This is a genomic window from Streptomyces sirii, from assembly GCF_045690365.1.
GTDB lineage: Bacteria > Actinomycetota > Actinomycetes > Streptomycetales > Streptomycetaceae > Streptomyces > Streptomyces sirii.
In genome coordinates this window covers 5637762-5749392 of record NZ_CP147982.1, presented here as the reverse complement: position 1 = coordinate 5749392, position 111631 = coordinate 5637762, and the positions used below count along the sequence as shown (strand labels likewise).

111 protein-coding genes and 1 riboswitch (2 of these 112 only partly in view) are annotated in these 111631 nt (G+C 71.7%); of the genes, 46 read left to right on the top strand and 65 right to left on the bottom strand.

The genetic code is table 11. The features are described 5' to 3' along the window. Positions 1-302: the end of a helix-turn-helix domain-containing protein gene (locus WAB15_RS26010; RefSeq protein ID WP_407287731.1), read on the top strand. Its footprint begins 583 nt before the window's first position; only the last 302 of its 885 coding nucleotides appear in the window; its start codon lies off the left edge, out of view; it ends in the stop codon at positions 300-302. A gap of 1 nt (position 303) precedes the next feature. After that, positions 304-891, top strand: a complete 588-nt coding sequence (locus WAB15_RS26005; protein ID WP_407287730.1) for a Uma2 family endonuclease — start codon at positions 304-306, stop codon at positions 889-891. Positions 892-1018: 127 nt separating this feature from the next. On the opposite strand, the gene WAB15_RS26000 is transcribed toward WAB15_RS26005, so the two are convergent. From WAB15_RS26000 to WAB15_RS25990, 3 genes are all read right to left on the bottom strand, one after another. After that, positions 1019-1693, bottom strand: a complete 675-nt coding sequence (locus WAB15_RS26000) for a nucleotidyl transferase AbiEii/AbiGii toxin family protein (RefSeq protein WP_399148354.1) — start codon at positions 1691-1693, stop codon at positions 1019-1021. Continuing rightward, the gene (locus WAB15_RS25995; RefSeq protein ID WP_399148353.1) at positions 1690-2055 is read right to left on the bottom strand and encodes a hypothetical protein; all 366 of its coding nucleotides are present in this window, start codon (positions 2053-2055) and stop codon (positions 1690-1692) included. Before WAB15_RS25995 ends, WAB15_RS26000 begins: the two co-directional genes overlap by 4 nt. 228 nt (positions 2056-2283) lie before the next feature. Further along, positions 2284-2919 carry a PH domain-containing protein gene (locus WAB15_RS25990; protein WP_407287729.1) on the bottom strand — a complete coding sequence of 212 codons (636 nt, stop codon included), beginning with the start codon at positions 2917-2919 and terminating at the stop codon, positions 2284-2286. 129 nt (positions 2920-3048) lie between these two features. On the opposite strand from WAB15_RS25990, the gene deoC reads away from it, so the two are divergent. The 6 genes from deoC to WAB15_RS25960 all read left to right on the top strand — a co-directional run bounded on the left by deoC (position 3049) and on the right by WAB15_RS25960 (position 8682). Beyond that, positions 3049-4053, top strand: a complete 1005-nt coding sequence (deoC, locus tag WAB15_RS25985) for a deoxyribose-phosphate aldolase (protein WP_407289299.1) — start codon at positions 3049-3051, stop codon at positions 4051-4053. A 4-nt stretch (positions 4054-4057) separates the two neighbouring features. Then, the gene (locus WAB15_RS25980; protein WP_407287728.1) at positions 4058-5503 is read left to right on the top strand and encodes an aldehyde dehydrogenase family protein; all 1446 of its coding nucleotides are present in this window, start codon (positions 4058-4060) and stop codon (positions 5501-5503) included. Further along, positions 5496-6383, top strand: coding sequence for an aldehyde dehydrogenase family protein (locus WAB15_RS25975; protein ID WP_407287727.1), 888 nt, complete (start codon positions 5496-5498; stop codon positions 6381-6383). The genes WAB15_RS25980 and WAB15_RS25975 overlap by 8 nt, the downstream gene beginning before the upstream one ends. A gap of 160 nt (positions 6384-6543) precedes the next feature. Continuing rightward, positions 6544-6876 (top strand): hypothetical protein, encoded by a 333-nt coding sequence (locus WAB15_RS25970; protein ID WP_393489568.1) that lies wholly within the window; start codon positions 6544-6546, stop codon positions 6874-6876. After that, positions 6873-8003, top strand: coding sequence for a WXG100 family type VII secretion target (locus WAB15_RS25965; RefSeq protein WP_399148349.1), 1131 nt, complete (start codon positions 6873-6875; stop codon positions 8001-8003). The genes WAB15_RS25970 and WAB15_RS25965 overlap by 4 nt, the downstream gene beginning before the upstream one ends. 13 nt (positions 8004-8016) lie before the next feature. Then, a complete protein-coding gene (locus WAB15_RS25960) occupies positions 8017-8682 on the top strand; it encodes a hypothetical protein (RefSeq protein WP_399148348.1) in 666 nt (221 codons plus the stop codon). A gap of 46 nt (positions 8683-8728) precedes the next feature. On the opposite strand, the gene WAB15_RS25955 is transcribed toward WAB15_RS25960, so the two are convergent. After that, a complete protein-coding gene (locus tag WAB15_RS25955) occupies positions 8729-9169 on the bottom strand; it encodes a hypothetical protein (protein ID WP_407287726.1) in 441 nt (146 codons plus the stop codon). A 150-nt stretch (positions 9170-9319) separates the two neighbouring features. On the opposite strand from WAB15_RS25955, the gene WAB15_RS25950 reads away from it, so the two are divergent. Then, positions 9320-10012 carry a uridine kinase gene (locus tag WAB15_RS25950; protein WP_399148346.1) on the top strand — a complete coding sequence of 231 codons (693 nt, stop codon included), beginning with the start codon at positions 9320-9322 and terminating at the stop codon, positions 10010-10012. 213 nt (positions 10013-10225) lie between these two features. On the opposite strand, the gene WAB15_RS25945 is transcribed toward WAB15_RS25950, so the two are convergent. Next, positions 10226-11014, bottom strand: a complete 789-nt coding sequence (locus WAB15_RS25945; protein WP_399148368.1) for a SigE family RNA polymerase sigma factor — start codon at positions 11012-11014, stop codon at positions 10226-10228. Between the two features lie 289 nt (positions 11015-11303). Between WAB15_RS25945 and afsQ1 the strand changes: the two genes are divergently transcribed. From afsQ1 to WAB15_RS25920, 5 genes are all read left to right on the top strand, one after another. Next, positions 11304-11981: a two-component system response regulator AfsQ1 gene (gene afsQ1, locus WAB15_RS25940; RefSeq protein ID WP_026169550.1), complete on the top strand. Its 678-nt coding sequence runs from the start codon at positions 11304-11306 to the stop codon at positions 11979-11981. Then, on the top strand, positions 11978-13711 hold the full coding sequence (locus WAB15_RS25935) for an ATP-binding protein (RefSeq protein WP_407287725.1): 1734 nt from the start codon (positions 11978-11980) through the stop codon (positions 13709-13711). Before afsQ1 ends, WAB15_RS25935 begins: the two co-directional genes overlap by 4 nt. Then, positions 13708-14331, top strand: a complete 624-nt coding sequence (locus tag WAB15_RS25930; protein WP_407287724.1) for a hypothetical protein — start codon at positions 13708-13710, stop codon at positions 14329-14331. The genes WAB15_RS25935 and WAB15_RS25930 overlap by 4 nt, the downstream gene beginning before the upstream one ends. Before the next feature lie 98 nt (positions 14332-14429). Further along, positions 14430-14984 carry a VanZ family protein gene (locus WAB15_RS25925; RefSeq protein ID WP_407287723.1) on the top strand — a complete coding sequence of 185 codons (555 nt, stop codon included), beginning with the start codon at positions 14430-14432 and terminating at the stop codon, positions 14982-14984. A gap of 46 nt (positions 14985-15030) precedes the next feature. Continuing rightward, positions 15031-15249, top strand: coding sequence for a PspC domain-containing protein (locus WAB15_RS25920; protein ID WP_399148343.1), 219 nt, complete (start codon positions 15031-15033; stop codon positions 15247-15249). Positions 15250-15362: 113 nt separating this feature from the next. Here the strand turns inward: WAB15_RS25920 and WAB15_RS25915 are convergent, their stop codons facing one another. Both WAB15_RS25915 and WAB15_RS25910 read right to left on the bottom strand, forming a co-directional pair. Next, a complete protein-coding gene (locus WAB15_RS25915) occupies positions 15363-15626 on the bottom strand; it encodes a hypothetical protein (RefSeq protein ID WP_399148342.1) in 264 nt (87 codons plus the stop codon). Positions 15627-15770: 144 nt separating this feature from the next. Beyond that, the gene (locus WAB15_RS25910; RefSeq protein WP_407287722.1) at positions 15771-16931 is read right to left on the bottom strand and encodes an adenosine deaminase; all 1161 of its coding nucleotides are present in this window, start codon (positions 16929-16931) and stop codon (positions 15771-15773) included. 103 nt (positions 16932-17034) lie between these two features. On the opposite strand from WAB15_RS25910, the gene WAB15_RS25905 reads away from it, so the two are divergent. Beyond that, the gene (locus WAB15_RS25905) at positions 17035-17802 is read left to right on the top strand and encodes an alpha/beta hydrolase (RefSeq protein WP_399148340.1); all 768 of its coding nucleotides are present in this window, start codon (positions 17035-17037) and stop codon (positions 17800-17802) included. Positions 17803-18034: 232 nt separating this feature from the next. Here the strand turns inward: WAB15_RS25905 and WAB15_RS25900 are convergent, their stop codons facing one another. Then, positions 18035-19075 carry a LysR substrate-binding domain-containing protein gene (locus WAB15_RS25900; RefSeq protein ID WP_407287721.1) on the bottom strand — a complete coding sequence of 347 codons (1041 nt, stop codon included), beginning with the start codon at positions 19073-19075 and terminating at the stop codon, positions 18035-18037. A gap of 62 nt (positions 19076-19137) precedes the next feature. Between WAB15_RS25900 and WAB15_RS25895 the strand changes: the two genes are divergently transcribed. Then, positions 19138-20457: an MFS transporter gene (locus WAB15_RS25895; RefSeq protein WP_399148338.1), complete on the top strand. Its 1320-nt coding sequence runs from the start codon at positions 19138-19140 to the stop codon at positions 20455-20457. Positions 20458-20614: 157 nt separating this feature from the next. Here the strand turns inward: WAB15_RS25895 and WAB15_RS25890 are convergent, their stop codons facing one another. The 11 genes from WAB15_RS25890 to WAB15_RS25840 form a co-directional block, all read right to left on the bottom strand. Then, entirely contained in the window at positions 20615-21892 is a 1278-nt protein-coding gene (locus WAB15_RS25890) for a thymidine phosphorylase (RefSeq protein ID WP_399148337.1), read from the bottom strand. 90 nt (positions 21893-21982) lie between these two features. Further along, on the bottom strand, positions 21983-22378 hold the full coding sequence (locus WAB15_RS25885; RefSeq protein ID WP_399148336.1) for a cytidine deaminase: 396 nt from the start codon (positions 22376-22378) through the stop codon (positions 21983-21985). After that, positions 22375-23664 carry an ABC transporter permease gene (locus WAB15_RS25880; protein ID WP_399148335.1) on the bottom strand — a complete coding sequence of 430 codons (1290 nt, stop codon included), beginning with the start codon at positions 23662-23664 and terminating at the stop codon, positions 22375-22377. The genes WAB15_RS25885 and WAB15_RS25880 overlap by 4 nt, the downstream gene beginning before the upstream one ends. A gap of 73 nt (positions 23665-23737) precedes the next feature. After that, positions 23738-24844, bottom strand: coding sequence for an ABC transporter permease (locus WAB15_RS25875; protein ID WP_399148334.1), 1107 nt, complete (start codon positions 24842-24844; stop codon positions 23738-23740). Beyond that, positions 24841-26469, bottom strand: coding sequence for an ABC transporter ATP-binding protein (locus WAB15_RS25870; protein WP_407289298.1), 1629 nt, complete (start codon positions 26467-26469; stop codon positions 24841-24843). Before WAB15_RS25870 ends, WAB15_RS25875 begins: the two co-directional genes overlap by 4 nt. Positions 26470-26651: 182 nt before the next feature. Beyond that, entirely contained in the window at positions 26652-27686 is a 1035-nt protein-coding gene (locus WAB15_RS25865) for a BMP family protein (RefSeq protein ID WP_399148333.1), read from the bottom strand. Positions 27687-27876: 190 nt separating this feature from the next. Then, entirely contained in the window at positions 27877-29109 is a 1233-nt protein-coding gene (locus tag WAB15_RS25860) for an amidohydrolase (RefSeq protein ID WP_407289297.1), read from the bottom strand. Positions 29110-29259: 150 nt separating this feature from the next. Continuing rightward, positions 29260-30522: a hypothetical protein gene (locus tag WAB15_RS25855; protein WP_407287720.1), complete on the bottom strand. Its 1263-nt coding sequence runs from the start codon at positions 30520-30522 to the stop codon at positions 29260-29262. Between the two features lie 27 nt (positions 30523-30549). After that, positions 30550-31482 carry an N-acetylneuraminate synthase family protein gene (locus tag WAB15_RS25850; RefSeq protein WP_399148331.1) on the bottom strand — a complete coding sequence of 311 codons (933 nt, stop codon included), beginning with the start codon at positions 31480-31482 and terminating at the stop codon, positions 30550-30552. 123 nt (positions 31483-31605) lie between these two features. Next, a complete protein-coding gene (locus WAB15_RS25845; protein WP_399148330.1) occupies positions 31606-32811 on the bottom strand; it encodes a cytidylyltransferase domain-containing protein in 1206 nt (401 codons plus the stop codon). Positions 32812-32873: 62 nt separating this feature from the next. Beyond that, positions 32874-34247 carry a DUF6716 putative glycosyltransferase gene (locus WAB15_RS25840; RefSeq protein ID WP_407287719.1) on the bottom strand — a complete coding sequence of 458 codons (1374 nt, stop codon included), beginning with the start codon at positions 34245-34247 and terminating at the stop codon, positions 32874-32876. A gap of 187 nt (positions 34248-34434) precedes the next feature. On the opposite strand from WAB15_RS25840, the gene WAB15_RS25835 reads away from it, so the two are divergent. From WAB15_RS25835 to WAB15_RS25825, 3 genes are read left to right on the top strand one after another with little or no spacing between them, the layout of a single operon-like run. Then, positions 34435-35412 (top strand): glycosyltransferase family 2 protein, encoded by a 978-nt coding sequence (locus WAB15_RS25835; RefSeq protein WP_399148328.1) that lies wholly within the window; start codon positions 34435-34437, stop codon positions 35410-35412. Then, positions 35412-36773 (top strand): alpha-2,8-polysialyltransferase family protein, encoded by a 1362-nt coding sequence (locus WAB15_RS25830; protein WP_407287718.1) that lies wholly within the window; start codon positions 35412-35414, stop codon positions 36771-36773. The genes WAB15_RS25835 and WAB15_RS25830 overlap by 1 nt, the downstream gene beginning before the upstream one ends. Next, a complete protein-coding gene (locus WAB15_RS25825; protein WP_407287717.1) occupies positions 36770-37921 on the top strand; it encodes an acyltransferase family protein in 1152 nt (383 codons plus the stop codon). The genes WAB15_RS25830 and WAB15_RS25825 overlap by 4 nt, the downstream gene beginning before the upstream one ends. A 21-nt stretch (positions 37922-37942) precedes the next feature. Here WAB15_RS25825 and WAB15_RS25820 read toward each other — a convergent pair whose 3' ends face one another. Beyond that, complete coding sequence (locus WAB15_RS25820) at positions 37943-38626, bottom strand: TetR/AcrR family transcriptional regulator C-terminal domain-containing protein (protein ID WP_407287716.1); 684 nt, start codon at positions 38624-38626, stop codon at positions 37943-37945. Between the two features lie 38 nt (positions 38627-38664). On the opposite strand from WAB15_RS25820, the gene WAB15_RS25815 reads away from it, so the two are divergent. Continuing rightward, on the top strand, positions 38665-40215 hold the full coding sequence (locus WAB15_RS25815) for an FAD-dependent monooxygenase (RefSeq protein WP_407287715.1): 1551 nt from the start codon (positions 38665-38667) through the stop codon (positions 40213-40215). Between the two features lie 121 nt (positions 40216-40336). Here WAB15_RS25815 and WAB15_RS25810 read toward each other — a convergent pair whose 3' ends face one another. After that, positions 40337-41755 (bottom strand): gluconate:H+ symporter, encoded by a 1419-nt coding sequence (locus tag WAB15_RS25810; protein ID WP_407287714.1) that lies wholly within the window; start codon positions 41753-41755, stop codon positions 40337-40339. 64 nt (positions 41756-41819) lie between these two features. Beyond that, positions 41820-42350, bottom strand: a complete 531-nt coding sequence (locus tag WAB15_RS25805) for a gluconokinase (protein WP_399148322.1) — start codon at positions 42348-42350, stop codon at positions 41820-41822. Positions 42351-42481: 131 nt separating this feature from the next. Between WAB15_RS25805 and WAB15_RS25800 the strand changes: the two genes are divergently transcribed. Then, on the top strand, positions 42482-43183 hold the full coding sequence (locus WAB15_RS25800; RefSeq protein WP_407287713.1) for a FadR/GntR family transcriptional regulator: 702 nt from the start codon (positions 42482-42484) through the stop codon (positions 43181-43183). Positions 43184-43655: 472 nt separating this feature from the next. Here the strand turns inward: WAB15_RS25800 and WAB15_RS25795 are convergent, their stop codons facing one another. Beyond that, on the bottom strand, positions 43656-43868 hold the full coding sequence (locus WAB15_RS25795; RefSeq protein WP_384425488.1) for a hypothetical protein: 213 nt from the start codon (positions 43866-43868) through the stop codon (positions 43656-43658). Positions 43869-43945: 77 nt separating this feature from the next. Further along, positions 43946-45544 (bottom strand): methylmalonyl-CoA mutase, encoded by a 1599-nt coding sequence (locus tag WAB15_RS25790; RefSeq protein ID WP_407287712.1) that lies wholly within the window; start codon positions 45542-45544, stop codon positions 43946-43948. 188 nt (positions 45545-45732) lie between these two features. On the opposite strand from WAB15_RS25790, the gene WAB15_RS25785 reads away from it, so the two are divergent. After that, entirely contained in the window at positions 45733-46542 is an 810-nt protein-coding gene (locus WAB15_RS25785; RefSeq protein ID WP_407287711.1) for a peptidoglycan-binding protein, read from the top strand. A 209-nt stretch (positions 46543-46751) separates the two neighbouring features. On the opposite strand, the gene WAB15_RS25780 is transcribed toward WAB15_RS25785, so the two are convergent. The 3 genes from WAB15_RS25780 to WAB15_RS25770 all read right to left on the bottom strand — a co-directional run bounded on the left by WAB15_RS25780 (position 46752) and on the right by WAB15_RS25770 (position 50948). Next, a complete protein-coding gene (locus WAB15_RS25780) occupies positions 46752-47774 on the bottom strand; it encodes a hypothetical protein (protein WP_407287710.1) in 1023 nt (340 codons plus the stop codon). Then, positions 47774-48550: an RNA polymerase sigma factor gene (locus WAB15_RS25775; protein ID WP_407289296.1), complete on the bottom strand. Its 777-nt coding sequence runs from the start codon at positions 48548-48550 to the stop codon at positions 47774-47776. The genes WAB15_RS25780 and WAB15_RS25775 overlap by 1 nt, the downstream gene beginning before the upstream one ends. 751 nt (positions 48551-49301) lie before the next feature. After that, the gene (locus tag WAB15_RS25770) at positions 49302-50948 is read right to left on the bottom strand and encodes a beta-N-acetylhexosaminidase (RefSeq protein WP_407287709.1); all 1647 of its coding nucleotides are present in this window, start codon (positions 50946-50948) and stop codon (positions 49302-49304) included. A 199-nt stretch (positions 50949-51147) separates the two neighbouring features. Between WAB15_RS25770 and WAB15_RS25765 the strand changes: the two genes are divergently transcribed. From WAB15_RS25765 to WAB15_RS25745, 5 genes are all read left to right on the top strand, one after another. Continuing rightward, positions 51148-51867 carry a 2-oxo-4-hydroxy-4-carboxy-5-ureidoimidazoline decarboxylase gene (locus tag WAB15_RS25765; RefSeq protein WP_407287708.1) on the top strand — a complete coding sequence of 240 codons (720 nt, stop codon included), beginning with the start codon at positions 51148-51150 and terminating at the stop codon, positions 51865-51867. A 266-nt stretch (positions 51868-52133) separates the two neighbouring features. Continuing rightward, positions 52134-52514, top strand: a complete 381-nt coding sequence (gene sdhC / locus WAB15_RS25760; RefSeq protein WP_129250783.1) for a succinate dehydrogenase, cytochrome b556 subunit — start codon at positions 52134-52136, stop codon at positions 52512-52514. A gap of 6 nt (positions 52515-52520) precedes the next feature. Next, entirely contained in the window at positions 52521-53018 is a 498-nt protein-coding gene (locus WAB15_RS25755) for a succinate dehydrogenase hydrophobic membrane anchor subunit (protein WP_407287707.1), read from the top strand. 20 nt (positions 53019-53038) lie between these two features. Next, positions 53039-54793: a succinate dehydrogenase flavoprotein subunit gene (gene sdhA, locus WAB15_RS25750; protein ID WP_399148314.1), complete on the top strand. Its 1755-nt coding sequence runs from the start codon at positions 53039-53041 to the stop codon at positions 54791-54793. Then, the gene (locus WAB15_RS25745; RefSeq protein WP_399148313.1) at positions 54793-55566 is read left to right on the top strand and encodes a succinate dehydrogenase iron-sulfur subunit; all 774 of its coding nucleotides are present in this window, start codon (positions 54793-54795) and stop codon (positions 55564-55566) included. The genes sdhA and WAB15_RS25745 overlap by 1 nt, the downstream gene beginning before the upstream one ends. Here WAB15_RS25745 and WAB15_RS25740 read toward each other — a convergent pair. From WAB15_RS25740 to WAB15_RS25715, 6 genes are all read right to left on the bottom strand, one after another. Beyond that, entirely contained in the window at positions 55550-56371 is an 822-nt protein-coding gene (locus WAB15_RS25740) for a DUF5937 family protein (RefSeq protein WP_407287706.1), read from the bottom strand. The genes WAB15_RS25745 and WAB15_RS25740 overlap by 17 nt on opposite strands. 122 nt (positions 56372-56493) lie before the next feature. After that, positions 56494-56997, bottom strand: coding sequence for an FBP domain-containing protein (locus WAB15_RS25735; RefSeq protein WP_399148311.1), 504 nt, complete (start codon positions 56995-56997; stop codon positions 56494-56496). 91 nt (positions 56998-57088) lie between these two features. Beyond that, positions 57089-58285, bottom strand: a complete 1197-nt coding sequence (locus tag WAB15_RS25730) for a S8 family serine peptidase (RefSeq protein ID WP_407287705.1) — start codon at positions 58283-58285, stop codon at positions 57089-57091. A gap of 113 nt (positions 58286-58398) precedes the next feature. After that, complete coding sequence (locus tag WAB15_RS25725) at positions 58399-59820, bottom strand: hypothetical protein (protein ID WP_407287704.1); 1422 nt, start codon at positions 59818-59820, stop codon at positions 58399-58401. 55 nt (positions 59821-59875) lie between these two features. Further along, complete coding sequence (locus WAB15_RS25720; protein ID WP_399148308.1) at positions 59876-60187, bottom strand: hypothetical protein; 312 nt, start codon at positions 60185-60187, stop codon at positions 59876-59878. A 215-nt stretch (positions 60188-60402) separates the two neighbouring features. Then, complete coding sequence (locus tag WAB15_RS25715; protein WP_407287703.1) at positions 60403-61707, bottom strand: metallophosphoesterase; 1305 nt, start codon at positions 61705-61707, stop codon at positions 60403-60405. 203 nt (positions 61708-61910) lie between these two features. Between WAB15_RS25715 and WAB15_RS25710 the strand changes: the two genes are divergently transcribed. The 3 genes from WAB15_RS25710 (at position 61911) to WAB15_RS25700 (ending at position 64791) form a co-directional block, all read left to right on the top strand. Then, positions 61911-62426 carry a Pycsar system effector family protein gene (locus WAB15_RS25710; RefSeq protein WP_407287702.1) on the top strand — a complete coding sequence of 172 codons (516 nt, stop codon included), beginning with the start codon at positions 61911-61913 and terminating at the stop codon, positions 62424-62426. A gap of 81 nt (positions 62427-62507) precedes the next feature. Then, entirely contained in the window at positions 62508-62768 is a 261-nt protein-coding gene (locus WAB15_RS25705; protein ID WP_399148306.1) for an SCO4848 family membrane protein, read from the top strand. Between the two features lie 571 nt (positions 62769-63339). Next, entirely contained in the window at positions 63340-64791 is a 1452-nt protein-coding gene (locus tag WAB15_RS25700; protein ID WP_407287701.1) for a D-alanyl-D-alanine carboxypeptidase family protein, read from the top strand. 34 nt (positions 64792-64825) lie between these two features. On the opposite strand, the gene WAB15_RS25695 is transcribed toward WAB15_RS25700, so the two are convergent. The 4 genes from WAB15_RS25695 to glyA form a co-directional block, all read right to left on the bottom strand. After that, entirely contained in the window at positions 64826-65785 is a 960-nt protein-coding gene (locus tag WAB15_RS25695) for a YihY/virulence factor BrkB family protein (RefSeq protein ID WP_407287700.1), read from the bottom strand. A 60-nt stretch (positions 65786-65845) separates the two neighbouring features. Next, entirely contained in the window at positions 65846-66430 is a 585-nt protein-coding gene (locus WAB15_RS25690) for a 2'-5' RNA ligase family protein (protein ID WP_399148303.1), read from the bottom strand. 184 nt (positions 66431-66614) lie between these two features. Next, a complete protein-coding gene (trpS, locus tag WAB15_RS25685; protein WP_399148302.1) occupies positions 66615-67628 on the bottom strand; it encodes a tryptophan--tRNA ligase in 1014 nt (337 codons plus the stop codon). Positions 67629-67737: 109 nt separating this feature from the next. Further along, positions 67738-69012 carry a serine hydroxymethyltransferase gene (glyA, locus tag WAB15_RS25680; RefSeq protein ID WP_407287699.1) on the bottom strand — a complete coding sequence of 425 codons (1275 nt, stop codon included), beginning with the start codon at positions 69010-69012 and terminating at the stop codon, positions 67738-67740. A gap of 39 nt (positions 69013-69051) precedes the next feature. Next, a riboswitch (ZMP/ZTP riboswitch) is annotated at positions 69052-69142 on the bottom strand. A gap of 133 nt (positions 69143-69275) precedes the next feature. On the opposite strand from glyA, the gene rocD reads away from it, so the two are divergent. Continuing rightward, positions 69276-70514 (top strand): ornithine--oxo-acid transaminase, encoded by a 1239-nt coding sequence (gene rocD, locus WAB15_RS25675; RefSeq protein WP_407289295.1) that lies wholly within the window; start codon positions 69276-69278, stop codon positions 70512-70514. Between the two features lie 143 nt (positions 70515-70657). On the opposite strand, the gene WAB15_RS25670 is transcribed toward rocD, so the two are convergent. After that, positions 70658-71848, bottom strand: a complete 1191-nt coding sequence (locus WAB15_RS25670; RefSeq protein WP_399148300.1) for a glutathionylspermidine synthase family protein — start codon at positions 71846-71848, stop codon at positions 70658-70660. 14 nt (positions 71849-71862) lie between these two features. Beyond that, positions 71863-72273 (bottom strand): hypothetical protein, encoded by a 411-nt coding sequence (locus WAB15_RS25665; protein WP_399148299.1) that lies wholly within the window; start codon positions 72271-72273, stop codon positions 71863-71865. A 324-nt stretch (positions 72274-72597) separates the two neighbouring features. Between WAB15_RS25665 and WAB15_RS25660 the strand changes: the two genes are divergently transcribed. Continuing rightward, positions 72598-73137, top strand: coding sequence for a GNAT family N-acetyltransferase (locus WAB15_RS25660; RefSeq protein ID WP_407287698.1), 540 nt, complete (start codon positions 72598-72600; stop codon positions 73135-73137). Positions 73138-73295: 158 nt separating this feature from the next. After that, positions 73296-73832 carry a DUF4232 domain-containing protein gene (locus WAB15_RS25655; RefSeq protein ID WP_407287697.1) on the top strand — a complete coding sequence of 179 codons (537 nt, stop codon included), beginning with the start codon at positions 73296-73298 and terminating at the stop codon, positions 73830-73832. A 117-nt stretch (positions 73833-73949) separates the two neighbouring features. Here the strand turns inward: WAB15_RS25655 and WAB15_RS25650 are convergent, their stop codons facing one another. Further along, positions 73950-74321: a MerR family transcriptional regulator gene (locus tag WAB15_RS25650; RefSeq protein WP_407287696.1), complete on the bottom strand. Its 372-nt coding sequence runs from the start codon at positions 74319-74321 to the stop codon at positions 73950-73952. Between the two features lie 51 nt (positions 74322-74372). Between WAB15_RS25650 and WAB15_RS25645 the strand changes: the two genes are divergently transcribed. Further along, the gene (locus WAB15_RS25645; protein ID WP_407287695.1) at positions 74373-75257 is read left to right on the top strand and encodes an NAD(P)H-binding protein; all 885 of its coding nucleotides are present in this window, start codon (positions 74373-74375) and stop codon (positions 75255-75257) included. 37 nt (positions 75258-75294) lie between these two features. On the opposite strand, the gene WAB15_RS25640 is transcribed toward WAB15_RS25645, so the two are convergent. Continuing rightward, a complete protein-coding gene (locus WAB15_RS25640; protein ID WP_407287694.1) occupies positions 75295-76713 on the bottom strand; it encodes a PLP-dependent aminotransferase family protein in 1419 nt (472 codons plus the stop codon). 47 nt (positions 76714-76760) lie between these two features. On the opposite strand from WAB15_RS25640, the gene WAB15_RS25635 reads away from it, so the two are divergent. Continuing rightward, on the top strand, positions 76761-77273 hold the full coding sequence (locus WAB15_RS25635; protein WP_399148293.1) for a carboxymuconolactone decarboxylase family protein: 513 nt from the start codon (positions 76761-76763) through the stop codon (positions 77271-77273). Next, positions 77270-78028, top strand: coding sequence for an isocitrate lyase/phosphoenolpyruvate mutase family protein (locus WAB15_RS25630; protein ID WP_407287693.1), 759 nt, complete (start codon positions 77270-77272; stop codon positions 78026-78028). The genes WAB15_RS25635 and WAB15_RS25630 overlap by 4 nt, the downstream gene beginning before the upstream one ends. 97 nt (positions 78029-78125) lie before the next feature. Here the strand turns inward: WAB15_RS25630 and WAB15_RS25625 are convergent, their stop codons facing one another. Beyond that, entirely contained in the window at positions 78126-78632 is a 507-nt protein-coding gene (locus tag WAB15_RS25625) for a carboxymuconolactone decarboxylase family protein (RefSeq protein ID WP_407287692.1), read from the bottom strand. 47 nt (positions 78633-78679) lie between these two features. Here WAB15_RS25625 and WAB15_RS25620 point away from each other — a divergent pair, with 47 nt between their 5' ends. Continuing rightward, on the top strand, positions 78680-80143 hold the full coding sequence (locus WAB15_RS25620) for a PLP-dependent aminotransferase family protein (protein ID WP_407287691.1): 1464 nt from the start codon (positions 78680-78682) through the stop codon (positions 80141-80143). Here the strand turns inward: WAB15_RS25620 and WAB15_RS25615 are convergent. From WAB15_RS25615 to WAB15_RS25585, 7 genes are all read right to left on the bottom strand, one after another. Further along, positions 80118-81287 (bottom strand): trypsin-like serine peptidase, encoded by a 1170-nt coding sequence (locus WAB15_RS25615; protein WP_399148289.1) that lies wholly within the window; start codon positions 81285-81287, stop codon positions 80118-80120. The genes WAB15_RS25620 and WAB15_RS25615 overlap by 26 nt on opposite strands. A 191-nt stretch (positions 81288-81478) precedes the next feature. Continuing rightward, entirely contained in the window at positions 81479-82471 is a 993-nt protein-coding gene (locus tag WAB15_RS25610) for an ABC transporter substrate-binding protein (protein ID WP_407287690.1), read from the bottom strand. A 2-nt stretch (positions 82472-82473) separates the two neighbouring features. Next, positions 82474-84474, bottom strand: coding sequence for an ABC transporter permease (locus WAB15_RS25605; RefSeq protein WP_407287689.1), 2001 nt, complete (start codon positions 84472-84474; stop codon positions 82474-82476). Then, the gene (locus WAB15_RS25600; RefSeq protein WP_393497257.1) at positions 84471-84641 is read right to left on the bottom strand and encodes a hypothetical protein; all 171 of its coding nucleotides are present in this window, start codon (positions 84639-84641) and stop codon (positions 84471-84473) included. The genes WAB15_RS25605 and WAB15_RS25600 overlap by 4 nt, the downstream gene beginning before the upstream one ends. Further along, positions 84641-85762 (bottom strand): glycine betaine/L-proline ABC transporter ATP-binding protein, encoded by a 1122-nt coding sequence (locus WAB15_RS25595; protein WP_407287688.1) that lies wholly within the window; start codon positions 85760-85762, stop codon positions 84641-84643. The genes WAB15_RS25600 and WAB15_RS25595 overlap by 1 nt, the downstream gene beginning before the upstream one ends. Beyond that, a complete protein-coding gene (locus tag WAB15_RS25590; RefSeq protein WP_399148285.1) occupies positions 85762-87303 on the bottom strand; it encodes a GMC family oxidoreductase in 1542 nt (513 codons plus the stop codon). The genes WAB15_RS25595 and WAB15_RS25590 overlap by 1 nt, the downstream gene beginning before the upstream one ends. Positions 87304-87363: 60 nt before the next feature. After that, the gene (locus tag WAB15_RS25585; protein ID WP_399148284.1) at positions 87364-88872 is read right to left on the bottom strand and encodes an aldehyde dehydrogenase family protein; all 1509 of its coding nucleotides are present in this window, start codon (positions 88870-88872) and stop codon (positions 87364-87366) included. Positions 88873-89108: 236 nt separating this feature from the next. Here WAB15_RS25585 and WAB15_RS25580 point away from each other — a divergent pair, with 236 nt between their 5' ends. From WAB15_RS25580 to WAB15_RS25570, 3 genes are all read left to right on the top strand, one after another. Beyond that, positions 89109-89918, top strand: coding sequence for a hypothetical protein (locus WAB15_RS25580; RefSeq protein ID WP_407287687.1), 810 nt, complete (start codon positions 89109-89111; stop codon positions 89916-89918). Positions 89919-90020: 102 nt separating this feature from the next. Further along, positions 90021-90632 (top strand): Uma2 family endonuclease, encoded by a 612-nt coding sequence (locus WAB15_RS25575; RefSeq protein WP_407287686.1) that lies wholly within the window; start codon positions 90021-90023, stop codon positions 90630-90632. Positions 90633-90844: 212 nt separating this feature from the next. After that, positions 90845-91588 carry a DUF4232 domain-containing protein gene (locus WAB15_RS25570; protein WP_407287685.1) on the top strand — a complete coding sequence of 248 codons (744 nt, stop codon included), beginning with the start codon at positions 90845-90847 and terminating at the stop codon, positions 91586-91588. Positions 91589-91720: 132 nt separating this feature from the next. On the opposite strand, the gene WAB15_RS25565 is transcribed toward WAB15_RS25570, so the two are convergent. Together WAB15_RS25565 and WAB15_RS25560 are read right to left on the bottom strand one after the other, a co-directional pair. Further along, positions 91721-92992, bottom strand: a complete 1272-nt coding sequence (locus WAB15_RS25565) for an MFS transporter (protein ID WP_399148362.1) — start codon at positions 92990-92992, stop codon at positions 91721-91723. A 69-nt stretch (positions 92993-93061) separates the two neighbouring features. Continuing rightward, entirely contained in the window at positions 93062-93634 is a 573-nt protein-coding gene (locus tag WAB15_RS25560; RefSeq protein WP_407287684.1) for a carboxymuconolactone decarboxylase family protein, read from the bottom strand. Between the two features lie 90 nt (positions 93635-93724). Here WAB15_RS25560 and WAB15_RS25555 point away from each other — a divergent pair, with 90 nt between their 5' ends. Continuing rightward, on the top strand, positions 93725-93934 hold the full coding sequence (locus WAB15_RS25555; protein WP_399148279.1) for a DUF5988 family protein: 210 nt from the start codon (positions 93725-93727) through the stop codon (positions 93932-93934). Positions 93935-93971: 37 nt separating this feature from the next. On the opposite strand, the gene WAB15_RS25550 is transcribed toward WAB15_RS25555, so the two are convergent. The 5 genes from WAB15_RS25550 to WAB15_RS25530 all read right to left on the bottom strand — a co-directional run bounded on the left by WAB15_RS25550 (position 93972) and on the right by WAB15_RS25530 (position 98377). Beyond that, positions 93972-94991, bottom strand: coding sequence for a hypothetical protein (locus WAB15_RS25550; protein WP_407287683.1), 1020 nt, complete (start codon positions 94989-94991; stop codon positions 93972-93974). 2 nt (positions 94992-94993) lie between these two features. Further along, on the bottom strand, positions 94994-95368 hold the full coding sequence (locus WAB15_RS25545) for a hypothetical protein (protein ID WP_399148277.1): 375 nt from the start codon (positions 95366-95368) through the stop codon (positions 94994-94996). Beyond that, positions 95355-97226, bottom strand: coding sequence for a hypothetical protein (locus WAB15_RS25540; protein ID WP_407287682.1), 1872 nt, complete (start codon positions 97224-97226; stop codon positions 95355-95357). Before WAB15_RS25540 ends, WAB15_RS25545 begins: the two co-directional genes overlap by 14 nt. Before the next feature lie 151 nt (positions 97227-97377). Further along, a complete protein-coding gene (locus tag WAB15_RS25535) occupies positions 97378-97515 on the bottom strand; it encodes a DUF397 domain-containing protein (protein ID WP_407289294.1) in 138 nt (45 codons plus the stop codon). Beyond that, positions 97463-98377: a DUF5753 domain-containing protein gene (locus tag WAB15_RS25530; RefSeq protein WP_407287681.1), complete on the bottom strand. Its 915-nt coding sequence runs from the start codon at positions 98375-98377 to the stop codon at positions 97463-97465. Before WAB15_RS25530 ends, WAB15_RS25535 begins: the two co-directional genes overlap by 53 nt. A 555-nt stretch (positions 98378-98932) precedes the next feature. On the opposite strand from WAB15_RS25530, the gene WAB15_RS25525 reads away from it, so the two are divergent. Beyond that, a complete protein-coding gene (locus WAB15_RS25525; protein ID WP_407287680.1) occupies positions 98933-99088 on the top strand; it encodes a hypothetical protein in 156 nt (51 codons plus the stop codon). Between the two features lie 154 nt (positions 99089-99242). On the opposite strand, the gene WAB15_RS25520 is transcribed toward WAB15_RS25525, so the two are convergent. From WAB15_RS25520 to WAB15_RS25505, 4 genes are all read right to left on the bottom strand, one after another. Continuing rightward, positions 99243-100232, bottom strand: coding sequence for a malate dehydrogenase (locus WAB15_RS25520; protein WP_407287679.1), 990 nt, complete (start codon positions 100230-100232; stop codon positions 99243-99245). A 468-nt stretch (positions 100233-100700) separates the two neighbouring features. Then, positions 100701-101792 carry a helix-turn-helix domain-containing protein gene (locus WAB15_RS25515; protein ID WP_407287678.1) on the bottom strand — a complete coding sequence of 364 codons (1092 nt, stop codon included), beginning with the start codon at positions 101790-101792 and terminating at the stop codon, positions 100701-100703. Between the two features lie 277 nt (positions 101793-102069). Further along, positions 102070-102936: a DUF2690 domain-containing protein gene (locus WAB15_RS25510; protein ID WP_407287677.1), complete on the bottom strand. Its 867-nt coding sequence runs from the start codon at positions 102934-102936 to the stop codon at positions 102070-102072. Further along, positions 102933-103724 (bottom strand): helix-turn-helix domain-containing protein, encoded by a 792-nt coding sequence (locus WAB15_RS25505; protein WP_407287676.1) that lies wholly within the window; start codon positions 103722-103724, stop codon positions 102933-102935. Before WAB15_RS25505 ends, WAB15_RS25510 begins: the two co-directional genes overlap by 4 nt. 321 nt (positions 103725-104045) lie before the next feature. On the opposite strand from WAB15_RS25505, the gene WAB15_RS25500 reads away from it, so the two are divergent. After that, positions 104046-104453 carry a peptidase inhibitor family I36 protein gene (locus tag WAB15_RS25500; RefSeq protein ID WP_407287675.1) on the top strand — a complete coding sequence of 136 codons (408 nt, stop codon included), beginning with the start codon at positions 104046-104048 and terminating at the stop codon, positions 104451-104453. A gap of 114 nt (positions 104454-104567) precedes the next feature. Here the strand turns inward: WAB15_RS25500 and WAB15_RS25495 are convergent, their stop codons facing one another. After that, entirely contained in the window at positions 104568-104996 is a 429-nt protein-coding gene (locus WAB15_RS25495) for a DUF3017 domain-containing protein (RefSeq protein WP_407287674.1), read from the bottom strand. A gap of 85 nt (positions 104997-105081) precedes the next feature. Next, entirely contained in the window at positions 105082-105936 is an 855-nt protein-coding gene (locus tag WAB15_RS25490; protein ID WP_399148267.1) for a bifunctional methylenetetrahydrofolate dehydrogenase/methenyltetrahydrofolate cyclohydrolase, read from the bottom strand. A 241-nt stretch (positions 105937-106177) separates the two neighbouring features. On the opposite strand from WAB15_RS25490, the gene WAB15_RS25485 reads away from it, so the two are divergent. Together WAB15_RS25485 and WAB15_RS25480 are read left to right on the top strand one after the other, a co-directional pair. After that, entirely contained in the window at positions 106178-106912 is a 735-nt protein-coding gene (locus WAB15_RS25485; RefSeq protein ID WP_407287673.1) for an RDD family protein, read from the top strand. Positions 106913-107022: 110 nt separating this feature from the next. Continuing rightward, positions 107023-107604: a hypothetical protein gene (locus tag WAB15_RS25480; protein ID WP_407287672.1), complete on the top strand. Its 582-nt coding sequence runs from the start codon at positions 107023-107025 to the stop codon at positions 107602-107604. A gap of 81 nt (positions 107605-107685) precedes the next feature. Here WAB15_RS25480 and purH read toward each other — a convergent pair whose 3' ends face one another. Both purH and purN read right to left on the bottom strand, forming a co-directional pair. Then, entirely contained in the window at positions 107686-109251 is a 1566-nt protein-coding gene (purH, locus tag WAB15_RS25475; RefSeq protein ID WP_407287671.1) for a bifunctional phosphoribosylaminoimidazolecarboxamide formyltransferase/IMP cyclohydrolase, read from the bottom strand. Beyond that, a complete protein-coding gene (gene purN, locus WAB15_RS25470) occupies positions 109248-109943 on the bottom strand; it encodes a phosphoribosylglycinamide formyltransferase (protein WP_407287670.1) in 696 nt (231 codons plus the stop codon). Before purN ends, purH begins: the two co-directional genes overlap by 4 nt. Before the next feature lie 259 nt (positions 109944-110202). On the opposite strand from purN, the gene WAB15_RS25465 reads away from it, so the two are divergent. After that, positions 110203-111084: a hypothetical protein gene (locus tag WAB15_RS25465; protein ID WP_407287669.1), complete on the top strand. Its 882-nt coding sequence runs from the start codon at positions 110203-110205 to the stop codon at positions 111082-111084. Between the two features lie 43 nt (positions 111085-111127). Here the strand turns inward: WAB15_RS25465 and WAB15_RS25460 are convergent, their stop codons facing one another. Beyond that, positions 111128-111631, bottom strand: the 3' end of a protein-coding gene (locus WAB15_RS25460) for a DUF6350 family protein (RefSeq protein WP_407287668.1). 1506 nt of this gene lie beyond the right edge of the window; 504 of the gene's 2010 nt are visible here — the last part of the coding sequence; its start codon lies off the right edge, out of view; it ends in the stop codon at positions 111128-111130.

Sequence of the window (111631 nt, the reverse complement as noted above, 5' to 3'; positions counted from 1 at the left end):
TGCTGCTCGCCGAACGGGACGTACGCCATCTGGCCCCGGCCGCAGCGGCCTGGCTGGAGCGCGGCGCCGCCCCCGATGCCGTACGACGCACCCTGACCGCACGCCTCCCCGACGACCTGAAGCACCCGGCCGGCCTGCTCGCACACCGCCTCACCGCACTGCTGCCGCCGCCCCTGCCCACAACGCCGGTCGCGGCACGGCCCGACCCGCTCCAGACCTGCGAGGGCTGCGACCGCGCCTTCCGCGCAACCGAGCCCGGCCGCTGCCGCGACTGCCGGTCCGACCAGAGAGACGCCGCCTAGCATGACCATCCCCCCGGACGATGCCCGGCGAGGCACCCGCCTGTACCAGGCGATGAAGGAATTCGTTGAGTCGACCGACGGCACCCTTCCGGGCAAATTCGAGATCACGAAGGAAGGGATCGTCCTCGACATGGTGTCGCCCGTCGGGCCGCACGCACTCACCACGCTGCACCTCCGGAAACGCCTGGAAAAGGTCATGCCGGAAGAACTCGTGGCCCACGCAGGGCAACCCGATGTCGAAAACGAACCTGAGGGCATCATGCGTCGCCCCGACGTGATGGTGATCGCCTGGGCGGACATGGAGCGCCAGGGCTCGTTCGACCCTCACACCCTCATCGCCGCCGTCGAAATCGTCTCCCGCTCCAACCCCGACAACGATTGGGTGAGCAAGTTGCGCGACTACGCGGTGCTGGGCATCCCTACCTATGCGATCTTCGATCCGCGCGAGGGGAAGGGAGCCGTCCTGTCCGACATCCACTCCACCCCCGATGGCCCCCGTTACGCCACGCGCAAGGACTTCCTCTACGGCGAGGACGTCACCATCGGCGAATGGACGATCTCAACCGAGGGTCTGCCCCGCTACAAGTAGGCCCCACACCCCTCAGAGCGCGATCATCACCGCAAGCCCGACAGCCCCCACCACGCACGGCGCGATGACCACATACGCCCACCGCACCGCTGGCTCCCCCTGAGCGCTCTCCCGCCCCGCAACGCGGTCAGTCCTCGTACGCCTCTGTTTCCTCTTCCTCCACCAGCCGCTCGTCAAGGTCGCTCGCCCATCGCTGGGCCCAGATTCGCAGGGCGGTGGTGGCCTCCTGAGTGAGGCCATATGCAGCGAATTCCTCATCGTCGTACCACTCGGCGCCGGCCAGACGGTCGCGTAGGTCGTCGAGGCGGAAAGTGTCACGTCCGTGGCGTTGGCCGAGCCGTTCGAGTTCCGGACGGGTGCGGTGTTCGGCTGCGGCATGGACGTCGATGAGGTCGCGGACCGCGCCTCGATCGGCCAGGGCGCGGACCTTGGTGCCGATGACATCGTCCAGTGACAGGACTGGGCCGTACTCGGTATCGCGCGGCGGCGACCAGAGGTTTTCCTTGAGGATGTCCACCTCGCATGCCGCGCCGTCGGTGTCGGTGGCCACGAGACGGGCAGAGAGCGGGTCGGTGCTGATCACCGTGACGTGCCAGCCTCGCTCGGACAGGCCCTCCTGGAGGGTGCGGGCGATATCGGCCATGGGGGCGGGGTTTTCGGTGGCGACGTCGAGGTCTTGGCTGAGGCGGTCGACCAGTCCATGGGCCTGGACGGCGTAGCCGCCGGTGATGACCAGGGGGTAGGGGCTGCCGAGGGCGAGGACATCGGCCAGGAGCCGGCGGTGGAGTGCGCTGAGGTTCACGCGGCCGCAGACGTCCCACCGGCGAGGGCAGGGAAGGCGGCTTCCCACACTTCGCGGATCTGCCGACTGACCAGCGTGCGCAGCACAGGCCACTGCGAGACGAGCAGGCCCTCGTCGAGGAGGGCGGTCAGGTCGTCGTGCTGTCCCTCAGCCAGGACGGTGCGGTAGTAGCTCATGCGCTGGCGTGGCTGGTCGAGGTTGTAGGTGCGCAGGCCGGACCATGCGACGTGCAGAGGCAGCTCGATGCGGCCGTGAGTGGGGCCGCTGAGGTCGTTGAGGGAGGTCGGCAGGCGGTCGGCGTAACGCTGGCGCAGCACGTCGGCGGTGGATGGTGCGGCGGCGGGTGAGGACTGCGAGGCCATGGAGCGATTATCTCCCGCCGAGTGCCTGACGGGTACCGCCGGATCCAGCTGGCGAAGGGGTCGTTCACGACATGAGGGCACCGGTGGGTCCGCATGAGCTGACCTTGACCCAGGTCAGCCGACGCCCTAAGAGGATCATGCCGGGAAGGCTTGTGGCCCACACCGGGACACCCGATGCGGAAAACCAGCCCGAGGGCCCGGCTGGTCGTCGTGTTCGCCCAGAGACCCTCAGAGCGCGATCATCACCGCAAGCCCAATAACCCCCACCACGCACGGCACGAGAACCTCATACGCCCACCGCACCACCGGCTCCCCCTCAGCGCCCTTACGCCCCGCCGCCCGCTCCTTCAGCTCGCGCAGCTCGTCCAGCGACTGATCGGCCATCGCGCGCGGCACCGGGCCGCCGGCGTCGGCGTTCGGCCCGAACCGGGGTCCGGCCGCGCCCGCGCCGCGCATGGCCTGCCGGTTGGCCTTCTTGCGCTGGCGCAGCGAGACCGGGATGGCCCACAGCTGGTACTTGCCGCCGCCCGTGGTGGCGACTTCGGTGGAGAAGGACGCCCGCAGCCCCTCCACGGCGCCCCAGGGGAGCGTGATCGTGCGGAACGGATTGCGCACCAGCAGCCGGTCCTCGCCCGCGCGCACCAGCGGCCGCAGGGTGTATGCGGCCACCAGCGGCACGCCGAGGAGCAGCGCGAACAGCGCCGTCAGCCGGGTGTGGGCATCGCCCCGCAGCAGCGCGTCGCCGCCGAGCCACAGCCCGAGCAGCAGGAGCAGCACACCACCGACGAGGGCCGCCGGCGAGCGGTAGGTGCGCTCGGCGTACTGCTGCTGCGGCGGCGGGGTGGCGCGTTCCGGGCTCGTCATGCCGCCGATTCTGCCCGACCGTCCGGATGCCGGACATTGCGTTACGGCATCATTCGGGCGTGGGGCGGGATTCGACTCCCCAGGGGGATGACATTGCGCTACGCGCGTAGATATGCTCCCCTCGTGACCATGCCCATCACTGTTCCCGCATACGGCAAGGAAGCCGCGGGGCGTCTGGCGTCAATGGCGGACGTGACCGCCGACGACGGTGCGCTGCGCCGCTTCCTCCACGGCCTCCCCGGCGTCGACGCGGTCGGCCTCGAGGCCCGCGCCGCCACCCTCGGCACCCGCTCGATCAAGACGACGGCGAAGGCGTACGCCATCGACCTCGCCATCTCGATGATCGACCTGACGACCCTCGAAGGCGCGGACACCCCGGGCAAGGTCCGGGCGCTGTGCGCCAAGGGCGTCCACCCCGACCCCACCGACCGCACCGCCCCCAAGGTCGCGGCGATCTGCGTCTACCCCGACATGGTCGCGACGGCCAAGGAGGCGCTGCTCGCCGGCGGCGCTCCCGACATCCACGTCGCGTCCGTGGCCACGGCCTTCCCGGCCGGCCGCGCCGCGCTGCCGGTCAAGCTCGCCGACACCCGTGACGCGGTCGCGGCCGGCGCCGACGAGATCGACATGGTGATCGACCGGGGCGCCTTCCTCGCCGGCCGCTACATGGCGGTCTTCGAGGAGATCAAGGCCGTCAAGGTGGCGTGCGCCCGTCCCGACGGCAGCGCCGCCCACCTCAAGGTCATCTTCGAGACCGGCGAGCTCCAGACGTACGACAGCGTCCGCCGGGTCTCCTGGCTGGCGATGCTGGCCGGCGCCGACTTCATCAAGACCTCCACCGGCAAGGTCGCGGTGAACGCCACCCTGCCGGTCACGCTGCTGATGCTGGAGGCGGTGCGCGACTTCCACGCCGCCACCGGCGTCCAGGTCGGGGTGAAGCCGGCCGGCGGCATCCGTACGACCAAGGACGCGGTCAAGTACCTGGTGACGGTCAACGAGACGCTCGGCGAGCCCTGGCTGACCGCCGACTGGTTCCGCTTCGGCGCCTCCAGCCTCCTGAACGACCTGCTGATGCAGCGCCAGAAGCTCAGCACCGGCCGCTACTCCGGCCCCGACTACGTCACGGTGGACTGAACCCATGGCCAACACCACCCATCTCTTCGAGTACGCACCGGCGCCCGAGTCGCGCGCGGTCGTCGACATCGCGCCGTCCTACGGCCTGTTCATCGACGGCGAGTTCACCGAGGCCGCCGACGGCAAGGTCTTCAAGACCGTCTCGCCGTCCACCGAGGAGGTCCTCTCCGAGGTCGCCCGGGCCGGCGCCGAGGACGTGGACCGGGCCGTGCAGGCCGCCCGCAAGGCGTTCGAGAAGTGGTCGGCGCTGCCCGGCGCCGAGCGCGGCAAGTACCTCTTCCGCATCGCCCGGATCATCCAGGAGCGCTCCCGCGAGCTGGCCGTCCTGGAGACCCTGGACAACGGCAAGCCGATCAAGGAGACCCGCGACGCGGACCTCCCCCTGGTCGCCGCGCACTTCTTCTACTACGCGGGCTGGGCCGACAAGCTCGGCCACGCGGGCTTCGGCCCCGACCCGCGCCCCCTCGGTGTCGCGGGCCAGGTCATCCCGTGGAACTTCCCGCTGCTGATGCTGGCCTGGAAGATCGCCCCGGCGCTCGCCACCGGCAACACGGTCGTGCTGAAGCCCGCCGAGACCACCCCGCTCTCCGCGCTGTTCTTCGCCGACATCTGCCGCCAGGCGGGCCTGCCCAAGGGCGTCGTCAACATCCTTCCCGGTTACGGGGACACCGGCGCCGCCCTCGTCGCCCACCCGGACGTCAACAAGGTCGCCTTCACCGGCTCCACGGCCGTCGGCAAGGAGATCGCCCGCACGGTCGCCGGCACGGACAAGAAGCTCACCCTGGAGCTGGGCGGCAAGGGCGCCAACATCGTCTTCGACGACGCGCCCATCGACCAGGCCGTCGAGGGCATCGTCACGGGCATCTTCTTCAACCAGGGCCAGGTCTGCTGCGCGGGCTCCCGGCTGCTGGTCCAGGAGTCGATCCAGGACGAGCTGCTGGACGGCCTCAAGCGCCGGCTGGCCACCCTGCGCCTGGGCGACCCGCTCGACAAGAACACCGACATCGGCGCCATCAACTCCGCCGAGCAGCTGGCCCGGATCACCGCGCTCGCCGAGACCGGCGAGGCCGAGGGCGCCGAGCGCTGGTCCCCCGACTGCGAACTGCCCACCTCCGGCTACTGGTTCGCCCCGACGCTCTTCACGAACGTCACCCAGGCGCACACCATCGCCCGCGACGAGATCTTCGGCCCGGTGCTGTCGGTGCTGTCCTTCCGCACGCCCGACGAGGCCGTCGCCAAGGCCAACAACACCCAGTACGGCCTCTCCGCCGGCATCTGGACCGAGAAGGGCTCCCGCATCCTCGCCGTCGCGAGCAAGCTGCGCGCGGGCGTCATCTGGTCCAACACGTTCAACAAGTTCGACCCGACCTCGCCGTTCGGCGGCTACAAGGAGTCGGGCTCCGGCCGCGAGGGCGGCCGCCACGGCCTGGAGGCGTACCTCGATGTCTGAGAAGTCCGAGAAGACGGCCGAGCAGCGGCGACTGGGCGTCCTGAAGACCTACAAGCTGTACGTGGGCGGGAAGTTCCCGCGTTCCGAGAGCGGCCGGGTGTACGAAGTGCAGGACGGTAAGGGCAACTGGCTGGCCAACGCCCCTCTCTCCTCCCGCAAGGACGCCCGTGACGCGGTCGTGGCCGCGCGCAAGGCGTTCGGCGGCTGGTCCGGCGCGACCGCGTACAACCGCGGCCAGGTCCTCTACCGCGTCGCGGAGATGCTGGAGGGCCGCAGGGACCAGTTCGTACGGGAGGTGGCGGACGCGGAGGGCCTCTCCAAGTCCAAGGCCGCGGCCCAGGTCGACGCGGCGATCGACCGCTGGGTCTGGTACGCGGGCTGGACCGACAAGATCGCCCAGGTCGTGGGCGGGGCGAACCCGGTCGCGGGCCCGTTCTTCAACCTCTCCACCCCCGAGCCGACCGGTGTGGTGGCCGTCCTGGCCCCCCAGGAGTCCTCCCTCCTCGGCCTGGTCTCGGTGATCGCCCCGGTCGTCGCGACCGGGAACACCGCCGTGGTCGTCGCCTCCGAGAAGGCCCCGCTCCCCGCGCTGTCGCTGGGCGAGGTCCTGGCCACCTCGGACGTACCGGGCGGCGTGGTCAACGTGCTGTCCGGCAAGACCGCCGAGATCGCGGCCCCGCTCGCCGCGCACCAGGACGTCAACGCCCTCGACCTGACGGGCGCGGACGCCGACCTGGCCCGCGACCTGGAGGTCGCGGCGGCCGACAACCTCAAGCGCGTACTTCGTCCACAGCCTGTGGACTTCACCGCCGACCCGGGCACCTCCCGCCTGACCGCCTTCCTGGAGACGAAGACGGTCTGGCATCCGATGGGCGTCTAGCACCGGGACACACAAAGCGGCGCCGGACCGGCGCCGGAGCGGCGCCGGCGGACCGGCGATGCGGGGCCTCACCTCTTGCGGGGTGGGGCCCCGCACCGCTGTCCGCGTCGTCCTTAGGATTGATCTTGACCGCACCAGGACAACACATCGGGGGAGAGCCGTGCCGGAGCAGTTCACAGCTGCACAGGAAGCACTGCACAAGTTCGCCAAGAGTTCGGACCAGCGCGCCGAGAGGCTGCGGGCGATCCGCAGCAGGCTCGCCGGCCACGACCTCGACAGGGAGGCCTTCGGCAAGCTCCCGGAGTCCGGCGAGCTGTACACGGCCTACGACGAGCAGAGCGAGCACGTACTGGAGACGCTCGAAGCCGCGGCGACGCTCCAGGAGAAGATCAGCGAGGGCGTGACCGAGACGGCGCGCGCCTACCAGGCCGACGAGGACGCGACGGTCGCCTCGATGCACCAGGTCCAGGGCGGTCCGGGGAGCATGCGATGAGCGGGGTCGCCACGGGCGCACTGGGCGCCTACAACAAGGTCAACGACTGGATGAGCGGCTTCGACTCCGCCGTCGACGCCATCATGCGTCCGCTCGTGGAACCGCTGGCCGAGCACCTGGAGTCGGTCACCGGCGACGACGAGGGCATCCAGGAAGCCGCCAAGTTGTGGCGCGACCAGGCCGCGGAGCTGCGCGAACTGATCGCCGATCAGCGGCGCGACCGCGCCGACCTCGCACACGAGTGGACCGGCGCGGCCGCCGAGGCGTTCCAGAGCCACCTCGCCGAGCTGGAAACCGCCCTGGAGGCGGAAGCCGAGGACATGGACGCCGTCGCCGACGTCCTGGAACAGGCCGGCGCACAGGCCAAGATGGCCGAGCAGGTCGTCGAGACGCTCATCCGCGAGCTGATCGAATGGGCCATCATCGAGCTGGCCGTGGCCCTGGCCACCTCGATCGTCACGGCCGGTGTCTCCGCCGCGGCCGCCGCCGCGGCCGCCGCGGCCGAGGCCGGCTTCGTGTCGGCCCGGATCGCCCGGGTCCTGGCCGAACTGGCAAAGGAGCTCAAGGCCTTCGTCAACATCATCAAGCTGCTGAAAAAAGCGAAGAAGATGTCGAAGGTCAAGAAGCTCAAGCCCTGGACCTGGAAGCACCTCAAGGACCCGGTCGAGGCCGAGAAGTTCGCCAAGGCGCTCGCCGCCAAGCGCGCCCTGAAGGCCATCAAGGTGCCGATGAAGGGAGCCGTCGAACTCGGCATGGGCGGCCTGGGCTTCTCCGGCGACCCGACCCAGGCGGTGTCGCCCATCCTCCAGCACGAGGCCGAGAGACTCGACGACGCGCTGAGCGGAGACGACTCCAAGCCCGGTGGCGGAACCTCCCGCCCGGCTCCCGGCAGCCACCCGCTGCCGCCGGCATCGGACTTCGCCCCGCAGCCGCCCCGGCCGTCGCCGCTGCCCACCGCGCCGACCACCCCCGTGGCCCAGGACCCGGTGACGCCGCACCCCACCCAGCCGGTCGCCCAGGACCCACTGAACCGCTACCGGGACCCCTCGATCGCGCCGGACCCACGATCGGCCCCGCGCCCGGCCGCCGCACAGCGGCCCCGCGATCCCGACAACCCCTTCGGCTGAGAGGATCGACCGCATGCCCAGGCCCGATCACGAGACCCCCTGCCGGCAGTTCCTCCAGCCCGGCGAGGTGCTGCTGCAGGCCGCCCAGTACGAGGCGTATCCGGCGCTTCCCCTCGTCCCCGCCCATCTGCGCGTACCGCGCAAGCAGTCGCAGCTGGAGAAGCGGGTCCGGGGTGTGTTCAGCAGCGCCGTGGAGAAGGCGTCGCGGCCGCTGGGAACGGTGGCGCGCAGCCGGCTGGCGAACAACCCGGTGACGCGCGTCGCCGGAAACATCGCGGAGGGCATCAACGAGGCCCAGGAGAGCATCGAGGACGCGCTGGACGACGCCGCGGAGTACGCGATGTACGGCAAGCCCATGGAGGGCGGCTGGACGAGCATGGCCGGGCGCTTCCTCGTCCAGCTCACCAACGCCGGCGGCGAGCCCCGCCACCAGGCGGTCACCGACCGCCGGCTGATCGTCGTCACCGACCACGCCACCGGCTGGCGGGAGCGGGCGCCGGAGCTTCAGGTCGCGGTGGAGGTGCCGCGCACGGACATCGCGCAGCTGCGGCCCAAGCCGCGCACGACGTTCCCGCGGGGCCGCTTCGACCTGGTCTTCACCGACGGCTCGTGGATCGCGCTCAGCTGCTCCTTCCAGCGGGACATGGAGACGCTGGTAGGGGCCTTCTACGGGCGCTGAGCGCGGCCTTGGCCGGGTGCCGTCGAGCGCACCCGGCCAAGAGGGCTCAGCCCGGCAGCACCCGCGTCGCCCGGCCCACCACCGGCAGGTCCCTGAGCGCGCCGCCGTTGGACAGGGTGCCGGTCACCTGCTTGGTGCTCATCGGCTTGAAGTCGGCGACCTGGGTGGCGACGCCGTTGTCGAGCGGGTCGACGGAGGTGTTCGCCATCGGGTTCAGCTTGAGGTCCTTGACCGGGCCGAGGCCGCCGCCCGTGGACTTGAGCGTCGCGCCGGTCAGCGCCGTGGTCATGGCGCCGGTGTCGGTGTTGCTCGACGGCACGAACGACGGGGTGGACGAGGGGACGAACGAGGGCGTGAACGACGGGGCCGCGCTCGCCGTCGCCGCACCGCCCGCGGCGATCGCGGCGCCGGCCGCGGAGACCACCAGGCCGACGCGCAGCAACGTGCGCGGGGCACGGCCGGGCTTGGGACGTACCGGGAAGAGCATGTTGTGCCACCTGCCTATGGATCGAAAGGCTGCACGAGCATGTGCGCTCGGTAACCAACTCGATTCGCAGCGTAGTTGAGGCCCGGGTTCCCGATCCACCTCGCGCGCCAGGGGTAGCCCACACAGCGCAATACGCGACAATGGCTACCCGTGAGCTCCCACTCTCCCGCCCGGCCGCCCTCCCTCAAGCCCTCGACCCCGCTTGAGCCGTCAGGCACCCCCGGCGCCCCCGCCCGCGTCGTCCTGCTGACCGGCCCCTCCGGCTCCGGCAAGACGTCCCTGGCCGCACGCAGCGGCCTGCCCGTCCTCAACCTCGACGACTTCTACAAGGAGGCGACGGACCCGACGCTGCCCCAACTCCCCGACGGCGGCGGCGCCGACTGGGACTCACCGCTCTCCTGGGACGCCGACACCGCCGTCGCGGCCATCGCCGCGCTGTGCCGCACGGGACGCTGCGACGTTCCCGTGTACGACATCTCCGCCAGCGCCCGGGTCGGCACGGCCCGGCTCGACCTCGACGGCGCCGGACTGTTCATCGCCGAGGGCGTCTTCGCCGCCGACGTCATCGCGGCCTGCCGCGCGGCGGGCCTGCTGGCCGACGCCCTGTGCCTGCGCGGCCGCCCGGCCACCACCTTCCGCCGCCGGCTGGTCCGCGATCTGCGCGAGGGCCGCAAGTCCGCCCCGTACCTGGTGCGCCGCGGCCTGCGCCTGATGCGCGGCGAACGCTCCATCGTCGCCCGCCAGACGGCCCTGGGCGCCCACCCCTGCGCCAAGCCGGAGGCCCTGGACCGCATATGGGCGGCCGGCGCGGTGGACCCGGCGGCCGCGGCCGTGGGCTCCTGACCCGGCGGCCGGGCACCCGTACGGCAGTCGCGGAACACGCGGAAGCGGGCTCGGGCAGACCCCCCGGCCGCCCGAACCCGCTTCCTTCCCCCGTGCTCCCCCGTATCCCCCGATACGCCCGGCCCTTGCGGATCGCTCCGCCGGAGCCGGTTCCCCCGTATCCCCTTTTTCCCCTCGGGCGTTTCCCGTTCCCCCTCGGGCTCCCCCGGTCCTTCAGGCCACCAGCTCGCCGAAGGACTCCTCCTCGTCACGGCCGAAGCTGAGGACCTCGTCCTCGCGCAACCGGCGCAGGGCGCGCCAGATGCTCGACTTCACCGTGCCGACACTGATGTTCAGAATGTCCGCGATCTCCGGGTCCGTACGGCCCTCGTAGTACCGCAGCACCAGCATGGTGCGCTGCGTCTCGGGCAGCCGCGCCAGCGCCTGCCACAGCACCGCACGCAGCTCGGTGCCGCGCATCGCGTCCACGTCGCCCGCCGTCTCCGGCAGCTCCTCGGTCGGGTACTCGTTGAGCTTGCGGCGGCGCCAGGCGCTGATGTGCAGATTCGTCATCGTGCGCCGCAGATAGCCGCCGAGCGCCGCCTTGTCGCTGATCCGGTCCCAGGCCCGGAACGTCGAGAACAGCGCGCTCTGCAGCAGGTCCTCGGCCTCGTAGCGGTCGCCGGTCAGGTGGTAGGCGGTGGCGTACAGGGAGGCGCGGCGCTCCTGGACGTAGGCGGTGAAGGCCGCTTCGGCCTCGGCCGCCTCCGACGCGGAACGCCGTTCCCCCGTGGCCTCCCCGTACTCCGCTCCCCCGTGGGCCGCGTCTCCCCCGTGGCCCGTGTTTCCCCCGTCGACGGCCACCTTCGTGGCGTCGATGGCCACCATGAAAGGCAGCCGCTGACGCCCGGTGCCGCGAGCGCACCCCCGCCCGCTCACGACACCGGACTTCTCCGTGGTCCGTACGACGTCGTGAAGGCGCGTGATAACTGCGCTGGAAGTCGTGCCGTGCAGTGTGTTCATCTCGCGCCCCCCGTCGTAGAGCCAGCTCACTCGGTGTCTCCCCGGGTGTTGATCTCTCCCGGTGCCCAAAAGACTGCCAACCCAGTTTCATCGCGTTGTCCGCCGACTGTCACAGACCTGTCACAGGGCCTGGCGGCCCGCATACGGGCGCCCCCACTCCACCTCAACCCCCACGGCTCCGCCCCGGCCCACCACGACGCACCCGCGGCTGCCACGACGCACCCGAGACGGCACGACGCACCCGCCGGCAGGTCGATGTCCAGGCGTCCCATGGGACAGAATGGCTGCCGTGCCCTTCCTGTTGCTGATCGAGGACGACGACGCCATCCGCACGGCCCTCGAACTCTCACTGTCCCGCCAGGGTCACCGCGTGGTGACCGCGGCGACGGGCGAGGACGGCCTGAAGCTGCTGCGCGAGCAGCGCCCGGACCTGATCGTGCTGGATGTGATGCTGCCGGGCATCGACGGCTTCGAGGTGTGCCGGCGGATCAGGCGTACGGACCAGCTGCCCATCATCCTGCTCACCGCGCGCAACGACGACATCGACGTCGTGGTGGGACTGGAGTCCGGCGCCGACGACTACGTCGTCAAACCGGTCCAGGGACGGGTGCTGGACGCCCGCATCCGGGCCGTGCTGCGCCGCGGCGAGCGCGAGTCCAGCGACTCGGCGACGTTCGGCTCGCTGGTCATCGACCGGTCGGCGATGACCGTCACGAAGAACGGCGAGGACCTGCAACTGACCCCGACCGAGCTGCGGTTGCTGCTGGAGCTGAGCCGCCGGCCCGGCCAGGCGCTGTCCCGCCAGCAGCTGCTGCGGCTGGTGTGGGAGCACGACTACCTAGGCGACTCGCGCCTGGTGGACGCCTGTGTGCAGCGGCTGCGCGCCAAGGTGGAGGACGTACCGTCCTCGCCGACGCTGATCCGCACCGTCCGCGGCGTCGGCTACCGACTGGACTCCCCGCAGTGACGGAACGTTCCCACAGCGGCGGGACGGCACACGAGAGCACGGACGGCGCGGCCCCGTCCGGACGGCGGGTGCCGCGGCTGCTCGGCCGGGCGTCGGGACTGCTGCGCTGGACGAGCCTGCGGCTGCGGCTGGTCGTGGTCTTCGGGCTGGTGGCGCTGACCGCCGCGGTCTCCGCGTCCGGCATCGCGTACTGGCTCAACCGCAACACCGTCTTGGACCGCACCCAGAACGCCGTCCTCAAGGACTTCCGCAAGTCGCTGGAGGACAGCACGCGGTCGCTGCCGCTGCGCCCCCGGTGCACCGAACTCCAGGACGCGGCACGCCAGATAGCCGGCGGGCCGCAGAACTACGCGGTGCTGCTGATCGGCGTGGACCGCGAGGGCAAGGACTGCGCGGCGACCACGGACAAGGACCTGCTGACCCTGCGCGGCGTGCCCGACGCGCTGCGCGGCGCGGTCGACGAAGTGCGCCCGGTCGACGAGTCCAACCCCTCCGCACACCATCTGTACTGGCAGCGCAAGCAGATCGGGGACACCCCCTACCTCGTCGCCGGCGCCAAGGTGATCGGCGGCGGACCGACCGGCTACATGATGAAGTCGCTGGCCGCCGAGCGGCAGGACCTCAACTCGCTGGCCTGGTCGCTCGGCATCGCCACCGCGCTGGCGCTGGTCGGCTCCGCGCTGCTGGCCCAGGCCGCCGCGACGACCGTGCTGCGGCCCGTACAGCGGCTGGGACACGCGGCGCGGCAGCTGGGCGAGGGGCGGCTGGAGACCCGGCTGCGGGTGACCGGCACGGACGAACTCGCCGATCTGTCGCGTACGTTCAACCGCACGGCGGAGCGGTTGCAGCAGCGGGTCGAGGAGCTGAGCGCCCGCGAGGCGGCCTCCCGCCGCTTCGTCGCCGACATGTCGCACGAACTCCGCACGCCCCTGACGGCGATCACCGCGGTCTCCGAGGTGCTGGAGGAGGAGGCCGACTCCCTCGACCCGATGATCGCGCCCGCCGTCCAGCTGGTGGTCAGCGAGACCCGCCGGCTCAACGACCTGGTGGAGAACCTGATGGAGGTCACCCGCTTCGACGCGGGGACGGCCCGGCTGGTGCTCGACGACGTCGACGTCGCCGACCAGGTCACCGCCTGCATCGACGCGCGGGCCTGGCTGGACGCGGTGGACCTGGACGCGGACCGCGGCATCGTGGCCCGGCTGGACCCGCGGCGCCTCGACGTCATCCTGGCGAACCTGATCGGCAACGCCCTCAAGCACGGCGGGTCGCCGGTGCGGGTGTCGGTCCACACGGAGCACGGGGACGACGTCGGGCAGCGCCCGCGGGACGCGGCCGGCGAGGAGGAGGGCGGCGCGTCCGTCGCCGGCGCGGCGGAGGCGCCGGAGAGCGCCGCCGACGGGCCCGCCGAGCAGGCCGAGGACACCGGCCGGCCCGGCAGCGGCGAGCTGGTGATCCGCGTACGCGACCACGGGCCCGGCATCCCCGAAGAGGTCCTCCCGCACGTCTTCGACCGCTTCTACAAGGCGAGCGCGTCCCGCCCGCGCTCCGAGGGCAGCGGTCTGGGCCTGTCGATCGCGCTGGAGAACGCGCACATCCACGGAGGTGAGATCACCGCGGCCAACCTCCCCGAAGGCGGCGCGGTCTTCACCCTGCGGCTGCCGATGGACGCCTCCCGACTGGCCGACGGCGACGACGCGGCCACCCGGGGCACGGAGGACGAGCGATGACACCGACCGGACAGAGATGGCGGCGCGCCGCCGGTGCGGCGGCGCTCGCGCTGGCCGCCGCGGGCTGCGGGATCCGGGGCACGTCCGTGCCCGTCGACGCGGGCGGCGCGCCCTCACGGGTGAGCTGCAAGGCGCCGGGCGAAGCGTCGCCGGGCACGACCGACGGCGCGCACAGCGCCGTCTATCTGGTGTGCGGCTCGGCGCTGGTGCAGGTCGAGCGGACGGCGCCGCCGGCCAAGGACACGACGGCCGCCGATCCGCGGCTGCGGGCCGCCCGTACGCTCCTGGTCGAGCTGCAGCGCACGCCGTCGGCGGACGAGGAGACGGCCGGGTTCAGCAGCGCGCTGCCCCAAGGGCTGAAGGTCGACGGGCCGCGCCGGGGCGACCCGTCGGAGGCGCTGCGACTGAGCATCCGGCCCGACGACCTGCCGTCCTTCGCGCTGGCGCAGCTGGTGTGCACCTACGGCGCGAGCCCGCCGCTGGGGCGTACGCACGCGGCCGTACTGGGCGGACCGGGCGACGACACGGCACACCGCTACGACTGCTCCGCCGATGTGCTGGCCCACCCGGACATAGCGGAACACGCCGGGTGGGGGGACCCGCTGTCGCAGCAGGACTGAGGGAACCGGGCGGCGGGGAGCCGGCCGCGACGGGCACGCGGCCAAGACGGGTGCAATGGGGCGGAACCGCGGCCGCCACTACCGGCGTCCTGGCCTTTGTGCAGCGTCATGGCCCCGGCACCACCGCCGCCCCCCGTATGCGCGTCACCGGACTTCTCCTCCTCGTGGCGCATCTGCTGACCGTCGGCTGGCTCACGCTGCGTCCTCGTTCGGTGCCATGGGTGCCCGCCGCGAACCTCCAGCCGCTGGCGACGATCAGGGCCGAGCTGGCACACGGCGTGACGTGGGAGGCCGTCGGGCACCTGGGCGGCCCGGTGCTGCTGCTGGCGCCGCTGGGGGTGCTGCTCCCGCTCTCGGCCGGGCGGCTGAACGTCTCGCCGCTGGTGTCGCTGACCCGCACCGTCTTCGCCGGCGCGATGATCGCGCTGGCCATCGAGCTGCTGCAGTCAGGGGTACCCGGACGGGTCCCCGACGTCGACGCGGTGCTGTTGAACACCGTCGGAGTGGCACTGGTGCACCTGCTGGTCGTCCCTGGGGCCCGGTCCCGGCTCCGCCGCCGGTACGAGGAACCCGGGGGTGCGACCCCGAGGATCCCCAGGGTCGGACTGGCTCCGAAGGCTGACGCGCTGTCGGGCAGCCGGACCTACCTTTGAGACATCGGGGCAAACGCCCCACGAAGTCGAAAAGGAGTCGTCCCTCATGGCCGCGCAACTGGTCCGCCCGAGCAACAACCGAATGATCGCCGGAGTGTGCGCGGGCCTGGCCCGTCGCTTCGGTACGACCCCGACGACGATGCGCGTGATCTTCCTGGTGTCGTGCCTGCTGCCCGGCCCGCAGTTCCTGGTCTACCTAGCGCTGTGGATACTCCTGCCCTCGGAGGAGAAGGCCGCCGGCGCCGCGGGTGCCGCCGGCTGGTGACCCGCCGCGGCGGCACCCGGCCCGGACATGACGGCGCCCCGGCCGTATCTGCGAGGCATACGGCCGGGGCACGGCACGTCACGCGTCCCTGGAGGACGGAGCGGGGAGCGGGATCAGCTGCCCAGGGCCTTGGAGACGGCGCTCGTCGGCAGGCCGCCCAGCAGGTTGCCCTGGGAGTTCAGCGGCGTCTTGACGTTGCCGACCGGCGTCTTGGTGCCCTTGAGGACCTTGCTGGTGTCCTTCACCGGCAGGTTCTTGAGCACGCCCTTGGCGTCCGGGGCGCTCACCTGCGCGGCGCTGGCGGCGCCCGCCGCGGTGACGGCGATGGCGGCGCCCAGAGCGGCGGCACCGAGAGTCTTGATGGTTCCCTGCTTCATCGAATTACGTCCTCAATTGATGGGAGCTTGACCGGCAAATCAACCTAGTGAGGCGGCAACCGGCGCCGCAAACAGCCACGAGGAAAGAAAAAACGGCCGGTGGACATGCCACCGGCCGTTACGCTATAGGCTCGCGTTACCCCGTTACTCGGAGTCAGAACCGCTGCTCGCGGGCAGGGTTGTGGACGCCGGGCGGAAGAGCCATTCGGCCCGCAGTTCCGCGTAACCGGGCTTGATGACGTCGTTGATCATGGCGAGACGTTCGTCGAAAGGAATGAACGCTGATTTCATCGCATTGACAGTAAACCACTGCATGTCGTCGAGCGTGTATCGGAATGTCTTGACCAGGTGCTCGAATTCCCGCGACATGTTCGTGCCGCTCATCAGCCGGTTGTCGGTGTTGACCGTGAGCCGGAACTGCAGACGGCGCAGCAGGCCGATGGGGTGCTCCGCGTAGGAGGGGGCCGCGCCGGTCTGGAGGTTGGAGGTGGGGCACATCTCCAGCGGGATGCGCTTGTCCCGCACGTACGAGGCGAGCCGGCCGAGCTTGACCGCGCCGTCGTCGGCGACCTCGATGTCGTCGATGATCCGGACGCCGTGGCCGAGGCGGTCGGCGCCGCACCACTGCAGCGCCTGCCAGATCGACGGCAGGCCGAAGGCCTCACCGGCGTGGATGGTGAAGTGGTTGTTCTCGCGCTTGAGGTACTCGAACGCGTCGAGGTGGCGGGTGGGAGGGTAGCCGGCCTCGGCGCCCGCGATGTCGAAGCCGAAGACGCCGCTGTCGCGGTAGCGGTTGGCGAGTTCGGCGATCTCCAGGGCGCGGGCGGCGTGCCGCATGGCGGTCAGCAGGGCGCCGACGCGGATGCGGTGGCCGTTCTCACGGGCCCGCCGCTCGCCCTCGCGGAAGCCCTCGTTGACCGCCTCGACGACCTCTTCGAGGCTCAGCCCCTGCTCCAGGTGCTGCTCGGGTGCGTACCGGATCTCGGCGTAGACCACGCCGTCGGCGGCCAGGTCCTCGGCGCACTCGGCGGCCACCCGGGCCAGCGCGTCGCGGGTCTGCATGACGGCGCAGGTGTGCGCGAAGGTCTCCAGGTAGCGCTCCAGCGAACCGGAGTCGGCCGCCTCGCGGAACCAGATCCCGAGCTTCTCCGGATCGGTCTCGGGCAGCCCTTCGTAGCCGTTCGCACGGGCCAGCTCGACGACCGTCGCGGGGCGTAGGCCGCCGTCGAGGTGGTCGTGGAGCAGCACCTTGGGGGCGCGGCGGATCTGTTCGGGGGTCGGCAGGGTGGTGGTCTCGCTCGTCATTTCGGCACTCTAGCCCCTACGCGCGTAGATATCACCGAACGATACGTAACAGTGACCCGTACACAGGGTGGCGCCCACCCCTCCTTCTGCCATCGTTCTCGTCATGGCTCAGCAAGCACTGCCGACGCGCGAGGCCCGGCTGGGAAAACCGCTGGGAGCGGGCGCAACCGCGAAGGCGGTGAGCGGGGTCGCCCTCTTACTGCCCGGGGGCGGACCGACCGGAGTGCGCCGCCCGTCACCGGTATCCACACTCGCCCTACGCCCACTCGCGGCTCGACTGGCGAAGGCGGGCCGGACCGAGGGCCTGACCACCCACGTCGTGCACTACCGCTACCGCGGCTGGAACGGCACCGAGGCCCACCCCGCATGCGATGCCACCTGGGCCCTGGACGAGGTAGTGCGCCGCTACGGCGACGTCCCCGTCTGCCTCGTCGGCACGGGCATGGGCGCCCGCGCCGCCCTGCACGCCGCGGGACACCCCGCCGTCAACTCCGTACTGGGGATCGCCCCTTGGCTGCCCGACCCCCTCCGGCACAACGGTCAGCCCGATCCGGTGAAGCAGCTCATCGGCCGTCAGGTCCTCCTCGTCCACGGCACCAACGACGAGCGCCACGACCCCGACCTGTCCTACCGCTACGCCGAGCGCGCCAAGAAGGTCAATCGCGACACCTGCCGCTTCGAGGTCCACTCCGACGGCCACTCACTGCACCAGCACCGGGCCGAAGTCCACGCGCTGGCCGCCGACTTCCTGCTCGGCTCGCTCTTCACCCGCGACTACGCCCGCCCGGTCATGGACGCCCTGGCCGCACCCCCTCCCCTGGGCCTGCGGATGCCCCTCGCCTCGGGCTTCGGGGCGTCGCTGAGGCATTGAGGCTGAGGCATTGAGGGGGGGTGACCTACCGAGGGGTTGACTCTTGGCCTCCCGTCGCCTCCCTATATTCCGGCAACGATTACGGAGAGTTATTAGTTCCGACGCTTTGTGACTCTCGGTGGCATCTCTACCCCGTGCCTTCGTGCGCGGCGCGTAGTCCTCGCCCTTGCCTCTGTGTGTACGTACCCGTCCTTGCCTCTTCTGTGTATACGTACCCGTCCTGCTTCTCGGGTCAGCGAGGGAGGAGCTTTCCCCGGCGGCTGAGGAGGAATTTTTTGAATTCGGCCACGGGTGGGGTGTCGGGGTGGCCGTCGAGCCAGGCCACGCCGATCTCGCGGACCGCGCGGGGGGCCGTCACGGTGAGTTCGGCGACGCCGGGGCGGGGGACGGCGGGGGGTGGGAGGAGGGCTACGCCCAGGCCGGCCGCCACCAGGCCGCGTAGGGTCTCGGCCTCCTCGCCCTCGAAGGCGATGCGGGGGGTGAAGCCCGCCTCGGTGCATAGCGCGTCGGTGATGCGGCGGAGTCCGTAGCCCGGTTCGAGGGTGACGAACAGTTCGCCGGCGGCCTCCGCGAGCCGGACGCGCTTGCGCGTGGCCAGCGGGTGGTCGTCCGGTACGACCAGGCGCAGCTTCTGCTCGTCGAGGCGGCGGGCGACCAGGTCCGGGTAGTCCGGGACCGGGGAGGTCAGGCACAGGTCGAGGTCGCCGGCGCGCAGCCGCTCGATCATCGCCTCGCCGTAGTTCTGGACGAGTTGGAAGCGCACCCGCGGGTGGTCGGCGCGGAAGCTGCGGATCAGGCCGGGGACGGTCTCCGGACCGAGGGTGTGCAGGAAGCCGAAGGCGACCTTGCCGGCCGCGGGGTCGACGTCGGCGCGTACGGACTCCGTCGCGCGCTCCAGGTCCATCAACGCCCGCTCGGTGGAGGCGAGGAAGGCCCGGCCGGCGGGGGTGAGGGAGAGGGTGCGGCCGTGCCGGGCGAAGAGGGCGACGCCGAGGTCGTCCTCCAGGCGGACGATGGCGCGGCTGAGCGTCGGCTGGGGCATGCCGAGTTCCTGTGCGGCGCGAGTGACGTGCTCGTGCCGGGCGACGGCGGTGAACTGAGCGAGCCGCGGGGCGAGGAGCGTCGCCCACGAGTCGCCGCCCAGTTCGGCGGCCTCCCCCGCGGCCTCTCCCGCCTCCGCACCGGCGTCCGCGCCGGGGCGCTTGGCTCCCAGCACTTCTTTTCTGTTGCGACCTTGCAACAGCGACCCCTGCGACCTGCGCTCATGCATCACAGAATCGATTATGCAGTTTCCATGCATTGGACGCATGAACCGGCCGGGCATACCTTCGAAGCATGCCTCCCGCTGATACCGGGGCGTCCGTCACCGACCGTGCGGCCGCCTCTCCCCAGTCGTCCACTGACTCCTCTTCTTCCGCCGCCGCGTCCGACCCCGAGTCGGGCAAGTTGCGGCCGGGCGGCCCCGGCTACCGCCGGATGAGCTTCGCCCTCTTCGCCGCCGGAGTGGCCACCTTCGCCCTCCTGTACTCCACGCAGGCGCTGCTGCCCGCGATCTCCAGCGACCTCGGGGTGAGCCCGGACCAGGCGAGCTGGACGGTGTCCGCGGCCACCTTCGGTCTGGCGCTCGGGGTGATCCCGCTCAGCGCCGTCTCCGAGCGGTTCGGGCGGCGCGCGCTGATGACCGTGTCCCTTTCGGTGGCGACGCTGATCGCGCTGCTGGTGCCGTTCGCGCCGTCGATCGGCGTGCTCATCGCGCTGCGCGCCGTCCAGGGTGTCGCGCTGGCCGGGCTGCCGGCCTCGGCGATGGCGTTCCTGGCGGAGGAGGTACGCGCCAGGGCTCTGGTGGGGGCCATCGGTCTGTTCGTGGCGGGCAACAGCATCGGCGGGATGTCCGGCCGGATCGTGACCGGCTGGGTCGCCCAGGCCTGGGGCTGGCGGGCCGCGCTCGGCGCGGTGGGTGTGATGGCGGTGCTGTGCGCGGTGGCGTTCCGGCTGCTGGTGCCCAGGGCCCGGCACTTCACGTCCCGTTCGGTGGGCCCGCGGGCGCTGGCCCGTACGCTGGGCGGCCACCTCTCCGATCCGCTGCTGCGCCGGCTCTACGGCATCGGCGCGTTGTTCATGACGGTCTTCGGCGCGGTGTACACGGTCATCGGCTACCGCCTGGTGTCCGAGCCGTTCAACCTCCCGCAGGGCATCGTCGGTTCGATCTTCGTGGTGTATCTGGTCGGTACGGTCTCCTCGGCCGCGGCCGGACAGCTGGTCGCCCGGGTGGGTCGGCGCGGTGCGCTCTACCTGGCGGTCGGCACCACGTCGACGGGTCTGCTGCTGACGCTGGCCGACTCGGTGGCCGCGGTGCTGGCGGGCCTGGTCCTGATCACCGCCGGTTTCTTCGCGGGCCACGCGGTGGCCTCGTCCTCGGTGAGCCGTACCGCCAAGACGGCCCGCGCCCAGGCGTCGGCGCTCTACCAGTGCGCGTACTACGTCGGCAGCAGCCTGGGCGGCGCGCTCGGTGCCGTGGCCTTCCACGCGGTCGGCTGGGAGGGCACCGTCGTCCTGGGGCTGGCCGCGATGCTGGGCGCCGCCTCGATCACGCTGTACGCCACGCGCAAGGCGGTCGTCGAGCGCCGGCTGCTCCACCTGGAGAAGGCCGCGTAGCGACCGCCGCACGAGCCGGAGGGCCCGCCCCGTCACCTGTCCTGGTGGGGCGGGCCCTTCGTATGTCCGGTGGGGCGGATTCCGGAAACTGGCCGGAATGCGCCGGTGCCCACCGCCCCGTGTCAACGGGTGGTGGGCACCGGGGAGTCGAGGGCGGTCAGCCGATGCGCTCCAGGACCACCGGGCCCGCCGTGAAGGCGGTGTCGGCCGGGGCGACGACGGTGCCGCCGGTGAGGGCGTCGAGGGCGTACGGGATCTTCTCGGGGGTGTCGGTGTGCAGGGTCAGCAGGGGCTGGCCGGCGGTGACGCGGTCGCCGGGCCGGGCGTGCAGTTCGATGCCGGCGCCGGCCTGCACCGGGTCCTCCTTGCGGGCGCGGCCGGCGCCCAGGCGCCAGGCGGCGAGGCCGACCGCGTAGGCGTCGAGGGCGGTGAGGGTGCCGGTGGCGGTGGCGGTGACGGTGTGCTGTTCGCGGGCCACGGGGAGGGGGGCGTCGGGGTCGCCGCCCTGGGCGGCGATCATGCGGCGCCAGTGGTCCATGGCGGAGCCGTCGGCCAGCGCCCTGGCCGGGTCGGCGTCCTGGAGGCCGGCGGCGTCGAGCATCTCGCGGGCGAGCGCGAGGGTCAGTTCGACGACGTCCTCGGGGCCGCCGCCGGCCAGCACCTCGACGGATTCACGGACTTCGAGGGCGTTGCCGACGGTGCGGCCCAGCGGCGTGGCCATGTCGGTGAGCAGCGCGACCGTCCGTACACCGTGGTCGGTGCCCAGCTCGACCATGGTGGCGGCGAGTTCGCGGGCGTCGTCGAGGTTCTTCATGAAGGCGCCGGAGCCGACCTTGACGTCCAGGACCAGGGAGCCGGTGCCCTCGGCGATCTTCTTGGACATGATGGAGGAGGCGATGAGGGGGATGGACTCGACGGTGCCGGTGACGTCGCGGAGCGCGTAGAGCTTCTTGTCGGCGGGGGCGAGGCCGTCGCCGGCGGCGCAGATGACCGAGCCGGCCTCGCGGAGGATGTCGAGCATCTCGTCGTTGCTCAGCTGGGCGCGCCAGCCGGGGATGGACTCCAGCTTGTCGAGGGTGCCGCCGGTGTGGCCGAGGCCGCGGCCGGAGAGCTGGGGCACGGCGGCGCCGCAGGCGGCGACGAGCGGGGCGAGCGGGAGGGTGATCTTGTCGCCGACGCCGCCGGTGGAGTGCTTGTCGGCGGTGGGACGGGGCAGGCCGGAGAAGTCCATGCGCTCGCCGGAGGCGATCATGGCGGCGGTCCAGCGGGCGATCTCCTTGCGGTTCATGCCGTTGAGGAAGATGGCCATCGCCAGGGACGACATCTGTTCATGGGCGACCTCGCCGCGGGTGTAGGCGTCGATGACCCAGTCGATCTGGTCGGGGGTCAGCTCGCCGTGGTCGCGCTTGGTGCGGATGACGGAGATGGCGTCCATGGACGGTTCCTTTCGAACGGGTAGGTCCGTTCTACACGCATAGAAACAGGGGTGGCCAGAGGCGGGCGCGGGGATCGGACCCCGCGCTCGTCATCCGACGAGGTGCCCCGGCCCGAAGGCGTCCGGCAGCAGCTCCGACAGCGGGCGGATGCCGGCGAGGGTGTCCACCAGCAGTTCCGGGCCGCCGTGTTCGTACAGCAGCTGGCGGCAGCGGCCGCACGGCACGAGCGGTTCGCCGGCGCCGTCGACGCAGGTGAAGGCCGTGAGCCGGCCGCCGCCGCCGGCGAACAGGGCGGAGATCAGGCCGCATTCGGCGCACAGGCCCAGGCCGTAGGAGGCGTTCTCGACGTTGCAGCCGGTGACGGTGCGGCCGTCGTCGACGAGGGCGGCCGCGCCGACGGGATAGCCGGAGTACGGGGCGTAGGCCCGGGACATCGCGTCCCGGGCCTGCGCGCGCAGTGACTCCCAGTCGGGAGCTTGGTTCACTTGCCCTGGCCTCTTCGGTAGATCTTGCCGATCGCCTTCGGTGGCCGCAGCCGCTGTGCGGCCAGCGAGAGCACCAGCAGCGTAGCGATGTACGGGGCGACACCGACGATCTCCAGCGGGACCGTGTCGGTGGTGGCGTACCACAGGGCGAGCAGCGCGGCCGCGGCCAGGCTGAGCACGGCCTGGGTGCGCTGTCCGCCGCGCAGCTTCCACAGCGCCAGGCCGACCAGCAGCACGGCGAGCAGGAGCAGCAGGGCGTGGACGGTGGGGCCGCCGCCGCGCAGCTGGAGCGCGTCCATGAAGCCGAACAGGCCGGCGCCCATGGCGACGCCGCCCGGCCGCCAGTTGCCGAAGATCATGGTGGCGAGGCCGATGTAGCCGCGGCCGCCGGTCTGGCCGTCCTGGTAGATGTGGACGTAGATCGCCAGGAACGCGCCGCCGAGGCCGGCCAGTGCGCCGGAGACGAGCACCGCCGCGTACTTGTAGCGGTAGACGTTGACGCCCAGCGACTCGGCCGCGATCGGGCCCTCGCCGCAGGAACGCAGCCGCAGGCCGAAGGCGGAGCGCCACAGGACGTAGAAGGTGAGCACGAACAGGACGGCGGTCACCACGGTCAGCCAGGAGACGTTGGTGACCAGGGAGCCGGCGATGCCGGCGGTGTCGGAGACCAGGAACCAGTGGTGCTGCTCGATGGAGTGCAGCCAGTCGGACAGGCCGGGGACGGTGAACGTCGGCATGTCGGGCATCGGCGGCGACTGCTTGTCGTTGCCGCCGGCCGCGGCGGCCGCGCTGCCGTCCGCGCCGAACCACAGCTTGGCCAGGAACTGGGTCAGGCCGAGCGCCATGATGTTGATGGCGACGCCGGAGATGATGTGGTCGACGCCGAAGGTGACGGTGGCGACGGCGTGCAGCAGTCCGCCGAGCGCACCGCCGACGACACCGGCCAGCGCCGCGGCCCAGGGGCCGTGCTGCCAGCCGACCGCGCCCGCGGAGAAGGCGCCGAGCATCATCATGCCTTCGAGGCCGATGTTGATGACGCCGGAGCGCTCGGCCCACAGGCCGCCGAGGCCGGCCAGGCCGATCGGCACGGCGGCGTTGAGCGCGGCGATGTACTGGCCGGACTCGGTCAGGTTGTTGGCGCCGGTGACGATCCGCAGCAGGGACAGCAGGATCAGGCTGCCCGAGATGATCAGCAGGACCTTGGGGTAGCTGAGCCTGGCCCGGGCGGTCTTGGGCTTGTGGTGGTGGGGGCTCTGGTCGACCGGAGCCGTGAGGTTCGTGCTCATGCCGAGACCTCGCTTCGCTCGGCCTCGCATTCGCGAGGCGCGCACCTCCCGCTGATTCGCTCACTCCGTTCACTCATGAGGCCACCTCCGCCTTCTCGGTCTTGCGGGCCTGGGCGGCGAGCTCCTCGCCGACCTGCCGCTGCTGGAGTCTGAGGCCGTAGCGGCGCACGAGTTCGTAGGCGATGACGACGCAGAGCACGATGACGCCCTGCATCACGCCGACGATCTCCTGCTCGTAGTCCTCGAATTCGAGCTGGGTGCCGGTGCGTTCGAGGAAGCCCCACAGCAGTGCGCCGGCGGCCATCCCGATCGGGTGGTTGCGTCCCAGCAGCGCGATGGCGATGCCGGTGAAGCCGATGCCGATGGGGAAGTCGGTGCCGTAGTTGTACGAGACGCCGAGCAGCGTCGGCATGCCGATCAGGCCGGCCGCGGCGCCGGACAGCAGCATGGAGGTGACGATCATCCGCTTGACGTTGACGCCACCGGCCTCGGCCGCGGACTCCGACTGGCCGACGGTGCGCAGGTCGAAGCCGAAGCGGGTGCGGCCCAGCACGAACCAGTAGGCGAAGCCGACGACGACGGCGACGACGAGGAAGCCGTCGAGCGGGGCCGGCGTGGTGGGGATGGTGAAGAAGTGGCTGGAGGCCGGGAGGTTCGGCGTGTGGAAGAGGTTGCCGTCCTTGACGGCGAGCCGGCCGTCCTGGAGGAAGTAGCCGATGACGGCGGCCGCGATGGCGTTCAGCATGATCGTGGTGATCACCTCGCTGACGCCGCGGGTGGTCTTCAGCAGGCCCGCGATACCGGCCCAGAGCGAGCCGACCACCATCGCGACGATGATGATCAGCGGGATCTGCAGGAAGCCGGGGAGGGTCAGCGCGCCGCCGACCACCGCGGCGAAGAACGCCGCGATGCGGTACTGGCCGTCGACTCCGATGTTGAACAGGTTCATCCGGAAGCCGATGGCGACGGCCAGCGCGGACAGGTAGTACGGGACCGCCTTGTTGATGATCCAGACCTGGCTGTCGCTCTTGGAGCCGAAGTCGGCCATCACCGTGTAGGCGTGGATCGGGTCCTTGCCGGTGGCCAGGATGATCACCGAGGTGATGGCCAGCGCCGCGACGATCGCCAGGACGGGCGCGGCGATGCCCAGGATCAGCTTGTTCTTGTCGAGCTTCTTCACTCGGACTCTCCCTCCTGGGACGAGCGCGGCTCCGAGTCTGCGGTGGTGTCGCTGTCGGAATGGGTCAGATGGCCGCTGGCGGCGCCGGTCATGGCCGAGCCCAGCTCCTCCGGGGTGATGGTGGCGGGGTCGGCGTCCGCGACGAGCCGGCCGCGGTACATCACCCGCAGGCAGTCGGACAGGCCGATCAGCTCGTCCAGGTCGGCCGAGATCAGCAGTACGGCGAGGCCTTCGCGGCGGGCGGTGCGGATCTGGTCCCAGATCTGCGCCTGGGCGCCGACGTCCACGCCCCGGGTGGGGTGCGCGGCGATCAGCAGCTTGGGGTGGTGGCTCATCTCGCGGCCGAAGATCAGCTTCTGCTGGTTGCCGCCGGAGAGCGAGGCCGCGGTGACCTCGATGCCGGGGGTGCGGACGTCGTACTCGGCGACGATCCGCTCGGTGTCGGCGCGGGCGGCCTTGAGGTCCAGCAGCAGGCCCCTGGCGTTGGGCTTCTCGGTGACATGGCCCAGGATGCGGTTCTCCCACAGGGGGGCCTCCAGCAGCAGGCCGTGCCGGTGGCGGTCCTCGGGGATGTAGCCGATGCCGTCCTCGCGCCGGGTGCGGGTGGGCAGATGGCTGATGTCGATGCCGTCCAGCGTGATGGTGCCGCTGTCGGGGTCGCGCATGCCCATGATGGCCTCGACCAGTTCGGCCTGGCCGTTGCCCTCCACGCCCGCGATGCCCAGGACTTCGCCCTTGCGGATGGTCAGCGACACATCGCTCAGGACGGTGCGCTCGACACCCTCCGCGTCGGCGGTGGCCAGCTTCAGCCCCTCGACCCTGAGCATCTCCACGTCCGTGACGGTGGACTCGCGGGTCTGCGGCGAGGGCAGTTCGCTGCCGACCATCAGCTCGGCGAGCTGCTTGGGCGTGGTCTCGCCGGGGACGACGGAGGCGACGGTGGTGCCGCGCCGGATGACGGTGATGTCGTCGGCGACCGAGAGCACCTCGCCCAGCTTGTGGGAGATGAAGATGACGGTCAGGCCCTCGGCCTTGAGCTCGCGCAGGTTGTCGAAGAGCGCGTCGACCTCCTGCGGGACCAGCACGGCGGTCGGCTCGTCGAGGATCAGGGTGCGGGCGCCGCGGTAGAGGACCTTGAGGATCTCCACGCGCTGGCGGTCGGCGACGCCGAGGTCCTCGACGAGGACGTCGGGGCGGACGCCGAGGCCGTAGCGGTCGGAGATCTTGAGGATCTCGGTGCGGGCCTTGCCGCCGATGCCGTGCAGCTTCTCGCCGCCGAGAACGACGTTCTCCAGGACGGTGAGGTTGTCGGCGAGCATGAAGTGCTGGTGCACCATGCCGATGCCGCGGGCGATGGCGTCGGCCGGGCTGTGGAAGCTGACCTGTTCGCCGTCGATGCCGACGGTGCCCTCGTCCGGCTTCTGCATGCCGTAGAGGATCTTCATCAGCGTGGACTTGCCCGCGCCGTTCTCGCCGACCAGCGCGTGCACGGTGCCGCGGTGGATGGTGATGTCGATGTCGTGGTTGGCGACGACACCCGGGAACCGCTTGGTGATCCCGCGGAGTTCCACCGCCGGTGCCGTGGCGGGGGCGCTGTCTGCCTGGGGACTGCTGGACGCTTTGATGGCGCACTCTCCTCGGGAGCAGGGAGTGGTAAGGAAGAGCGGGGGAGGTGACGATATCGCGCCAACTCAACGCTACGCGCGTAGCATTGGCGCCGGAACATCGCCTTGCTGCCGGGTCGGTCCGGCGAACGGGTCGGGCGCGGCGGCGTACCGGCCGCCGCGCCCGACCCGCGGCAGAGCTACTACTTGGCCGGGGTGTCGCTGACCTTGACCTCGCCCGACGCGATCTTCTTCTTCGCCGCGTCGATCTTGGCCTGGATGTCGTCGATGAAGCCGCCCGAGGTGGACAGCCGCACGCCGTCGTCCTTCAGCGTGTACGCCTTGTTGCCGGTCAGCGGCTTCTTGTCGTGCACGCTCTTGACCAGGTCGTACACCGCCACGTCGACGTTCTTCATCACCGACGTGAGGATCGAGTTCTTGTACTTGGCCAGGCCCGGCTGGAGGTACTGGTCGGAGTCGACGCCGATCGCCCAGGCGCCCTTCTTGCCGGCGACCGTCTCGATCGAGCCGTTGCCGGACTGGCCGGCCGCGGTGTAGATCACGTCGATGCCGCCGTCGAGCATGCCCTTGGCCTTGCCCTTCGCGGCGGCCGGGTCGTTGAAGCCCTTGTCGTCGTTGGCGTAGAGGTACTCGGAGGTGACCTTCGCCTTGGGGTCGGTGTCCTTGACGCCCTGCTCGAAGCCGGCCTGGAACTTCTGGATCAGCGCGTTGTTCACACCGCCGATGAAGCCGACCTTGTGGGTCTTGCTCTTCAGCGCGGCGGCGACGCCGGCGAGGTAGGAGGCCTCGTTCTCGGCGAAGACCATGCCGTAGACGTTCTTGGCCTGGGAGGGGGAGTCGACGACGCCGAAGGTGGTCTTCGGGAACTGCTTGGCGACCTTGTTGACGGACTTGCCGTAGTTGAAGCCGACGCCGATGACCGGGTTGAAGCCCGCCTCGGCCAGCGAGGACAGCCGCTGCTCGCGGTCCGCCTCGGTCTCGCCGTTCTTGGCGGTCATCATCTTGGACTTCACGCCGAGGTCCTTCTCGGCCTTGTCCACGCCACGAGCCGCCGCCTCGTTGAAGGAGTGGTCGTCCCGGCCGCCGACGTCGAAGGCGAGCCCGACGCCCTTGTCCTTGCCACCGGACTCGGTGGAGGACTCGCCGCAGGCGGTCAGTGAAACGGAGAGGGCCGCGGTGGCGATGCCCGCGGCAACGATCTTGGATACCCGGTGCACGAGGGGCCCCTTCGACTCGTAGCGCCTCCATTGGCGCTGATTCCGCGGAATCGTAACGCGCGTAGATGCCAGGTAAAGGGCAGGTTGAAAGCCGTTATCGATTCGAGGCGTACGGCGCCCGGACGATCACCACGGCCGCCGTCGAGGCGATCGACGGCGGCCGGAAATGTTCGATTCTGTCGGATCTGCCTCAACCGTGGGACAGCAGCGCGGCGGCCGTGAAGAGCTCCACACCGACCCGGATCGCCCGCTCGTCGACGTCGAAGTCGCCGCGGTGGAGATCGTGGCGGCTCAGCTCGCCGGGCGGCCGGACCCCGAGGCGGGCCATGGCTCCGGGGACGTGTTCGAGGTACCAGGAGAAGTCCTCGCCGCCCAGGGACTGCTCGGTGTCCTCCACGCTGTGGATGCCGCGCCGGGCGGCCATGGCGTCCATCAGCAGCTGGGCACTGTCCGCCTCGTTGACCACCGGCGGCACCCCGCGGACGTAGTTGATCTGCGACTTCGCGCCGTACAGGGCGGCGACCTCGTCGATCGCCGCGTGCACCATGTCCGGCGCCTGGCGCCAGGCGTCGAGGTCGAGGCACCGGACCGTGCCGGACAGCTCGGCGCGCTGCGGGATCACATTGCAGGCGTGCCCGGACGCCAGCCGGCCCCAGGTGACGGCGAGGCCGGCGCGGGCGTCGACCCGGCGGGCGATCAGCGCGGGGACGTCGAGGGCGACCCGGGCGGCGGCGGTGACCATGTCGGTGGTCAGATGCGGGCGGGCGGTGTGCCCGCCGGGGCCGTCCAGGACGACCTCCAGCCGGTCGCAGGCCGAGGTGATCGGTCCGGTGCGCAGCCCGATCCGGCCGGCGTCGACGCGCGGGTCGCAGTGCACCGCGAGGATCCGGCCGACGCCCTCCAGCACGTCGGACTCGATCGCGTCGGCGGCACCGCCGGGCAGCACCTCCTCCGCGGGCTGGAAGAGCAGCCGCACCGGGCGGGGCAGCGCGCCGACGCGGGCCAGTTCGGCCAGGACCAGGCCGGCGCCGAGGACGACGGTGGTGTGGACGTCGTGGCCGCAGGCGTGGGCGCGGCCGGGGACCGTGGAGGCGTACTCGACGGTCTTGGTGTCCGGGATGGGCAGGGCGTCGATGTCCGCGCGCAGGGCGAGCAGCGGGACGTCGGCGGCGGTGTCCGTACCGATGTCGCACACCAGGCCCGTGCCGGTGGCCAGGACGCGGGGGTGCAGCCCGGCCCGCTCCAGGCGCTCCTTGATCGCCGCGGTGGTCCGGAACTCCTGGTTGCCGAGCTCGGGGTGCCGGTGCAAGTCGCGGCGGAAGGCGGTGAGTTCGGCGCCCAGTGCGTCCGGTAGGGCGCCGGGGAGCGAGGCCCCTCCGGCGGTGTCGGCGGGGGCGTCGGCGTCGTCGGTATCGCGGGACATCAGTTGGTTCACCTGTTGAAGGTTACGGGGCCCAATGGGGCAACTGTCCCTCGATCAACAAAAGTTCAGCCCCTTAGGGGAAGAAAATCTAGCCCGCTCGGCGCATGGACGGTTTATGGGAAGGGTATGAAGTACGGCTTCGCGCAGCGGCTATCCGGCGGCCATCCGCTGGGTGAACGGCAGTCGTTGCACGTCACGGGCGGTTCCGGTGACCCCGTCGAGGAACCCCTGTGCGCGCGGTGAAGCGTTGGCCGTAAGCCACTGCGGATCGATGTCGCAGACCGCGACCTTGACCTGTGTACCCACCAGTGCCAGTGGCAGGGTGTGCACGACGGTGGAGGGGAAGCTGACGATCAGGCGCCCGATGGGCCCGCGCCGGGCGATCAGTTCGAGCGGCAGATCGGGCCGTACGACCTCCAGGCCGGTCTCCCCCGCCAGCCGGCGCAGCTTCTCGGTGCTCTCGCGGCGGTGCGCGAAGTAGCGGGTGGCGCCGTGCCTGCGGGCCAGTGCGCCGACCGCCTCCAGATAGCGGTCGGCGTCGACGACGCCGGTCTCCACCAGTGAGGTGCCGACGATGTCGGCGGCGCCCATGACCCGGGGCGGGCCGAAGCGCGCCCGGGTCCAGGCGAACTCGTTGGTGGTGACGTCCACGCCCGGCGGGACCTCGACCGGCATCGAGCTGAACAGCCCGACGGTGCGCCGGCCGCCCCGCGGTGCCGGGGTGAGCCGGCGGCGGGCGGTGGCCGAGAACGGCGCGAAGACCAGGTCCCGCGGGCCGCGGCCGCTGCCGTGCCGGTGCCAGCGCACCAGCCGCTCACCGCGGGCGAGTTGGGAGATGAACTCCATGGTGGCGGTGCCGTCGTCGACCACCACCAGGTCGCGTGCCTTGGTGAGGGTGAGCAGCAGCTGCACGTAGCGGGAGAACGGGTCGCCGATGACGACCCGGTGGGCGCGGCGCAGCAGCGGGGTGAGCCCGCCGATGGTGCGCATCGGGGCGGTCGGGCCGCCGCGGGCCTCCTCCCAGCGCACCGTGTGGCCTTCGTCGCGGGCGAGTTCGGCCATTCTGCGCAGCTGGCCGCGGGTCATCGGGTCGTGCGGGGAGAGCACGACGACGGTGAGCGCCGGCGGTGCGGTGGCGTGGCCGTCGGCGGCGGGGCCGCCGGGGCCGTCCTCCGCCGTCGCCGCATGCGCCCATTCCAGGACGTTCAGCAGCTGCACCGGACTCTCGACGAAGGCGAGGGTGGCGGAGTCCGGGGCGGCCGCGCGCCGCCCGTCACCCGAGGGTGCGGTGCGGTGGCGCTGCCGCGGCACCCCCAGGAGACGACGGGCGGGAGAACCCGTCGTCTCCTGGGGCGGGATCCCGGCGCCGGGTGTGGCGGCCGCGGCGCGGGTCCCTTCAGGTGAGCTCACCATGGCTCCCGTGTTGTGGCTCGTGGGCCGTCAGACCGCCGCCGGCTCGGCGCCGGCGGTCTCCGCCTCGGCGACCACGCCGGCGACCCGGCGCAGCTTCTTCATCGGGCCGAGCTCGCTCTCGTAGACCTTCTTCACGCCGTCGCCGAGGGACTCCTCGATGGTGCGGATGTCGCGGACCAGGCGGGACAGGCCGCCGGGCTCGACGGAGGCGGCCTGGTCGGAGCCCCACATGGCGCGGTCGAGGGTGATGTGGCGCTCGATGAAGGTGGCGCCGAGGGCGACCGCGGCGAGGGTGGTCTGCAGGCCGGTCTCGTGGCCGCTGTAGCCGATCGGGACGTTGGGGTACTCCTCCTGCAGGGTGTTGATCATGCGCAGGTTGAGCTCCTCGGCCTTGGCCGGGTAGGTGCTGGTGGCGTGGCAGAGCAGGATGTTGTCGCTGCCCAGGACCTCGACGGCGTGCCGGATCTGCTTCGGGGTGGACATGCCGGTCGACAGGATGACGGTGCGGCCGGTGGCGCGCATGGCGCGCAGCAGCTCGTCGTCGGTGAGCGAGGCGGAGGCGACCTTGTAGCAGGGCACGTCGAACTTCTCCAGGAAGGCGACGGACTCCACGTCCCAGGGGGAGGCGAACCAGGCGATGCCGCGCTTCTTGCAGTAGTCGTCGATGGCGCGGTAGCCGTCCTCGTCGAACTCCACGCGGTGGCGGTAGTCGATGTAGGTCATCCGGCCCCAGGGGGTGTCGCGCTCGATGTCCCACTGGTCGCGCGGGGTGCAGATCTCCGGGGTCCGCTTCTGGAACTTCACCGCGTCGCAGCCGGCGTCGGCGGCGGCGTCGATCAGGGCGAAGGCGTTCTCCAGGTCACCGTTGTGGTTGATGCCGATCTCGCCGGTGACGTAGACAGGGCGGCCGGGGCCGGCCTCGCGGTCGCCGAGCGTACGGAGGCGGGAGTTGCTGCTCATGGGGAGATTCCTTCGTGTGGATATGGGGGTGTGCGGGGTGGGGGCTTGAGGGGGTTACAGGGAGGGTCGGGTGGGAGCTGGAGCGAGGGTCGGGTGGGAGCTAGAGCGACGGGCGGGTGGGAGTCACAGCGAGGGGCCCAGCAGCCAGGCGGCGATCTCGCGGATCGCGCCGCTGCCGCCGGGCGTCGCGGTGACCGCGCGGGCCGCGCCGCGCACCACGTCGTGCGCCCCGGCGACGGCCACCGGCCAGCCGACGAGGTCGAAGCACGGCAGGTCGTTGACGTCGTTGCCGACGTAGAGCACGCGCTCGGGCTCGATGCCCGCTTCCTCGCACCACTGCTTGAGGGCGAGGTCCTTGCGGTCGATGCCGTGCAGGACGGGCACCTTCAGCTTGCGGGCCCGTGCGGCGACGACCGGGTTGGTCTCCGTGGACAGGATCAGCAGCTTCAGCTCCGCCTTGCGCAGGGCGGCGATGCCGAGGCCGTCGCCGCGGTGCACCGCGACGATCTCCCGTCCGTCGGCGTCGATCAGCACCCGGTCGTCGGTCTGGGTGCCGTCGAAGTCCAGTACCACCGCGTCGATGTCGTCACGGGTGGGCAGGGCTCCGGGCCGGGGGGCGTCCAGCAGCGGCGCGAGGGCGCGGGCGCGGGCGAGATCGTGCGGATCGTCGATCTCCAGCACCCGGGCGGGGTCGGTGCGGACGAGTTCGGTGCGGCCGAAGAAGCGGTGGCCGCTGGTGCGGAAGCCGGCCGCGTCCATGGCGTAGGCGGCGCCGGTCTCCAGCAGGTCCTGGGGGCGGTCCTGGCGGCGGGGCCGGAAGGACTTGTCGTGGTTGACGCCGTGGCCGCCGTCGGTGGCGGGGGCGGTGCCGGCGTCGGCCGGCTCGGCGTCGCGCCAGACGAAGCCGTGGAAGGGGGCGACGGTCAGCGCGCTGTCGGCGCCGCCCTCGACGACCGCGGCGGCGACCCCGTCGATGTCCTCGCGGACGATGAACGGGCTGGTGCACTGGACCAGCAGGACCGCGTCGACGGTGGTGCCCTGCTCGGCCTCGTAGGCGTCCATGGCGTGCAGCACCGCGGCCTCGCTGGTGGCGGTGTCGCCGGCGATGTCGCCGGGGCGCCGTACGACGACCGCTCCGGCGCCGCGGGCGGCGGCGGCGATCCCGGCGTCGTCGGTGGAGACGACCACGTCGGTCACCAGGCGGGCGGCGCGGCATTCGCGGACCGCGCGGGCGACCAGGGGCACCCCGCCGACGGCGGCGAGGTTCTTGGCGGGCACGCCCTTGGATCCGCCGCGGGCGGGGATGACGGCCACGACAGTGGGTGGCATTGCGGGCTCCTTGGGAGGGCGGGGGCCTGGGGAGGTCACAGGGGAGGTCGCACCGGGGTCGGTCACAGCTGCCCCCAGCGGCGGATGGCGGGCGCGACGCGCTGGACGCCGTGGCGGTAGGCGCCGCGGGCGGCCTCGCGCACGGTCTCGCGGGCGACCCGGCGCAGTCCGCCGGTCTCCTCGGGGGCGTCGGCGTAGCCGGGGAGCGGCTCGCCCTGCGGGTCCAGGCCGTGCCGGGCGAGGATGCCGGGGAGGTAGCCGGGCGCGGTGCGGGGGGTGTAGTACGGGGCGATCGCCGGCAGGTGCTCGGCCTCGCGCAGCTCGGTGACCCGGGCGCGGGCGGCGTCGAAGGCCTTCTCGTACCCACCTCCCCCAGCCTTAAGGGCCGGGGGGACCCCCATGGAGGCGACGCCCGCCCGGGCCAGCCACTCCCGGTCGGGCTCCGGCCGGTGTCCGGCGTCCAGCTCGTCCCAGGAGGCCAGGCAGCCGGAGCCGAGGAAGTGGTGGTTGCCGAGGGATTCGCGGATGCCGAGGTCGGTCAGGACGGCGGTGGGGATGCCGCGGTGCAGCGACTCCAGTGCGGCGGTCGAGCTGACCGTGACCATCAGGTCGGTGCGGTCCAGGACCTCACCCATGTTGCCGTACACCAGGCGGCAGTTGGCGGGCAGCGGTCCGGGGGACTTGGCGGCGAGCTTCTGGTAGGGCAGTTCCTCGATGTGCGTGGTGTGCTCGCCCGGCTTGCTGCGGAGCTTGATCAGCACCTCGCGGTCGGGGTGCTTGCGGGCGTGCTCAACGGCCCTGCGCAGCAGGTACGTTCGGTCCGCGCGGCTCTCCGGGACGGAGGGCTGGGCGGCGAACACCACGGTGTAGGGGTCGCCCTCGCCGGTGTAGCGGTCGCCGCCGAGGAAGGGCAGGGCGCATTCGACGACGCTGCCGTCGTCGGCGCCGACGCCGCGGTAGACCTCGCGGAAACGGTCCGCGTCGTGGCGGGAGTTGGCGAGTACGACGTCCGCGCCGTGCCGCAGCAGCAGTCCGTCGGCGAGCTTTTCGTAGACCACGCCGACATAGCCGGTGACGACGACGGGTCGGCGGGCGCCCGCGGCGGCTGCCGCTGATGTCTGCGGGTCCCAGGCGCGGGCCAGGCCGTGCAGCATCGCCTGCACCGCGCCGCCCACACAGGCCAGCACGACGACGTCGTACCGCGTACGGTCGACGGACCGCACGAAGTCGACTCCCCTGATTTCGCGCAGCGAGTCCGCACGGGCGCCGACCTCGTCGAGCTGGCGGACCGTGGGCGTGGCGCGGCCGCGGAGCAGGTACCCGTCGAGTCGGATGTCCGATTGGATCCGGTACGCTGTCAAAGCGCCCCATTTCCATCGGGTATCCGAGTCGGCGAGCACGGCGACTCGCGGCGAAGAAGTGGTACGTGATGGCACGTCGAAGACGCTAGGAAGGCATTCCGTTTGGCGGGCCAACTGGGCCGCAACAAAGGGTTAACAGCGGGTCGACGAATGGCGAACCGGCCCGATAACCGGCCTGGTTAACCATCCCGCCATTCTTCGTTCACCTGGGTGCCCGCACCGCGTAAAGACGAATGCCGACTCCGCACCTAACGTCACCCGGGTGGTTAAGCTCTCCGTCATCGTGCCGTTTTACAACGTGCAGACATACGCGCCCGACACCCTGAAAAGCCTGGCGGCGAACGCCCGCGAGGACTTTGAATTCCTGCTCGTCGACGACTGCTCGCGCGACGAGACCCCGCAGATCCTCGCGCGCGCCGAGCGCGAGCTGCCGGGCGCCAGAGTGCTGCGGCACGAGCAGAACGGCGGTCTGGCCACCGCCCGCAACACCGGCCTGGACGCGGCCCGCGGCGAGTATCTGACGTTCCTGGACGGCGACGACTGGCTCGCCCCCGGCTACTTCGCCGAACTCCTGTCCTCTATAGAGGAGTTGGGGTGCGACTTCGTGCGCACCGACCATGTCCAGTGCACCGCGCGGGCCCGCACCGTGCACCGCGTACCGCACGGCCGGCGCGGTGTGGTGCTCAACCCGCGCGACATCATCCTGCCCGCCGACCGCTCCACCTCCGTCGACTACGCCTACGCCTGGGCCGGGATGTACCACCGCCGGCTGCTGGACGACGGTGTGCTGCACTTCCGCGACGGGCTGCGCACCGCGGAGGACCGCCCGTGGATCTGGCGGCTGCACCGCGAGGCGAAGTCCATGGCGGTGGTCGGGCTGCTCGGTGTTTTCTACCGGCGCGGTGTGGCGTCCTCGCTGACGCAGATCGGCGATGTGCGCCAATTGGACTTCATCCGCGCGTTCGACCAGGTGATCGAGGAAACCGCGCAAGATCGCGATGCGGATGTGCTGCTGCCCAAGGCGGTGCGCACGTATTGCGCGATCATTTCCCACCACCTCGGTTCGATCGAACGATTCGAACCGCAGGTCGCCCGTAAATTGCGCTCGATGAGCGCCGCGGCCATGAAACGCATGCCGCAGGACGTACTGAAGGAAGCCCTGGATTCGATGGATGTGCAGCGCGCGTCCCGGCTGCGGCGGCTGCGCCGCCGCCCTGTCCCGGCGGAGGTCGCCGCCTGATGCCCACCCGACCGCGTACCCAGATCTTCGTGGCGTCCACGCTCTACGGCGCGGCGACGCTCGCCGCCGCGCTGGACGCCGACTGCTTCGCGCCGGCCGACCGCAGGCTGCTGCTGCTCAGCAACAACGCCACGACCCCGGAGACCACCGCGTCGCTGGACACCATGCCCGGCTTCGACCGGCTGCGCGGCCGCTTCGACCGCGTACTGTCCTGGAACGAGACGATCAGCCCCTTCCACCCCGGCGGCTGGTCGCCGCGCGCGGACGACGTCCCCCTGTGGGAGCGGTATCTGCGCCTGCTGTGGGACCTGGGCGACGACGACATCCACCTGGTCGTGGAGTCCATCCAGGTCAACCCGGCGCTGGCGGTCTGCCAGCTGTTCCCCGACGCGCCGATCGACGTCTACGCCGACGGCCTGATGAGCTACGGCCCCACCCGCAACAAGCTCGACCCGCTGGTCGGCACCCGGATCGACCGGCTGCTGCACCTGGACCTGGTGCCGGGGCTGACGCCGCTGCTGCTGACCGAGTTCGGCGTCGAGCCGCAGACCGTGCCGACCGACGCCTTCACCAAGGTGCTCGCCGAGATCTCCGACGCCGGCGGCCCGTTGGACGTCCCCGAGGGCGCCGCGCTGCTCCTGGGCCAGTACCTCTCCGCGCTCGGCATCCTCACGCCCGAGGAGGAGGAGCAGCTGCATGTGCGGATGGTGCGCGGTGCCGTCGAGCGCGGCCACCGCGAGATCGTCTTCAAGCCGCACCCGTCCGCGCCGGCCCGCTGGTCGCGGATGCTGGAGCAGGAGGCCGAGAAGCTGGACATCGCGCTGACGGTGCTGGACAGCCCGGTCCTGGCCGAGGTGCTCTACCAGCGCGTGCGGCCCGCGCTGGTCGTCGGCTGCTTCTCCACCGCGCTGCTGACCGCGGCCACCTTCTACGGTCTGGACACCGCCCGCACCGGCACCGACCTGCTGCTGGAGCGCCTGACGCCGTATCAGAACAGCAACCGCGTCCCGGTCACGATCGTGGACGCCCTGGTGCCGGGCCTGGGCGAGCGCGGCGCGGACGGCGGGCCCCGCACGCCGGCCACCCCCCAGGAGATCGAGGGGCTGGTGACCGCGGTGGGCTATGCGATGCAGCACCAGATCTATCCGCAGCTGCGCCCGGCCGCCGAGCGCTATCTCGCCGCCCACCTCGACCAGGCCACCTGGCGCTACTTCAAGCGGCGGCGGCTGACCGCGCTGGCGCTGCCCGGCGCGATCCCGTCCCAGCTGTCGTTCATCCCGCGCAACGCCACCGTCCGCAGGGTCGCGCGCAGCGCGCGGGCGGTACAGCGGCGGCTGAAGAAGCGGGCCGCGTTCGGATGACCGCCCCCCAGCTGACGGCCGGTGCGCCCGCCGCCGCACCGGGCCGCGGTGCCGCCGCACCGCGGCCCGTCATACGCGTGCGCAGCCGCGGCGGACCGTCGCGGCTGCGCGCCCTCGACGGGCTGCGGCTGCTCGCCGCCCTGATGGTCGCCGGGTACCACTACGCGGGGCGCGGCGGCGAGATAGCCCGGGCCTGGGGCGACTCCCCCGCCCACCAGTTCCCCACCGCGGGACCGCTGTTCGCCTACGGCTGCCTGGGCGTGCAGATCTTCTTCGTGATCAGCGGCTTTGTGATCTGCCTCAGCGGCTGGGGCCGCAGCCTGCGGGCGTTCGTCGCCGGCCGGATCTCCCGGCTCTATCCGGCGTACTGGGCGGCGATCCTCCTGGTCACCGTGGTCTTCGCGCTCCCCTGGGTCGCCTTCAAGGCGCTCGCGCCCAGTGAGGTGCTGACGAATCTGACCATGCTGCAGCAGCCGCTGGGCGTCCACCGCGTCCTGGGCGTGTGCTGGACCCTGTGGGCGGAGATGCGCTTCTACGCCCTCTTCGCGCTCTGCGTCGTCCTGCCGGGCGCCACCCGCGGCCGGGTCGTGCTGTTCTGCGCCGGCTGGACGCTGGCGGCCGCGCTCGCACAGGCGGCCCACGAGCCGTTCCTCGACACCGTCCTGATGCCCGAGTACGCGCCGTTCTTCATCGGCGGCATCGGCCTGTACCTGCTGCACCGCTACGGCGCCCGCGATCCGATCGCCTGGGCGACAGTGCTGGTCAGCTGGCTGATCGGGCAGCACTACGCGGTCGCGGGGCTGTGGCACCCGCCGTCGGCCACGGCGTTCTCCTACCGCTCGACGGCCGGCATCATCGCGATCGTCACCATCGGCTTCGTCCTGGTCGGCGCCGTCGCCCTGGGCAGGTTCCGCTGGGCGAACTGGCGCTGGCTGACCGTCGCCGGCGCGCTCACCTACCCCTTCTACCTCGTCCACGAGCACCTGGGCTGGGTCGTCGTCGGCGCCCTGCACCGCACTCTCGGCCTGCCGTCGTACGCGACGCTGCCGCTGACCGTGGGCCTGATGCTGCTGCTGGCCTGGCTGCTGCACCGCCTCGTCGAGCGCCCGCTGACCCCACGCCTCAAGCGGGCGATCGATCCCCGCTGACCACAGACGGCCCGCCAGGACCTATGCCCCGGCGGCCGTCGCCTCGATTCCCGCGACGATGAACCGCAGCCCGTCCTCGAAGCTGCGCTCCAGGTCGCCGAACATCTCCCGGCCCGCCTGCGCCGCGAGCGGATAGCGCTCTCCGAGCTGCCGCTCGCGGCGCTCCAGGTCGTAGGCCGGGTCGCGGCTCTCCGGCCCGCGGGCCTCCGGCTCGCCCGGTTCCGGGTAGACCGACTGCTCCTCGATGACCAGGCCGATGGTGAAGTTGTACGCGGTCCACCAGCCCCGCGCCGCCATGCCCAGCGGGATGCCGGACGCGGTGAGCCGGCTCAGCAGGTTCTGCAGCGGCAGCACATAGCTCTCGTCGGTCATCCGCGTACCGCTGAAGACCTTGCCGCCGTCGCGGTAGCCGAGCAGATCCCGCCGGAGACTGCGGCAGGTGGCCAGCAGCGCCTCCTGCCAGGTGTCGCCCATCCCCGCCGCCACGCCGTTCGGCCCGATCAGCGGCGCGGTCATCCGCCGCAGCATCTCGGTGGCCATCTCGTCCAGCAGCTCCTGCTTGTTCTTGAAGTGCCAGTAGAGGGCGGGTGCCTGGACGTTCAGCTCCTTGGCGATCCGGCGCAGTGTGAGCCCGTCGAGACCCACCTCGTTCAGCAGCCGCAGGGCGGTGTCCACGACCTGCCGGCGATCGATACGCGAAACCATGTTGACAACTTAACACCGTTAAGGCGAGACTCCCAGTCATGGAACTTAACAACGTTAAGGACAGTGCCCGTGTTACCGACGTCGACGTACTCGTCTCCGGAGCAGGCCCGACCGGCCTCGCCCTCGGTATCGACCTCGCCCGTCGCGGAGTGCGCACCCTGATCGTCGAGCGGCAGGACGGCCTCTCCCTCGGCGCCCGCGGCACCGGACTGCAGCCGCGCACCCAGGAGGTCTACGAGGACCTCGGCCTGCTGGACGCCGCACGGGCGGCCGGCGGCAGCTACCCGAAGATGGCGCTCTGGGAGAACGGCCGGATCACCGGGGTCCACGAGATGCTCGAACGGGTCGACCCGACACCCTCCGTGCCCCACTCCAACACCGTGATGCTGCCGCAGTTCCGCAACGTGGAGCTGCTGCACGAGCGGCTGTGGGAGCTCGACGGCGAGGTGCTCTTCGGCACCGAACTCCACACGTTCAGCCAGGACTCCGACGCCGTGACGGCCCGACTCCGCGGCGCCGACGGCACGGTGCGCACGGTGCGCGCCCGCTACCTCGTCGCCGCCGACGGCGGACGCAGCACCGTCCGGCGGGCCCTCGGCACAAAGATGGGCGGCCCGGCGCTGGAGCCCGGCGCGGCGCTGCTCGCCGACGTCCACATCGACGGCCTCGACCGGGACCACTGGCACCGCTGGCCGCTTGCGAACGGGGGATTCGCGATGGCCCTCCCGCTCGCCGGCACCGACTACTTCCAGACCTTCGTGGCCGCGTTCACCGAGGAGCCCGACACCGCGCCCGAGGCCGTACGCGCCGCGCTCGCCCGGCACACCCACCTGGCCGCCGAACAGATCGGCGAGGTCGTGTGGTCCTCCGTCTACCGCCCCAAGGCCGGGATGGCCGACTCCTACCGCGAGGGCCGGGTCTTCCTGGCCGGCGACGCCGCCCACATCCACTCCCCGGCCGGCGGCCAGGGCCTGAACACCAGCGTCCAGGACGCCTACAACCTCGGCTGGAAGCTCGGCCAGGTGCTGCGGCACGGCGCCCCCGACGCCCTCCTGGACAGCTACGAGGTCGAGCGCCGCCCGATAGCCGCGCACATCCTGCAGACCAGCACCCGGCTGCACCGCTCCGGCGAGACCCGCCGCGGCCGGGACCTGCACCAGCTCGACATCGGCTACCCCGACGGCCCGCTGACCCGGGAGCTGCGCACGGACCTCGACCCGGACGCGCTCCGCGCCGGCGACCGCGCCCCCGACGCCCCGTGCCACACCGCCGGCGGCAAGCCCACCCGGCTCTTCGAGGCCTACCGCGGCCCGCACTTCACCGTGCTCGCGCTGGGCGACACCGGCCTGGACGCCGGTACGCTGCCGGCCGGCCCGGACCTGCTGCGCGTCGTCCGCGTGGGCGGCCCGTCGCCCGACCTGGTCGACACCGACGGCCATGTCCGCGACGCGTACGGCGCCGGTCCCACCGTGTTCCTGATCCGCCCGGACGGCTATGTCGCCCTGGCCGCACCGGCCGGGAACGCCGCCGCGGAGCTGTCCGCGGCCCTGGCGTCGTACGTCGGCGCCGCACGGCCCGCCGCCGCCTGACCCACCATGCGCACGAGGCCGTACCGGCGGAAGAACTCCGCTCGTACGGCCTCGTGCCGGGAACGGGCGCCTGAGGGGGGTGGGGCGCCCGGGGCGGTGGTCCGCCCGGAAGGTCCGAGCCCTACAGGACCAGGGAGAGCAGCAGGACGCAGACGATCCCGACGACCGAGATCAGCGTCTCCATCACCGACCAGGTCTTCAGCGTCTGGCCGACGTTCATGCCGAAGTACTCCTTGACCAGCCAGAATCCGGCGTCGTTGACATGGCTGAAGAAGAGCGAGCCGGCACCGATCGCCAGCACCAGCAGCGCACCGTGCGTGGTGCTCAACTCCGCGGCGAGCGGGGCGAGAAGCCCGGCGGCGGAGATGGTGGCCACCGTCGCGGAGCCGGTCGCGAGCCGGATGGCGACCGCGATCAGCCAGGCCAGCAGCAGCGTGGAGATGTGCCAGCCCTTGGAGACGTCCAGGATCATCTGGCCGACGCCGGCGTCCACCAGCGTCTGCTTGAACCCGCCGCCCGCGCCGACGATCAGCAGCACACCGGCGATCGGGGCGAGCGACCGCTCGACCGTGGCGGCGGTCCGGCCGCGGGTGAAGCCGGCCGCCCGGCCCAGCGTGAACATCGCGACGATCACGGCGGTCAGCAGCGCGATCAGCGGCGAGCCGACGACGTCGAAGACCCGCTGGACGGTGTGCTCGGGATCGTCGACGACGATGTCCACCAGCGCCTTGGCCAGCATCATCACGACCGGCAGCAGCACGGTGGCGACGGTGATCCCGAAGCCGGGCCGCTCGTCCGGGCCGTCACCGGTGCGCCCGGCCGCGGCGTCCCCGGGGGTGTGGAGCATCTGCTCCGGCGGGTGGATGTCCACCCACCGGGCCGCGTAACGGGAGAAGACCGGACCGGCGATGATCGCGGTCGGGACGGCGACGACGACGCCGAGCGCAAGGGTGATGCCGAGGTTCGCGCCGACCGCGTCTACCGCCACCAGCGGGCCGGGGTGCGGCGGAATCAGCCCGTGCATCACGGAGAGGCCGGCCAGTGCCGGGATGCCGATCCGCATCAGCGAGAAGTTGCCGCGCTTGGCGACCAGCAGCACCACGGGGATCAGCAGCACGATGCCGACCTCGAAGAAGATCGGCAGCCCGACGATGCCGGCGATCAGCACCATCGCCCAGGGCATGGTCCGGCTGCTCGCCTTCGCCAGGATCGTGTCGACGATCTGGTCGGCGCCACCGGAGTCGGCGAGCAGCTTGCCGAGGACGGCGCCGAGCGCGATCAGCACGCCGGTGCCCGCGACCGTCGTCCCCAGCCCCGCGGAGAAGCTGGCGATGGCCGCCTCGAGCGGCGCACCGGCCACCGCGCCGAGCACCAGCGAGCCGATGATCAGCGACAGGAAGGCATGCAGCTTGAACCGGGAGATGAGCAGGACGATGACGGCTATGCCGGCCAGGACGGCGATGCCCAGCTGTGCGTGACCGGCCGAGGTGATCGGCTCGGTCGCGTCCGCTGCGAGCATCTCCACACTGAGATGTGTCACGGCGATTCCCTTGCTTGGACTGAGGGGAGGGAGCGGGGGGTGGCGGTCTGGGTGGGGCCCGGTGCTATCCGGCGGGTGAGGCGGCGGCGCGCAGCGCGGCCACCGCCCGCTCGGCGATCTGCTGCGGGGTGCCGGAGACGTCCACGGCGACACCCGCCTCGTCCGGTCCGAGCGGTTCGAGCGTGGCGAACTGGGAGTCCAGGAGCGCCGCCGGCATGAAGTGGCCCTTGCGCTCGGCCATCCGCGCCTCGATCAGCGCGCGCTCGCCGGTGAGGTGCAGGAAGACGATGCCGGGGGCGGCGACGCGCAGCCGGTCGCGGTAGGCGCGCTTGAGTGCGGAGCTGCTGACGACCCCGCCCCGCCCGGCCCGGCCGTGCGCCCAGCGGCCGATCGCGTCGAGCCAGGGGCCGCGGTCGTCGTCGTCCAGCGGGATGCCGGCCGACATCTTGGCGATGTTGGCCGGCGGATGGAAGTCGTCACCTTCGGCGTACGGCACGCCCAGTTCGGCGGCCACCAGCGGGCCGATCGTGGTCTTGCCGGTACCGGCCACTCCCATCACGACGATGACGTCGCGGGCGGCGTCGGGCGTGCTCATCCCGTGTTACCTCGCTGTCTTCCTTGACCTCGTGCGCCCCCACTGAAACCCATTAGGTACGACGTATTCAAGCCCCTGTGATGCAAACGTCATACTTAATTGGCCGGAGGGCGGGAACGTAGGCTTGCCCCATGGAAAACGAGGGGAAGGGGCTGCACGCGCGTGTGCTGGAGTCCCTCGGACCCGCGATCACCGCGGGCGACTACCCTCCGGGCACGATCCTGCGCACGGACGAGCTGGAGCAGCGCTTCGACGTCTCGCGCACGGTCATCCGCGAGGCGATCCGGGTACTGGAATCCATGCAGCTGGTCGCCTCCCGGCGCCGCGTGGGGGTGACCGTCCGGCCGACCGAGGAGTGGAACGTCTACGACCCGCGGGTCATCGGCTGGCGGCTGGCCGGCCGCGACCGCCCCCGGCAGCTGCGCTCGCTGACCGTGCTGCGCTCGGCTGTCGAACCGGTCGCCGCCGGGCTCGCCGCCCGGCACGCCACCCCCGCCCAGTGCGCCGAACTCACCGAGCACGCCATGGGCATGGTCGCCACCTCACGCGGCCAGCAGCTCGACGCCTACCTCGTCCACGACACGGCCTTCCACCGCGTGATCCTCACCGCCTCCGGCAACGAGATGTTCGCCCGCCTCGGCGATGTCGTCGCCGCCGTCCTGACCGGCCGCACCCAGCACCACGTGATGTTCACCGACCCCGACCCGGCCGCCGTCACCCTCCACGTCCAGGTCGCCGAGGCGGTCCGCACCGGCGACGCGGACCGCGCGGAACGATTGACGCGCGAGATCACGGCGGGGGCGATGGCGGAGCTGGACGTACTGGCGCCGTAGCTGCGCTTGGGCCGCCTCCCACGTTTTCGGCTTTCCCGCCGTGGGGGTTCGCCGCCGTTGCGCCTGCGGCGGGCCCGTCCGCTGCGCTTTGCTGCGGCCGACGTGTTCGACTTACGCGCCGTTGCGGCTGCGGCGGGCTTGTTGCCGCTGCGCGGGGCTGTTCGGCTGCCGGTGACGGGCCGGAGGGGTTGGGTGTCCGGACTGCTGCGCTTTACGTCCGGACACCCAACCCCTCCGGCCCGCCCCCTCCCGTTGAGGGTGGGAGAAAACCGGTGGGGGTGAACGTCAGCCTTCGTGCGCGCGGTCGACGGACGGGGCCCGCCCCCACCGGCCTGCCTTCCACCCACCCACGGGAGGGGACAGACCGTAGGACGGAGTCCGTAGGGCTGTCACCGCACCCGACACACAAACGCCCGCCGCCAGGCGCAACGGCGAACAACCCGCACGGCGCCGCAGACAACAACGTGGGAGGTCAAAACAACGGTTGCTGGCCCGGAAACGGTGGTTCCTCCGGGTCGAAGAGGCGTTCCGCGGGGGCCATCAGGGGGGCGATCTTGCGGGAGCCGGGGCAGGAGATCAGTTCCAGTCCCGTGCGGCGGCCCGGAGGGTCGTGACGGGCGAAGCGGCCGCCGACGACGGCGATCTCTCGGGTGCAGACGGGGCACGCGCGGCGGGGTGACGACATGACATCAGTCTGACCTAGGCCGGCGTGCGGTAGGGGAGCCCCCCGGAGCCGCCGACCACACGCCGAGGCGTGCGGGCTCAGAACGCGTCGGTCGGCACATACGTCCCCCAGACCCCCCGCAACGCCTCACACACCTCCCCCACCGTCGCCCTCGCCCGCAGCGCCTCCCGCATCGGGGGCAGGACGTTGTCCGTGCCCTCGGCGGCCTTGCGCAGGTCGTCCAGGGCGCCGGTCACCGCGCGGCGGTTGCGGCGGGAGCGGAGCTGCGCCAGCCGCTCGATCTGCTGGGACTCGATCACCGGATCGACCCGCAGCGGCTCATAGGGCTCCTCCTCGTCCAGCTGGAAGCGGTTGACGCCGACCACCACCCGCTCACCGGCGTCGGTCTCCTGCGCGATCCGGTACGCGTTGCGCTCGATCTCGTCCTTCTGGAAGCCCCGTTCGATGGCGGCCACCGCACCACCCATCTCCTCGACCCGCTGCATCAGCGCGACGGCCGCCGCCTCCAGCTCGTCCGTCATCGACTCCACGGCATAGGAGCCGGCGAACGGATCGACGGTGGCGGTCACATCGGTCTCGTGCGCGAGCACCTGCTGGGTGCGCAGCGCCAGCCGGGCCGACTTGTCCGTGGGCAGCGCGATGGCCTCGTCGAAGGAGTTGGTGTGCAGCGACTGGGTGCCGCCGAGCACCGCGGCCAGCGCCTGGACGGTGACCCGGGCGAGGTTCACCTCCGGCTGCTGGGCGGTGAGCTGCACCCCGGCGGTCTGCGTATGGAACCGCAGCATCTGCGACTTGGGGTTCTTCGCGCCGAACTCCTCCCGCATGACGCGGGCCCAGATCCTGCGCGCGGCACGGAACTTGGCGACCTCCTCCAGCAGCGTCGTGCGCGAGACGAAGAAGAACGACAGCCGCGGCGCGAAGTCGTCCACCGCCATCCCGGCCGCCACGGCGCACCGCACGTACTCGATGCCGTTGGCGAGCGTGAAGGCGATCTCCTGCGCGGGCGAGGCGCCGGCCTCGGCCATGTGATAGCCGGAGATCGAGATGGTGTTCCACTGGGGGATCTCGGCCCGGCAGTACTGGAAGATGTCGGCGATCAGCCGCAGCGAGGGCTGCGGCGGGAAGATGTACGTCCCGCGTGCGATGTACTCCTTCAGCACGTCGTTCTGGATCGTCCCCTTGAGCTGACTCGCCGTCACTCCTTCCTCCTCGCCGACCAGTTGGTAGAGGAGAAGCAGCAGCGCCGCCGGTGCGTTGATCGTCATCGAGGTGGACACCCGGTCCAGCGGGATGCCGCCGAACAGCACCCGCATGTCCTCGACGGAGTCGATGGCCACCCCGACCTTGCCGACCTCGCCGGAGGCGATCGGGGTGTCCGAGTCGTGGCCCATCTGGGTGGGCAGGTCGAAGGCGACCGACAGCCCCGTCGTGCCGTGGGCGATCAGCTGCCGGTAGCGGGCATTGGACTCGCGGGCCGTGCCGAAGCCCGCGTACTGCCGCATCGTCCAGGGCCGTCCGGTGTACATCGACGGATAGACGCCGCGGGTGAAGGGGTAGCCGCCGGGCGCGCCGAGCCGTCGCTCGGCGTCCCAGTCGGCCAGCGACTGCGGCCCGTACACGGGCTCGATGGGCAGACCGCTCTCGTTGTACCGGACACCGCCCGATTCCTGCGCCATGGACGTACGCCTTCCCGCCGGTTGACCGTTATCCGCTCTTACGCCGTGTATTACCCGTTGTTTTACGCCTTGCCCTCAGCATGCCCGCAGGTTCGCCACGCCGCAGCGCTGGGAAGCATCTCCGGTGGCCGATCGGGATCTCCGAGATCCGGGGGTAGCGCATGACGCGGAGCAGCGGAAGACGGACGATGCCGGCGACGGCCGCGGTGCTGCTGGTGGCGGCGCTGGCGGTGGGCTGCCGCCCGGTGACGGTCACCAAGACCGGTGCGCCGGACGGCAAGGGAGTCCACCACGCCCCCACCACCCCCGCCCCGCCGCCGCTCGGCCGGCACGCCCCGCCGCCGGCACGTGCCACCCACCCCGCCCCGCGACCGGTCATGGCGTTCGGCTCACAGGGCGCGCGGGTCCGCGAACTCCAGGCGCGACTGGCCCAGCTGGGGTTCTTCGCCCACTCCCCCACCGGCTACTACGGTTCGCTCACCACCACCGCGGTCCGCGCCTTCCAGCGGCAGCAGGGACTGCCCCGTACGGGCGCGGTGCAGTCCGCGGCCTGGAGCGCCCTGCGCGCCCGCACCCGTCAGCCGACGAGGACGGAGCTCCATCCGCCCACCACCAGGCCGATAGGCGTGCTGGACCGGCGCTGCACGACGGGCAGGGTGATCTGCATCAGCAAGCGGTCGAACACCCTCACCTGGGTCGTCGACGGCCGGATCGCCTCGGCGATGGACGTCCGCTTCGGCTCCCAGTACACCCCCACCCGCGAGGGCACCTTCCACATCACGTTCAAGAGCCGCCGGCACGTCTCGACGATCTACCACACGGCCATGCCGTACGCGATGTTCTTCAGCGGCGGCCAGGCGGTCCACTACTCCGCGGACTTCGCCGCCCGCGGCTACACCGGCGCCTCGCACGGCTGCGTCAACGTACGGGACAAGGCGAAGATCGCCGCGCTGTTCGGCGAGGTGGGGAAGGGGACGAAGGTCGTCGTCCACCGCTAGAAGGTGTCTCGACCTGGGGGGCTGAGTCCACTGCGGGCCGGGCCCGGTGCGTGGCGGGAGGAGAAGGGCGCGGGCAGGGCCGGGGGAACGTGCCCCGCCCGCGCCATGTGCGCTGAGCCGTAGGTACGGGGGGAACCCCGGCTCCTCGCGCAGCCGATGACCAGTCGGCTTCACTCAGTACTGCGTCACCGGCTCGAAAAACGTCACACCTAGCTCGCGACCGTCGCACTCGGGGTGGCAGAAAGCGTGGCACTGCGCGGTTGCACGACGGACGACGAGGACCCGGGTGCCGGGGTGGAGGCGCCGGGGGCGGGGGTGGTGGCGGGTGACTGGGAGGGGTGGTCGTCGTCGTCCTCGTCGCCGCCGGAGCCGCCGCCGCTTGCGGACCCGCCGCCCAAGCCATCGTTGTCACCCGAGCCGCCGCCGCTCTGGTACCGGTCCAGATAGGCGCGGCAGAAGGCGTGCACCTTCTCCGGGCCGCCGGCCTTGCTCTCCAGTCGCTGCACGGTCTCGCGGTCCATCTGGCGGTTCTTGCCCGACTCGTAGTCCCGGCAGAGGCTGAGCAAAAGTTTCTTCTTGCCGCCCTTGCCGGATCCGCCGTCGCCGGGCTCCTGGTCGTGGCCGCGACCGCCGGGCGTGCCCTTGCCGGGTCCCGGGGTCGCGCCGCGGCTGCTGCCGGGGGTCGGGCCCCCGTCGGAGCCGGCGGTCTTCCCGCCGGACGAGGGGTCGGGGGTCCGCTCCGTCGTGCCGTCGGTCTGCGCGCCGGGCTCGCGGGTGTCGAACGGCCCGGGCGTCTCGACGGCGGAGACCGTGGAGGCCGGTTCGGGGTCGTCGCTGTCGCGGAACGGGCTGTGCAGTACGCCCGTGCCGGCCGCGACGGCGACGCCGCCGATGGCGCAGGCGGCGAGGGCCACGACGAAGCCGCGCCGGAAGGGGCGGACGACCCAGGGGCGTTCGGCGGCGCCGGTGGCGCGCGCGCCGCGTACCGCGGTCCGGCCGGCGGCGCCGCGGCCGCGCGAGCGGGCACCGGCGGCCTGGCGGAACGCCGATACGGCGGCCTCTTCACCCGGCAGCGGGGCGGCCCCGGACGTCTTGGCGCCGACCGCCGCGGCGGCCTGAAGCAGCTGTTCCAGTTCGTGTGCGCCGTCGCCGTGCCGGGCACTGACCGGTTCACCGCGCAGCAAGTGCTCCGCGGCATCCTTGTCGAGCCAGTCGTACCGGTCGTCGGCCATCACATGTCCTTCTGCGTTCGTGCGGCCGTTTCCGTCACACCTGGTACGTACGATTCCGCCACGCCGTTGCGGCGTCTGCGGCCCTGCACGGGCACTCCGTCGATCGTCCCGCCACCTCCGCGCGGCCCCCGCGCGGGCCTGCCGGACGGGGCGTCCTCACCCGCGTCCGCGCCGTCCTCCGCCCTGCCGGCGTCTGCGCCGTCACCGCTCCCGGGGCCGCCGTCCGGCGGGTCGCCGATCAGCTCGGCGAGCCGGCGCAGTCCGCGGTGCGCGGCGGTGCGCACCGCTCCGGGGCGTTTGCCGAGCACCTGCGCGGTGCTCTTGGCGTCCAGTCCGACCACCACCCGCAGCACCACGGCCTCGGCCTGGTCCTGCGGAAGGCGGGCTATCAGTCGCATGGTCCGGCCGGTGCCGAGGGCTTCCAGCGCCTCGCCCGCGGTGTCGGACGCCCCGGGGGTGTCGGCCAGTTCACTCTCGTCGCCGCCGATCGCCGGGCGCCGGCCGCGCATCCTGATGTGGTCGAGCGCGCGATTGCGGGCAATTCGGGCGGCCCAGCCGCGGAAGCGGTCGGCGTCGCCGCTGAAGCGGGAGAGGTCACGGGTTATCTGCAACCAGGCCTCGGAGGTGACATCCTCGACGTCCGCTTCGCTCACCAACGTCCGTACATATCCCAGAAGTCGGGGATGTACGGCGCGGTAGAGGGTACGGAACGCCGCCTCGTCGCCGTTTTGCGCCGCCTGCACGGCCACTGTCAGCCGACGGTCGTCCGGCTGAATGTCGTCCCCTCGCACGGGTCCATCCTGTCGCACGTGGAATGTCCGCCGCCCGGTCCTTGCTTGCTTTGCCTCGTTGCCCGGCCGTGTTCGCAGGCTACCGCCCGGCCCAGGTCAGGGTAGGTCGGGAACCCCGGGTAACCCGGCTGCTCCCGCCGACCGTAACCCGTGCACCCGCCGACGCCGAACCCGGGACGGCGGTGCCGCCCCCGCCGGCCGAGCGCCGAGCCGAGGAGCACACGGCGGCCGACGCACCGGTGAGACGCGCGCGCGGATCCATCTGCAGCTCCCGGGAAGGACGGCTTCTTTCGGCCGCCCCGGCGGCGCGACCACCACGCCATTCGGCGCGGATCCGCACGTTACGGGCCTGGCCGGGCTCGCGTCCAGACCACTAGCGGTACCCCGCCTGGCACCGCGTGTGACGCTTTCGCGCCGTCTGGCGCTGTACCGAATAGAGGGCCGTCACGGCCCTTCACGAACGACGGCCGGGGCCTCTCCTGTGGGGGGTGGCGGCCCCGGCCGTCCTCGTGGGTCCAGGCCGTCACGGAGCCTGATGCCGAGTTCACTGCCGCCGTCGAGGGAACATCACCCCGTATGGGGAGGGTGGCGGCCCCGGCCGTCCTCGTGGGTCCAGGCCGTCACGGAGCCTGATGCCGAGTTCACTGCCGCCGTCGAGGGAACATCACCCCGTATGGGGAGGGTGGCGGCCCCGGCCGTCCTCGTTTCTCTCACCCGATTCTTACCGGGGCGGCTCTCACACCCGGCCCGCCAGCGCCTGGAACTGCGACCAGGACAGGGCGGGCGTCCGCGGGTCCCAGGTCTTCTGTGCCAGCGCCGCCAGTGGCAGCCGGATCCCGGCGGCCACCTGCTGCGCCGTCTGCGCCTCGGACCGGTCGCACCAGATCGCGAAGCGCGCGCCGGGGATCCGGTCCGGGCCGGTCATGCTCGCGGGCACCGAGACCGGCTGGGTGTGGCGGAGCACCTTGGGCGTCCAGCTCTCGTAGATCCGCCGGCCGGTCGGGTAGAAGAACTGGTTGGGCTCGCCGAGGACGTAGTAGAGGAACTCGTCGTTGAAGTTCATGACGTTGCGGCCCTCGCGCAGGAACTCCGCCGGGTCGCGCTGTCCGAGCTCCTTGCCGGTCCAGTAGTCGACCATCCGGTTCTTGTCAGCGCTCACCCGCGGGCTGGAGAAGAACCCGTCGTTCCAGGCCTCGATCCGGTTCTTGCCCTGCGCCTCGACGGTCTTCTGCCGGTCGTTGAGCCAGCCGGTCGCCAGGTCCTTGATGGTGCCGCCCGATCCGTACTTCCGCTGTGCGGCCCGGGTGAGCTGCGGATACGTGGTCGCCGGTGTGGAGGACAGCAGCGCCTGGTACTCGTCGCCGCCCAGGTGCCAGTAGGCGGGGGCACCCTTGGGGTTGGCGAACAGGTCGCTCATCTCCTTCAGCAGCGAGTCGATCAGCGGGGCCGCCTTGGGGTTGGAGATGTCGATCGCACCCGGGACCACCGTGCCCGACGCCTTGCGCAGCAGCAGATCCTGATGGTGCTCCAGCACGGCGCCCAGGTGGCCGGGCGAGTCCAGTTCCGGGACGACGGAGATGTGCAGGCTGCGGGCGAGCCTGATGATCTGGCGCACCTGCGCCTTGGTGAGGTGGTCCGCCGAGACGACCTCGGGGTGGGTGTCGCTCTGGATGCGGAAGCCCTGGTCGTCGGAGAAGTGCAGCTGGAACTGGTTGAGCTTGAGGTCGGCGATCTCCCGCAGGCGCGCCTCGATCCAGTCCTGACTGAAGGGCTTGCGGGCGTTGTCCAGCGACATCCCGCGCTGCGGGCGGTCCGGCCGGTCCTCGATGGTGCCCTCGGGGAGTCCGCCGGCGGCGCGTACGGCCTGCTTGACGGTGCGGGTGCCGTAGAAGATTCCGGCGTCGGTGGGGGCCGTCAGAGTGAGCCGGGTCCCGCGGGCGGTGAGGGTGTAGGCCTCGTCGGCCGCGCCTCGGACCGGCACGTTGTCGGCGGTGCTCTTGCCCGTCGCCTTCACCTCGATGTCGCCGGGACGTATGGTCTCGTCGCCGTAGACGACGTCCAGTCCCCCCAGGTCGCGGGCCATCAGCTGCGCCTCGTCGGCGACATTGCTGTGCTCGCCGGCCGGGACCACCACACGGGCCTGCTCGGTCGGGCGCCAGCCGCGCCCGTCGGCCCGGCGGAACTCGCGTACGGCGGGGATGACCTGTGGCGTTCCGGTCACCGGTGCCCATGTCGGGGTGGCGGCCGCCTCGGGGTTGACCTTGGCGCTGGTGCTGCCGGGCGGTTCGGTGTCCGCGCTTCCGGAGCAGCCGGTGAGCAGCAGCGCACCGGTGAGCGCCACGGCCGGGAGCGCGGCGCGTGGCGGCCGCTTCGGGTTCGACATCGTGCAATCCTCACTTTTCGGGGCGAAGGCATTGCCAGGTGTACGGAGTCGGTCGTCCACCGAACACGCGAAAGCTCTCTCATCCGGGTGAAATTCGCGCATCCGTCGGACAGTGGCCGAGAACCATCGTTAGCGTGGCGCTCGCTTGTTCGTCACCCCTTTCTCAGGGCTCTCCTTGGAACCGCCGGGCACCGCCGAGGTGTCATGCCACACACACCACCGCCACACCCGCCGCCGCGGCCACGCGCGTCCCGACTCCGGTCCGCTCCCCCAGCTTCCGTCAGCCGCCCGCCCCGCACCCGTCGAAGAGATCCATTCGCATCCGTCCGAGGAGCCCACGCTGTCCGGTGACACCCCGGCCGCCCGGCCGACGACGCTGCACCCCCCGCGAGCGCCGTGGTGCGGCATACCCACCCAGGCCGGCGGCGCCGCCCTGGCCCGCCCCGCGGCCCGGGGGCTATCCCGCCTCAACGCGCTGACCTGCGACGACGCCCTGACCGCGCTGCTCGGCTGCTGCCACAGCCGGCGCTGGGCCGAGCGGGTCGCGGCACACCGCCCGTACGCCGACACCGCGGACCTGCTCGCCGCCTGCGACCAGGCCTGCGACGACCTCGCGGCGGCCGACCTCGACGAGGCGCTCGCCGGCGAGTGCCGCTCCCCGCTGCCGCTGACCGCCGCCCGCGGCCCCGGCATGCTCGCCGCCCACACCGCACTGCGCGCCGCGCACGCCGAGTACGAGCGGCGCTTCGGCCATGTCTTCGTGATCTGCCTGGACGGCCTGCGCGAGCACGAAATCCTCGACGAGGTCCTGTCCGCCCTGCGCGCCCGGCTGGGCAACGACCCGGCCGGGGAGCGGGCGGTCGCCGCCGACGAGCTGCGCCGACTGGCCCGCGGCCGACTGGCCCGACTGGCGGCCTGAGGGCGGCCCCCCGGCGCCGCCACGACCCGAGCCGATCCCCGCCGGGCGCCCCGGAGTCCGGCGAATCGGGCCGTACGCCCGGCAAAGTCGGTTTCCTCCTCGTGTGATAGCCCGTTGGTGCCTGTTTGATCACACCTAAGGACCCCCGCGCGAGGAACCGACAGCTCGTCGATACGATGACGAGCGGCCGGTGGACCGTACCCGGCCGGGCCCGACCGACAGAGAAGCCGGCGCGGCCCTAGTCCCCGCTCCCGGAGGGTTCTTCCGTGCCGGCTGGAACGCTGTACCGCGGCCGGGAAGGCATGTGGTCCTGGGTGGCTCACCGAGTCACCGGCGTCCTCATCTTCTTCTTCCTGTTCGTACACGTCCTCGACACCGCTCTCGTACGTGTCTCCCCCGAGGCCTACGACAACGTCGTTGCGACCTACAAGACGCCGATCGTCAACGTGATGGAGTACGGCCTGGTGGCCGCCATCCTCTTCCACGCGCTCAACGGCCTGCGCGTCATCGCCGTGGACTTCTGGGCCAAGGGCCCGAAGTACCAGAAGCAGATGCTGTGGACCGTTGTCGGCGTCTGGGTCGTGCTGATGGCCGGTGCCTTCTACCCCGTGCTGCAGCACACCCTGCGCACGCTGTTCGGGAGCTGACGCGAGATGTCTGCTGAAACCACCTCCGCAGGTGCCACCGCGGCGGGCGCGACCGGCGCGACCGACGGCGTCTCGCTCTACGACGTGGACAACCCGGCTCCCGTCATCGAGGCGCCGCGCAAGCGCACCAACAAGACCGGTAGCGCGTCCCGAGGCAACTTCGAGATGCAGGCCTGGCTGTTCATGCGGCTGTCCGGCATCGTGCTGGTCGTCCTGGTCCTGGGTCACCTGCTGATCCAGCTCGTCCTCGACGGCGGCGTCTCCAAGATCGGCTTCGCCTTCGTCGCCGGCCGCTGGGCCTCGCCGTTCTGGCAGGTCTGGGACCTGCTGATGCTGTGGCTGGCCATGCTGCACGGCGCCAACGGCCTGCGCACCGTCATCAACGACTACGCGCAGCGGGACAACACCCGCTTCTGGCTGAAGATGCTGCTGTACACCGCGACGGTGTTCACCGTCCTGCTGGGCACGCTGGTGATCTTCACCTTCGACCCGAACATCTCCTGAAGCCGGGGCTGACTGGAACCATGCAGATCCACAAGTACGACACCGTCATCGTCGGCGCCGGCGGCGCGGGGATGCGCGCGGCCATCGAGTCGACCAAGCGCAGCCGCACCGCGGTCCTGACGAAGCTCTACCCGACCCGCTCCCACACCGGCGCCGCCCAGGGCGGTATGGCCGCCGCCCTCGCGAACGTCGAGGAGGACAACTGGGAGTGGCACACCTTCGACACGGTCAAGGGTGGCGACTACCTGGTCGACCAGGACGCCGCCGAGATCCTGGCGAAGGAGGCCATCGACGCGGTCCTCGACCTGGAGAAGATGGGCCTGCCGTTCGGCCGCACCCCCAAGGGTGAGATCGACCAGCGCCGCTTCGGCGGTCACTCCCGCAACCACGGCGAGGCCCCGGTCCGCCGTGCCTGCTACTCGGGCGACCGCACCGGCCACATGATCCTCCAGACGCTGTACCAGAACTGCGTCAAGGAGGGCGTGGAGTTCTTCAACGAGTTCTACGTCCTCGACCAGCTGGTCGTCGAGGAAGACGGCATCAAGAAGTCCGCGGGCGTCGTCGCGTACGAACTGGCCACCGGCGAGATCCACGTCTTCCAGGCGAAGTCGGTCATCTACGCCTCCGGCGGCACCGGCAAGTTCTTCAAGGTGACCTCCAACGCGCACACCCTCACCGGCGACGGCCAGGCGGCCTGCTACCGGCGTGGACTGCCGCTGGAGGACATGGAGTTCTTCCAGTTCCACCCGACCGGCATCTGGCGGATGGGCATCCTGCTGACGGAGGGCGCCCGCGGTGAGGGCGGCATCCTCCGCAACAAGGACGGCGAGCGCTTCATGGAGAAGTACGCGCCGGTCATGAAGGACCTCGCCTCGCGTGACGTCGTCTCGCGCTCCATCTACACGGAGATCCGCGAGGGCCGCGGCTGCGGTCCCGACGGCGACCACGTCTACCTGGACCTCACCCACCTGCCGCCGGAGCAGCTGGACGCCAAGCTCCCGGACATCACCGAGTTCGCGCGGACCTACCTCGGCATCGAGCCCTACACGGACCCGATCCCGATCCAGCCGACCGCCCACTACGCCATGGGCGGCATCCCGACCAACGTCGAGGGCGAGGTGCTGGCCGACAACACCACCGTCGTCCCGGGCCTGTACGCCGCCGGCGAGGTCGCCTGCGTCTCCGTGCACGGCGCCAACCGCCTGGGCACCAACTCGCTGCTGGACATCAACGTCTTCGGCCGTCGGGCCGGCATCGCGGCGGCCGAGTACTCGGCCACCACCGAGTACGTCGAGCTGCCCGAGGACCCGGCGCAGCAGGTCGTCGACCAGGTCGAGCGGCTCCGTAACTCCACCGGCACCGAGCGGGTCACCGAGATCCGCAACGAGCTCCAGGAGTGCATGGACGCCAACGTGATGGTGTTCCGCACCGAGCAGACGATCAAGACCGCGGTCGAGAAGATCGGTGAGCTGCGCGAGCGCTACCGGAACGTGTCCATCCAGGACAAGGGCAAGCGGTTCAACACCGACCTGCTGGAGGCCATCGAGCTGGGCAACCTGCTCGACCTGGCCGAGGTCATGGCGGTCTCCGCGCTGGCCCGCAAGGAGTCCCGCGGCGGCCACTACCGCGAGGACTTCCCCAACCGCGACGACGTCAACTTCATGCGGCACACCATGGCGTACCGCGAGGTGGGCGCAGACGGCGCCGAGTCGATCCGCCTCGACTACAAGCCGGTCGTACAGACCCGCTACCAGCCGATGGAGCGTAAGTACTGATGAGCACCCCGACCATCGACGAGCACTCCGCGGCCCTGGACGCGGCCGAGAGCACCGCCTCGCACCTGATCTCGGTCACCTTCCGGATCCGCCGGTTCAACCCGGAGGTCTCCGAGGAGGCCAGCTGGCAGGACTTCCAGCTGGAGATCGACCCCAAGGAGCGCGTCCTGGACGCCCTCCACAAGATCAAGTGGGACCAGGACGGTACGCTGACCTTCCGCCGCTCCTGCGCCCACGGCATCTGCGGTTCGGACGCCATGCGGATCAACGGCCGCAACCGGCTGGCCTGCAAGACGCTGATCAAGGACATCAACCCGGAGAAGCCGATCACGGTGGAGGCCATCAAGGGCCTGACCGTGATGAAGGACCTTGTCGTCGACATGGAGCCCTTCTTCCAGGCGTACCGCGATGTGATGCCCTTCCTGATCACGACGGGCAACGAGCCGACCCGCGAGCGCCGGCAGTCCCCCGAGGACCGCGAGCGCTTCGACGACACCACCAAGTGCATCCTGTGCGCCGCCTGCACGTCCTCGTGCCCGGTGTTCTGGAACGACGGCCAGTACTTCGGCCCGGCGGCGATCGTCAACGCGCACCGCTTCATCTTCGACTCGCGTGACGAGGGCGGGGAGCAGCGGCTGGAGATCCTCAACGACAAGGACGGCGTCTGGCGCTGCCGGACGACCTTCAACTGCACGGACGCCTGCCCGCGCGGTATCGAGGTCACCAAGGCGATCCAGGAAGTCAAGCGCGCGCTGATCACCCGCCGCTTCTGATCTCCGCGGCGGTCCGGGCCTGGGTCCGGACGCCGATGAGCGCCGGCACGTTGCCGAGGGCCTCGCTTCCGTACAGCCGGAAGCGGGGCCCTTCGGCGTGCTCGGGCGGCGCCGCCGGATACACCAGCACCGGCGGCAGCTCCTCGTCGACCAGCGCCACCGGCTCGTCCCGGCAGAAGTACGACGGGACGAACACCAGCCCCCGGCCCTGAAGATGCAGCTCCCGTTCCACCGGGTAGTCGACCTCCAGCACCGGTGGCCGCCACCGCATCACCGGCCCGAACGTCCGCAGCATCGCCTGCGCCCCGGACTGCGCCAGCGCATGCACCCGCAACGCCCGGTCGGCGCCCACCTGTTGGGCGATCCGCGGCCAGCTCGGCGCGATCGCCTGATGGTGGTACGTCCGCAGGCTCCGCGCGAGGTGTCGCAGCGCGGCCGGTTCCCCCGCCGCGATCCGGCGCGCCCACCCCGGCAGCGCCCGGTGGCCGGACAGCAGCGTCAACTCGGCCCGCAGCCGCCTGCGCGAGGTGCTCATCACGGCCTCCAGCCCGGGTTCGACCCCGTCCAGCGCCGCGAACGGCGTGAGGAAGTCCGGGAAGTAACCGTGCTTGGGCACCAGCGGCAGCAGCGTCCGCAGCGGCCCCGGGCCGTGCCGCACCGCATGCTGCCGCCAGGCCGCCAGCGCGGGCTCGGTACGGCTCTCCCGCAGCGCGTGCAGACTCAAGACCGTCTCCCAGAGCGGGTCGGCCCCGTCGGCCACTCTCGTACGCGTCAGATCCTGTCCGGTGAAGTGCACTCGCAGCACATCAGCCCCCTGCGTCCCCGCCGTTCCCCCGAACGGCGTGCACACGAGGATCTGTCCGACGGGTGGCTTGTGGCAAGCGCTCGAACGGGTTCCGTTGGGCCCGCGCCGCCGGGCAGGGGCGGCTACTCCCCGTCCAGCACCTTGTCCAGGAAGGCGTCCAGATTCCGCATCGTGCGGGCGATCCGCTCCTCCAGCGGCAGCGTCTCCTCGTGCCGCCCGGCGAGCTGGGAGTGCTTGCGGCCCCGGACGTAGAGCGAGCACGCCAGGTCGGCGCAGAGGTACGTCCCCACGGTGTTGCCCTGCCGCCCCGCCGGGCCCGCGCGGCGCGCGGCGAGCAGGGCGACGCCGGAGCCCGGGTGGCCGGTCACGCAGACCGAGCACACCGTCGTCTTGGTGAAGGAGCGCCGTACGCCCTGCGGCACCCGCAGCGTCACCCCGATCAGGTCGTCGCCGCGCGGGGCGACCAGATAGCTCCGGTCCGGCGCCCCGGGATCGCGCCACCCCAGGAAGTCCAGGTCCGCCCACGGCAGGTCGGCCAGGCCCGCGGGCAGATGGAGCCGGCTCGCCTCCCCCTTCGAGCAGTTCACAAAAGAGGCACGTATCGCTTTTTCACCCACGGGATCCATGGAAGTGAAGCTAACAACGCGGCTGCGGCCCCGTCGCGCGAATTTCCTCGCGCGACGGGGCCGCAGCCGCAGGGCTGGTTTCCGGGGTGGCTCAGCCCCAGGACTGGCCGCCGGAGTTGCCGCGGCGGCGGACGGCGAACACCACGCCGATGACGATGCCGGCGACGACCAGGACACCGAGGGCGATACCGCCGATGAGCATCACCTGGTCCTTGCCGCTCGCGGGCGGGTCGGGGTCGGCACCCTTGTCGGCGCCGGGGACGACGCCCTTCTGGGGCGCCTTGCCCTGCGGCATCGGCAGCGGCCCCTGCGCGGGACCGGCCGCGACGTCGCGCCGCAGGGCGGGACCGGGCTGGATGAAACCGTAGCCGTAGTGGGTGTCCGGCAGCTTGAGGTGCTTGTCCTTCTCGGCCTGGGCCAGGCCCGCGGTCTTCACCAGGCGGTTGGCGATCTGGCCGGTGGTGAGGTCGGGGAACTTCTGCTTGAGCAGGGCGGCGGCGGCGGAGACGTAGGCACTCGCCGCGGAGCTGCCGTTCGCTTCGGTGTTGTAGGCGGAGTCGCTCTTGCCCGTTGCTACGGGGACCTGTTCACCGGGAGCGAGGAGGTCCGTGTCCGAGTTGTAGTTGTTGGCCTCGGCCGCCTGGCCGTACTGGTCCACCGAGCCCACCCCGATAACGCCGGGGCAAGCCACCGGGTAGCTCTTGCGGGACAAACCGTCGTTGCCCACGGCGGCCACGACCACCACGCCCTTCTCAATGGCGTAATGAACGGACTCGCAGATATCCGCAGCGCGTACGGTCTCGCCATAGGACATGTTGATGACGTCAGCGCCATGGTCCGCTGCCCACCGCGTGGCCTGCCCGCTGTTCTTGTATTCCGGAACAGGAAGGAGCTTGGCCTCGGGCGCCAGCCCCTTGATGCCTTGAGATCCATCCGGGCCGTGTCCACGGCCGGCGATGATCCCGGCCATCGCGGTGCCGTGGTCGCGGACCTCCTCACCCGGCTCCAGGTGCCTGGCGTGCTCGGCCTCAGTCGCCTTGCCGAAGTCCGGACCGGGCAGGAACTGGCCCTTGAGGTCCTGATGCGTCGTACGGAAGCCACTGTCCAGGACCGCCACCGTCACACCCTTGCCGGTGGCCTCCTTCCAGAGCTGCCGGGCCCCGAATGCCTCCAGCGGCCACAGATCCTTGCGCACCTGATCTGCGGAGGCACTTCCGCCCGCGGCCAGCAGCAGCGCTCCGGTCAGCGCAGCACCCACCGTCGCGCGCAGTGTTCGGGTGACCCTCATCCTTCGCTCCTTCTTGCTGTGCTGCCCGGCGGCATTCTTCCGTCCGAGAAATGGCCCCGCACTCCTGAGTGCGGGGCCATGACTCATCGGCCGCATACGACGCTATCGTCGGCCTACTCGATGACGCGAGGGGCCACATTACGCTTCGAGGCCCAGGTCTCCTCGTCCTCGACGAGGTAATCGGGGCGCTGCCCGGCGGTGCGTTCCTTATCGCCCTTCTTGTCCTTGCCCTTGGCGCCGGCGGCACCCGCCGCTGCCTGCATGCCGCCACGGCTGCGGTGCAGCCCGGAGCCGCCCTGCTTGCCACCGCCCGCCGGGCTGCCCGGCTTGCCGACCACACCGCCGCGGGTACGCGCCTGGGGACCGCCGCGCCCGGCCGTGCCCCCCTTGGCGCCGCCTGCCGCGCCGGCTCCGGCAGCGCCCGGCATACCGCCGCGCATGCCGCCACCGCGCATGCCGCCTGCGCCACCACCGCGCGGCGTCCCGACCACACCGGGCGCGATCAGGCCCCCGGAGAAGCCACCCGAACCGCCGGAGACGCCATGACCGCCGCCCGACGTCCCACCGCTGATGCCGTGTCCGCCACCCGACGGCGGGGCGAGGGTGCCGCCCTGTACACCGTCGAGTCCGGTGGTCACGGGTAGTTCGGGCCGGCTGAACTTCGGGCCGTCGAATCCTTCCGGTACGGCGCCGCCACCTGCCCCGTTGGGCATGTTCGGCGTCTGCGCCGACGACGGGTGAGGGGAGGTACCGCCCGTGATGGGCATGCGTACCGGAGGGGGCGGGGTATGCGTCGGCGGGCGCTTGGGCCAGTCACCCGTGGGACCGCCCGGGTCGACGCTCTCCCTGAGGTAGCTCTTGTGGCCGTCGTAGTTGGCTGCCAGCTCGTCCATCACGATGACGGCCTCGACCTGACGCTCCTTGGTCAAGGACAGACTGTCCCGGTTGAGCTCCAGCGCCATGCGGGTGTCCATCTTGGGGTTCGCCATGTCCTGCTTGAACTGGCCGTCATCGCCGCTGTCGTCGGTCGCCCGGTCCACGACTCCCGGGTCATGGATCTTCGACATGGCCTTCTTGGCCTCACGAAGATTGTGGGCGACTCCGACCTCCGGCCCCGACGAGCGGGAACCGATCAGCGTGGATTCAACGTTCCGGGAGTGCTCGTAGGTCCTGTCGATCTTCTCAAGCACCTTGACGGCTTCCCTGCGGAATGCTTGGGCCGCCGAACCCTCCCAGTGCGCCGTGGCGTGATCCACAGCGTCCATGAACGCCTTGCGGATACCGCCATGGCCGTCCTCGCCGCCCAGCCGGTCGGCGGAGGCGCGCCAGTGCCCGCCCGAGGTCTCGATCGTGCCGGGGCTGGCGTTCTCGATCATCGCCCGGAGTGCATCGATGCCGTGGTGATGGAAGTCGGAGGGCGAACGGGGAGTGAGGCGCTGGTCCTTGAACGACCTCAGCCGCTCCTCCCGCTCACGGTCCTTGCGCTGCCGCTCCATCGCCTTGGCGCTTTCCATCTCCTGCTTGGCGTCAACCACGCAGGCCCCCCTTCGTCTTCATCTCCGCCTCTCGTGCGTGCATCGCCCCGGCCCGTCAGCCGTTCATCGAGGTCTTGGCGCCGTGCTCCTGGTCCTCGTAGGCGCCCCGGCTGGCTTCCGTCTTCTCACCGAACTTGTGGATGAGGTCCTGGAGCGCGTTGATGACCTGCGACATGTACTCCTGCATGTCGTCGTGGGCTCCGGCGAGGTCGTTGGCCTCGAGGAAGTTGATCCCGAACGCGGACTTCGGAATCGTGGTGCTGTACTTCACCTTCTGGCTGGGCTCGTCCATGTCGGCCCGCAGGCGCCTGAGCTGGCGTACGACGCCGTCCAGTTCGTCGAGATCGACCTTGAACCGCTCACTCATTACCGCTCTCCCCGTTTCCCCGCGTGCCCCGCTCGCCCCTCTCGCACCGCCTACGAATCCGCCACGCTAAGGGCAACATAAAGTCAATAAATACTAGGGAGTCGGCTCCCTCGATCGCAAGATCGAAAGTCAGGATCTGTCCGATTTAGTGCGGGATCACACCACACTTTGTCGACGGGTTGTTACCTGGGCGGCGCAACCCCTGCACCGCCCGGTCACGCCCGCAGGGAAGCCAGTTCGACCACCGTGACGTCCGGCGGCGTCCCCACCCGTACGGGCGGGCCCCAGGCGCCCGCGCCGCGCGTGACGTAGAGCTGGGTGTCGCCGTAGCGCTCCAGGCCGGCGACGGTGGGGTTGGTGGCCGCGGCGACATAGGTGAAGGGCCACATCTGCCCGCCGTGGGTGTGGCCGGAGAGCTGCAGGTCCACGCCGTAGCGGACGGTGTCGTGGATGGTGACCGGCTGGTGGGCCAGCAGGACCGCGGCCCGGGTGGGGTCCCGGTCGCCCAGGGCCCGTTCGTAGTCCGGGCCCGCGTGATCCCTCGCGCCGGCCAGGTCGTTGATGCCCGCGAGATCGAACCCGGGCAGCTCGGTGCGCGCGTTCTCCAGCGGGTGGATCCCCAACTCCCTTACATGGTCGACCCATTGGGCGGCGCCCGAGTAGTACTCGTGGTTGCCGGTGACGAAGTACGCGCCGTGCCGGGAGCGCAGCTCGCGCAGCGGTTCCGCGGCCGGGGCGAGGTCGGCGACGCTGCCGTCGACCAGGTCGCCGACGATGGCCACCAGATCGGGTCCGGTCCGGTTGATCGTCTCGACGACGCGCCGGGTGTGGGCGCGGCCGAGCGTCGGCCCCAGGTGGATGTCGCTGACGACCGCGATACGGAAGCCGTGTGCCGCGCGCGGCAGTTTGGCCAGCGGAACGGTGACCCGCTTGACGGACGGGCCGCGCAGCGTCGTCGCGGTGCCGTACCCGACGGTGGCCGCGGCGGCCAGGGACGCGCCGGCCGCGACCGCCCGCGCGAGGAACAGCCGCCGGGGCGGCGCGGGGAGCGGCGGCAGCGCGGGCGTACCGGGCGGCAGGAGGGTGGGGGCCGAGGAGGGGGCCGCGGCGGAGGGCGGGTCGGCGGGGACCCGCCGCACCGGGACGGCGGCCGACGCGGCCGACGCGGCCGACGCGGTCTCGGGGGCCTCCCGCCCGTCGGCCTCACGTGCCCGGGGCACCCGCAGCCACACCGCCCGTACGGCCTCCCCCACCAGCAGCGCCGGCGTCAGATAGACCACCAGCGCCAGCCAGAGGTATCCGGGCCAGGCGAGCGCCTGTTGGACGGCGAAGGGCAGGCCGACGCGCCCGGAGAGCGGTGCGGCCAGGGCGATCAGCGGCAGCGCGAACAGCGCGACGGTGCCCGCACGGCGCGGCCGGCCGGCCGGTGCGGTGGTGTCGCGGACGAGCCGGCACCACAGGTACCGGTGCACGCCGAAGAACAGCCCGAGGACCGGGACCACGATCAGGGCGAAGATCACGGCGCCTCCCCTGGCAGTTGCGTGCTCTCCCAGCGGAGCACGCTATAGCCCCGGCCGTACGGGACCGACACGGGCACGCGGATCGGCCGGGCGCCCGACGAGGCGGGAATCGGGCAACTCGGGGAAACCACACGGCCGTCGGCGGCATCCTGGGTGCCACACGCACCGCACGGCACTCCCGGGATCCCGGAGGCGACGCACTGATGGCAACCACCACACCCGACCCGCGCCAGGGCGGCACTCGGGACGGCTCGGACGACGAAGCACACGGCGGCCCGCCGCCGGACCGGCAGGACCGGATCGTCGCGACCATGACCGCCCTCCAGGCCGACCTGGCCCGCTCCGAGGGCAAGGCGAGCCTGCTGCTGGCCTTATCCGGAGCCGCACTGGTCGCGCTGGTCTCGGCGGCCGGCGGCCTCCGCCTGACGGTGCCCGCCGCCGTGGCCGGGGCGCTCGGCACCGCCGCGCTGCTGGCCGCGACCGCGCTGCTGCTGCTCGCGGTCCGCCCCGACCTCGGGGGCAGCGGCTGGACGAGCTGGTCCCGGCTGAGCGTCGGGCAGCTGCGCGAGCGGCTGGCGTCCGGCTACCAGGTGGACCATCTGAGGTTCATGGCCGCCCTCGCCGCGCGGAAGTTCCGGCTGATCCGGGCGGCGGTGGACTTCCTGCTCGCCGGCCTCGGACTGCTGGCGCTGACGGCCGTGCTGATGCGGACGACCTGACCGTCCGCCCCCGCCGCGGGACACGGGGCCACCGGCCGGATACTGGCAGGACAGGCTCCCCCGCGCTTAAGGACACACCCCATGAAGCTCAGCCGCCCCGTCTCCTGGTTCCTCCTCGCCTTCGGCGTCTGGTCATGGGTGGTGTGGACGACCTTCGTCAAGAACCTGCTCAAGGACGCCAGCGGGCTGGCCTTCGATCACGGGAGCCCCACCGCGTACTTCTGGGTCCACCTCGTCCTGGCCATCACCTCGTTCCTCCTGGGCACCGCCATCGGCGTGATCGGTCTCCGGGGCCTGCGCGCACTGCGCCGGGAGTCGGCGGGGACGGCGACGAAGAGCTGACCGCGTCGGGCCGCCGCGCCGGCGGGACCGGGGCCGGCGCCCCCTCTTCCGTGCGAGCCCGTGCCGCCGTACCGTCGAAACATGGCCCGTAGGCCCGCAGGGGATTCCCTGCGGTAGTCACCCGCCCCGACCGCTCGACCGTCCAGGTCTTCGCGGCCGGGGCGGTGGCTTGAGTGCCGTTCCCTCCGCGTGGCCCCCATCAGACGCCGGGCTCGACGCCGGCTCTTCTCCAGCCGTCCCACGCCCCGTCGGCATCCATGAGCGATGTCACATCCCGGACGGACTGCTTTGGGCTCCCGATTCGGGATCCCAACCGGACCGGCTGACGTCTTTGAACCCGTGGACTACCTGCCAACCCGACCGCCGGCCGACGCCCCGCCGGCGGCAACCTGCGCTTCGGGCGGCGCTTCGAAGGCGTCGGGGCGGCGACACGCACCGTGTCATGCGCTCTGACCTGCTCTTTCCTCCAGTCCCTGCGGTGATGGCCAGTTATTTGTGAAAGGTGAGCCAGATGAACCAGCTCCACACCCCGAAGGCGAGCGGGAATCAGCACACGGGGCGCGAGGGCTTCATGAGTTCCGGTGGGGGCAGCGGCTCCATCCGGCGGTCCGCAGGGGCACTCTTCCGTGGGGTGCTGTCGGCATCACGGGCAAGGGGGGGTACGTTCAGCGACGTGCCGACGACCTTCCGTGCTTACCCGGCTTCCCCGAACCCGATCACGCCGACCGCCTCCACCGCGCCGAGCACCGCCGGCGCGCCCGGTGGCGCCGGACGTGCGGCGCGTAACGGCCTTCCCGTACGCACCGTCGCCGCACTGGCCGCCTCCGGGCTGCTGGCCACCCCGCTGCTGGCCGGCACCGCGTACGCCGATCCCAAGGCGCCCGCGCCCCCGGCGAAGATGTCGCAGATCGGCGGGGACCGGCTGGGCACGCCCGGCGTCCAGGTGCAGCTCAAGCCCGGTGCGCCCAAGCTGCCGGGGCCGGACGCGCTGACCGGCCGCTCGTGGATCGTCTCCGACGCCGAGTCGGGCAAGGTGCTGGCCGCCAAGAACCCGCACTGGCGGCTGGCGCCGGCCAGCACGCTGAAGATGTTGTTCGCGGACACCGTGCTGCCGAAGTTCCCCAAGGACCGGAAGTACACCGTCAAGCCCGCCGACCTGGAGGGCATGGGCGTGGGCAGCAGCCTGGTCGGGATAAAGGAGAACCTGACCTACACGGTCCACGACCTGTGGCTCGGGGTCTTCCTGCGCTCCGGCAACGACGCGGTGCACACCCTCTCGGCGATGAACGGCGGAACGGAGGCCACCGTCATGCAGATGCAGAAACACGCCAAGGAACTCAACGCCAACGACACCCACGTGGTGACGCCCGACGGGTACGACGCGCCGGGGCAGGTCTCCAGCGCCTACGACCTGAGCCTGTTCGCCCGGTCGGGCCTTACGAACGCCGACTTCCGCGAGTACTGCTCGACGGCGTTCGCGCAGTTCCCCGGGGACAAGGGCAAGGACGGCAAGCGGGCGACGTTCGGCATCCAGAACACCAACCGGCTGCTCAGCGGCGATTACGACATGAAGCCGTACCCGGGCATCGCCGGGGTGAAGAACGGCTCGACCACCAACGCCGGGTCGACCTTCACCGGCGTGGCCCAACGCGGCGAGCGCAAGCTGCTGGTGACGGTCATGAACCCGGCGAAGAAGGAGCACAACGAGGCCTACAAGGAGGCCGCCAAGCTGCTCGACTGGGGCTTCGCCGCGGCCGACAAGGTCGAGCCGGTCGGCCGGCTCGTCGGGCCGCGGAGCGAGGACGACGGCACCGGCGCGGTGGGCGCCAAGGGCAAGGGCGCGCACGAGAGCACCCAGGCCGGGCTGAACGGCACCGGCGGCGGGGGCGGCGCCTGGACCGCGATCGCGGTCGCCGGTGGCGCGATGGCCCTGATCGGTGTCGTGGCGCTGGCCGTGCACCGCCGCCGGCCGCTGCCGGCACTCGTACGGGGCCGCGGGCGGGGACGGCGCTCGGAGCGCTGATCCGGACCCGGCCGGGACGGGACGGGCGCTTGCGTCATGCGCTCGCCCGCCCCGCCGCCCCGTCCGGGCCCTCACCCGCCTCGCCGCTCTCCTCGCCCTTCGCGCCCTGCGCGTCGCCCTTCTCCTCGACGCCCCTCTCCTCGCTCGTCTCCCCGGCCGTGGCGGTCCAAGAGGCGCAGTACACCAGCAGCTTGGCGGTGAAGTTGATCCACAGCAGCAGGGCGATCGGGGTGCCGAAGGCGCCGTAGACGTTGCGTGCGGCGACGCCCCGGAGGTAGCCGCTCAGCAGCAGCTTCAGCAGTTCGAAACCGATGGCGCCCATGAGGCTCGCGACCGCGACGACACGGCGCCGGGGGTGGACACCGGGGAGCCTGGTCAGGACGTAGGCGAGCAGCACGAAGTCCGCGAGGACGGCGATGCAGAAGCCGGCGGTCTTGAGCAGGACGGCGCCGATGCCGTCCTCGGGCAGCCCGATCGCGTCGGCCGCCCTGTCGACCACCGCGGTCGCGAAGGCCGAGGCGCCCAGCGAGAGCATCGCGACGCCGCCGAGTCCCAGCAGCACGCCGCCGTCACGGAGCTTGCCGAGGAAGAAGTTGGTGTCCTCGTCGCCCTTCTCCCATACGGCGCGCAGGCAGTCGCGCAGCGATTCGACCCAGCCGAGGCCGGTCAGCAGCAGCGCGGCGCCGGCGACCAGACCGACGGTGGCGGCGTTGTCGACCAGCGCGACCAGATCGAGCTGGCCGGAGATGCCGGGGACCTGTTCGGCGAGTTTCTCCTGCAGCGTGTGCAGCTGGCCGTCGCTGAGCAGCGCGGCGCCGATCGCGGCGGCGACGGTGAGCAGCGGGAAGAGCGCGACGAAGCTGGTGAAGGTGATCGCGGCGGCGAGCCTGGTCCAGTGCACCCGCAGCATGCGTTCGTAGGCGCGCCACAGGTGGGTGGTCATCAGGCGGCGGACGGCCGGTCCGATCACCGGAAGCTTGCTCAACCACTCCATGGCGTTCCCCTCGCTGCGCTCCGTGAGATCGAAACTACGCCACGCGATGGGGCTCGCTGCTCAGCAGGACGGCGCGGGCGGGCGGGAGAGGTCCACCGCCTGGCGCGGGACGCCGCTCGTGTGCGGGCCGAAGGGGTACTCCCGCTCCAGGCGCCACACCGCGTCCGCGCCCTGCTCGTACAGGGCGAAGCCGCCGATCGTCCAGGTCGCGGAGAAGTCCCCGAGCTCGCTCTGGGCGCGGTCCATGGCGCCCTCGGCGATGCCGTGGGCGACCGTGACATGCGGGTGGTAGGGGAACTGCAGCTCGCGGGCGCAGGGGCCGGAGGCGGCGCGGACCCGGGCCTGCAGGGCGGTGCAGCCCGCCTCGCCCTCGGCGACCTTGACGAAGACGACCGGGGAGAGCGGGCGGAAGGTGTCGGTGCCTTCCAGGCGGAGCGGGAAGGGGCGGAAGGCGGCCGCGACCGCGGCGAGGTGGCGTTCGATGCCGGGCAGTGCCTCGGCGTGGACCTCGGTCGGCGGGAGGAGGGTGATGTGCGTGGGGATGCCGTGTGCGGCCGGGTCCCCGAAGCTCTCGCGCTTCCGCTGAAGGAAGCTGCCGTACGGCTCCGGGACCGCGATCGAAACGCCCAGCGTTACGGTCCCCACTGCGTTCTCCCTCCTGACGTGTGTGCGGCACGCTCGCGCACCCTCATAGTGTGCCGGGTGCGCGCCCCTTGCGGGGAGCGTCCCCCGCCCTGTGACAAACAGGGCCATGGGCCCCCCGAGGCGGGGACCCACTGCTCTGTGCGGACCGTCCGGCGGGTCCGTGCGGCCGCGCGGACGGGTCCCGTCAGTGCTTGGCCGGCAGCAGTCCGAGCCGGTCATAGGTGGTGGCGAGGGTCTCGGCGGCGACCGCGCGGGCCTTCTCCGCACCCTTGGCCAGGATCGAGTCCAGCGTCTCGGGGTCGTCCAGATATTCCTGCGTACGGTCCCGGAACGGTGTGACGAATTCGACCATCACCTCGGCGAGGTCGGTCTTGAGGGCGCCGTACATCTTGCCCTCGTACTCCCGCTCCAGCTCCGGGATCGAGGTGCCCGTGAGGGAGGAGTGGATCGTCAGGAGGTTGGAGACGCCCGGCTTGTTCTCGGTGTCGTAGCGGATCACGGTGTCGGTGTCGGTGACCGCGCTCTTGACCTTCTTCGCCGTCGCCTTCGGCTCGTCCAGGAGGTTGATCAGGCCCTTCGGCGTGGACGCCGACTTGCTCATCTTGATCGACGGGTCCTGGAGGTCGTAGATCTTGGCCGTCTCCTTGAGGATGTACGGCGCCGGGATCGTGAAGGTGTCGCCGTAGCGGCCGTTGAAGCGCTCGGCGAGGTCGCGGGTCAGCTCGATGTGCTGGCGCTGGTCCTCGCCCACCGGGACCTGGTGGGCCTGGTAGAGGAGGATGTCGGCGACCTGGAGGATCGGGTACGTGAACAGGCCGACGGAGGCGCGGTCGGCGCCCTGCTTGGCGGCCTTGTCCTTGAACTGGGTCATCCGGGAGGCCTCGCCGAAGCCGGTGAGGCAGTTCATGACCCAGCCGAGCTGGGCGTGCTCGGGCACATGGCTCTGCACGAAGAGCGTGCAGCGCTCCGGGTCGAGGCCGGCGGCCAGCAGCTGGGCGGCCGCGATCCGGGTGTTCCGCCGCAGCTCCGCCGGGTCCTGCGGAACGGTGATCGCATGCAGGTCGACGACCATGTAGAAGGCGTCGTGGGACTCCTGCAGCGCTACCCACTGGCGGACGGCGCCGAGGTAGTTGCCGAGGTGGAAGGAGCCGGCGGTGGGCTGAATGCCGGAGAGCACACGCGGACGATCGAGAGCCATGGCACCGATTGTCTCAGGTCGCGCGTGCTCCCCGGCGCGTGGCCGGGAAATGCCCCGGGGCCGCAGGTGCCCGGGACCGCAGGGGCCCCGGGCGCCGACGGTCGCGGACTCAGCCGCCGATCGGCAGGCCCGGCGCCGGATAGGCCGCCATCAGCTCGGCGACCTCCCCACGGATCGCCCCCAGTGCCGCCTCGTCGCCCTCGGCCGCGGCCCGTACGGCCCGGTCGATCCACTCCGCGACCTGCGGCATCCGGTCCGTGCCCAGGCCTCGGGAGGTCAGCGAGGGGGTGCCGATGCGGATGCCCGAGGGATCGAAGGGCTTGCGCGGGTCGAACGGGACGGTGTTGTAGTTGACGACGATGCCGGCCCGGTCCAGGGCCTTCGCGGCCACCTTGCCGGGGACGTCCTTGGAGGTGAGGTCGATCAGCACCAGGTGGTTGTCGGTACCGCCGGAGACCAGGTCGTAGCCGCGGGCCAGCAGCGCCTCGGCGAGCGCCTTGGCGTTGGCGACGACGGCGTGCGCGTACTGCCCAAAGGACGGGGCGGCCGCCTCGTGCAGGGCGACCGCGATGGCGGCGGTGGTGTGGTTGTGCGGGCCGCCCTGCAGGCCCGGGAAGACGGCCTTGTCGAGGGCCTTGGCGTGACTGGCGCGGGACATCAGCATCGCGCCGCGCGGCCCGCGCAGGGTCTTGTGCGTGGTCGTGGAGATCACGTCGGCGTGCGGTACGGGCGAGGGGTGGGCGCCGCCCGCGATCAGGCCGGCGATGTGCGCGATGTCCGCGACGAGGACCGCGTCGACCTCCCGCGCGATCTCGCCGAAGGCGGCGAAGTCGATGGTGCGGGGGACGGCCGTGCCACCACAGAAGATGATCTTCGGGCGCTCCTTGCGGGCGAGGTCGCGCACCTCGTCGAAGTCGATCAGCCCGCTGTCGGCGCGTACGCCGTACTGGACGCCGCGGAACCAGGTGCCGGTGGCCGAGACGCCCCACCCGTGGGTGAGGTGGCCGCCCATCGGCAGCGCCATGCCCAGCACGGTGTCGCCGGGCTCGGCGAAGGCCAGGTACGCGGCGAGGTTGGCGGGCGAGCCGGAGTACGGCTGGACGTTGGCGTGTTCGACGCCGAAGACGGCCTTGGCGCGCTCGACGGCCAGCGTCTCGACGCGGTCGATGTTCTGCTGGCCTTCGTAGTAGCGACGGCCCGCGTACCCCTCGCTGTACTTGTTCTGCAGGACCGTGCCGGTGGCTTCCAGGACGGCGGCGGAGACGTAGTTCTCGCTGGGGATCAGCCGCAGGGTGTCGGCCTGGAGCCGCTCCTCGGCGCCCACGAGGGCGGCGAGTTCGGGATCGGCGGCGTGCAGCGCGGGATGGGAAAGGGGCAGTGACATGGCGTCCTCCGGGGCGCTCGATCGGTGGTCCGGTCGGGTCCCGGGTGCCCAGGCGGGCGGCACCTCGTGATGGTGTCCTCGCACCGCTCCCTCGGGGTCGATTCCCCGCACGCCAGTCGCGGTGCGCACCGTCGAGTCTAGGGGTGCCGTCCAGGGGGTGCCGCTCCGATCCCGGTATCCCGCCGACGCCGGAACACCGAACCGTCCCAACGGCTTCCGAACAAACCACCCACGCGGCAAGATAGAGGGGCATCTCGATGCATATGCCCCGTACGGCCTACCGAACGGAGTCACCGGTGACGTCAACGGAACGCAGCATCGCCGCCGCCGAAGCCCACAGCGCGCACAACTACCATCCGCTGCCCGTCGTCGTGGCCACCGCCGAGGGCTCCTGGATGACGGATGTGGAGGGCCGGCGCTATCTGGACATGCTCGCCGGGTACTCCGCGCTGAACTTCGGGCACGGCAACCGCCGTCTGCTGGACGCCGCCAAGGCCCAGCTGGAACGGGTCACGCTCACCTCGCGCGCCTTCCACCACGACCGGTTCGGTGACTTCTGCGCCGCGCTGGCCGAACTGTGCGGGATGGAGCTGGTGCTGCCGATGAACACCGGCGCCGAGGCGGTCGAGACGGCCGTCAAGACGGCCCGCAAGTGGGGCTACGAGGTGAAGGGCGTCCCGGACGGCCAGGCCAAGATCATCGTCGCGGAGAACAACTTCCACGGCCGGACCACCACCATCGTCTCCTTCTCCACCGACCCCGAGGCCCGCGCCGGCTTCGGCCCGTACACCCCCGGCTTCGAGATCGTCCCGTACGGCGACCCGGCGGCGCTGGAGGCGGCCGTCGACGACCGCACCGTCGCCGTCCTCCTGGAACCGATCCAGGGCGAGGCGGGCGTGCTGGTGCCGCCGCCGGGCTACCTGGCGGGCGTGCGGGAGCTGACCCGCCGCCGGAACGTGCTGTTCATCGCCGACGAGATCCAGTCCGGGCTGGGCCGCACGGGCCGGACCTTCGCCTGCGAGCACGAGGGCGTGGTGCCCGACATGTACGTACTGGGCAAGGCGCTGGGCGGCGGAGTGGTGCCGGTGTCGGCGGTGGTCTCCTCCCGCGAGGTGCTCGGGGTCATCGCGCCCGGCGAGCACGGCTCGACGTTCGGCGGCAACCCGCTCGCCTGCGCGGTGGCACTGGAGGTCATCGCGATGCTGCGGACCGGTGAACTCCAGCAGCACGCCGCGGAGTTGGGCGAGCATCTGCACAGCGAGCTGAGGCTGCTGGTGGGCGACGGCACGGTGGACGCGGTGCGCGGCCGCGGGCTGTGGGCGGGCGTGGACATCAACCCCGCGCGCGGCACCGGCCGGGAGGTCTCCGAGCAGCTGATGGCGCGGGGCGTGCTGGTCAAGGACACCCACGGCGCGACGATCCGGATCGCCCCGCCGCTGGTGATCAGCAAGGAGGACCTGGACTGGGGGCTGGCCCGGCTGCGGGAGGTGCTGGAGGGGTAGCGGGTGCCGCGAGCACGCAGCGGGCGACCGGCGGGCCGAGGGCCCTGGCCGCTCGCTGCGCCATGCGGCGGACGGGCGCGCACGGTGACGGGTGGGCACGCCGCATGGGCGCGCGGCGCCCGGTGCACTCGCGGTGGCGCGCCTCAGCGGATCACATGCGGCACGAAACGCGCGTACTCGTCCGTGACCGGTCCGGACGACTCGCGGATGCCCAGCCCCGCCGCCTCGTCCTCGACGACCCAGGCGCCGAGGACGACACGGTTGCCGTCGAAGTCCGGCAGCGGCGCCAGTTCCTGGTAGCAGCACGGGTCTTCGGGCCCGCGCGGCACCGGGGCGGCACCCGGCTCGTGCAGCGTGACGCCGGCGCCCTCCCGGCCGAGCAGCGGCTTGGCCGCGTATCCGCGGGTGTGCGCCAGCTCGCGCGGCCCGTCGAGGTACGCGGGCAGCAGGTTCGGATGCCCGGGGTAGAGCTCCCACAGCACCGCCAGCAGCGCCTTGTTGGAGAGCAGCATCTTCCAGGCGGGTTCGATCCAGAGGGTGGAGCCGGTGCCGCCGCCGTTGTCGAGGGTGTCCAGGACGTACCCGCCGAAGTCGTCGGTGGCCAGCCACTCCCACGGGTAGAGCTTGAAGCACGCCCGCATGAAGCGCAGCCGCTGGTCGACGAAGCGGCCCGAGAGCCGGTCCCAGCCGATGTCCTCCATCGAGACGGCGACCGTCTCCAGGCCCGCCTGCTGCGCCGTCTCCTCCAGATACGCGACGGTCATCAGGTCCTCGCCGAGCTCGTCGCCCGCGGAGTGCGCGAAGTGCAGCGGCGCACCGGGCGGCAGCAGCGGGGCCTGCCGCTTCCAGGCCGCCACCAGCCGCTCGTGCAGCGAGTTCCACTGGTCGGCGCCCGGGAAGCGCTCCTCCATCCAGAACCACTGCGGGCTGGCGGCCTCGACCAGCGAGGTCGGCGTATCGGCGTTGTACTCCAGCATCTTGGCCGGGCCGGTGCCGTCGTAGTGCAGGTCGAACCGCCCGTAGAGGGAGGGGAGTTCGTCGCGCCGGCGCCAGGACTCGGCGACCAGGGCGGCCAGCCGGGGATCGTCGATGCCGAGGTCGGCGAAGCGGTCGTGCTCGACGATGTGCGCGGCCGCGGCCAGGCACATGCCGTGCAGCTCCTCGACGACCTCCTCCAGGGCCTCGACCTCGGGGAGGGTGAACTCGTAGTACGCGCTCTCGTCCCAGTACGGCCGCAGCGAATCGTCCGGGTAGCGGGTGAGCGGGTAGATCAGCCCCTGCGCCTCGACGGTCTGCTGCCAGCCGGGGCGGGGCTCGATGGTGTGGCGTTCCATGCCGTCCGGGCCGCTCAGCCGCCGAAGGAGCCGTGCCGGCCGCCGCCGCTGCCGTGCGACCCCGAGCAGCCGAAGCCGCCGCGGTTGACGGCCGAGCTCTTGCTGAAGGTGCCGTCGTCGGCGTACCTGCCGCCCTTGTTGCTCGGGTCGTAGTACCACTGGCCGTCGACGGGGCGCCTGGCGCTTGTGCCGCCGTTCTTGCCGTACCCGCCGCTCGTACCGCCGCTCCCGGTGGACGAGCCGCCGCCCGCGGAGCAGTTCTTGGAGTCGACGATGCGGTAGCCCTTGACCACGTCGTAGCTGTTGCGGTCGACGCAGCGCTTGTCGGGCTCGGAACCGCAGGACGTCAGGGCCGCGGCGAGCGCGCCCATGCCTCCCAGGATCACCGTGCTCGACCGCAGCCGCCGACGTGCCTTCTCGGCCATTTCTTCCCGCTTCCCCCGTGGATGTACTTCGGAAGTCCTTCGGACGTACGTCGTTCTTCGGACGTACATCGCGGTGACTCCGGCCAGCCTAGAGACCCGCTCCTCTCGCCCCCGATACGCCCCCGCCCTGATTCCGACTGATTCCGACTCGTCCCCCTGCGGCCGCCTCACGGCCCTGGGGAGGTTCTGCACCGTCCCGTCCGCTGTGTGCCGGGGGCGGAGGGGGCGAGGAACGGCCCGGACCGAACGGGGTGGGGCGGGGCGGATGGTGACCCGCGCCGGACGCCGGCCGGGGGCTGCACACGGCACCCTAGGCTGGCCGCCATGACGGAAAGCACCCCCGCGCCCGGCCCGATATCCGACGAGCTTTCGCTGCGCCATCCGGTGGCGTCCGACCATGCGCGCCTCCAGGGGGCCCTGGCCGACTGGTGGGGCGGACTGGGCGGTGAAGCGGGCGCACTGCAACGGAAGTTGCTGGTGCCGCGCCTGTTCCTGCAGCACTTCGCCGACACCAGCTTCCTCGTCGAGCGCCCCGACGGCACCCTGCACGCCTTCCTGATCGGCTTCCTCTCCCAGACCGACCCGCGCACGGCCTACATCCACTTCGTCGGCGTGTGCCCCGACGGCAAGCGCGGCGGCGTGGGCAGCGCACTGTACGAGCGCTTCTTCACCCTCGCCCGGGAGGCGGGCCGCAGCCGGGTCCGCTGCATCACCAGCCCCAACAACCGCGACTCCATCGCGTACCACACCCGCATGGGCTTCCGACTGGAGCCGGGTGACCGGACCGACGACGACGGCGTACCGGTGCACACGGACTACGACGGGCCCGGCCTGGACCGGGTGTCCTTCGTACGGGAGTTGTAGCCACGCCTGCTCCGTAGCGGCCATACCTGCCCGCGGCAACTACGCCTGCCCCGCAATCGATCAGCGCCGCCAAGACAACAGAGGCAACCCCGAGCGCACAAAACCCTTCCTTATCAACGGCACGTCTTATGCGGCATGCGGAATGAACAGGGGGAGTCGTGCGTCGGCGTTCACTTCTCGCGGCGACGGCCGCGCTCACTTTGACCGTCACCCTCGGCCTGGGGCTGCTCGGCTGCGGCTCGCCCCGGATGGCGGCCCTGCACGCCGACTGCACGACGAAGAGCCTGCGCTGGAAGCTCACCGTGCTGAAGAAGAAGCCGCACACCACCCACCGCGACGCGCGGCTCTCCATAGCCAACAAGGGCCCGGGGACCTGCGTCTTCCGCGGCTTCCCGGTCTTCGAGGTCCACGTCGGCAAGGGCCCCCTGTCCAACGGACAGGGGCACGGCCGGACCATGCCCATCGATCTCCCCCGCGGCGGCACACTGACCTCCGCGCTGCGCTACAAGGACTCCGACCGGGCCACGCAGCCCGAAGGCTGCATGGTCAGCAACGACACCGCCGTGGTCGCCGCACCGCGCGACGACCGGGACCTCCGCCCGATAACGGCCCACGACGAGAAGGGCCGGCGCACCTCGATGAGCATCTGCGAGGACACCATCTCGATGAGCCCGCCGACGGAGGTCGCGGAGTAGGCCGACGCCCGGAGACAACTCGACGCGCATGAGTGTTCCAGCAGCGCTCCGACCGGATGGAGCAGGACTTTCCCGGTCACGGCCGCTTAGCGGTCAAGCCTCCCGGTGGGAGGCGGCTCAAGCCTCACGGACGAACGTCGCACAGTCCGGACAGTCGTCGAGATATCGGTGCCGGCACTCGACGGTGTGTTGCAGGAAGGCGATCGCCTGCTGCCTGCGGAGCACTTCGCTTTCGAGTGCGGCGATCTTTTCTCGCACGACCGTCTGTGCCGCCGACTTCTTCGGTGACATGGCGGCGGTGATCTGCGGCAACGAGAGCCCGACGCGTCGCAGTTTCAGCACGGTGCGTGCCTGTTCCAGGGCGTTGTCGTCGTAGACGCGGTAGCCGTTGCCATCGCGACGGGTGGTGAGTGCCCCGACGTGTTCCCAGTGCCGCAGCACATGGGATTCGATTCCGAGTTCTGCGGCTGCTTCTCCGATCGTCCTCATCACCTGTTCCTCCTTGCCTTCATGTCGACCTGAACCCCTAGCGTCTCGATCATGCCTGACACCACTCGCCCGGCGGGCGCCCGTCACAGTTCATCGATCCTGGTCACCGGCGCGGCCGGCAACCTCGGCCGTGAGGTCGTCAACCGTCTCCACGCACACGGCGCGCGCGTGCGAAGCCTCGTGCGCCATCAGACCGCCGCGCGCACCGGAGTCGAGTCGGTGGTCGGCGACCTCACAGACCCCACTGCCGTCCGCGCGGCTCTCGTGGGCATCGACGCCGTCTTTCTGATCTGGCCGCTGCTCGATTCCGCCCCTGCCCACGACCTGGTTGCGGAACTCGCCGCAGCGGCACCCCGCGTCGTCTACCTGTCCTCGACAGCCATCGACGACGATGCCGCTCGCCAGAGCGATCCCATCGTTCAGGTGCACGCGGAGATGGAAGCCCTGCTCCACGACGCCGGTCTGCGACCCACGGTGCTGCGGAGCGACACTCTGGCCTCCAACGCCCGTGGCTGGACGCAGCAGTTGCGGGTGGGCGATGTGGTGTCGGGACCCGATGTCGCGCGCACAGCCGTCGTCGACGAGCGCGATGTGGCCGACGCGGCCGTAGCCGTATTGCTCACGCACCACGACCGACCCGATCACGAGCCGCATGTGCTGACAGGCCCTGAGGTGCTCGGTCGCGACGAGCAGGTCGCTCTCCTCGGTGCCGCACTCCGGCGCCGTCTGCGCTTCCAGGTGCTCCCGGCCGACCAGGCACGATCACGCATGCTCGCGGACGGTCGCCCCGAACACCTGGTGGAAGCGCTGATCGCCGCCTCGGTGCGCCGACCACGGACAGACCGCATCACCGATCATGTCGAGCGCCTCACCGGCCGACCGGCCGGCACCTTCGCGCAGTGGGCCGTCGACCACGCGGCCGAGTTCGGCCGATGACGTCCGCGGCACGGCCCACCAGCCAGACCATCACGGACTACTCCCCCGGTGGCAGCGCCCTGACCAGCGCGTCCAGGGCGCCCGCGAAAGAGTGGTCGGGTGGGGTGCCGTAGGCGACGACCAGGGCGTCGCGTGGGGGCGTGGGGGTGGCGGGGGCACGGAAGCGGGTCAGGCCGTCCAGGGCGAGGCCCTGCCAGCGGGCGGCCTGGATGATCGACTGCTCGGTGCCGGGCGGGAGTTCGAGTACGGCGTGCAGGCCGGCCGCGATACCGGAGACGTGGACGTGCGGCGCGCGCTCGGCCAGGGCCGCGACCAGCTGGTCGCGGCGGTGCCGGTAGCGCAGCCGCATACCGCGCAGATGCCGGTCGTAGGCGCCCGAGGAGACGAACTCGGCGAGGGTGAGCTGCTCCAGCGTGCCGGAGGACCATTCGCCGGCGCTCTTGAGGGCGAGTACGGGGTCGACGAGGCGGTCCGGCAGCACCATCCAGGCGAGCCGCAGCGCGGGGGCCAGGCTCTTGCTGGCGGTGCCCAGGTAGACGACGTGGTCGGGGTCGAGCCCCTGGAGCGCGCCGACGGGCTGGCGGTCGTAGCGGAACTCGCCGTCGTAGTCGTCCTCCAGGACGTAACCCCCGGTCGCGCGCGCCCAGTTGACGGCGGCGGCCCGGCGGTCGGGGTGCAGCGGCACGCCCGTGGGGAACTGGTGGGCAGGGGTGAGCAGGACCGCCCGCAGATCGTCGTGGGCGGTCAACTCCGCGGTCCGGGCGCCGTGTTCGTCGACGGCGAGCGGGACGATGCGCAGCCCGGCGCGGGCGATGACCTCGCGGTGGAAGTCCAGGCCGTAGGACTCTACGGCCAGCCGCCCCGCCCCCTCGCCCAGCGCGCGGCCGAGCAGGGCCAGTGCCTGCATGAAGCCGGTGCAGACGACGATGCGCTCGGGGTCGGTGCGCACACCGCGGGCGCGGGCCAGATAGTCGGCGAGGACGGTGCGCAGTTCAGGGCGGCCGGCCGGGCTGCCGTATCCGAACGCCTCGCTGGGCGCCGCGGTCAGCGCCCGGCGGGCGGCCGCCAGCCAGGCGGTACGGGGGAAGGCGGCGACGTCGGGGGTGCCCGGGGTGAGGTCGAAGCGCGGTGGGCCGGCGGGTCCGGGCGGGCCGGGGGCGCGCCGGGCGGCGGGACTGGTGCGCGGCAGCACCCGCTCGGCGACCCTGGTGCCGGAGCCCTGGCGGGCGCTGAGCCAGCCCTCGGCCACCAGCTCGGCGTAGGCGTCGGCGACGGTGTTGCGGGCGATGCCGAGGTCGGCGGCGAGCGAACGGGAGGACGGCAGCCGGGTGCCCGGGACCAGCCGCCCGGACCGTACCGCCTCCCGCAGCGCCCGCAGCAGCGCGGCCCGCAGCCCGCCGGAGCCGGTGAGGTCCAGGTGCAGATCACGGCCGAAAGTGGCCCAGGAACTCTCCATGGAAGTGGACCATACAGTTGCGCCATTACGGTCGTAGCGTCGCAGTCATGACGACAACGACGAGTACGACGACCACGAACACCGCAGCGACGAACCCCTCCGGGACGGGGCACCGGCACGGCCCCCGGCTGCGCTGGGCCAAGCTCGCGCCCGATGTCTACAAGGCCATGATCGCGCTGGACGCGGCGGCGAAGAAGGGCCTCGATCCGGCGCTGGTCGCCCTGGTCGAGATCCGTGCGTCGCAGCTCAACCACTGCGCGTTCTGCATCGATATGCACAGCACGGACGCCCGCAAGGCCGGCGAGACCGAGCAGCGCATCCATCTCCTCAACGCCTGGGAGGAGGCCGTCGGCTTCTACTCCCCCAAGGAGCAGGCCGCCCTCGCCCTCACCGAGGCGATCACCGTCCTGACCGACGGCTTCGTGCCGGACGCCGTCTACGAGCGCGCGGCCGACCACTTCGAGGAGGCCGAGCTGGCCCAGCTGATCGCCATGATCACCGCCATCAACGCCTGGAACCGCTTCGGTGTGTCCACCCGTATGGCCCCGGGGCAGGCATGACGGCGGCCGCGGCGCTGCGCGCCCTGCATCACGGTCCCGGCCTGCCGCTGGTGCTGCCCGGGCCCTGGGACGCGGCCAGCGCCAAGGTCTTCGCGGACGCCGGGTTCCCGGCGCTGGCCACGCCGAGCGCGGGTGTGGCGGCCTCGCTCGGTTACGAGGACGGCCGGACGCCGCCCGACGAGATGTTCGCCGCCATCGCCCGCATCGTCCGGGCCGTCGACATCCCGGTCTCGGCGGATGTGGAGGCCGGATACGGGCTGTCCGCCAAGGAGTTGGTGGGCCGGCTCGCGGAGGCCGGGGCGGTCGGCTGCAACCTGGAGGACACCGACCACGCCACCGGCGCGCTGCGGGATGCGCAGGAGCAGGCGGAGTGGCTGGCCCGCGTGCGCGCCGAGGCGGGCGGGGATCTGGTGATCAACGCCCGGATCGACACCTATCTGCGCGGCGTGGCGGACCCGGCGGAGGCGGTGCGCCGCGGCCGGATGTACGCCGCGGCGGGCGCCGACTGCGTCTACCCGATCACCGCACCGCCCGAGCAACTGGCCTACCTGGCCGGCGCCATCGGCCTTCCCGTCAACGCCGTGGTGCTGCCGGACGGCCCCGGCCCCCGCGCACTGGGCGACCTGGGCGCGGCCCGGGTCACCTTCGGCCCGGGGCTCCAGCACCGGGCCATGGCCGCGCTGGCGGGCATCGCGCAGGGGCTGCGGGAGGAGCTGGGGACGCAGGAGCAGGGGGCGCAGGAACAGCGCGGCTGAGGCGCCGTTGCCGAGGAGTGGCCGGGGCGCGGGCACCAGGGCCGGGGCACCTCGTCGCCCGTCCGCTCCGTTCCCCGCCCCGCCCCGCCCCCACACCTCACCGCTCGTCCGTCCCCGGCACCTTCCCCGTGCTGATGGCGATCCGGTTCCAGGTGTTGATCGTGAAGATCAGGGCGAGCAGCCGGGCCAGTTCGTCGGCCTCGAAGTGCCGGGCGGCCCGCTCGTAGACCTCGTCCGGTACGCCGCCCTGGGCGAGAAGCGTCACCGCCTCGGTGAGGGCCAGCGCCGCCCGCTCCTTCGCGGTGAAGAAGTGCGCCGCCTCCTGCCAGACGGCGACCATGTGCAGCCGCTCCTCGCTCTCGCCGGCCTTGCGGGCGTCGGTGGTGTGCATGTGCAGGCAGTACGCGCACTTGTTGAGCTGCGAGGAGCGGATCTGGACCAGCTCGACCAGGGAGTGGTCCAGGCCCTCGCGGGCGGCGGCGTCGAAGCCGATGAGGGCCTTGAAGGCCTTGGGGGCGGCCTTGGCGAAGTCCACCCGGGGGGTGCGGGGCGCCGCGTCGTCGAGGTCGTTGCCGGTCTGCGTGTGCTGCGTGTCGTTCGTCATGCCTGGAAATCTATGGGCGTCGGCGACCGACTGTAGGGTGCATTTCCATGCCGGAATCATGGGTCAATCCAGCCGAGAGCCTGGGTGCCGATCTGCATCTGGAGCTGAGCGGACCGGGCGGGCGGCGCGCCGCTCTCCTGCGCGCGCTGCGCGAGGCCGTACGGTCCGGGCGGCTGGCCCCCGGTACCCGGCTGCCGCCCTACCGCTCGCTCGCCGCCGACCTCGGCATCGCCCGCAACACCGTCGCCGACGCCTACGCCGAGCTGGTGGCCGAGGGCTGGCTCAGCGCCCGCCAGGGCTCCGGCACCAGGGTCGCCGAGCGCGCCGAACCGCTGACGCCCACCCGCGCCCCGGCCCGGCGCGCCCCGGTGGCCCGTCCCGTGCACAACCTCCTCCAGGGGCAGCCGGACGCCGCGTCCTTCCCCCGTACCGCCTGGCTGGCGGCCGCCCGCCGCGCGCTGACCGCCGCCCCCCACGACGCCTTCGGGCCCGGCGATCCCCGTGGCCGCCTGGAGCTGCGCCGTGCGCTGACCGACTATCTGGCCCGCACCCGCGGTGTGCGCACCGACCCCGAGCGCATCGTCATCTGCTCCGGATTCGCGCACGCCCTGCGGCTGCTCTTCCCCGCCGTGCTCCCCGGTCCCCTGGCCGTGGAGTCCTACGGCCTGCCCTTCCACCGGCAGCTTCTGACGGCGGCGGGGGTGGACACCCGCCCCCTGCCGCTCGACGAACACGGCGCCGACACCGAGCGGTTGGGCGCCCTGGACGACGTGGGCGCGGTCCTGCTGACCCCCGCGCACCAGTTCCCCACGGGCGTGCCGCTGCACCCCGACCGCCGGGCCGCCGCCGTCAACTGGGCGCGCGCGACCGGGGGTTACGTCCTGGAGGACGACTACGACGGCGAGTTCCGCTACGACCGCAAGCCGGTCGGCGCCCTACAGGGGCTGGACCCGGAACGCGTCATCCACATCGGCTCGGTCAGCAAGAGCCTGTCACCGGCGGTGCGGGTGGGCTGGATGGTGCTCCCCGGCCGCCTGGTCGACGCCGTCCTCGCGGCCAAGGGGGAACGCGAGGCCTGGGCGGGCGTCACCGATCAGCTGACCCTCGCGGAGCTGCTCACCCACGGCGCCTACGACCGGCACATCCGCCGGATGCGCCAGCGCTACCGCCGGCGCCGCGACCGGCTCGTCGACGCGGTGACCGGGCAGGCCCCGCACCTCGGCGTCACCGGTATCGCCGCCGGTCTGCACGCCGTGCTCCAACTGCCCGCCGGCTCCACCGAGGCCGACGAGCGCGCCGCGCTGCGCGCCGCCCGCTTCCAGGGCCTGGCCCTGGACGTGCTGTCCGACTACCGCCACCCGGCCGCCACGATGCCGCCCCGCCACGGCCTGGTCGTCGGCTATGCGACCCCGGCCGACAGCGCCTTCCCCGGCGCGCTTCAGGCGCTGTGCCGGGCGCTGCCGCCGGGACCGCGGACGGCGGCCGCTACTGGTTCGCGAACTTCCGGCTGATGCCGTCGAAGACCCGCTGGGCCTCCGGTCCCAGGTGCGGGCCGGCCAGCCAGGTGTGGGCGTTGGAGCTGATGGAGCTGTTGGACACCAGGGTCAGCTTGCCGCCGCGTTCCGCGAACCAGCCGCCGCCCGACGTACCGCCGGTCATGGTGCAGCCGATGCGGTCCATGGCCGGCGTGCCCTGCTCCATGACGAGGCGCCCCGGGCGGCCCTGGCAGGCCATCATCCGCGCGCCGTCATACGGCGGCGCCGCCGGGTAGCCGACGGCCCGCACGAAGTTGATGCCCTCGGCGGACGGGGCGTTGAACCAGACCGGGATGGCGGCGCCCACGGTCTCCTGGAGGGACTTGCCGCCGCCGTTCTCCGGCTTGACGTGCAGCACCGCGAAGTCGTACGCGGAGCCGCCGTTGCCGCTCTCCTCGCTGCCCATGTTGATCCACTCACCGGAGGTGGTGATCCAGTCCGCCCAGAAGCGGCCGTACGGCGTGGCCTGCTGCGCGGGCGAGCTGCCGACCCGGCTCATCGGCACGCCGTAGTCGTTGTACGACGGCACGAAGACGATGTTGCGCATCCAGCCGCCGCGCTTGCCGGAGTGCACGCAGTGGCCGGCGGTCCACACGAGGTTGGATTTGCCCGGGTGTGCCGGGTCCTGAACGACGGTGCCGGAGCAGACCATCGGGCCCTTGGGGCTGTCGAAGAAGATCTTCCCGACCGGGGCCATGTTCCGGTGGTACGGGCGGGCGACCTGGATGGCGCTCACCGGCCGCGGCTCGGGGTCGGTGGCGCCGAACTCGCTGCCCGCGCCGGTGGCCTTGACGCCGATCTCGGGGGCGGCCTTCGCCTTCGCCAGCCGGTCGTTCTTCCAGTGGTCCTTGATGATCGGGTTGGCGAAGTCCTGTGCCTTGCGGGCCCACTCGTCCCAGTTCCGCCAACCGCCGTCCTGCCACTTCTTCAGGTCGTCGATGCTGGTCGGCATGCCCTTGGGAAGCTTGAGGCCACCGTCGCCCTGCTCCTTGTTATCGGCGGCGGCCGAACTGCCCGGTGCGGCGGCCTTGTCGTCGGCAGGTCCGCAGGCGGTGGCGGTGACCGCGAGCAGCGCGGCCAGTGCGGCGGCCGCGGCGGTGGAGCGGCGGATGGATGGCATGGAGCGAGTCCCCCTGATACGTGGCGGCGCCGAAGGTGCGCCGCGCCGTGATGTGTTCATGTCCCGCGTCGGACTGGGCTCTACTATGCCGCCACGCCGCGGCCGGCGGGCGGCCGGGTCGCCGGGCCCGAACACGGGCGCGGGCGGCCGCACACCGTGCGACCGCCCGCGCGGGCGTGAGCCAGTACCGGCTACTTCTTCGGCAGCCAGGACTTCCAGACGTCCGGGTGCTTGTGCACCCAGCGCTTGGCCGCCTCATCGGCCGACAGGCCCTTTGAGGCGATCGACTCGGACACCTCGTTCTGGGCGTCCTTGGTCCACTTGAAGTTCTTCAAGAACGCCGCGGCACTGGTGCCGCTCTTGGCGAAGTCGGTGTTGAAGTACTTCTGGAGCGGGGTGGTGGGGTACGCGCAGTCGATGGACTGCGGGTCCTTGGTGCCCTTCTCCGCGCAGGCGTCGGTGTACTTGGGGAGTTCGACCTCCACCATCGGCACCTGGTTGAAGAGCCACTGCGGCTCGTACCAGTACGTCAGGAACGGCTTCTTCTCCTTGGCGAACTGCTGGATCTGGGTGATCTGCGCCGCCTCGGAGCCGGCGAAGACCACCTCGTAGTTCAGGTCCAGGTTCTTCACCAGCGCCTTGTCGTTGGTGACGTAGGACGGTGAACCGTCCATCAGCTGGCCCTTGTCGCCGCTCTCCGAGGTGCGCAGCTGGTCGGCGAACTTGTTGAGGTTCTTCCAGTCGGTGACCTCGGGGTGCGCGTCGGCCCAGTACTTGGGGACGTACCAGCCGATGTGGCCGGTGACGCCGTTGCCGCCGCCCGCCGTGATCGTCTTCTTGTCCTTGACGTAGCGCTGCTCCTGGTCGGGGTGGCCCCAGTCCTCCAGGATCGCGTCGACCCGGCCCTGGCTCAGAGCGTCCCAGGCGGGGATCTCGTCCACCTGGACGGTGTCGACGTGGTAGCCCAGCTCGTGTTCGAGCAGGTACTTGGCGACCGCGACATTGGACTGGGCGCCGACCCAGGTCTGCACGGACAGCGTGACGGACTTGGAGCCCTCGGCCGCGGCGAACGGCGAGGACTGCTTGGTCATATCGGCCTTGCCGCAGGCCGACAGGGACAGCGAGAGGACCGCCGTGGCGGCCAGCGCGGCCGTCCCGATGATCGTGGTGCGCTTACGGGACATGATCAGGCTCCCTTCCCCGTCGTACGGCGTTCCGTGGGCTGGGTGACCCGGTCGAGCATCAGGCCCAGGCACACGATCGCCACACCCGCGACCAGGCCGAGGCCCAGGTCTCCGGTGGCCAGCCCGGTGACGACGTCGTACCCGAGGGCACCGCCGCCGACCAGGCCGCCGATGATGACGACAGCGAGCACGAGCACCACGCCCTGGTTGACGGCCAACAGCAGCGCCGGCCGGGCCAGCGGAAGCTGGACCTGGCGCAGCACCTGCCAGCGGGTGGCGCCCAGCGAGCGGGCGGACTCCACGGCCGCGGGGTCCACCTGACGCAGACCCTGGGTGGTGATGCGGACGACGGCCGGCAGCGCGTAGACCACCGCCGCCGCGGCGGCCGGGGCGCGACCCACGGCGAACAGCGCCACCACGGGGATCAGGTACACGAACTGCGGCATGGTCTGCATGACGTCCAGCACCGGGCGCAGGAACGCCTCGAAGCGCTTGCTGCCCGCGGCGAGGATGCCGACGCCGAAGCCCAGCACCAGGGTCACCACCAGAGCGGCGAGGACCTGGGAGAGGGTGTTCATGGACGGCTTCCACACGCCCAGCACGCCGATCGCGGCCATCGCCAGGACGGCGGTCAGGGCGGTGCGCCAGGTGCCGATGAGCCAGGCCAGCGCGGCGACGAGGAGCAGCGTGCCGTACCAGGGCAGCGCGGTCAGGCCGTCCCGCAGCGGGTTGAGCACCCAGTTGGTGAAGTGCGCGGCCCAGTCGGCGGTGCCACCGACGACGGGGACTCCGGAGTAGAGGTGGTCGACCATCCACTCCTTGAAGTCGTTGACGGGGGCGGCGATGTTCACCGACCAGGCGTCGGGCCAGACCAGCGAACCGGACAGCCGGCCGAGGACGGCGAGCGCGGCGGTGACCGCGGCCACCCCGGCCCAGGCCCGCCAGCCGCGCAGCCACTGCGGGCCGACGGCGGCGCCGGCCGCGCCGATCCGCTCGCCGGCCGCGGCGGTGGTGCGGTCCATGACGATGGCCAGCAGCACGATCGGGATCGCGGCGGCGAGCGCGGCGCCGACGTCGACCGAGGCGAGGGCCTGGTAGACGCGGTCACCGAGACCGGCGGCGCCGATCATCGAGGCGATCACGACCATGGACAGCGCCATCATGATCGTCTGGTTGACGCCGAGGAGGAGTTCCTTGCGGGCCAGCGGCAGGCGGGCGGTCAGCAGCCGCTGCCGTCCGGTGGCGCCGAGCGAGGAGACGGCCTCCAGCACGCCGGGGTCCGCGCCGCGCAGACCGAGCGCGGTCAGACGGGCCATCGGCGGCGCCGCATAGATGACAGTGGCCAGCAGCGCGGCCGGTACGCCGATGCCGAAGACCAGCACGACGGGCAGCAGGTAGGCGAAGGCCGGGAGGACCTGCATGGTGTCCAGGACCGGGCGCAGGATCTTGAAGAGCCGGTCGGACAGGCCCGCGGCCAGGCCCAGCAGGGCGCCGACGACGACCGAGGCGGCGACCGCCACGACCATCAGCGCCAGCGTCTGCATGGTCGGGACCCACATCCCCAGCAAGCCGCTGACCAGGAAGGACAGCAGCGCGACGGCGGCGATGCGGACACCGGCCACCCGCCAGGCGATCAGCGTCACGCCGGCCGTCACACCGGTCCAGCCCAGCGCGAGCAGCAGCAGGTAGACGGCGCGTACGGAGATGACCACGCCGTTGGAGAGGTGGCCGAGGAAGTAGACGAACAGCCAGTGGCTGTCGCGGTTGTCGATGATCCAGTCGCTGGTCTTGCCGAGCGGGCCGGAGACGTCGACGGTCAGCGACGACGGCCAGGCGGCGCCGTACTTGGCGGCCAGCAGCGGGACGAGGACGGCCGCGGCGACGGCGAGCAGCAGCAGCTTGGCCACGCCACGACGGTGCAGCAGGACCTGGGCCGGGCCCTTGGGGGTGTCGACGCCCAGGGTGCCGCGCGGAGAAACCGGGGTGGGGGCGGCGCTGCTCATGCGCGCCCCCGCTTGACGGTGCCCACCGGCACGTTCATGGCGGCGGCGCGCTGCGCCTCCCGCCACTGGCGCAGCAGTGCGGCGCGCATACGGGACCGCGGCGAGGCCGCGGGAGCTCTGGAGCCGACGGCGCGCAGGGCGCCGCCGTGGGGGGTCGCGGCGTACATCAGGCAGCCACCTCGCCGTGCTGCGGGTGGTCGATCCGGGCGACCACGTTGAGCAGGCAGGCGTGGTCGACGATGCCCAGGCAGCGGCCGTCGTCGACGACGCGGGCGGCGCCGCCGGAGCGGGCGACCGCCTCGATGGCGTCGGAGATCAGGGTGTCGGGGCTGAGCGCCGGACCCTGGTCGCTCTCGCCGTCCTCGACCGGACGCATCGCGCGGCGGACGGTCAGCACCTGCTCGCGCGGGACGTCGCGGACGAAGTCGCGGACGTAGTCGTCGGCCGGGGAGCCGACGATCTCCTCGGGGGTGCCGAGCTGGACGATCTCGCCGTCGCGCATCAGGGCGATCCGGTCGCCGACCCGCAGCGCCTCGGCGAGGTCGTGGGTGATGAAGACCATCGTCCGGCCCTCCTCGCGGTGCAGGCGGACGACCTCCTCCTGCATGTCGCGGCGGATGAGCGGGTCGAGCGCGCTGAACGGCTCGTCGAACAGCAGCACCTCGGGGTCGACGGCGAGCGCCCGGGCCAGGCCGACGCGCTGCTGCTGGCCACCGGAGAGCTGGCCCGGACGGCGCTTCTCCAGACCGGCCAGACCGACCTTGTCGACCATCTCGCCGGCCTTGACGCGGCGCTCCGCCTTGCCGACGCCCTGGATCTCCAGGCCGTAGGCGACGTTGTCGACGACGGAGCGGTGCGGCAGCAGGCCGAAGTGCTGGAAGACCATGGCGGCGCGGCGGCGGCGCAGTTCGCGCAGCGCGCCGCGGTCCATGGCGCGCACGTCCTCGCCGTCCATTTCGAGGTTGCCGCTGGTCGGCTCGATCAGCCGGGTCAGGCACCGCACGAGGGTGGACTTGCCGGAGCCGGACAGGCCCATCACGACGAAGACCTCGCCCTTGTGGACGTCGAAGGAGACATCGCGGACGGCGGCGGTGCAGCCGGTCTGCTCGCGCAGCTCCTGGGCGTTCAGGCCGGCGACGGAGGAGTCGCCGGGGATCTTGTCGGCCTTGGGGCCGAAGACCTTCCAGAGGTTGCGGACGGAGAAGACGATCTCACGGGCGTCGCTCTCGGTCTCGGCGGCTTTGCGGGCGTTGGGTATCTCGGATGCGCCGGCGGAGGTGGTAGCCATCACGCATCACCTCCCTGGGTCGGGGTTTTACGGAGCAGTTCGGCGCACTTCTCCCCCACCATCAGCACGCCCAGCATGGGGTTCACGGCCGGCATCGTCGGGAAGACCGAGGCATCGGCGATACGGATGCCGTCCAGCCCGCGGATCTTCAACTGCGGGTCGACAACGGCAAGTCGGTCGTCGGCGGCACCCATCTTGCAGGTGCCGGCCGGGTGGTAGACGGTGTGCGCGGCCTTGCGCACCAGCTCGCCGATCTCCTCGTCGTCCGTCACGTCCGGACCGGGGAAGACCTCGCGCTTGAGCCACTTGGCGAACGGCTCGGCCTGCGCGACCTTGCGCGCCAGCTTGATGCCGTCGACGAGGGTCTGGCCGTCGTAGTCGTCCTCGTCCTCGAAGTACCTGAAGTCCAGGGCCGGCTTGGCCTCGGGGTCGGCGGAGGTGAGGTAGAGGCGGCCGCGGGAGCGGGACTTGGGGATGTTCGGGGTCATCGACACCCCGTGCTCGGGGCGCTCGTAGCCCAGCCGCTCGGGGTTGTCGGTGAAGGGGATCTGGTAGAAGTGGAACATCAGGTCGGGGCCCTTGTGCTCCGGGTCCCGCTTGACGAACAGGCCCGCGTCGGAGTCCATCGCGGAGTTGCCCGGGATCGGTCCGTTCGTCTCCCAGACGATCACCGACTCGGGGTGGTCGATGAGGTTCTCACCGACGCCCGGCAGGTCGAGCACGCAGTCCAGGCCCAGCGCCTGAAGATCCTTCTTCGGGCCGATACCGGAGTGCATCAGCAGCCGCGGGGTGTCGACGGCACCGGCGCACACCAGCACCTCGCGGGCGGCCTCGACGTAGACCTCCTCGCCGTCCTTGGTACGGACGTGGACGCCCTTGGCGGTCGTCCCGTCCAGCTCCAGCTTGTGCGCCCAGGTCTCCAGCATCAGCGTGAGGTTCGGGCGGTCGCCGGCCTCCATGTGCGGGTGGAGGTAGGCGACGGACGCCGAGGACCGCTTGTTGTTCTCCGGGTGGTAGGAGAGGTCGAAGAAGCCGACGCCCTCGTCGAAGGGCTTGTCGTTGAAGCCGACGACCTCCGGGACGCCGAGCGCCGTCTTGGTGGCCTCGATCCAGTCCGTCGCGATCTGGTTCTGGTCCTTCTTCGCCACCCGCACGATGTTGTTGCGCAGCTTGCCGAAGTACGGGTCCATCGCCTTGGCGTTCCAACCCGTGGCACCCGCCTCCTCCCACTCGTCCCAGTCGGACGGCAGCGGCTTGAAGGAGATCAGGGTGTTGTGGGAGGAGCAGCCGCCGAGGACCTTGGCGCGGCTGTGCAGGATGTGCGAGTTGCCGCGCGGCTGCTCGGTGGTCGTGTACTCGTAGTCCAGCTCACCGCCGAGCAGGCCGAGCCACTTGCGCAGCGTCAGCACGTCCTCACGGTCGATGTCGGAGGGGCCGCCCTCGATGACGGCGACGGAGACGCCGGGGTCCTCGGTGAGGCGGGAGGCGATGACGGAGCCGGCGGTGCCGCCTCCGACGACGACATAGTCGTACACGGGCATGAGGGGTGCTCCTTTACTGCGCAGTGCGTGGTGCGGGGGGTGCGTGCTCGGGCCGGGGGGTCAGCCCGCGAACCACCGCACCGGCGCCGGCCGCAGGTTCTCGTAAATGTGCTTGCTCTCGCGGTACTCGTCCAGACCCGTGGGGCCCAGTTCCCGACCGATGCCGGACTTGCCGAAGCCGCCCCACTCCGCCTGCGGGAGGTAGGGGTGGTAGTCGTTGATCCACACCGTGCCGTGCCGCAGCCGGGCGGCGACCCGGCGGGCGCGGGCGGTGTCGGCGGAGAAGACGGCGCCCGCGAGGCCGTACTCGGTGTCGTTGGCGAGCGCGACGGCCTCGTCCTCGGTGGTGAAGGTCTCCACCGTCAGGATCGGGCCGAAGGTCTCCTCGCGGACCACCTTCATCTCGCGGTGGCAGCCGTCCAGCACGGTCGGCGCGTAGAAGTAGCCGGTGGCCGGGCGCACGTCCGAGGGCTTGGGCCGGGAGCCGCCGCACCGCAGCTGCGCACCCTCGGCCAGCGCGGAGGCGACGTAGGCCGCCACCTTCTCCAGCTGCTGCTGGGAGACCAGCGGGCCGCACTCCACACCGTCCTCGGTGCCGCGGCCGAGCTTGATCCGCTCGGCGCGGCGGGCGAGCTCGGCGACGAAGCGGTCGCGCACCGACTCCTCGATGATCAGCCGGGCACCGGCCGAGCAGACCTGGCCGCTGTGGATGAACGCGGCGTTCAGCGCCTGGTCGACGGCGGTGTCGAAGCCCTCCTCGGTGGCGCAGGCGTCGGCGAAGACCACGTTGGGGTTCTTGCCGCCCAGCTCCAGCGCGATCTTCTTGGCGCCGGAGACCGCCGCCGCGCCCGCCTTCGTACCGCTGGCGAGGCCGCCGGTGAAGGAGAACAGATCCACATCCGGGTGCTCGGCCAGCCGCTGGCCGACCGGCACGCCCGCGCCGGTGACGATGTTGGCGACACCGGCCGGCAGCCCGGCCTCGACCAGCAGCTTGATCAGGTGCACGGTCGACAGCGGAGTGACCTCGCTGGGCTTGATCACAAAAGTGTTGCCGGCCGCGAGGGCCGGCGCGATCTTCCAACTCGCCTGGAGCAGCGGGTAGTTCCATGGGGTGATCAGCGCACAGACGCCGACCGGCTCGTGCACGACGACGCTGTGCACATCCGCCGACCCGGCGTCGACGACCCGCCCGCCGCTCTCGTTCATCACCACGTCGGCGAAGTACCGGAAGGCGTTGGTGACGTCGTCGACGTCGACCCGGCCCTCCTCCAGCGTCTTGCCGGTGTCCCGGCTCTCGATGAGCGCGATCTCCTCGCGGTCGCGCTGGAGCAGGTCGGCGACCTTGCGCAGCAGCGCGGAGCGCTCGGCGACGGCCGTGCGGGGCCAGGCGCCGGCGCCGCCCGCGAAGGCACGGCGGGCGGCCGCGACCGCCGCGTCGGCGTCGTCGGCGCCGCCCTCGGACACGAGCTGGAGCGTCGTCGCGTCGGCGGGGTCGAGGACCTCCCGCGTGGCGCCGGATGCGGCGGGCAGCCACACCCCGTCTACGTGAATGGTCTCGATTGACGACACTTCGTTCTGCCTTCCGGTTACCGATCTGTTCCCACTGGTGCAACCACTGGCGTCACCAGCAACAAGGAGCCCTCCCCGGAAGCGGCCGACCTATGCCCAAACATTCATGGAAAGTGAGCCGACTCACTCAACGTGCGACCAAATGTCCAGGAACCTACCCTGAATAGCTGTATGTCCCCGAGGATGCCCCTGCGACACGTCCCCTCGTACTCCCCCTCCGGACCGGAGGTGCCGAGATGACCAGCAGACGCCGTACCGTCACCGCCACCGCCCTGGGCTGCGGCGCGGCCCTGCTCGCCGGGGCCGTGGCCACCGGAGCCGCGGCGGCGACCCCCGGCCCCGACGGCGAGGGCGACCTCGCCGGCAAGACCGCCCAGCAGATCTCCGACGACGCGCTCGACCAACTGATCGCCGCGAAATCACTGCGACTGCGCACCCTGACCACCGCCGGCCCCACCAGGCTCGACATCAGCCTGGACCGGGGCGGCAACTGCGCCGGCGCCATCAGCAAGGGCACACTCGGCCGGGTCGAGATCATCAAGCGCGGCGACCAGGTCTGGATGAAGCCGGACGCGGCCTTCTGGAAGAACCAGTTCCCCGGCGCCGAGGGCACCGAGGCGGCCGCGAAGTACAAGGACACCTTCCTGCACGGCACCACCCGCGACGCCTTCCTGCAGAGCGTGTCCGCCGCCTGCGACCTCACCGCCTTCCAGAAGTCCGCCGCCGGCACCGACGAGCCGCCCACGAACACCCCGTCGCCCTCGGTCACCTCCACCCTCACCAAGGGCCGCCCGACCGTCCACGAGGGCACCCGCGTCCTGCCCGTCATCAGAAAGTTCGACGGAGCCGTCCAGACCCTCTACGTCGCCGTCAAGGGCAAGCCCTACCCCCTCAAGCTCACCACCGAGATCGACCACGAGACGGGCACGATCCTGCTGAGCAACTACGACCGCCCGGTCCCCGCCAAGACCCCCGCCCCGGGCGATACCGTCGACATCGCGGTGTTCGAGGACATGCTCCAGGGCCCGAACAACGCCGACGCATGACCTGCGGCGGCATATGCCGCTACACCCCGTAACCGTTCATACGTATGTTCCGTTGAACCGTGCAGCTGCCCGTATGGCGCGGCAGCGGGGAGGAGCGGCACGATGACCATCAGCCTTGAGCGGACCGAAGCGATCGCGAGCGACGGGATTGAGATGGCGGAGCCCACGGAGAACGAGCGGCACCTGGACGAGCTGTTCGAGCGACTGGAACAGGCCTTCCCCGAGGGATATCGGATCGAGATCGTCGAGGGGGCCATCTTCATGACGCCGCAGCGGGCCACGCACTGGGAGACCATCGCTGACATCTACGAACAGCTACGCACGCGCTATCCGCGCAAGCGCGTGCTGTCCGACGTCCGCATCGACTTCCCGGGCTACCGGAACGGCTTCTGCTGCGACGTGGTGGGCATCACCGAGGGCTCCGCGAAGGACGAGCGGGGCCGCTGGCACTACGACAGCATCGACTTCGTCGCCGAAGTCATCTCCAAAGACACCGCGGTCAACGACTACGGCCCGAAAAAGGACGCCTACGCCGCGGCCGAGGTCCCGGTCTATGTGATCGCCGACCCCTACGCCGGCCGCTGCCGCGTCTTCACCGACCCGCAGGACGGCGACTACAAGGACGACATCACGGTGCCGTACGGCGACCCGATCGACCTCACCGCCACCGTCGTCGGCCTCACCATCTCCACCGCGGAGTTCCCGCGCGACTAAGGGCTGGGTGCCGGCTCCGGCAGGGCCTATGGAATCCGTGTGCCCAACTAGGCGCCGTGACCCGGCTCTTCGGGTTCTCCCCGGCGTTCTTCCCCTGCTCACAGCCGTGTTAGCCGGGCGTTAGCGGAGCGGCAGCCCGGCACTAGTGGCCTCGATCAGAGTGGGTGTCGTACCGAGGAAACAGTGACACCGACCGCCCTGGGGGACCTGGAATGAGCGCCAACACCACTGCCCGCAACGCCCGTCGCCGCACCCTGCGCGTTGCCGCCGCGGCCCTGACCGCGGCCGCCGCGCTCTCCCTGACCGCCTGCTCCGGCTCGGACACCGCCGGCACGAAGCCCGCGGCCCAGACCGGCGCGGGTTCGCCCGTCGCCGAGCCCGGTGGCGCGGGCTCCTCCGACGGAGCACAGGGCTCCGGTGCCCAGGCGCGCCCCGGTGCCAAGGCCGACGCCAAGGGCGGCGCCAAGCCGGACGCCGCGGGCAAGCAGTCGGGCGGCGGGCAGGCCGCCGGCGGTGGCAAGGCGGGCTCGGGCGTCGAGCGGTGCCACACCTCCGGTCTGAAGGCGGCGTTCGCCACCGGCGGCGATGCGATCCCGGACCCGAACGCCAGCGGGGGGACGACCGCCAGCGTCGTGCTGACCAACAAGGGCAGCCGTACCTGCAAGATCGGCGGTTTCCCGGGCGTGGACCTCAAGTCCGAGAACGGCGGCGAGCGTTGGTCGCTGGTCCGCTCGTCGGCCAAGCACGGCTCGATCACCCTGGCGCCCGGCGACAGCACCGACTTCACGATCAACGTCATCATGACCAAGGAAGACAAGGGCTTCTACCAGCCCGCATTCGCGGACGTCACCCCGCCCAACGAGACCAAGGCGATCACCATCGCCTGGCCCTGGGGCACACTCGCCGACCAGCGCGGCGCCACCCACCCGGGCACCTTCGTCAACCCCATCGGCTGACCACCTCGGCGCTGCCCTCGGACATGAGCGGAGAAAGTCCGCTGCCCCGGTGTGTCACACCCGGGGCAGCGGACTTTCCGCCGCACGGACCCGCGCCCCAGGCATGTTCCTCCACGGACCACGCCCGTACGGTCACCCCGCTGCTGGCTCCGCCGCCCTCACCCGCACCGGGCGCGTCTCCGGCAGCAGCGCGAAACAGCACAGACTGAGCAGAGCGATCCCCGTCAGATACGCGGCCACGCCCCAGGGCACCGGGCCGCCCCGCTCGGCGAGCGTCGTCGCCACGATCGGCGTCAGCGCCCCACCGAGGACCCCGCCGAGGTTGTAGCCGACCGCGGCCCCCGTGCAGCGCACGCGCGGCTCGTACAGCTCCGGCAGATACGCGGCGATCACGGCGAACATCGTGATGAACGCCAGCAGCGACCCCAGGAAGCCGAGGAACATCAACAGCGGCGCCCGCGTGGCGAGCAGCGCCACCATCGGGAACATCCACAGGGCGGAGGCCGCGCATCCCACCATGCACAGGGGCCGCCGGCCGAAGCGGTCGCCCAGCAGCGCCGCCAGTGGTGTCAAGGAGCCCTTCACGACCACCGCGGCCATGATGCAGGTCAGCATGACGGTGCGGCTCACGCCCAGTCGTTCCGTCCCGTAGGCGAGAGACCAGGTCGTCACGGCGTAGAAGGTCGCGTATCCCGCCGCGAGCGCGCCGGCGGTCAGCAGAACGAGCCGCCAGTGGTCGCGCACCACATCGGCGAGCGGCACGCGCGCATGGTCCTCGATGTCGCGGAAACTCGGACTCTCGGCGAGCGACGACCGCAGCCACAGCCCCGCCAGGGCCATCAGCCCGGCCGCCCAGAAGGGCACGCGCCACCCCCAGGACGCGAACTGCGCGTCGGACAGCGTCGCCGACAGCGCCAGCATCACGCCGTTGGCGAGCAGGAACCCCAGTGACGGCCCGACCTGCGGAACGCTCGTCCACAGCGCGCGCCGTTCGGCGGGCGCGTGCTCCGCGGTCAGCAGCACGGCCCCGCCCCACTCCCCGCCGAGCCCGAGCCCCTGGAGGAACCGCAGGACGAGCAGCAGCACGGGAGCGGTCACCCCGATCGTGTCGTACGTCGGCACGCAGCCGACCGCGACCGTGGAGGCGCCGGTGAGGAGCAACGACGCGAGGAGAACCGGGCGTCTGCCGTGCCGGTCCCCGACGTGTCCGAACAGCACCGAGCCGAGCGGCCGGGCGATGAAGCCCACGCCGAAGGTTGCGAAGGCGGCCAGTGTCCCGGCGACCGATGAGAACGTCGGGAAGAACAGCGGCCCCAGGACCAGCGCCGCGGCGGTCCCGTAGACGAAGAAGTCGTAGAACTCGATGGCCGTCCCGGCGAGTGAGGCGGCCGCGAGCCGCAGCATGGAGGGCGCCCTTACGGTGCGTACGTCGCGCATGCCACCTCAACTACCCACAGTGACAAGCGGTTACCCCTAGTCGCGCCGCGGCCCCTGGGCCAGCGGGATGGCGCAGTGGTCGGAGAAGCCCTGGCTGTGCAGGCCCATGGCGCTGTTGACGCGGGAGCGGAGGTTCTCCACGGCGACCATCATGGTCAGCTCCACGAACGCCGCCTCGCCCAGGTGCCCGCGCAGGCTCTCTGCCAGCTCGTCGGTCACGGTCGGCGGGGTCGCGGTCATCGCCTCGGTGTACTCCATGACCAGCCGCTCCAGCTCCGTGAAGGACTCCTGGTGGTCCCGCCAGGCGGGCACCTTGCTGATCTTCGTAAGCGGCAGCCCCAGCCGGTCGGCCTGCCAGTAGCCGAAGTCCACGCACCACGAGCAGCCGATCGCCGCCGCCGACACCAGCTCCGCCAGGTGCTTCAGGGCGGGGTCCAGCGCCTTCCAGCGCGCCACCTTGTTCTCGAAGGAGAAGTAGGAGCGAAGGATCCCGGGGTGGTGGCCCATGGCCAGGGCGGGCTCCATGACCTTGCCGTAGGCGCGCCGCGAGTACCACTGCGCGAACCGGACGGTGAGGGTGCGCCGCGGGGTGAGGGAGATGCGGGCCATGACGGGTGCCTCCTGGTTCGTAGCTGCCTTCTCACCCCATTGACGTACCGGGGGCGGGCCGATGTGACATGCCGGGGCGAGAATGCAGGCATGGCTGACAAAGCGGCGAAGGCAGTGCTGGTGGGCGGGCCCGAGGAGCTGCCCGAGCGGATCGTGCCGATCGATCCGCCCGGGGACGAGCTGAAGATCCCGTACCGCAACGGCTATGAGCACTTCCGGGCCACCAGCCGGGAGCAGCACACCGCCGAGGGTGCCCTGCCCGTGTACGAGTGGTGGGAGCGGACGGAGCTGCCCGGGTAGCCCCGGGAGCCCGGGGAGCGCAGCCCGGTCTGCGGGTTCACGGGGTGGAGGCGAAGGCCTGGAGGGCGATCTTCTGGGTGTTCTGCTGCTGCGGCCAGTCCGCCTCCGTACCCAGGACGAGGACGGCGAACTGGCGGCCGTCGTCGGCCGTGAAGGCGCAGTCGACGACCTTGACCCGTTCGCCGATCCGTTCACTGTCATAGGCGTAGACCAGCTGGGCGGCGTCCGTCCCGGGAGCCGGACCGTCGAAGGGCGTCAGGCTGATCTCCTCGTAACCGGGGTTGTGGGCCAGCCCCTCGGAGGCCTTCCGCAGCGCCGCCTCCGGGGCGGTGGCCGGTTCGGTGATCTCGAAGATCTGCACCAGTCCCCGGTCGTCCGGTGCCGTGTAGAAGACGCCGGTGTCGCGAACGCTGCGCCGCCAGCCGTCCGGTACCGCGGTGGTGAAGCCCTTGTCGTCGTGGACGACGCGGTAGCCGTCCGGCGGCGCCGTGCCCCACGGGTCGGTGGGATCGGTGGAGCCGGTGGAGCCGGTGGGGCCGGAGCCGTCGGTGGGCGGCGCCGAGGTGCCGGTACCGGGGTCCTCGGGTGCGGACGCCTTGGTCCGGGCCGGTGGGCGGGCGGCGGCCGGATCGTCGCCGCGCCCCCACAGCAGATAGCCACCGCCGACGCCCGCCGCGATCACGGCCACCGCCACGCCGGCGGCCAATGCGGTACGGCGGCGCCGCCCGCCACCCATGGGTTCCGGAGCGGGCGGGGGCGGAGGCGGGTGCGGCACAGGCGTGGGGACCACCAGCGGGTCCGCCCCCGGACCGGCCAGCGGATCAGCCACCGGGCCGGTCACCGAGTCGACCAGCGGACCGGTCACCGAGTCGACGACCGGACCGGCGGGAGCGTCCGCCCCCGGGCCACCGGCCCCGCCGGGTAACCGTCCCGGCCCCGTCGACGGCACGAAGTCCGGCCGGGGCGGCAACGGCCCCGTATACGGGGCGGGCGGCGGTGCGCCGTCCTCCCAGCTCTGGGTCTCGCTGTTCCAGCGGGCCGGGCCTCGGCCCTTCATCGTCAGCCTCCCACCAGGGCCGCGACCGCCTGGCCGACCGCCGCCCCGGAGGCCAGCAGCCCCACCACGGCGCTGGCGTCCCCGAGCGCCGCACGCAGCCGGGCCAGCCGCCCCGGCCCGGCCGCACCCGTGTCGGCGATCTCCGTCTCGGTGTCGGCCAGCTCCCCGCTCAGCGCCGTCACCTGCGGCGTCTCCACCGCCCGGGACAGATCGTCGCGCAACGCCCGGACGGCGCGCAGCAGCTCCTGCTGCGCCGGGTCCGCCGCGGGCCCGCCGCCGCCTTCGTTGTGGGTCACCGTGTTGTGGTCGCCGATGGCGAAGGCACCCTGGACGCTGCCGATGTGGATGCCGTTGCCGCGCTCGTCAGCCGTTGCCACGTTTGGTACTTCCCTTCGCCGCGGAGCCCCGCTCGGTGGTGTTGTGGGTGATCGTGTTGTGGTCGCCGATGCCGACGGCGCCCTGCGCGGACTCGACGTACACGCCGCCCTCGGCGACATGCACGATCCGCTGCTCGAACTCGTCCGTCCGGTAGCCGGCCTCGCTCAGCGCCGTGGTGACCCCGGCCGTCACCCGCTGCTGAATGGTCTTCAGATAACGGGCCACGTCCATGTCCTGGAAGAGCGAGGACTCCCCGTAGGAGCCCAGCTCGCGTACGGCGGCACCGGGGCCCTCGGGGAGCGCCGCACCGTGCCCCGCAGTCGCCAGCCGCCAGGCCGACAGCAGCCCGCGCACCAGCGTCAGCACGGCCGAGCCCGCGGAGCGCGGCGTACGGCTCAGCGCCCACACCGCCTTGCCGAAGTGGTGGTGGTGCCGGTACTGGTGGGCGAGCCGGTCGGCGTCCTGGAACTGCTGCCGCAGCGGCCACAGCACATGCGGCGCGACCTCCAGCATCAGCATCCCGCCCTGGGTGTGCACCCGCACGAAGACCGTGGTGACGATGCCCTCGTTCCAGCCGCCGACCCGGATGCGCAGGAAGTGCCGACGGGTCTCCCCGCCCTCCTCCACGGCCGCGGCCCGGTGCTCCTCGAACGCCTCCGGTGCGTACGGTGCCGCCGCACGCGTCGGCAGCCCCTCGGCCGGCAGGAAGACGCACTCGTCGATCTCCAGCGCGCGCAGCCGGTCGCGCACGGCGGCCGCCGCCTGCGGTGACCCGTGCGGGGACGGCACCCGCAGCGCCGCCACCAGCGGCACGATGCGCTCCAGGATGGCCGCGTTGTCCAGCGGCTCGACCTTCCGGTCCGGCCGCGGGACCAGCTCCACCGACAGTGACCACGTCTTGTACGGCCAGCCGGCGCCGCAGAACGGGTCGGCGGCCCGGTACATCACCAACGGCCCGTGCTGCTCGATCCGCACCCGCTCCCGCAGCCGGCGGAAGCGCAGGCCCTCGGCCCGCTCCGCCGGGTCGGACATCACGTCGGGGAAGCGCTCCTTGGACAGCTCGCGGGCCAGCGCCCGCGCGAACTGCCCGCGCTGCAGGGCGACCAGCGTGGCCACCACCAGCGGCAGCAGCAGCGCGATCCACACCTGGAGCATGCCGGAGCCGCCGCTGGGGTCGGCGTACCCGGCCGCGGACTCCCAGCCGCCGTACGAGCTGCTGTCCCCGGACCAGCCGAAGTCCGGCTCGTCGGAGGAGGACGAGCCGAACGGCAGCAGGTCCGTCAGCAGTCGGACGGGCAGTACCCGCCAGGCGCCGCCCAGCGCCTCCCCGACGATGACTGCTGCCACCAACGCCACGATGAAGAAGAGCAGTTGGAGCCGCCCGTACCACCGCAGCAGGAAGGAGAGGCCTCGCGCCAGCCACGCGGGGAGGGGCGCCCGGCGCACGAGGCGCGACAGCGCCATGAAGACGACGGGGAAGAGGTAGAGCACCACCAGCCCGGACGACATCGGGATGGCCACGATCCACACGCCCAGGATCGCGGCGGCCCAGCCCAGCTCCAGCCGACGGGCGCGCAGTGCGTGGGCGAGCACCCGGGCCGCGTCGATGCCCATCGAGGGTGCGGCGAACCGCTCCTCGTGGACGTACAGCTCGTCGATGACCGCGTCCCGGAACGGCTCGTCCATGTACGTACCGGCGCACAGCAGCCGGGTGGCATCACTGGCCCCCGGCGGGGTCACGGGCAGTGGAGGGGGCGGAGCGTAAGTCGCGGACTCGGGCGGCTCGGGCGGCTTCTTCTCTAACCGCGAGTGGTCGTCGGGGCCTTCGGGCTGCGCGGGCACACTCGTCCGGGTCATCGGCCTCCCCCATATAACGCCAATGGACTGCCACGACGGCGGAGTTGGCGGACGAGGCGCCAGTGACCGGCCGCGGCGACACGGAAGCCGCAGCATAGGCCAGTGGACCACTCCGTGTCAGCGCGATAACGGAAGGTGGTCGCCGCGGGGGTCAGAGGCCCGCGCGGAACTCCCCGTCCTTGACGGCAGCGAGGAAGGCCGACCAGCCGGCCGTGGGGAGCAGCAGTACGGGCCCGTCAGGGTTCTTGCTGTCGCGGACGGGGACGATGTCGGGGATACCGGGGGCGATTTCGATGCAGTTGCCGCCGTTGTCGTCGCTGTACGTGCTCTTGATCCAGGTCGCGGCGCCGAGTTCGTGCCTGTTCATGATGCTCGTACCCTTCCATCGCGTCGCTGATCAGAGCGGCGGACTCACGGGGCGAACAAGCGTCCGCCCGGAGCACATCATAGGTCTGGAAGTGGCGCGCGTAGGCGGCTGGATCGTCGTTGAAATGCCCGCGGTCCAGCGACTCCGAGTAGACCCACCTGCGTCCGCCTGGCAGCTCTATCAGTGACATAGAGCCTCTCGGCCGGGCAAGCCCGATGATGCCTGCTGGGGCCACCTGGATACGGATGTTGGGGCGCCTGCCGACACTCAACAAATGCGCACATTGGTCGCGCATGAGCTTCGGACTCCCCACCACGTTACGCAGGCAGCTCTCGTCCAGAACGACGACATACAACGGACCGTCGTCGGCGCGGAAGCGCTGCTGTCGACTCAGTCGGGCTCGGACGCGCTCCTCGACCTCATCGGCACTCGCGGAACGACGACTGAACAGCGCACGCGCGTAGTCCGGCGTCTGCAACAAACCCGGGATCACGCGCTCTTGATACTCCCGCAGGGCGATCGCCACCGCATCCATCTCAGCCCTGCGCTTGAACCAGTCCGGATGCTGCACCTCCGGATACCAGTCGATCCGCCCCCACAACCGCAGCAACACCCCACCCGTGTCCAGCAGTTCATCGCAGGCCTTGGCGAAGGCCTCCTGGGGTACGCGAGTGCCCGCCTCCACACGCGCCACGTGGGAGCGGTCGCAGGGGATCTTGGCCGCCAGGGCGGCCTGGGTCAGGAGTGCCGCTTCCCGGTGGTGTTTGAGCACCTCGCCGAACACGGCCGCGGTGGTACCGGCCGTCCCTCCCGTGCCGTTGCGTCGACCCACCGACCTCGCCCCCCTTTGTGACAGTTGACCACTGGCACGCGCTCAGCGTTGTGATCGGCGATCTCACTGAGCAACGATGAACACACCCAGAGTAAGAGGCCGCACTGACAATCACGGCGTGTTCCCGCATGCCCGAACACGCAGAACCCCCGCGACGTTGGCAGACGTCCGGGGGCATGGTCTCCAACCCAGAGAGATTGACGACATGCACCACGTTATCCGGCTCTTCGAGCCCCTGCTACGGCTGTTACTCCCCTGCACGGGGTGTCATCGACATGCCGATGTACCGCCGCCCCCCGCGAGGTGCGCGGAGGGGCCGACGTCGGCGCGGCCGCCGTTCCTGCCTCCCGTACGTCACTCGGAGGCGCTGCGGGATGAGGACTATGCCCTCGTACTCCCCTACCTGATCGCGTATGAGCGGCGGCAGCGGCGGCGCGAGTACTGGCGTCACCAGCACCAGGTGCAGGTGGTGGGCTGATGGGCCGTGAGTGCCGCCCCGTTCACCTGATGGAACCGTTGACGGTGCCCGATCCCCGGCCGGTCGCCGGGTGCGATGTGTGCGGGGCGCTGGCCCGGCAGCGGGCGGGCGCGTACGCCGTCGGGGACCGGTCGGCGGCGACCGACTGCAACGTCGAGATCCGCCGCCATCCCCACCCCGGGTAGCACCGGCCGTGGCTCACCCGCACCGGCCGTGGCTCACCCGCACCGGCCGTGGCCCTCCCGCAGCGGGCCGGACACGGCCGAGCCCGCACGGCCGTTGCGGACCGTGCGGGCTCATGGCGGTACGGCTCTTTCAGAGCCGGGTGAGCGCGGTGGCTCAGAGCAGGCCGAGGGCGCGGACCGCGTCGCGCTCCTCCGCGAGCTCCTGGACGGACGCGTCGATGCGGCCGCGCGAGAACTCGTTGATCTCCAGGCCCTGGACGATCTCGTACGTGCCGCCCTTGGTGGTGACGGGGAACGAGGAGATCAGGCCCTCCGGGACGCCGTAGGAGCCGTCCGAGGGGATGCCCATGGAGGTCCAGTCGCCGTCGGCGGTGCCGTTGACCCAGGTGTGGACGTGGTCGATGGCGGCGTTGGCGGCGGAGGCCGCGGAGGACGCGCCGCGGGCCTCGATGATCGCCGCACCGCGCTTGGCGACGGTCGGGATGAAGCTGTCGGCCAGCCACTTCTCGTCGTTGACGGTCTCGGCGGCGTTCTTGCCGGCGACCGTGGCGTGGAAGATGTCCGGGTACTGGGTGGCCGAGTGGTTGCCCCAGATCGTCAGCCGGCGGATCTCGGAGACCGGGGTGCCGGTCTTCTGCGCGAGCTGGGAGACGGCGCGGTTGTGGTCCAGGCGGGTCATCGCGGTGAAGCGCTCACGCGGTACGTCCGGCGCGGCGGCCTGCGCGATCAGCGCGTTGGTGTTGGCGGGGTTGCCGACGACCAGGACCTTGATGTCGTCCGCGGCGTGGTCGTTGATGGCCTTGCCCTGCGGCTTGAAGATGCCGCCGTTGGCCTCCAGCAGGTCGCCGCGCTCCATGCCCTTGGTGCGGGGGCGGGCGCCGACGAGCAGGGCGACGTTCGCGCCGTCGAAGGCGACGTTCGGGTCGTCCGAGATGTCGATGCCCTGAAGCAGCGGGAAGGCGCAGTCGTCGAGCTCCATCGCGGTGCCCTCGGCGGCCTTCAGACCCTGCGGGATCTCCAGGAGGCGCAGCTTGACCGGCACGTCCGCGCCGAGCAGATGACCGGAAGCGATGCGGAAGAGGAGTGCGTAACCGATCTGGCCGGCGGCGCCGGTGACGGTGACATTGACGGGAGTGCGGGTCATGGCGATCTCCTGCGCGACGTTTTCTGGGGGCAAGCCCCAGACCACCATGGGTGGCGGTGGGTGTCCCTGCCCATTTATCTAGGCCTCTCAAGGTCTCTTGGTATCGAGAGACCGGCCGCCAGGCTATCGGACCCCCGCCGGTGGCAGACGACGGGCCGGTGTGGCGCACCTCACCGGGTGCGTCGCGGCATCCGTACGCCCGTCCGCAGTGCCGTACACAGGGCCGGGTCGAGCGCTCCGTCGTACGCCCCTGGGGACGGGTGCGGCGGCCGCCCGCTGGTAGGAGGGGCGCGGGCGGCCGCCGAGTTGTGCACACCCGTGGGGGGGGTATCGGTCGCATGCCCCCGATGGCGGCGGGCATGCACCCCGGTTCCCGAAGCGCTCCCGCGGACGGCGATTCCCGGCCAGGGGCCGGCCCCGGTGGCGGGACCGCCGACCGGCCGGCCGACTGGACGGCCGGCCGAACGGCTAGCGGGCCGTCGGCTGGACGCAGCCCTTCGTGCCGGCCACGGTCGTCCCGCAGGCCGTGACCTTCGCCGGGTCGCCCGTGACCTCGACCATCGCGGTGTACGCGGCGCCGCCGCGCTCGACCCGCGCCGTCAGGCCGCTGCCGGCCTCGCCGATGGTGACCCGGTCGCCGGGCGCCGCACCGCTGATCCGCGCCCAGGCCGCATGGCAGACGGCGCTGTAGCGGACCTCGATCAGCGCACCGCCGGCCATCCCGCGCGACGGGCTGACGGCGCGCTGCCCGCCGCACCCCATCGCCTCCGGGTCCTTGCCCCCGCACGCGGCCCCGTCGCAACGCACCCCGGCGGGCAGCACCGGTCGAGCGCTCGGCGTCGGCTTCGACGCGGCCGGGGCCGCCGTCTTCTTGGCCACGCCGGTGTCCGGATTCAGCAGCAGTACGGCGGCGCCGGCCACCAGGAGCGCGCCGACGGCACCGATGGCGCCCATCAGTACCCGGCCGCGGCGGGCGGGCGACTTCTCGGCGCCTGCGGCGGGCGCGGCCGGCGGGGCCGGGGACGGCGCGGCCGCCGCCTGCGCCCACTCCGGGAAGTCCGACGCCGAGGGCGTCTCGCTGCTTCTTTGGTGCGGCACCGGCGGGATCCGGGGCGCGGGCGCGGTCTGCGGCGGATCCGCGACCTGCACGCCCTTCGCCGACCGCGCGGCCTTCACCGCCTTCGCGGCCTTCGCCGGCGGCTCGGCCCCGGCCGGCTGGGCCTCGATGTCCAGCGCGGCCCGCGCCTGGGCGACGCGTATCGCCTCCATGGTGACGTCGTGCCGCATCTCCGCCCGGCTCCAGGCGCGTTCGGCCAGTTCCCACATCGTGGTGAGGTGACCGGGATGCGTACCGGTCGCCTCGGCGAGCGCGATCACCGCGCGCTGCGGCGGCAGCAGCCGCCCGTTGAGATATCGCTCCCACGAGGTCTTGCTGAAGCCCGTGCGGTCCGCGACCGCGGCCACACTCAGCCCGCTGCGGTCCACGAGTGTGCGCAGCCGATCGGTGAACTCCCCTACCTGCGGGTCGAGTTCCTCCGGTAGCGCCTTCCAGCGAGGCATGGCCTCCCCCTATCCCCCACACATACGCGCGACGGCGCGACTCCCCCAGCGCGCCCGCCCTCATTGACTACCCGTAGGGATGCTTCCGGCCAGGAGGCAGTTCCCCATTTCCAGGCGCACGGGAGCATTCAGGTGCATACCGGCACACCCGCGCACGCCCCACGAGCCCCCAGCAGTGTGACATTTCCACCGCAGCACCTACGACTTCTGTACGTATCGCGATAAGAACCGGCCACGATGGGGTAAGGGGGCAGCCGTCCGGTCCGGGCCGTGCCGGCTACCGAGGGAAGCACTCCGCGGCCGCGCCGCCCGCCGGGTGCAGGCACACCCGCACGCCGTGCGGGCCGCGGGCCGCCGTCATCGGCGTGACGAGGTACCCCTCGGCGTCGAAGCGGTCCTCGACCCGCACCGACCGCGGCTTCGCCCCCGGAGCCGACACCTCGACACGGTCACCGATCCGGCCGCCGCGCAGCCGCGCCCAGGCGGCCCTGCACGACTCGGCGTAGCGGATCTCCAGATGCCGGCCCCCGGCCGCGGTCCGCTCCGCGACGGTCGCCGCCAGGCCCTGACCGCCGCAGTACATCGAGCGCGCGTCCTTGCCGTCGCAGGCCGCACCCCGGCAGCCGGTCACCGAGGAGGACACCGGCGCGTCAGGCGCCGCCGGGCCGCCTCCGGGGTCCTCCCCCGGCCGCAGCGCGAGCACCGCGACGAGCGCCAGCACGGCGGCGCACACCCCGGCCGCAGCGGGCACGGCCCACCGCGGCGGCCGCCGCCGCGCCGGCCCCGGCTCGGCACCGGAATCCGGGGCGCCGTCGGCCGGTCCGGCGGCATCCGGCCCGCCCTCGGACGGGCCCGGGGCGGCCGCGGCCGGTGCGGCCCGCCCGCTCCACGCCGCGTCCGCCAGCTCCCACAGCGCCACCAGCCGCCCGGCCGGCTCACCCGCCAGCCGGCACAGCGCCTCCACCGCGTCCCTGGGCGGCAGCTTCTTGCCGTTGAGGTACCGCTCCCACGACGACTTGCTGTACGCGGTCTTGGCGGCGAGCGAGGCCAGGCTCAGGCCCGTACGCGTCCGCAACTCCCGCATCGCCGCCGCCAGTCGGGCGCACTCCAGCCCCTCGCGCAGCTCACCGCCCCGCCCGCTCACCGGCGCAACGCCTTCCAGGTGTCGGGTCCCACGATCCCGTCCACCGGCAGACCGGCCGCCTGCTGGAGGCGCTTGGCGGCGCGCATGGTGTTCTCGCCGACGATGCCGTCCACCGGCCCCGGGTCGTAGCCGCGGTGGCGCAGCAGGCACTGCGCCTCGACGGCCTCCCAGCCGCTGGTGCCGTTGCCGAGGATCGCCGTGGCCGTACGGCTGCGCCCGGCGTACAGGCCGTCGCCGGTGCGCCGGACGTGGCAGGCGTAGGTCTCCCCCGCCCGGTGGGTGAAGGCCGGTACGGCGCCGCGGGCGCGGGCGGCCGCCTCGACTCCCCGGTCGGGCCCGGCCGCGCCGTCGTCCTGCCAGGGCCGGACGAGCAGCAGCACCGCGCCGGCGACGACGAGCAGGGCCAGCGCGCCGAGGGCGACGAGCCCGCGGGTGCCCGGGCCGCGGCGGCGGGCGGGCGCCGGGGGCACGGCCTCCGGGGGCACGGCCTCCGGGAGCTCGGCCTCCGGCTGCGGCGGGCCCGCCTCCCAGGCCTGCGCCGCGACCTCGTGCAGCGCCAGCAGTCGGGTCGGATCGGTGCCGCAGACCCGCGCGAGCGCCTCCACCGCCTCCCTGGGCGGCAGCTTCTTACCGTTGAGGTACCGCTCCCACGACGACCTGCTGTACGCGGTCTTGGCGGCGAGCGAGGCCAGGCTCAGCCCGCTGTGGTCCTTCAGTCTCCGCAACTGCACGACGAGTTGCCGCACCCGCTGGTCAAGCGATGCGGGCAGCCCCTTCCAACGCGACATGTTCCACCCCATACGCGTTCGATCCCCCGAGGCCAGGAGCCCCCTGTGCCGCCGATGATGGCGCGCGCCCGACCCACGGTTCCCGGTTTTACTGTTTCCGCACGGTATCCGGACATGCGCACCCTGTTGTTCCGCATCCCAGCGCGACCTCCGCCGAAACGGCGTCCCCGCAGGTCAGAGACTGGGACATCCCACAAGCTCCCCACCACCGCGCTCCCGGTGGCCGTTGACTCACGAGGTGGCGCACAGTCGGTGGCGCACCACAGGGCGGCGCGGTCCACCCCGCGCCGCCTCCACCACAACGGGGAGGGATTCCACACCATGAACGCTCGCAAGCGCCTCGCACTCACCGCGGCCGCCGCGGCCGTCACCGGGGGCCTGGCCCTCGCGCCGGCCGCCGGCGCGGCCGCCGCCCCCGCGCAGGCCAAGCAGGGCTCGGTCACCGCCCAGCGCGCACCGTCCAACTGCCCCCGCGGCTACCTGTGCGTCTACCCCAAGGCGAACTACAAGGGGACGCCCAAGAAGGTCGCGCAGAACAACCGCGACCTGCGCCGCTACGGCGGTGCCTTCAACTACCCGCTGTCGGCGTTCAACAACGGCGCCCAGTGCAATGTGACGGTCTACGAGAAGCCCAACTACCGCGGCGGCCACGCGAAGCTGAACCGCGGCACGGGCTGGGCGTACATCGGCTCCAACCTCATGACCATCTACTCGAACAAGTGGTGCTGAGCCACTCCTGAACGAACGCGGCGGCCCGCCCTCCCTCGGGGGAGAGGGCGGGCCGCCGCCGTTCTTGAAACCGCCGTGCCGGAGGGTGCCCCAGAGGGGGCCGCTCCCCGGTACTCAGCGCACGGTGAAGTGCACGATGTCGTCCAGCAACGGGATGTGGATCCACGGCTTGGGCTGCACCATCATCGCCAGCACCACGATCACGAAGCCGAGCACCCCGTACGTCGCCATGTCCGTGAAGCGGGAGCGGACGGCCAGCATGCCCACCGAGGGCAGCGCCCACCGCAGCACCGCGCCCCCCAGGAGCGCCAGACCGATCACCAGCGCCCCGACCCGGAACGCGTCGAGCGCGACGAGCAGCAGCCCCAACGCGACGCCGCCCATGACCGCGAGCAGCGGCCACTGGCGGGCCGGCGCGGGATAGTCGCCCGACGCGGCCCGGCCGCCGCCCTCGGGGCGGGCCGTGTCGCGGGTCAGCGACGGAAAGCGGCGCGAGGTGCGCTGCGGCTCGGAGGCTCCGTCCGAATGCGGTTCGGCAGCCATGGCTGGCAGTCCCTTTCGGTGGCTGGTTCGATGGTGCGGGCCGTCCGGCCTGCCAAGAACAGGATGGCAGATCCGGGGCGCCGCCTCAGCCGGCCGCGCGCTCGGCGGCCTCGACCACGTTGACCAGCAGCTGGGCGCGGGTCATCGGGCCGACACCGCCCGGGTTGGGGGCGACCCAGCCGGCCACCTCGGCGACGCCCGGGTGCACATCGCCGACGATCTTGCCGTTCTCGTCCCGGCTGACGCCGACGTCCAGGACGGCCGCCCCGGGCTTGACGTCCTCCGGCTTGATGATGTGCGGCACACCGGCGGCGGCGACGATGATGTCGGCCTGCTTCAGGTGCGCGGAGAGGTCCCGGGTGCCGGTGTGGCACTGGGTGACCGTGGCGTTCTCCGACTTGCGGGTCAGCACCAGCGGCATCGGGCGGCCGATCGTGATGCCGCGGCCGACGACCACCACGTTCGCGCCCTTGATCTCGACGTCGTGCCGGCGCAGCAGCTGGACGATGCCGTACGGGGTGCACGGCAGCGGGCCCTCGATGCCCAGCACCAGCCGGCCCAGGCTCGTCGGGTGCAGCCCGTCGGCGTCCTTGGCCGGATCCATCAGCTCCAGGACGCGGTTGGCGTCGATGCCCTTGGGGAGCGGGAGTTGGACGATGTAGCCGGTGCAGGCCGGGTCCTCGTTCAGCTCCCGGACGACCGCCTCGATGTCCTCCTGGGTGGCGGTCGCGGGCAGTTCGCGCTGGATCGAGGCGATGCCGACCTGCGCGCAGTCGCGGTGCTTGCCGTTGACGTACCAGCGGCTGCCCGGGTCGTCGCCGACCAGGAGAGTGCCGAGGCCGGGCTGCACGCCCTTGGCCTTCAGCGCCTCGACGCGGGTGGCGAGCTCGGACTTGATAGCGGCTGCGGTGGCCTTGCCATCCAGAATCTGGGCAGTCATGCCCCCATCCTCCCGGATGAGGGCGGCCACGTTCCAATCAGGGCACGCGGGACGCCGTTGGCCGGAATTGATCATTGCACTTGCACAACGGCTGGGGCTCTTGACTGGACAGAGTGAATGCGCAACTAGAAGGATTGACGCGCAGTGCCGCAGGCTTCATCGGGGGGTGGCCAGTGCAACCTGTTTTTCCTCCGAGTCACGCCGCGTCGTCCCCCACTGACACAACGGAGGAAAACAGCAGATGAGTTTCGGTGACCCGAACAACCCGTACGGCCAGCCCCCGCAGGCCCCGCAGGCCCCTTACGGGCAGCAGCCGCCGGTGCCGCCGCAGGGCGGGCCCGGCTACGGCTACCCGCAGCAGCAGCCGGCCGCCCCGCAGCAGCCGTACGGATACCCCCAGCAGCCGGCCGCGCCGCAGCAGCCCTACGGCGCCTACCCGCAGCAGGGAGCGCCTTACGGCCAGCCCGGCATGCCGGGGATGCCGATGGGCTACGCCAGCTGGGGCGCGCGGGTCGGTGCGTACCTGATCGACGGCCTGATCGTGGGTGCGATCCCGGGCATCCTGTACATCATCGCCGTGATCATCGCGAGCAGCTCGTCGGTGAGCGTGGACACCTCGACCTGCCCGCCCGGCGACTACCAGTGCATCAGCGACGCCTACGACTCGGCCAGCGTCATGCCGGTCGGCTCGATCATCATGATCGTGCTCGCCGGTCTGATCGCCTTCGCCGGCGGGATCTTCATCCTCACCAAGGAGGGCAGCACGGGCCAGACCCCGGGCAAGAAGGCCCTGAAGATCCGCCTGGTCAAGGAGGCCACCGGCCAGCCGATCGGCTTCGGTATGGCCTTCGTGCGCAAGCTGTGCCACTTCCTCGACGGGATCTGCTACATCGGCTACCTGTGGCCGCTGTGGGACGAGAAGTCCCAGACGTTCGCGGACAAGATCGCCGGCACGGTGGTCGTCAAGTCCCAGTAAGGCGTCGGGGAAACACCCCCGGCCCATAGCGCCACTCGTCGAAGGCCCCCTCGCAACTGCGCGATCGGGGCCTTCACCGCTCCGTCCGACTCGCTTGAAGGACACCGCTCGTGAGTTACCCCAATCAGAACCCCTACGGTCCACCGCCGGGCCAGCAGCCCGGCTACGGGCCGGGTCAGCAGCCCGGCTACGGCTACCCCCAGCAGCAGCCGCCGTCGCCCTACGGCCCGTACCCGGGCGGCCCCGTGCCCGGCATGCAGCAGCAGTACCCGACGGTGATGCCCGGCGGGGTCAAGGCCGCCCGGGTGATGCTGTTCGTGCTCGCCGGCCTGAACCTCATCGGCCTGGTCCTCGCCGTGATGGGGCTCGGCGGCGTCAGCAAGGCCTCGCACAACGCCTCGCCGTACGCGGCCGAGGACGACATCATGGCCATGAACATCGGCAAGGGCCTGCTGATCGCCGTCATCGTGGTCATCGTGGTCTTCTCCGCGGCCGCCATCACGCTGGCCGTGCAGTTCGCCAACGGCGGCAAGGGCGTCCGCGTCGGCACCATCATCTTCGGCATCGCCAACATCATGCTGAGCCTGTTCACCTTCCCCATCGGCCTGGTCCACACCGTCCTGGGCATCCTGGTGCTGGTCTTCGTCTCCAAGGACGACGGCAACGCCTGGTTCAACCGGCCGCGTTACTGACACCGCACGCGCCCCGCACCACGAAGGCCCGCACCGGACACACCCGGTGCGGGCCTCGCGCCGTCTTCGGACGGCGGCGGATCAGTGGAAGAAGTGCCGCGTCCCGGTGAAGTACATCGTCACGCCGGCCTTGCGCGCGGCCTCGACGACCAGCTCGTCACGGACCGAACCGCCCGGCTGCACCACGGCCTTGACGCCCGCGGCGGTCAGGATCTCCAGGCCGTCGGGGAACGGGAAGAACGCGTCCGAGGCGGCGTAGGAGCCGCGGGCCCGCTCCTCGCCCGCGCGCTCGACGGCGAGCTTCGCGGAGTCGACGCGGTTGACCTGGCCCATGCCGACACCGACCGAGGCGCCGTCCTTGGCGAGCAGGATCGCGTTGGACTTCACCGCGCGGCACGCCTTCCAGGCGAAGGCCAGCTCGGCCAGTTCGCCGGCGGACAGCGCCTCGCCGGTGGCCAGCGTCCAGTTCGCCGGGTCGTCGCCGTCGGCCTGCAGCCGGTCGGTGACCTGGAGGAGCGCCCCGCCGTCGACGGCCTTGACCTCGACCGGGTTGGCCGGCGCGCCCGGGGCGCGCAGCACCCGGATGTTCTTCTTGCGGGCGAGGATCTCGACCGCGCCGTCCTCGTAGTCGGGCGCCACGATGACCTCGGTGAAGATCTCCGCGACCTGCTCGGCCATCGCCACGGACACCGGGCGGTTGACCGCGATCACCCCGCCGAACGCGGACAGCGGGTCGCAGGCGTGTGCCTTGCGGTGCGCCTCGGCGACATCGACGCCGACCGCGATACCGCACGGGTTGGCGTGCTTGATGATGGCGACGCAGGGCTCGGTGTGGTCGTACGCGGCACGGCGCGCGGCGTCCGTGTCCGTGTAGTTGTTGTACGACATCTCCTTGCCGTGCAGCTGCTCCGCCTCGGCGAGGCCGCCCTCGCCGTTGACGTACAGCGCGGCGCCCTGGTGCGGGTTCTCGCCGTAGCGCAGCACGTTCTTGCGCTCGTAGGTGGCGCCGAGGAACTCGGGGAGACCCGACTCGTCGGCGGCCGCGTAGTCCTCGGCGAACCAGGAGGCCACGGCGACGTCGTAGGCGGCGGTGTGCCGGAACGCCGCCGCGGCGAACCGCTTGCGCAGCCCCAGCGTGAAGCCGCCCTCCTTGACCGCCTGGAGGACCGCGGCGTACGCGGCCGGATCCGTGACGACCGCGACGGAGGGGTGGTTCTTGGCGGCGGCACGGACCATCGACGGACCGCCGATGTCGATCTGCTCGACGCACTCGTCGGCAGTGGCGCCCGAGGCGACGGTCTCCTTGAACGGGTAAAGGTTCACGACGACCAGGTCGAACGGCTCCACGCCGAGGTCGGCCAGCTGCCGGCGGTGGTCCTCCAGGCGCAGATCGGCCAGGATGCCTGCGTGCACCTTCGGGTGCAGGGTCTTGACCCGGCCGTCGAGGCACTCGGGGAAGCCCGTCAGCTCCTCGACCTTGGTGACCGGCACCCCGGCCGCGGCGATCTTCGCGGCCGTCGACCCGGTGGAGACGAGCTGGACGCCCGCCGCGTGCAGGCCCTGCGCCAGCTCTTCCAGCCCGGACTTGTCATAGACGCTGACCAGTGCGCGGCGGATGGGCCGCTGGGTGCCTTCGGTGGCGGTCACGAGATACGTACCTTTCGTCCCTCAATGCGGTAGCCGTGCCGGGCCAGACGCCCCACGACCTCGACGAGCAGCGATCGCTCGACTTCCTTGATGCGCTCGTGCAGCGCGGATTCGTCGTCCTCGTCCCGGACCTCGACCGCGCTCTGCGCGATGATCGGGCCGGTGTCGACGCCGTCGTCGACGAAGTGGACGGTGCATCCGGTGACCTTCGCGCCGTACGCGAGGGCGTCGCGTACGCCATGGGCACCGGGAAAGCTCGGCAGCAGCGCCGGGTGGGTGTTGACGGTCCGGCCGCCGAACCGGGCCAGGAACTCCTTGCCCAGGATCTTCATGAAGCCGGCCGAGACCACCAGGTCCGGCTCGTACGCGGCGGTCGCCTCGGCGAGCGCCGCATCCCACTCGGCGCGCGAGCCGTAGTCCTTGACCCGGCAGATGAACGTCGGCAGCCGGGCGGACTCGGCGCGCTCCAGGCCGGCGATGGCGCCGCGGTCGGCGCCGACGGCCACGATCTGCGCGCCGTAGGCGTCCGGGCCCTGCTCGGCGATGGCGTCCAGCAGCGCCTGCAGGTTCGTACCGGAACCGGAGACCAGAACGACGATGCGGGCCGGGCGGCCGAGGGGGGTCCCCTCTGCGCGAGGGGAGTCGCCGGCGCGGGGCCGGGCGGGCTGGGCGGGGGCTGGGGACGAAGCCACGGCGGGGCTCTTTTCCGATCTCGCGTGCGTGGAGCTCACATGCTTTGTGTGGTCGTACAAGGCCGCGGGTACCGCAAATCCAGGGAACCCTACGAAGGCGCCGACCGTCAGCAACGATACCGGCACACCGAGCGGCCCCCGCGGGACGGGGGCGGGGACGGAAGGTAGCGTCGGGCGTAAGACTGCATGCAGTTCGTGGTAACCGGCCGTCGGTCACTTGACCCGCGTACGGACGAGACAAGGGGAAGACGCACTCCAGATGACGGACCGACGCCGCCGCGCGGCCCTCCTGCTCCCTCCCTCAGCTACCGCTGGGTGGTACCCCCAGCCCACCACCGCCCCAGGGGTGGTGGTGCTGCCGCGCGAGCGCAAGCCGTCGTCCTCGAAGTCCGCTGCCCCGGATTCCTCGAACGCCCCGGCCCCCGACCGTGACGACAACCCCTTCGCACCGCCGCCGGCCGACGCCCCCGACCAGGAGTGGCAACCGCGCCACCCGGCCCCGGGCAACGGCGGCGGCGACGGGGAGCAGCCGCAGCAGGACGAGCCGACGCCCGGCTGGGGCAACCAGTGGAGCCCCCGGCAGCCGGGCCGGCAGAGCGGCGGATTCGGCTCCCGGCCGGGCGGCCGCAACGGACAGCAGGGTCCCGGCGGTCCGGGCGGCCCCGGCAATCTGCGCTGGGATCCCACCGACCCGGCCCAGCGCCGCGCCCGCTACGCACTGCTGGCCGGTATGTGGTCGTTCTTCTTCGTGCTCTTCAGCCTGCCGGAGATCTCCCTGCTGCTGGCCGCGTTGGCGCTCTACTGGGGCGTCAGCTCCCTGCGCGCCAAGCCGAACCAGGCGAAGGCGGCCGCCGCGGCGACCACCGCCGCCATGGAGGGCCAACCGGCCCCCGGCGCCGGCCCTGGCCCCGGTCCCGGCGCCCCGCCCGCGCCCGGCTCCACCCGGCCGCAGACCACCGCGGCGATCGCGGGGCTGGTGACCGCCTCCCTGGCGCTGGTGATGGTGGCCGCGACGTTCACCGTGCAGATCGCCTACCGCGACTACTTCACCTGCGTGGACGACGCCCTGACCCAGTCCGCCAGCAAGTCCTGCGAAAAGCTGCTGCCCAAGGAACTGCGGCCGCTGCTCAGCGTGCAGTAGCTGGGGAGGGGCGCGTTCCGCTCCTTCGCTACTCTCAGTGAAACTAATTACTCTCCGTATTCGTTGCCGTAACAGGAGAGGACGCGGCGGGCGGCATGGGGGGTGCGGGCGCCTCCGCCTCTGGCTCTGGAGCTTCCTCCATCTGCGGGCCTGCGGCTGCGCGCGCCGCCTGGCCCGCGGCTTGGCCCGTGGCTTGGCCCGTGGCCGCACCCGCCGCCCGGCCCGCCGCCGGACTCGCGCCCTGGCCCGTGGCCGCACCCGTCTCGGAGGCGGCCACTCCCGGCTCGGGCGCGCCCGCACCTGCCGTGGCGCCGCCGCCCCCGCGCCCCGCCCGCGGTCGGCCGCGTAGCCACCAGACCCGTAGCGCGACCGCGCCCGGGACGCCGATCAGCGCCGTCCAGCCCGCCGCCGCCAGGCCCGTACGCCACCAGCTCGGGCCGAAGTCGGCGAGCGCGCCGGTGCCCAGCGCGCCGCCGGCCAGGGCCGCGAGCGCCGCCATGAGCGCACCGCAGACGCAGGCCGCCAAGGCCGCGGCGCAGGCCGTCGT

Coding starts and splice junctions, on each gene's coding strand:
- WAB15_RS25640 (WP_407287694.1), bottom strand. CDS start 76,713: ATGGAGAGTTCCTGGGCCACTTTCGGCCGTGATCTGCACCTGGACCTC.
- WAB15_RS25595 (WP_407287688.1), bottom strand. CDS start 85,762: ATGGCTACCACCTCCGCCGGCGCATCCGAGATACCCAACGCCCGCAAA.
- glyA (WP_407287699.1), bottom strand. CDS start 69,012: ATGTCACTGCCCCTTTCCCATCCCGCGCTGCACGCCGCCGATCCCGAA.
- WAB15_RS25500 (WP_407287675.1), top strand. CDS start 104,046: ATGAACGCTCGCAAGCGCCTCGCACTCACCGCGGCCGCCGCGGCCGTC.
- WAB15_RS25735 (WP_399148311.1), bottom strand. CDS start 56,997: ATGGATCCCGTGGGTGAAAAAGCGATACGTGCCTCTTTTGTGAACTGC.
- WAB15_RS25785 (WP_407287711.1), top strand. CDS start 45,733: ATGCCGGCGACGGCCGCGGTGCTGCTGGTGGCGGCGCTGGCGGTGGGC.
- WAB15_RS25820 (WP_407287716.1), bottom strand. CDS start 38,626: ATGGTTTCGCGTATCGATCGCCGGCAGGTCGTGGACACCGCCCTGCGG.
- rocD (WP_407289295.1), top strand. CDS start 69,276: ATGCCCCGTACGGCCTACCGAACGGAGTCACCGGTGACGTCAACGGAA.
- WAB15_RS25635 (WP_399148293.1), top strand. CDS start 76,761: ATGACGACAACGACGAGTACGACGACCACGAACACCGCAGCGACGAAC.
- deoC (WP_407289299.1), top strand. CDS start 3,049: ATGCCCATCACTGTTCCCGCATACGGCAAGGAAGCCGCGGGGCGTCTG.
- WAB15_RS25795 (WP_384425488.1), bottom strand. CDS start 43,868: ATGTCGTCACCCCGCCGCGCGTGCCCCGTCTGCACCCGAGAGATCGCC.
- WAB15_RS25905 (WP_399148340.1), top strand. CDS start 17,035: ATGGCTCAGCAAGCACTGCCGACGCGCGAGGCCCGGCTGGGAAAACCG.
- WAB15_RS25965 (WP_399148349.1), top strand. CDS start 6,873: ATGAGCGGGGTCGCCACGGGCGCACTGGGCGCCTACAACAAGGTCAAC.
- WAB15_RS25930 (WP_407287724.1), top strand. CDS start 13,708: ATGACACCGACCGGACAGAGATGGCGGCGCGCCGCCGGTGCGGCGGCG.
- WAB15_RS25695 (WP_407287700.1), bottom strand. CDS start 65,785: ATGGAGTGGTTGAGCAAGCTTCCGGTGATCGGACCGGCCGTCCGCCGC.
- WAB15_RS25485 (WP_407287673.1), top strand. CDS start 106,178: ATGAGTTTCGGTGACCCGAACAACCCGTACGGCCAGCCCCCGCAGGCC.
- WAB15_RS25910 (WP_407287722.1), bottom strand. CDS start 16,931: ATGACGAGCGAGACCACCACCCTGCCGACCCCCGAACAGATCCGCCGC.
- WAB15_RS25995 (WP_399148353.1), bottom strand. CDS start 2,055: ATGGCCTCGCAGTCCTCACCCGCCGCCGCACCATCCACCGCCGACGTG.
- WAB15_RS25605 (WP_407287689.1), bottom strand. CDS start 84,474: ATGAGCAGCGCCGCCCCCACCCCGGTTTCTCCGCGCGGCACCCTGGGC.
- WAB15_RS25570 (WP_407287685.1), top strand. CDS start 90,845: ATGAGCGCCAACACCACTGCCCGCAACGCCCGTCGCCGCACCCTGCGC.
- WAB15_RS25665 (WP_399148299.1), bottom strand. CDS start 72,273: ATGGCCGAGAAGGCACGTCGGCGGCTGCGGTCGAGCACGGTGATCCTG.
- WAB15_RS26005 (WP_407287730.1), top strand. CDS start 304: ATGACCATCCCCCCGGACGATGCCCGGCGAGGCACCCGCCTGTACCAG.
- WAB15_RS25630 (WP_407287693.1), top strand. CDS start 77,270: ATGACGGCGGCCGCGGCGCTGCGCGCCCTGCATCACGGTCCCGGCCTG.
- WAB15_RS25610 (WP_407287690.1), bottom strand. CDS start 82,471: ATGTCCCGTAAGCGCACCACGATCATCGGGACGGCCGCGCTGGCCGCC.
- WAB15_RS25945 (WP_399148368.1), bottom strand. CDS start 11,014: ATGAACACACTGCACGGCACGACTTCCAGCGCAGTTATCACGCGCCTT.
- WAB15_RS25580 (WP_407287687.1), top strand. CDS start 89,109: ATGACCAGCAGACGCCGTACCGTCACCGCCACCGCCCTGGGCTGCGGC.
- WAB15_RS25710 (WP_407287702.1), top strand. CDS start 61,911: ATGGCAACCACCACACCCGACCCGCGCCAGGGCGGCACTCGGGACGGC.
- WAB15_RS25650 (WP_407287696.1), bottom strand. CDS start 74,321: ATGAGGACGATCGGAGAAGCAGCCGCAGAACTCGGAATCGAATCCCAT.
- WAB15_RS25805 (WP_399148322.1), bottom strand. CDS start 42,350: ATGAGCACGCCCGACGCCGCCCGCGACGTCATCGTCGTGATGGGAGTG.
- WAB15_RS25890 (WP_399148337.1), bottom strand. CDS start 21,892: ATGGACGCCATCTCCGTCATCCGCACCAAGCGCGACCACGGCGAGCTG.
- WAB15_RS25495 (WP_407287674.1), bottom strand. CDS start 104,996: ATGGCTGCCGAACCGCATTCGGACGGAGCCTCCGAGCCGCAGCGCACC.
- WAB15_RS25590 (WP_399148285.1), bottom strand. CDS start 87,303: ATGCCCGTGTACGACTATGTCGTCGTCGGAGGCGGCACCGCCGGCTCC.
- WAB15_RS25790 (WP_407287712.1), bottom strand. CDS start 45,544: ATGGCGCAGGAATCGGGCGGTGTCCGGTACAACGAGAGCGGTCTGCCC.
- WAB15_RS25895 (WP_399148338.1), top strand. CDS start 19,138: ATGCCTCCCGCTGATACCGGGGCGTCCGTCACCGACCGTGCGGCCGCC.
- WAB15_RS25955 (WP_407287726.1), bottom strand. CDS start 9,169: ATGCTCTTCCCGGTACGTCCCAAGCCCGGCCGTGCCCCGCGCACGTTG.
- WAB15_RS25770 (WP_407287709.1), bottom strand. CDS start 50,948: ATGTCGAACCCGAAGCGGCCGCCACGCGCCGCGCTCCCGGCCGTGGCG.
- WAB15_RS25845 (WP_399148330.1), bottom strand. CDS start 32,811: ATGCCACCCACTGTCGTGGCCGTCATCCCCGCCCGCGGCGGATCCAAG.
- WAB15_RS25550 (WP_407287683.1), bottom strand. CDS start 94,991: ATGAAGGGCCGAGGCCCGGCCCGCTGGAACAGCGAGACCCAGAGCTGG.
- WAB15_RS25615 (WP_399148289.1), bottom strand. CDS start 81,287: ATGCCATCCATCCGCCGCTCCACCGCCGCGGCCGCCGCACTGGCCGCG.
- WAB15_RS25700 (WP_407287701.1), top strand. CDS start 63,340: ATGAGTTCCGGTGGGGGCAGCGGCTCCATCCGGCGGTCCGCAGGGGCA.
- WAB15_RS25600 (WP_393497257.1), bottom strand. CDS start 84,641: ATGTACGCCGCGACCCCCCACGGCGGCGCCCTGCGCGCCGTCGGCTCC.
- WAB15_RS25670 (WP_399148300.1), bottom strand. CDS start 71,848: ATGGAACGCCACACCATCGAGCCCCGCCCCGGCTGGCAGCAGACCGTC.
- WAB15_RS25520 (WP_407287679.1), bottom strand. CDS start 100,232: ATGACCCGCACTCCCGTCAATGTCACCGTCACCGGCGCCGCCGGCCAG.
- WAB15_RS25850 (WP_399148331.1), bottom strand. CDS start 31,482: ATGAGCAGCAACTCCCGCCTCCGTACGCTCGGCGACCGCGAGGCCGGC.
- trpS (WP_399148302.1), bottom strand. CDS start 67,628: ATGGCTCTCGATCGTCCGCGTGTGCTCTCCGGCATTCAGCCCACCGCC.
- WAB15_RS25915 (WP_399148342.1), bottom strand. CDS start 15,626: ATGAAGCAGGGAACCATCAAGACTCTCGGTGCCGCCGCTCTGGGCGCC.
- WAB15_RS25555 (WP_399148279.1), top strand. CDS start 93,725: ATGGCTGACAAAGCGGCGAAGGCAGTGCTGGTGGGCGGGCCCGAGGAG.
- WAB15_RS25780 (WP_407287710.1), bottom strand. CDS start 47,774: ATGGCCGACGACCGGTACGACTGGCTCGACAAGGATGCCGCGGAGCAC.
- WAB15_RS25525 (WP_407287680.1), top strand. CDS start 98,933: ATGGAACCGTTGACGGTGCCCGATCCCCGGCCGGTCGCCGGGTGCGAT.
- WAB15_RS25625 (WP_407287692.1), bottom strand. CDS start 78,632: ATGACGAACGACACGCAGCACACGCAGACCGGCAACGACCTCGACGAC.
- WAB15_RS25980 (WP_407287728.1), top strand. CDS start 4,058: ATGGCCAACACCACCCATCTCTTCGAGTACGCACCGGCGCCCGAGTCG.
- WAB15_RS25855 (WP_407287720.1), bottom strand. CDS start 30,522: ATGGTGAGCTCACCTGAAGGGACCCGCGCCGCGGCCGCCACACCCGGC.
- WAB15_RS25730 (WP_407287705.1), bottom strand. CDS start 58,285: ATGAGGGTCACCCGAACACTGCGCGCGACGGTGGGTGCTGCGCTGACC.
- WAB15_RS25745 (WP_399148313.1), top strand. CDS start 54,793: ATGAGCACCCCGACCATCGACGAGCACTCCGCGGCCCTGGACGCGGCC.
- WAB15_RS25705 (WP_399148306.1), top strand. CDS start 62,508: ATGAAGCTCAGCCGCCCCGTCTCCTGGTTCCTCCTCGCCTTCGGCGTC.
- WAB15_RS25575 (WP_407287686.1), top strand. CDS start 90,021: ATGACCATCAGCCTTGAGCGGACCGAAGCGATCGCGAGCGACGGGATT.
- WAB15_RS25920 (WP_399148343.1), top strand. CDS start 15,031: ATGGCCGCGCAACTGGTCCGCCCGAGCAACAACCGAATGATCGCCGGA.
- WAB15_RS25830 (WP_407287718.1), top strand. CDS start 35,412: ATGCCCACCCGACCGCGTACCCAGATCTTCGTGGCGTCCACGCTCTAC.
- WAB15_RS25505 (WP_407287676.1), bottom strand. CDS start 103,724: ATGTCGCGTTGGAAGGGGCTGCCCGCATCGCTTGACCAGCGGGTGCGG.
- WAB15_RS25880 (WP_399148335.1), bottom strand. CDS start 23,664: ATGAGCACGAACCTCACGGCTCCGGTCGACCAGAGCCCCCACCACCAC.
- WAB15_RS25560 (WP_407287684.1), bottom strand. CDS start 93,634: ATGGCCCGCATCTCCCTCACCCCGCGGCGCACCCTCACCGTCCGGTTC.
- WAB15_RS25755 (WP_407287707.1), top strand. CDS start 52,521: ATGTCTGCTGAAACCACCTCCGCAGGTGCCACCGCGGCGGGCGCGACC.
- WAB15_RS25975 (WP_407287727.1), top strand. CDS start 5,496: ATGTCTGAGAAGTCCGAGAAGACGGCCGAGCAGCGGCGACTGGGCGTC.
- WAB15_RS25620 (WP_407287691.1), top strand. CDS start 78,680: ATGCCGGAATCATGGGTCAATCCAGCCGAGAGCCTGGGTGCCGATCTG.
- WAB15_RS25815 (WP_407287715.1), top strand. CDS start 38,665: ATGGAACTTAACAACGTTAAGGACAGTGCCCGTGTTACCGACGTCGAC.
- WAB15_RS25645 (WP_407287695.1), top strand. CDS start 74,373: ATGCCTGACACCACTCGCCCGGCGGGCGCCCGTCACAGTTCATCGATC.
- WAB15_RS25515 (WP_407287678.1), bottom strand. CDS start 101,792: ATGCCTCGCTGGAAGGCGCTACCGGAGGAACTCGACCCGCAGGTAGGG.
- WAB15_RS25540 (WP_407287682.1), bottom strand. CDS start 97,226: ATGACCCGGACGAGTGTGCCCGCGCAGCCCGAAGGCCCCGACGACCAC.
- WAB15_RS25800 (WP_407287713.1), top strand. CDS start 42,482: ATGGAAAACGAGGGGAAGGGGCTGCACGCGCGTGTGCTGGAGTCCCTC.
- WAB15_RS25960 (WP_399148348.1), top strand. CDS start 8,017: ATGCCCAGGCCCGATCACGAGACCCCCTGCCGGCAGTTCCTCCAGCCC.
- WAB15_RS25490 (WP_399148267.1), bottom strand. CDS start 105,936: ATGACTGCCCAGATTCTGGATGGCAAGGCCACCGCAGCCGCTATCAAG.
- WAB15_RS25825 (WP_407287717.1), top strand. CDS start 36,770: ATGACCGCCCCCCAGCTGACGGCCGGTGCGCCCGCCGCCGCACCGGGC.
- WAB15_RS25990 (WP_407287729.1), bottom strand. CDS start 2,919: ATGACGAGCCCGGAACGCGCCACCCCGCCGCCGCAGCAGCAGTACGCC.
- sdhA (WP_399148314.1), top strand. CDS start 53,039: ATGCAGATCCACAAGTACGACACCGTCATCGTCGGCGCCGGCGGCGCG.
- WAB15_RS25565 (WP_399148362.1), bottom strand. CDS start 92,992: ATGCTGCGGCTCGCGGCCGCCTCACTCGCCGGGACGGCCATCGAGTTC.
- WAB15_RS25660 (WP_407287698.1), top strand. CDS start 72,598: ATGACGGAAAGCACCCCCGCGCCCGGCCCGATATCCGACGAGCTTTCG.
- WAB15_RS25860 (WP_407289297.1), bottom strand. CDS start 29,109: ATGTCCCGCGATACCGACGACGCCGACGCCCCCGCCGACACCGCCGGA.
- WAB15_RS25465 (WP_407287669.1), top strand. CDS start 110,203: ATGACGGACCGACGCCGCCGCGCGGCCCTCCTGCTCCCTCCCTCAGCT.
- WAB15_RS25720 (WP_399148308.1), bottom strand. CDS start 60,187: ATGAGTGAGCGGTTCAAGGTCGATCTCGACGAACTGGACGGCGTCGTA.